Genomic DNA, 115,343 nt, shown 5'->3' on the forward strand with positions numbered 1-115,343 from the left:
TTCAATTTTGTATTGATTCACCAGCCAGCAAGCTGACCGGGAGAAAGCAAAGTTAAAACCGAAAGCTGATTCTGCTCTGAGGGCCTCGGTAAAGACCCTCAGCGATTCGCCATTTGTTTTCACACTTGCAACAAAGCCGAAGCTTCTGTTAACAAGCACAAAGAGCAACCTCGCACTGCTGAACTCAACAGAATAATCATCACCAAATTGTCAAAGATCTATGTGCCCGACTGGCGGGCTTGTCTCCGGCGAAGCTTAGCGTCTCGACGCTGAGCTCACAAGAGCAGTTTTTCATTTTGTTTTCACAAAACTTACTGAGTGAAAGTTCGCTTTGCAGGAAGCACTTAAAGTGTTTGCCGTGCTAGGTTTGCTTTCGTTCAAGGCTCGGTATCTTAGAGTCTTGAAGCGGCCAGTCAACCGCAGTTTTCAAAAAAAGTTGTTGAAGACTTCTTTTGATTTTCACTTGGTTTTGAACCGTTGGCCCGGAGGCTTTTTGGTCCCTGTGACTCGCGTTGCTGCGTGTCACGTTTCAAGTGAGGCGGGAAGATATAGGGCTTTGCTGATGATGGCAAGAGCCTTTTACCGTTTTCCGTAGATTTCTTTTCGTCTTCTTCATGCCGTCATCATCAAACTGTCGTTTGACCGCGGCAATACCGCTAAAACTGGCATCTCTTCGCATTGCGGTTTTTCCCCGGTGGATGGGACATTTTGGTTTGGCGGCATCGGCTTGCCTTCTTCGTTGCTTGCCAATCACCACCACCGCAACTCGCTCATGGCGGTTTTCTTACCGCATGGTGGTTGAATTCTGGTCCAAAAGCAACGTGTTGGAGACGTTGTTGCCAAAATCTCCAAAACGCTGGAATGTCCAGACGACCTGCTTCGTCGCGCGATCGACCTCGACAAGCTGAGGTTGATTCGGCCCCGCATGGCAATTTCCAAGCACGATGTTGCCGTTCTCGAGTAGCTCGAGCGTGGTAACCCAAGCCAAGCGAATCGATGGCAAGTCGTTTTGGTGGATCTGCCAAACGATTTCTTTCTCGGGCGTGACCTCAATCACGCTGTGCCCATTGCCGGTGGCAATCAGCGTGTTTCCGTTTGAGCGGCGGATCGCCGCAAACAAGCGATTGCCGAATCCTTCGGGACCGTGCCCTCCTTTGGCCTGCTTACCAAACATCGGAACCTCGTATTCCCAGATGACCTTGCCGGTTTCGTGATCATATTCGCGTGCAGTTCCATCAGCTTCATGAGCCACCAAGTAATTCCCGTTTTCGAGTCGGCGAACCAGTCGAGTATCGGTATGCGGATTGGGGTGGTCGACGACGAGCGGAATTGTCTTGAGCAGATTTCCCTCACGATCGATCTCGATAATGCGAGCTGAGCCGGATTCGGCCACCATGATTCGATCAGGAGCGATCATTTGAGCCGCATGAATTTCGATGCGTTTGCCCTGATTGCCGTTGCGTTTGCCTGCGTTGTATTCCCAAACGACTTGCTTCGTCTTGGGATTGATCTCGACCACCTTGTCGGAGTCTTTGAGGGTCAAGTAGTTGCCGTTGGGCAAAACGTGCAGATCATGAATGCCACCCCATGGCATTTCCCAGCTGATTTGTCCGTCGGGCTCGACTACGGCAAGTTTTCCGTTGCCTTGAATCAGCACGCGATGTTGGATTGACGTCTCTGCAGCGAATGCGGAGTGGGGGACAGCCGATGGAGGCACAAAGAAAAAAAGAAGGGTTGCCAACGAGGCAACAAATCGAAGTGGCATAGTGGGGTTCCTGGTTTGGTGGGTAATAACCAAACCAGGATACCCCATCGATGTCCCGTGTGCGGGAATTTGCACCCACACGTTCTCGCATATTTGTGATTCGATACCGCTGCGGAGTTAAGTCACCGCGTTTGAGGTGGGGGCTCCTGAAGTCGATAGACATTTCGCGATTTGGCGAACCGCTTGACGGAGCCGCTGCTCGTTTTCAACCAGCGACATTCGCAAAAAGCCTTCACCGGCGTTGCCGAATCCGCTGCCAGGGCTGACTGCGACGTTGCCCTCTTCGAGCAATTTCATGGCAAAGTCCATCGTGCTCATCTTGCTTTTCCAAGGTTCAGGGACCTCGGCCCAGACGAACATACCGGCCTTAGGCGGCGTTAGGTTCCATCCCAGTCGTCTCAGTCCGCTGACCAGCACATCGCGACGCCCTTGATAGATCATCGATTGTTTCTCGACGCTCGCCTCGGTTTCTCGCAGCGCCACGATGGCCGCGATTTGAATGGCTTGAAACATGCCGTAGTCGTAGTAGCCCTTGATTGTGCCAAGGCCCCGAATCATCTCGGAATTTCCAGCACAAAAACCGACTCGCCAACCCGCCATGTTGTAGCCCTTGCTCATGGTGGTGAACTCGACGCCCACGTCTTTGGCCCCCGGAGCACTCAAAAAGCTTGGCGGTTGATAGCCGTCAAACGCGACGTCGGCGTAAGCAAAGTCGTGAATGACCATGAATTTGTATTTCTTGGCCAGCCGCACAACTTCGACAAAGAAATCGGGCTCAATCACCGCCGAAGAGGGATTGTGCGGGTAATTGACGATCAAGACTTTGGGCTTGGGGGCCATGTGTTCGCAGGTATACGCGACGTTGCGTAAAAAGCGATCGGGATCAGCGACGTCCAACGCGACGACGTTGCCGCTCGCCAAAATGACGCCGTACATGTGGACGGGGAAATAAGGCGAGGGGATCATGGCGGTGTCACCCGGTCCCATCAGCGCCAAACACATGTGCGAAAATCCCTCTTTGCTGCCGAGACAGGCGATGATTTCCGAGTCGGGGTCAAGCCGTACGCCGTATTGACGGTTGTACTTGCTCGCAACTTCTTTGCGTAAATTTGCAATCCCATTGGACTTGCTGTAACCGTGGTTGCCGGGATCCGAAGCGGCATCGTGGAGCTTTTGGATCACCGTCGGATCAGGCGGATCGGATGGGTTGCCCATCCCAAGATCGATCACGTCATCGCCCGCACGTCGCTTCTGGTACAGCGAATTATTGATTCGCCCGAACATGTAGGGAGGAAGTCGGTCGACGCGTGAGGCGAATTTCACCTCAAACGGCTCCGGAACAGGATCGGTCGTCAACGGTGCAATTGCAGGAGCGTCAATGTTGGGCGTATCAGCGTCAAAAGGTTGACTCATGTCATTCAAGCCAAAAGGAATGGTCGGATCGGAAAATCAAAACCAAGTGGAAGGTCCGGCGGACCGCCCGGGTTGGTTTAGAGGTATTGTCGACCAGACACCGACAATCGCCCAGGGGTTATCGGTTCGTTGCACCAAGAAATGAGGCAAGCTGAAGCCAAAAGGGTGGCGTATAGGCCTTTTTACGCGGCTCGCAGTTGCGCTGAATCCATAAAAAAAGCCCCGCCATGACGGCGGGGCTTCGATTGACGCTTGTTTTTCACAGGCGTGCTTGTCTCTTTTCTTGCGTCGCTCTTTCGACGAGCGGCACTATTTCTTTTCTGCTTGAGGCACTTTTGCCATCTTGGGCAGCTCTTTTGCCGCAGCAAAGAAATTGTCGATCTCTGCCGACGACTTCAGTTCGTCGAAGCGGACCGTCATCGCCAAGTTCAATTTTTTCTCCGACAAATCTCGCACCAATTCGGTGCGGACGTCGTCGAGTTGCTTGACGACCGGTTCGGTGTAACCCTGGCATCGCATGATGATGTATTTGTCACCGGTGACGACAATGCCGCTGAGATCACCTGGTTTCATCGCAAACGCTTCGCGTTCGATCGCGAGTTGACCGCCATGTTTGCGAATCGGGGGGACTTTGCCCATGTTGCTCGCGGAAACCGGTTCAATGCTGTACTGTTCAGCCAGTTTTCCAAAGAAGGCGTCGTTCGGGTTGTCACGCGCCATCTCCCACACTTTTTGGGCACTGCGTTGATCCGCTAACACAATCGCCAAGACTTCGACGCGAGGCCCGTAGGACGATTCGAATCCTTGCTGGATATCTTGTTCATTGAGCGAAACAGAATCTTCGACAAGTTTTTTCAGTGCCACGCTCGGCCATACCGCATCGCGGACATACAGGTCCTGAGTGGTTGTTCCATCGGACGTTACCGATTGCAACCAAGATTTGACGTCAGGTTGGCCATCGGCGGTGACAAAACCAAAACTAGCGGCTGCACGTTGGATTTCTTGTTGTAGATCGACATCGCCGACCTGTTTGTTGGCTTTCTTGAGGGCTTGGGCAAGCAATTTGCGATTGATTTCCCCTTCGAGCACTTCGCTACCGTGACGTTTGGTGCATTCCGCTGCAACCGCCGCCAAACTCACCTGTTGACCGTTAATGATCGCTGCCACGCCAGGATATTGTTGGGATTTTTCGGCATCGCCCAAAACGGTGACCACTTGGGCTTCGGCTTGCAGCTGAGCAAAGAGGTCCGTTGCGGCGCCTCGCATTTTTTCATCGCGAATGCGGTCGTTGATTTGAGCCCGGATGCTTGGCATCGCTTGCGGCGATGGCGTGGTCGCAGGTAGACGACGTACCGCTTGCAGGAAAATCCATTGATCGCCGAGCTGCAATACAGGTGAAATTTCGTTGTCTTGCAAAGCGAACGCTGCTTCTTCCAAACGAGTGTCACCGGTGTAGCGGCGGATCGGCGGAATCAATCCGCCCACGCTTGCACTCGCTTCGTCTTCGCTGCGTTCTTTGGCCAACGCGGCAAATTGATCGGGAGCGGCAACCGCTTTTTGACGCAACAATTCAGCGTCGGATTTGCTTGCCATCATGATCAGTCGACATTTTACCGCTTCGCCAAATTGCGAAATGAATGCCTTGTTGAATTCTTCGTCGGTCACTTGCACGCGATCGGCGACCAAGCGCCGCAGCGCCAACATTGGCCACACGATTTCGCGACTGTATTGATCGGGTTGGATATCGCGTTCTTCCTGCAACAATTGCAAGTAAGCTTGCATCGACAACCCAAACTTGGAGGCGATACGATTGATTTCTTCACGAACTTCTGTCGACGTGACCTCGATTCCGTGCGTCTTACACGCCTGCAGAATCAAATGGCGGTTGACCATATTTTCGAGAACGTCTTTGCCATAGCGGCGCAACGATTCTTCGTTAAGTGTTTTGCGAGTGATCGGATCCGCATTGACGACCGCTACGACATCGTTCGCCGTGTCCTGAGCCGCCACGGGATGGCTAATCAATGTCGGGGTGATGCTCAGCAATAGTGTCAGGTAGAGGCCGACGCGAAGCAGCGAACTCATCCACTGCTTGAGTTGATGGGATGTTAGAGGCATGGCGGTCACTCCTTTGAACCGACTGTGATCGTTGACGTCGCCGAGAAGTAAAACGTGAGCAGCACACAACTGCATTCTCAAGCGATAGTGCCTTCGAGCCGCAACATAGGAAAAATTCCTATTTCGACTCAAGACGAAAAGTTTTGCTGCCGGGGCTGTCCATGCGGCGGTGGATTGCAAGCGTTCTGAACTACAAACGATTTGTAATTCCTACCGAAGCATCGCCACCCCATGCTCCTTGGAAATTGCTGTGTGTTTCTCTAAGTCGTGTTGTGTAAACGGTTTACGTTTGTTTTGGTTGGTTTTTTTGAAGCTTTGGCACGGCTCGTGCAATATCCTTTTTTCGTTGCCAAGACGGATCTGGTCAGGACACGAAACGGCAGCAATTCACTTTTATCTCGACGACGAATACAAACGCAAAGGACACTGCCATGTTGGTTTTAACTCGCAAACTTGACGAAAAGATTCAAATCGGCAACGACATCACCATCACCCTGGTTCGAGTTCAAGGAAACACGGTGCGAATCGGCATCGAAGCTCCACGCGACATTCGAGTGATTCGTGCTGAGTTGGAAGCGTTGGATCAAACGCTCGAAGTCGACGAGAACCCGTTGAGTGAACGGGAAGAAGCCTTCGCTCACCCCACCACGGTCACAGGCCGCTCAAAAAAGCACGTCGCCAAACGACGTGATCAATCCGCAGAAAAGCCCGCTACAGAAAAGCCTGCTACCGCGAAAACTACGATCGCGAAAAACTCGGGCGCGACGGCTAATCGTGTGGGAGCGTTGTCAGGCCAAGTCTATATGACTCGAGTGCCCGTTAACGGCAATACCGTGCGTAAAAACGCGGCGCCCCTGGCGGCGTTCTTGCCAACCGATGTGAATGTGGGGATCGCACAATGAGCCGGTCTGTCGGTCCGGCAAAGGGGGATCGCAGTGGGGCTTTCCCAATCAACGTCGATAGGCGTCCGCAGCGTGCATGGACGGTTCACTTGGGCCCGTGGCAATACGATCATGGGCATCGATATCTTGAAGATGTTCGAGCAAGATACGGCGAACTTCGAAAATCGCTTTCCCCGTCATATGAATATGAGTGTGCTCGGCATCGACCGTGATTTCGCTTTCCACGTCGTCCATGTGAGCACTGGCGTATTCCACGACACCATCATTTTTACGAGACTTGGGACCAAACAGCGGCGGTTTTTCTAAGACACCGATAATGTTGTGGTATTTGACGTTCGGCGACTTCTTCGCACGCAACATGACGGGGAAGATAGGTGATTTTGGCGACAGCGAATCGACGGCATTAACAGCGGTTAACAGCTTCGTATCACGAAAGAAGTCGGGGTTTTCGCGTGTCAAACGCTGGCCCGTCGAGACGAACATCTGAGGCAGTTTGATAAATTTGCGGGCCAACCACTGTGTGTAATCGTTGGAAAAATCGCTGCCGCGGTGTGGAGTTCCAATCGTGATCACGCGCCCCACCGACTGATTGGGTTTGAAGTAGAGCGTGCTGACCAACTTGACGCGGTCCTCTTGCTCGCCCTTTAACTTGTCCGCAGGCTGGTCGCTGACGATCTTCCAAAAATCGTCACCACTATCCATCGTCTGCAATCGGCTGACGAGTCCGCCCATGCTATGCCCGACCAACACCATGTTGTCGACCGCTTGATCGCGATGACTGGGGTCAAACGAACCTCGCATGGCAGCTAAGTCAGCACGCAGTTGCTGCGCACTAATCCAAAAAGGTTGGCCAGATGGATAGAGATAGAACCAGAATTGATATCGTTCGCGGATCTCGGGAAAGCTGCGGAGGTCATTAAACATGTCCATCCATGTCAGCGGACTCGACCACAGACCATGCACCATCAAAACCGGGATGCGATCGGGGTCGTACGGTTCGAGCATATAGATGCCTCGCCGTTCTTGAGAACCATCGGGATCGAGCAAGCCTTCGGTCGCGTGATTGCGTTTGCGAAATTCAGGACTGTCTAGGAAATAGGCCAGCGGTGTCGTCAGATCGGTTTCCAGCGGGACCCACTGGTTGGCGATTTCGATTTGGTTAGCTTCCAGCGGATCAAAGAATTCGAGCACGCAGGTCGCGGATTCGCCCGCGCGTTTGCCGGACGTGCCAGATTCTGACGTGCCAGGGGAGCAACGCATCATCGCCGAAACGGCATAGCTCAGCCCCGACGGGTAATAGCGTTCGCGTGAATCGTTTTTGTCGGCAGGTTTCCGCACCGCGATCAGCGGGACGCCTAGCCCGTAGGTGGTGTGCCGGTTGTTGAGCGTCTCGATGTCAAAGTCACTGACAAACTCGTAACGGTCAAACTCCTCCGGTTTCCATTTGCCTCGCATTTCGGTGCGGACGATGAATTCGCGATCCGGAGTGGAAATCGTGTAGGTGCTGCCTGGTTCGATGCGATGTTCGCTGCACAGGATTCGCAGCGTGTCTTCGAGCGATTCGTTGTACAGATCGCACGCTGCACGGAATTGAGGATCAAATGCATTGCGAGTGATTTGCAGATCGTCGCTGAATAGGTAATCGTAGGAATTCGTTAACGCAATTCCGTAGTGATTCAGTGCGTTCAGCAAATCACCGCTGCGTTCCGCCTTTTTGCCCTCGACGTACGAAAGTTCGCTCAGAGCGTAGACCAATTCCGAGTCAGGCGACTCGTTGATCGTTTGCCGGATTTTGGCAAAACATTTTTTGCGATCGGCGGCATATTGGTCTTCCAACCCAAACCGATTTAACGTGTGCCATGTTCGCTCGCTGATCTCGGGGCCGCGGAATGTCACCAATTTTAGATTGGTGGCGAGCGGATTTTCGCGAATCGAACGGTTCGAAACGTAACGGGTGGACGTGCACCCCGCCCCGAAACCCAGCAGCGTTAGCAAGAACAGAAGCCACACGCCGTGAGCGTTGATGGGCCGATTCGTCGCAAGAAAAGTCAACGCGAAAGAGCGCGCGGCGGCCGATTTCGCACCCCTGTGGGTGCGAAAGTCGTGGGTCACGCATTCCGTTGCGAGCAATTGCGGCATTCCGATCCATCGTCCTGACGTGGCAAGACCGCTAAGTTGGAGACATTCAAGGCAATTTTGCCCAACGTTAGAAACGTTGGGCGTTCGCTGTCAACCTTAGCTTGTTCCCTATTGGAAACCGCCACCACCGAGGCCACCACCGACCCCGCCACCAGCATCGGTTCCGCCTTCGCCATCGACGAAGTTAAACGTTCGCACGTCACCGACTTGCGAGAACGTGGGCACGGGGCTGATTCGCACGTAACGACGATCCGCCGAGATGATTGCGAGTCCCGACACCGAAGCTCCTTCGGGAAGCTGGGTGATTTCAGGTCGGAAACCGACCGCGCCACGATTGAACCGACCTAGGCCACCCAAGTTGCCACCGCCTCCGATGACGCCGCCGCCACCCACGCTGCCGCCCGTCAATGACTGCACGTCATTAAACAGATTTTGCAAAACTTGGGCTGCGTCAGGTCCATCGCCAGCGAATTGGGCGAGCGCCTGATGATTCATATCACGTTGCACGTCTCGCAGATGAGCGAGCTGAGCTGCGGCGACATCCTCTTTGCGTTGTCCATCTTTGACTTCAAAGACGACCATCGCGTCCTGAACGCCAATCGGAATTTCTTCGCGAATGAAGCGTTGGCTTGGACGTCCGACGTCGGTGATGATTTCGACCGTTGCGTTGCCAGTGGAAACGTCTCCCCAAACTCGGCGAATCAGCAATCGATATTTTCCAGTAAAGCCTTTCGGACACAGGTAGGTTTCCGAAACGGTCCCCAGTTCATCGTCACCACGACCAGGGAATGAATCGCCCAACAGCGTTCCACCGCCGGCGGACGACGGGCTATCGATGGCACAAATGGTTCCCGAGGGTTCTTCGACCGCCAAATCAAGGTCGGCATCGCCAGTCCACGAAACACGGACGATGGCGTCATGGGAAGCGGCCAATCGCAGCGATTCGCTGAACTTCTGAGCCTCGTCGGTTCGGCCTTCAGCAATCAATTCGCTGTGGGTCGCACGCGCGACCAAGCGAGCTTGTTCGACGATCGGTTGGAATTTTTCGGGCCATGCTTGGCTCAATACACCACTGCATGCCCACGACAATGCGTCAATGTCATTGAGTTGTTGAGCGATGCGGAGCCCCATCAAGTAAGGTTCACGTCGATAAGGATCGAGTGCGGAAATCTTTTGGCACAATTCGAGTGCCGCTGCTCCCGAGCCGACCTCTTCGAGTCGTGCGGCAACATGCAAAACCTCTTCGGGGGTCTCGGCAAAATCGACTGCCGAAAGCAGGGTGCGTTCGATCTCTTCTTTCGGAGCGTTCGTTGCTTTGAGTGCGATTGCATAAGCTTGATACATCCAAGTTTGGACATGGCCCGCACGCATCGCTGCGGCGATGACTTCTCGCATCTCGGCAAAACAGGCGACCGTTTGCTCGGTCTTGCCGCTTTCTTGGAATTTCAAGGCCTTGGTCGACCACTCGCCGACCGTTTCGCGAACGCGTTGATCCAAACGAGTGAGGTCTTCGGCAGAATCAATTTCGACGGTCGAGAAAAATTGGTCCCAGGCTTCCGCTTTGGATTGACCTTCGGCGACCTGAATTCGAATCGGTTTGATGTCAAAACGTGACAGCGTTTTCTTGGCCGGTTTTGCAACGGATGGGGGAGTCGCGTTTTCAGCGCTAGTTGCTGAAGGGGACGCGGTGGTTTTGTTTTGCAGCGAGACGTCATCGGGAACCGCGAACATACCGCCGCCTCCCATGCCGCCCATGCCGCCGCCCATACCACCCATGCCGCCGCCCATGCCGCCGCCCATACCGCCACCCATGCCGCCGCCCATGCCGCCGCCCATACCACCACCCATGCCGCCGCCCATGCCGCCGCCACCGAGTTGCATGACAGGAACGACGAGGTCACCGACGGGGTAGACTTTGGTCACGAGGTTTTCTTCGGCCGCTTCTTGGGTGGTGATCTGCATCACCTCGTCCTTGATCATGTAGGTCAAGTCGAGTTCGCGAAGCATCAGCCGCATGAAAGAACGAAGCGAAACGTTTTTCAGTTCAATCGTGACAGGGCTGTCGGCGGTTAGACCAATTTCTTCCAACGCACGTCGATCAACGACGATCGGAATGTCATGGTCCGTCGCGATTTTTTGAATGGCTTCTTCAAGCGGTGTTTCCACGAAAATCTGGCTGGTTTCATCACTGAGCGAAGCTTGGATCCGGCGCTCGGTATCGTTGTCGCCAACCAGTTCGATCGCACCGTAACGCTCGATGCGGCGTCGGCTGAGCTTTTGCCATGCATCGGCTTCGGGCCAAACGACGGGTGGCTCATCCACAAACGGAATCGCCGCTTTGAGCACCAACGAGAAGGCATCGACAAAGTTGCGATCCCGCATCTCGGTGTAACGACGATCGCGAGCGTAGGTTTGTAGCCACAACGGATAGTCAATGAATTGACGTCCGGCGGTTGAGTCACGAGTGATCGTATCTCCGGCTAGACGAGCAAACGGAATCGAGACTTCGCCGTCCGCTTCCTCGTAACGGCCTTCGCCGATCAAGGCATTCATTTGTTCGGACAATGTCTTGAGCGACTGTTCGTTCCGGAAAGTTTCCTCGAGCAAACGGGTCATCGCGTTTGCGCCTTTGGCCTGTTGTTCAAGGTTGGCTTGAGCGTCCAAGAAGCGAGCTTCTTTGCTGCTGGCAAGTTGGATCGCCGAGCGAACTTGACCCATCAATTCTTTGCGTACATCGGGGCTGACGTTCGCTGTCATCTCGATTCTGCCGAGCAGCGATTTCAGTGATCCGGAAACCCCTTGTGGATCGTTGATCAATTGGCGACGAGCTGCCCTTAGCTGAGAGCTGACCTCGGCACGCAGACGCCCTTCGGCAAGCGATTGTTCGGCTTCGACTTGATCCAGCAACGCACCGCCCGATTCGAGCAGCTCGTCATCGCCGACGGCAGGACCAAAGAAATTGTTGTCTCGCATCGGCGCCGCGTTGCGGGGCTGAGCGACTCGTGGCTGAGCAACTTGGGGTTGAGCAACCCGAGGTGCGGGTTGGCGTGGAGCCGCAGCAGGTGGCGCCGCTGGAGGCGCGTCCTGAATGTCCATTGGATCGTTTTCAACTGCGGCGGCCGCATCGTTGTTGCCGAACACATCGTCACCGGCTGCAGGTGCAGGGTCGCTTCCAAAAACGTCACCACCCTCTTCCATCGGAGCGTCACCGCCGCCGAAAATATCATCGAACGGCGAATCGGCGGGGTTCTGAATGATCAGCGTGTTCGCTTCTTCGGTGACCGTTTCGATCGCTTTGGCTTCGGGATTGTTGGGGTCGGCTTTGAGTGCTTTTTCAGCAATCGCCTTTGCTCCACGCATGTTGCCTTGCTTGACCGCGATGTTTCCGGCGCGAACAAGGTCTTCGGCTTGAGTCGCTAATGCATGAGCGGTTTGACGCAGCATCGGTGATCCAGCCGTGGCCAACATCAGCCCTCGATTGGCGGCCGACTCGTCGACCAAACCTGGCAAAAAGGCAAAGTCGGGATGACTCGCTTCGATCTCGCCATCAATTTGGATGGCAACATTCGCCGCAGTCGTCTCGCCCATCAATTGGAACGAAACATCACCGGAGGCCATCTTCATGTGCCCCAACAAAATCGAATCACGGTCCAGACGAAGCGGTGGCAAACGGTCTTGTTGAACCGATTTCATTCCCTCGGTCAACTTGGCATCGCTAATCCAAATCGGCGACATCGATGCCGACTTGCCTACGTGGCGAGCGATGGCAACCGAATTTGCGTCTTCCGCAGTGCCAACGACACCGAGGACACCACCGGTTTGATTCGCCAAAATTCCCATCACTTCGATGTTCGCAGTCGGTCCGATCACCACGCTGTGAACCGAAATGCGGTCCGATCGCAAAGCATCCACTAACGCTTCGAAACGCTTTTTATCCGCATTGGCTTCGAGCGATGATCCATCCCCGATATAAACGATGCTGCGAGTTCGACTAGCCGGTTCGCCGACCAACGTCGCGCGAATCGAGTCGATGACGGTAATCAAGTTGGTGTTGCCAAGCGGCAATCGTTGACCCAGTTTCGCAATCGCGTTCTGAGTCAGTGAAGAGCTTGGCGATTCGAAGTCGCCACTCAAATCGGCCGTTTTGATATCCGCAGCGAACAAGCGAACGCGGTCGCCGGCGCGGAATTGTTCGATCACACTGCGAATCGCGGCGATCGAATCGCGACGGTATTCTCCGACTTGGCTCGCCGACGTATCGACCACCACGACAATGTCGGCATCCGCTTTGCGAACCGCATCCAACAGCGAATCACTCGCCGCCGGTTGCAGCGAAGCCGCGAAGTACGCGTCGCCCGATGGCATCTTGTAACTCGCCACGCGAACCTGACCTCCATCGCTAGAGGGTTCGTCGGCGGATACCGTCGGAATCCACATGGCCGTCGTTAGCAGTAGACCGGTCGCCAGCTTTCGGGGGCTGGATTGTTGAACGAATAGTGCGACTTGTCGCAATCCCATCTGATTATCTCTTTCGCGAGTGACAGAAAACGCGTTTTTGCTGTGTTCTGGTTCTGAATAGCGGAAAGTAGGGCAGAAAAGCACTCTCCCACTAGAGAGTCTATTTCCCAGGTTTCCGTTTTGCTACGAAAAAACCGGGGTTTCGCTGCGTTGGTGTGTCGAACTTTACGGTTGTATGTGTTGCATTTTGCTACAGGTGTTGCAATCTGATTCAGCATACCGGTTCGTTTGACCCCATTGGCGTCACCCTACCTTCTTCAAAGCTAGCACCGTGCCAAAGTCAGGCATCCGGTGATGTAATAAAAACATTGGAAATCTTTTCCCCAGCGTTCGCTTGAGCTTCCCACCCTACCGACGTGCCAACGAAAAAAGGCGAGGCCGATCTCGAAAGACCGACCCCGCCTCGCACGGGGGGACGCTTAGTATCTGGTGGTTGTGAATCGTGTCGCGTTGCGTCCCGCTGACACACCAAAGACTAGTTCGACTCTGGGATCCAAGTCGTCTTTCTTGATCGGTTCTCGAATGAATTTGTGAATCGATGCCATCGCCCAGGCTGTTTGTGAGGGTCAATCGGGTTGTAGGAGCGTGATTTGTGCTGATATCCGTACTGCTACCTGTGCGGAGGTTCGGAACAAGGTATTTCAACCCGCTTTTTTCGTCTTCTTGGCCGACAGGCGTCCGTTTCTGGGTGGTTCCACATCGAAACGCTCTGTCGATCGGCAAAACCCAGGTTGTCTCTCGGCCGACTTATCCGCACACTGCGTTGCGAGAGCTTGGAGGGTTCAGGCAATCAAATCGCAATCATCAGAATTTGGAAGGGAGATCTTGCGTTGGAAGATCAAAAAATCGACTTGCCTGAGCGGCTTGACCTGATCGCGGTAGGCGCCCATCCGGACGATGTCGAAATCGCTTGTGGGGGAACGCTGGCGAAACTTGCCAACAAAGGTTATCGAGTCGGGATCATCGATCTGACCGATGGCGAGCCGACACCGAACTCGCCCAGTCCCGAAGTTCGGCTGCTTGAATCGCAAGCCGCGGCAAAGGTGCTGGGAATCAAAAAGCGAATTCAGCTCGATCTGCCTAATCGCCGCTTATTCGACTGTTTCGAGCACCGCGTTGCGCTAGCCAAAGAGTTTCGCCGCTATCGGCCTCAACTCGTGATTGGCTTTGGCGAGAAAACCCCAATGGCGTCTCCGGATCATTGGCAAGCGATGCAAATTACCGATGCCGCCGTCTTTTACAGCCGGCTGACCAAGTGGGACGAATATTTTCCCGGTTTGCCAGTTCACTCTATCCAGAGGCAACTTTATTACCGGTTGGCGGTCGAACCGGACACGTTGGCGGGAAATCCGTATCACCAAATTGTCGACATCAGCGACACGATCGAGACCAAGATCGAGTCAATCTTGTGTTACAAGACTCAGTTCGAACACAAACCGAATATCGTCACCCGCGTTCGCGCGGCGGCAACCGTGACCGGTGCCGCCGCCAGTGTTACCGCAGGAGAATCGTTTGCCGCAGCGAAGCCGTTCGCGGTGGATAATTTGATGGTCACACTCGGGCTCGAACCGCTGATGGACTAGCGATCGCGGAAGGACTAGCTGCGTTTTCCGCGTTTCGGGGTGATTTCCTCTTCGCCTCCGTCGTCCCCTTCGCGATGACGACGGTGCAGATACATCTTGATCGGCACTTCGCCAAACGGCAGGTGGTCTCGCAATACGCCCAGCAAATAACGCTTGTAATCCGCAGTAAATGCCTTCGGTTCGCTGCACATCAACACCACGGTCGGGGGTTCGGTGGCGACTTGCGTGGCAAAGTAAATCTTGGGGCGACGGTTTTGGTACATCGCCGGCGGATGAGCGTCGATGGCGGCTCGGATTAACCGGTTCAGCTGCCCCGTGGTTACCCGTTCCCGCGCCTGTTTGAACAACATCGTCGCGTGATTGAGCAGCGTTTTGACATTCTTTCCGGTTTGGCCGGTGATGAATGCGATCGGGGCATAGGTGAGTGTGGGGAATTGGGCATGGATGTAGCGAACCCAGCGATCGGTCGGCACTTGGCCGTGATATTTATCCCACTTGTTGATCACAAAGATGCAGGGTTTGTGATTTTCCATCACATAGCCCATCAACTGTTTGTCGACTTTGCTGACGGTTTCGCCCGCATCGAAGAACATCAAAACGACGTCCGCTCGACGAACGCTTCGCTGAGCACGATGCATCCCGTAATACTCGAGGTCGGTTCGCTGGCTTTTGCGTTTGCGAAGCCCTGGGGTGTCGATCGCCATAAAGGACTGGCCATCTATCTCGAAAATCACATCGACGCTGTCACGCGTCGTTCCGGCCACTTCGCTGACGATCATGCGGTCATCTTCGGCCAACGTGTTGACGAACGTGCTTTTGCCGACATTTCGCCGTCCAACGATCGTCACCTTCATCTGAGGTTCTTGGACCAATTCGTTATTCGGTTCGGGTAACCGATCGACGATCAGGTCGAGCAAATCTTGGCGGTTGCGATTCTGAGTCGTGCTGACCCGAATCAGGTGCCCGCGACCGAGACGCTGAAAATCTTCGGCCAACACGTCTTGGTGCGATTGATCGGCCTTGTTGGCGACCAAGATCACCGGACGCTGAACCGAGCGAAGACGCTCGGACACCTCTTCGTCCATCGGCATCACACCGGTCTGGACGTCGACCACCAACACGATCACATCGGCGGTATTGATCGCGATTTCAATTTGGTTGCGAACGTCCTCGGTCAGATTGTCCGCGTCCACCACCCCCATTCCGCCCGTATCGACCAGCTCGAAAAAACGGTCATTTGATTCGATCAACGTCGTCATTCGGTCGCGTGTGACGCCTTCGTAATCGTCGACAATGGCAAGGCGACGACGCGCAAGCCAGTTAAATAGGCTGCTTTTGCCTACATTGGGACGACCGACAATAGCGACTCGAGGGACGGGCATTCGTGATTACAGGGGTGCGGGAACAACAAACAGGGGCACGGGAACAACAGTGTGACAATGCGCTTAAGCACTGAATCCTATTCTCGGCGACCCAAATCACAAAGCCCTAGAAGACGTTCAAACCTAGATTCGCTAGAATCTCCGCTATGTCTGACAAGATTTTACCCCCGCTGGATCGCGATCAATTGATCATGCAGGCCGCTGCGCTTGCCAATCATCTGGCGCGAGCCGGTGTGCAGTGGATGCCACGTCCCAATTTGGACACGGTCCAGACGCTGAAGTCGCGGTTTGAAGCGGCTAGTGCCACCTCGTCCGTCGACAATGCCGCGTCTTCGGTCGCCCAAAATGCCCGTCCACCCGTGGTTGATTCTGGCGGAACTCCGTCGGGGGGGGCTGCTGCGGCGCCGTCCCCACCACCGCCAACCCAACCGCCACCGCGTCGACCGGCTTTGAGTCCGATGCTGGTCGGCGAGGCGGGCAAACCCTATCCAGGCGTCAGTTTGCCGGTGGCGCAGCGTGAAAGTGAACTGGCGGCCTTGGCAAGCGAAGTGGCGGCCTGCCAGCGATGTCCCCAACTTGTTCGTTGCCGCACCCAAACCGTGTTCGGCGAAGGAAACGCGGCCGCGCGAGTCGTGTTCTTTGGCGAAGGCCCCGGCGCCGACGAAGACCGCAGCGGACGCCCCTTTGTTGGCAAAGCGGGGCAACTGCTGACCAAAATGATTCAAGCCTGCAAATTCTCGCGCGAAGAGGTCTACATCCTCAACACCGTCAAATGCCGGCCGCCAGGAAACCGGAACCCTGAACCCGAAGAAATTGCCAATTGCCGTCCCTACTTCGAAAAGCAAATTGAACTGATTCGCCCCGAATACATCGTCTGTCTCGGGGCCGTCAGCGGACAAGCGTTGCTCGACAGCAAATTGTCGGTCGGGCGACTTCGGGGGCAATTTCACCCCTATTTTGATAGCAAAGTCATTGTGACCTATCACCCGGCCTACTTACTGCGAAATCCCGCCGCCAAGAAAGCCGCTTGGGAAGATTTGCAAATGATGCTTCGCGATGCAGGACTGATCTAGTCCGCAAAAATTCTTCGCACTTTTTTTAAACGGGAATCCTCTCTTTCCCGCAAAAGAGCCCTAACTGCTTTATTTGCTAGCATTTACGGCGATGTTTTTCCTCTTGACCGATCCAAACGGATGGGAACAATTCGTACACAACGGTGAAGCGGAGGACTGCTTTTCCGCATGGCAAAGGATTTGCCATGAAACCATCATCATCGCAATGTGCAGGGAGGCCATCATGCGTCATGCGGTCAAATCTTCGTTCGTTTCCAGTGCGAAGTCTTCTCACTCCGCCCCAACCTCGACAGCAACTCCATCCGAGTTGACATCCGATGGGAGTTTGTCGTTGGCGACGTTGATTCCCAACGCCAAATTCTTTGCCGCCAGTGATGTGGTCTTCACCGAGATCGCCGATGACGTCCACACGGCACAGCCAGGCGAGTTGGTTGTTTTCCCGATCGGAGACCAAGAGCCTACCGAATTCATCGCAGCGGCCTTGGCTCGTGGGGCTGCGGGGATTTTGACCGAACAAATTTTGCCTTGCCCGCTACCGCAATGCGTTGTGGGAGATGTCGATTTGGCGATTGCCGGGGTGAACGCCAAACGACTCAATCGCCCCGACCGTCGTTTGTTGACCATTGGTGTTTTTGGTTCCGCCGGCAAGACGACGACGGCCTTGATGGTTTCTCAGCTGCTTCGCAATCTGGGGCTTCGCACCTCGTACCAAACGGGGCTGGGAGATTGCGACGGCGTGGTGCAGTCGACCGCATCCGAGTCGGTTCCGGCCGGGGGAGCTTTGGTTCAGTGGCTCGGCGATTGTTGCGACGCCGGAGCCAAGACCGCTGTGATCGAATTGTCCGAACAAGATGCCAAGCACGGACGATACGATTCGATTGAATTTGATTTGTTGGTGATCACCGGCACGCCTCAAGACGACGACGACTTTGGCCCCTCGGGACTGAATTGTGTACTCGACCGCATGACCGGCAGTGGCGTGGTGGTCGTTTCGGCCGATTCGCCTGCCGTGCTGCGTTCGGTGCGAGATCACGGCGCCAATGCATTTACTTATGGCGTTCGTCATGCTGCCGATGTCACCGCAAAACTGATCGAACAAGAATGTGGCATGTCCACGTTGCTGATGACCAACGAATCGGTCACCGCAGTGATGGAAACTCCGCTGTGTGGTGCGGCAATGGCGTCCAACCATGCTGCGGCCGCGGCGATTGGAATTCTGCTGAATCAACCGCTTCAAGAACTCGTCGAGCATCTGGGAAAGCTACGCGAGATTCCGGGGCGGATGCAGGTGCTGAGTTCCTTTGAGTGTGCCGATGTGATCATCGACTCGGCGAATTCCCCCGAGCAAATCGGTTCGGCGCTACGTGCGGCTCGTTCCATGAAACAGCCTGGCGGACGACTCTGGTGCGTGATGGCGATTGATCCGAGCGACGATCCAGTCAAGCTTGCCTTGGCTGGCGGTCATCTCGAGCGTTTTGCCGACAAGCCGATCGTGACCTGTGGCGCAGAATCCAAAGATCTGTTTTTGACCGGATCGCATGCCGTGCTCGATGGTGTCAAGGATTGTGCACTGCTGCGTTTAGTTGCCAGTGATCGCCGCGCGATCCAGTGGGCCATCCGTGAAGCATCGACTCGCGACACGATTCTATGGATTGGCGGGATTCGGCAAGGGGGAACTCGGCAAGGCGGAGCCAAACAGGAACGTCAACGCGTTGCACAGGTCACCGATTGGGTCGTCGCGTGCAAAGACGCGATTGCAGCCGAGTCCGATCGCCATCCTGCGACGAAGATTGAAACCTCCGTCACCAATGACAACCCGATGATCTTGTCGATCTTCAAGAAATGACGTTTAAGAAATAAGAGGGGCAAGAAATAAGAGGGGCAAGTAAGACAGGATGCTTGCCGCGAGACAGCGAAACCACGCTGCGAACTCATTCGCTGTCCCAGGGAAAGCGGTGCTGGCCGTTGCGGTTCCGTTGCAGCGGCCACGTTTGCACCACGGCGCCGCAGGGAATCGTTCCATAGACGTGGGGGAATAACGCGCCGCCGCGTGACTCTTCCCAGCGAAGTGTGTCGACAAGTTTGGCTTCGTCGACTTGGATCAAAACAAGATCGTCTTGGTCGGCAAAGTGCTTCGCGACAGTCTCTTCCACCTGGTCACGCGCCGAAAGGTGAATGAAGCCATCTTGGATATCGATCGGGGCACCTCGGATCTCACCTTCGCTTTCCGCGAGTGTCCACTGGTCGGCGGAAAGTATTTTAAAAATCGAACGAGTCATCTCGGATGGCCTTGGCAAGCTGCGTGATCAAAGTCAGTTTTTGCTTTTCTTGCCACCGAGCATAACGGTTATTGATTTCGATCTCGATCCCTACATACCGCTGCGAAGGATGCTGGGTTCTCAAATAGGTGGTCAACCCATCATCGATGCCGAGATACGGTTCGTTGTGACGGACACGTCGCGAGGGAACCAAAGCTGCCATCCGGTTTCCAACCGCATCACAAAACTGACGCTCCTCGCGTCGCGCGGGGTCATAAAGGATGCCGAGATCGACTGGACGATGCGAACCGCGAAAGCGGGGTGTGAACGTGTGCATCGACAAGTGAATCACCCGGTCATGGCAATTCAGCAACGTGCGGATTTTGGCTTCAACGCGTTTTCGGTAGGGATGATAGTGTCTTTTTAAAAGCGAGGCTTGGTCGTTTTGCGTAAGCGACCGGGTGTATTTCGAAAACAACTGGGGATTGTCGAGCGAGCGATTTAGATCGACCAGCAACCGCGTCGTCGTCGACGAGATCAGCGGGGATTCAAGTTTCAAACTCAACTGTGTCGCGGCATGCAGCGAACCGGGGTCATATCCACGGTGACTGTGGAGGTCTCGTTTCGCGCCAGGCGAGGTAAACAGCGGCGTGTATTCATGGGGTACCTCGTTTCCACCATGTTCGCACGTGATTAAAATACGTGTCGTTGTCATGGCATCAGCGGCTGCCACTGCTGCAAGCAATCCGCGACTTGATCGTAGGCATCATGCAGTTCTTCGTGCGAGAACGAATCACCGACGAGATTTAAAATGCGAGTCGACAACGTGCCATGGTCCAAGATGATTTTCAGCGGTGCCATCAAACTGTCCAGCGCCGAATCTTCGCTTCGCAGCGTCTGAACCAAGTGTTGCCAAAGATCGCCACAGCGAATCGAGGGAGCGGTAACGCCAAAGTGTCGCAGAAATTCTTGGTCTTCGATGACCGAGTTTTCGGCGGTGACCGAGCAGTCGGTGAGCAGCGTTTTTAAACGCTCGGTTGGCATTTGTTTTTGTGATTCCAACGACGACCATTTTTCCTGTGTCAAGGCGCGAAGCACGGCAACCACGGCGGCACAGATCGACACGTCGGCGGCTGGGTACTCTTGCACATCCATCACGCGGATCTCGACCGAACCGCGGTCAAAGCGAGCGATCGCACCTCGCGCGTTCAAAAAATCGCACTCCATTGTCCGCTCGGGATCAAACGGTTGGATCGCCTTGGCAATCGGTCCGAAAATCTCGCGACGATAGCTAGCTTCGTCATAAAACGGCTCGGGAATCACCGGTCCCATCAATTCCGGTACACGATCGCAATGCGACATGTACATTTTCATGCGAGTCGAATGCCAGCCACTGATTTGCGAATTGACGATTGGAGAGCTGGCGGCCAAGGCGGGCAGCAGCGGCAACACCAAGCGAACGGCAGCATGCAATTTCGCAAACTGTTCGTCGCCGTTAAACGGCAAGTTCAAATGCACGCTTTGCACATTGGCCCAACCGTGGGAATAGCAGTTGAATATCTTGTGATACTGCTCGTAGATCTCGTGGCACTCATGCGGCCACAGTTTGGTCTCGCGGGCGGGATTCATCCAAGGGTGCATCGATGTCGGCAGTAGCCGCAAACCATGTTGCTCGAGCACCGGATCGATCGCGCGAACGGCGTTTTCAAATTGAGTGGGCAACCGGACCAAGTTTGGAATCGGATCGGTGATCTTGAGCTCGATCACATGCATCGCCAATTCGTTGGACCACGTGCAAAGCCCCGAGCTGCTGTCTGACGGAAATTCATTCGTGCTGGTGTTGGCGTTGATGCTGCCGCTGTTCAGCGATTGCAGCACTCGATCGGCGCTACTGCGTACCGACAATTGGTCGCGGTCGACGATGACATATTCCAGTTCGATGCCATATGCTTCAAAGAGTCCGCGTTTTACAGCTTCGTTCATTGATTGTTGTCTCCCGCTTTGCGACGCTCGATCCGTCGCAAAAACGATTCCATGATTCGGCGATACAAATCTTCACGCAGGATGGCGTCTTCGACCCCCGAATCAAGATTGGGATTGTCATTGACTTCGATAATATAGAATTTTCCATCACTCTCTTTGACATCAACACCATACAAGCCGTCTCCGATGATGTTGGCGGCTTTGACCGCGATGCTGACCGCGCGACGCGGCGCCAGTTCGACGGGCAACGTTTCCGCTTTCCCGAACGTCTGTTTGCCTTCGTCTTCATACTTGGCGATTTGCCAGTGTCCGCGTGCCATGTGGTACTTGCTGGCAAAAAATGCCCGCCCATCGAGCACTCCGATTCGCCAATCGAAATCGGTTCGCATGAATTGTTGAGCGATCACGAGCTCGGAATGCTCGAACATTTCCTCGAGTTTTTCCGCCAATTCCGCTTCCGTTTCTGCCTTGGTCACCCCTTTGGAAAAAGCGCTGTCGGGACGTTTTAGCACGCAGGGCAATCCGATCGTTGGCACAATTTGGTCGGCGTTGCGGCGGTGCACGACGATTGTCTTGGGCACATCGATCTTTGCTTTCTCGAGGATTTCAGCCAAATAGACCTTGTTGGTACAGCGAATGATCGATTGAGGATCATCCATCACGATCAATCCTTCACGTTCGGCCCAGCGTGCGAGTCGATACGTGTGGTGATTGACCGAGGTGGTTTCGCGAATGAACAAGGCATCGAACTCGAGCAGTCGCCCCGCGTCTTCGCGTGTTAATAATTCGGCACGAATACCAACCGAGGCCGCTGCCTTGATCATTTTTTGCAACGCCTTGGGATCCGACGGCGCAAGGTCTTTTTCGTTGGGATCATGAAGGATGGCTAGGTCATAACGCAGCGAGTTTTTCTTGCTTCGCGCCGCGCCACGGCCTGCAAAGTGCAGTTCGGCTTGCTGAGCGACAAACGGCCAATGCGCTTGCGGGACCGATTTAATCCCGATCACCTCGGCTCGTCGCAGTCGCCATTTTTCTTTGCGACGCGTGAACTCGAAACGCAGTAAGGGGCAAGGGAACGTGTTAAACAATTCGCGTGATAAACGGTCGTATCGTTTGGCCAAGTTACGACCAAAATAGACGCTTAGCTCAAATTCGTCCTTTGTTAACGGCGAAAGCGCGTGTTGGATTAGCTCATCTAATTCCGGCGACAACAGTCGTACATTGGCTTTGCCGGCCAAGTCTTGGATCGCCATCACATTGGGCATCGGTCGATGGCCGCGAGCTTCGGCCAACAGCGAAACGTAGTAACCAAAGCTCTGGTAGCGGTACGAATTCGCCAAGTTATAGACTTTGATTCCACGTCGGCGGTTCCAACGTGGATCGGTCAGGTATTCACGCGGATCGACGACTTCGACACCATCAATCGCTCCGATCCATCCCGCTTGCGATTCAGTGACAATCACGTCAGACATTTACGGAGGCCTTTCCAGACGGACGATGATTCCGCGGGCGAATCATCAGTAGATTTGCATCGTAGGTTGCAATGCCGAGTAAAATAGCAGCTGCAACTTGGGACAACGGAGCCGTGTAAAGATGGGTTTCGGCGATCGGATTGTTCTGTAACGGATCGGCCAACATGACTTGTCCGGTTTGCCCGTCGTAGCCGTACAAGACAACAAAGTGACCGACCGGTTCACCCGCGACATCGTCGGCGACACCAGTGCGGCCCGACTCGTCACGGACTTGATACCGCTCGCGTGCTTCCTGATACAAAAACGTTGCACTCAGTCCGCTCAAGAGTGGGACTCCGGCAATCAGAGTTCGTACGATCAGGTTTTCTTCGAGCGGTTCCATTTGCACCTGACCGCCGAGTTCAAGGAATCGCAAATACGATTCGGTGGCGATTTCAAATCGCTCGTCCTTAGCCATCTTGGCTTCGCATTGAGCCTTTAGCTTTTCGGCCAAGTTGACGCGGCCTGGCGGAAACCAGGTGGGGTCAAAAAATTGTAGGTTGTACGTCACGATCGTGGCGTCATAGCCCCGTGCAAGCGCGTGGCATGCCAGTTGAACCGCTAGTGTGCCGCCGCGCCGGAATTGTCCGATTTCGCGGATCACTTGCTCCAACGGAACTTCATCTTTCCAGTAATTGTAGACCGCGTGTAAACACGTCGGGCCGCAATCGGAATCACTTGGCTGAGCCAGGATGCTCAGCGGTAAGTGGTGTATCGGAGGGGTGATCAAATGTGGCGAACCTCATGGCCGTTGTTGTAGTTGACGTGGTACATGTCGGTGCGGCGGTCTCGCCAATTCGTGACGTTGCCTTTTTCGCGGTGACGACGAAGCAATTCAAGATCAACGTCATGGATGATCACCATTTCCACGTTGGCGTTCGCCTCGGCGCCGATGGCATCACGCGCAAATGTGACGTCCGCGGGAGTAAAGATTGCCGATTGGGCGTAGTGGATGTCGGCGTTTTCGACAAAGGGCAAGTTGCCGGTGCAGCCAGCAATCGCGACGTACATGTGGTTTTCGATACAGCGTGCTTGGGCACACAATCGGACTCGCAGATAACCCAGTTTTGTGTCGGTGTTGAAAGGCACAAACACCATGTTTGCCCCGCGCTCGGCTGCGATCCGCGAGACTTCGGGGAATTCACAGTCGTAGCAGACTTGGATCGAAATTGGACCACAATCGGTATCAAAAACTTCCACCTTGTCGCCGCCGGTTACGCCCCACCACTGACGTTCGCTCGGTGTGATATGCAGCTTGTATTGCTTTTCGATGCTGCCGTCGCGACGAAACAAATACGAGATGTTGTAAAGGGTTTCATCTTCGACGACGAAGTGCGATCCGCCAATAATGTTGGTGTTAAACGAGATTGCCATCTCGGTAAACAGTTCCAAATACTGCGGTGTGAACTCCGACAAAGCCCGTGCGGCACTGCCCGGTCGCTGAGGCGGTAAACACGACAACAATTGCAGCGTGAACAGTTCGGGAAACAGCAGGAAATCGCACTTGTAATCGCCGGCCACGTCGACAAAGTAACGAGCTTGATGCGCAAATTCTTCAAAATCTTTGACCGCGCGCATCTGATACTGGACGGCGCCGATGCGAACCGGTTCAACACTGTGCCGATACCGCCGCGTTGGCGCTCGGTTGAACTCGAGATTCTTCCACTCCAGAAAGGTTGCATAGCCGGCGCTTTGGTGATCCGACGGCAAGTAGTTTGAAATCAGTCCTTGCAGCGCGAAACCGTTGGCGATTTGGGGGGACAGTACGGGGTCATAAAGTGCTTTCTCGACGACTCGCTCGACATACTCGCGCGCGGTCAAGCGGTCCGCGTGTTTGTGATACCCCGGGATTCGGCCACCCACGATGATGCGAGCCACGTTCATGCGGCGACAAAGATCTTTGCGGGCTTGGTACAAACGGTGCGACAAACGCATCCCGCGATAATCGGGATCGACCATGATCTCGATCCCATACAGTGTGTCGCCACCGGGAACGTGGTTGCGAATGAAGCCACCATCGGCCATCTTCTGCCAATTGTGCCACTCCAAGTTGTCGTCGTAATTGACAAGCAGACCGCTGCAGGAAGCGATGACTTTGCCATCACACTCGACGACAAATTGGCCTTCGGGGAATCGTTCCAACTGGCTTGCCAATTGCTCGGCCGTCCACATCGGCATTCCCGGAAAACACTTTCGTTGGATCTCCATCAATGGTTCGAAATCGTCCGCTGTGGTCGATCGAACGACAAGGTTCCATTCAAACTTGGAAAGATCGATTTCATCCGAGACCTCTCCCACGCCAGATTCGTTGAGGTTTTGAGGGGATTCTCCGCTTGCGTCGTCGGTCACGTATTCTCTCGGGGGCGTTGCGTCAATAAACAGGGGCTGCTGGTCATTGCTTTTAAAAAAAGATGCCAACTCTGGCGAATCATATCCATCTGTGAATTTTGGACGAGTGGTGAATCGCGAACTTTAGAAAAGATTTTCCTCTCGATTTTAGAGTCGACTTCCCATTACAAGTTGCGCAACTCACGACGAGCTTGATTTTTATCGTTTGGTTCGTCAGAACGTATTCGTTCGAAGCACGTCGTGGGGCGCTTCCCCTTCCCGACGGCAACCCGTTTGCTCGTCCCTCTGTTTTTCGCCTGGATCTCCATGTTTTTTGGTTCCAATTCATCGTCGATAACGAGATCCAATCTCCGCGTCAGCCTTGTTGACGGGGCGAGCTATGGCGTGATGGTCGGACTGGGAGAATCCTATTTCGCGGCCTTTGCCTTGGCGGTGGGGTTGGGCGAAGTATCGGCGGGATTGGTCGGCAGCGTTCCTCTGTTTTTTGGCGGGGTGGCGCAGTTGGTCTCCCCTGCGGCGGTGCGATGGTTCGGATTTGAACAACGCTGGGTCGTTTTCTGTGGATGCTTGCAAGCCGCCAGTTTGATTCCGATCGCGGTCGCGGCGATGTTGGGATCGATTTCGTTGACGTCATTGTTGGTGTTCGCATCGATTTATTGGGCCTCGGGGTTGGCGACCGGACCGGCGTGGAACACATGGATCGAACGCATCGTTCCAGCACGTGTGCGAACGATCTATTTCGCGCGGCGAACCAAATGGGCACAAGTCACCACGCTGCTGGGGTTGGTCAGCGGCGGTTTGCTGCTGCAATGGGCCGAACAAGGCGACTGGGTGACGACCGGATTTGCGATCGCGTTTTTCGGAGCCAGTCTGTTTCGTTTGCTATCGGTCCTGATGCTCACCATTCATCGCACCACGCCTGTGACTTCCGCACGTGACACTGCGGCCAAGGATGCTGCGGCCAAGAATGCTGCGGCCAAGGATACTGCTTCCCGTGAAGCTTCCCAACAAACGGTTCCGCATCTGGCCTATCAACCGCAGACCAATGCCGATCGTGGTCGCGCGACAGCTTCCGCGACAACTGCGGTCGTACCCACGAAACCCTCTGGATCGTCGATCGGAATTTCGGCGATCCGGTTGCTTGGTTATTTGGTGTTTGTGCAAGGGATGGTCCAGCTGAGTGGTCCCTATTTTTCGCCCTACATGCTCGAGAAGCTGTCGCTGTCCTACCGAGATTTTGTCACGTTGTTGGCGCTGGCGTTCGTGTCCAAGATCATTGCCCTCTCGTACTGGGGGAATTTCGGGCGTCGCTACGGTGCCAAACGCTTATTGTGGATCGGCGGAATTGGGATTGTCCCGATCGCATCGCTGTGGATTCTGTCCAGCAATTTTTGGTGGATTGCGATGATCCAGATCATCAGCGGAACGGTCTGGGCAGCTTACGAACTAGGCTTTTTTCTGCTGATTTTTGATGCGGTGCCCGCCAGCCGGCGGACCAAGATGTTGACACTCTACAACTTCGCCAATTGCACCTCTTGGTGCTTCGGTGCCGCGATTGGCGGTGGGATCTTGGCCTACTTCGAAGCCAGCGAGAAAGCGTACTGGATGCTGTTTGGCATCTCATCGCTAGGCCGTTTAATGGCGCTCAGTTTGCTCGTTGGAATTCAACCTGGGCGTCGCTTGATGTCACGCGTCCGAGTGCGAGTGCTCAGCGTACGGCCCAACGGTGCCTCGCTCGATTCGCCGGTGTTGCCATCGCTGCAGCGACGTTCATCCACCGCCGCGTTGCGGATGGCGACCGAATCAGAGTAGTGCTTCGGCAAAGAGGTTTTTTGCCGAGGGGGCGAGCGAAACTCGGCAAGAGTTTCGGGCTGTCCCGGGCGGGCTGTCACTAACGTTGACGGACATCCGCAAACGGCGGGCGATAGCTTGGCGCCAGCGACGCATCGTCAATGTTCACCCCCGCTTCGATCTCGTCGCGGTGATTCAGCCAGGGGTGATCGGGGATTTGGTTGAGCGAAGAGAGGGAAAGAAACTGAACTCGCCCATCTTCGTAGAGCACGTTAATCCCCAGTCCGCTGTGTCCGACGTTCTGCGGTTGGATGTCGACGCCACTGAATCGCCCCGTCGGTGCATCGGACATGACCGCAAACGAAGAACGCGATTCAAACTTAGGTGACTTGAACTGCTGTCCGTCCACGACTCCGAGCGTGTACGAATAATGCCCGCCAGCAAATTGCTGAATCTCACGCAATTGGTCGACCGATGCGCGGTGCAAATCTTTGACCGAAGCAAATTCGTCCAACTGTGTTAGATCCGCCTCGACCGCTTCAGGACGTCCTAGCGAGGCGCACCATCGTCCTGAGATGTCCGATAGCAATCCGGCGTCGTTCAGACGCATCGCGTACACACCTGCAAAGGCTTCGGGGCCCTCTTTGGCGACCGCCGGCAAGCGGTTTTGGTGATCGCGTGAAACGTATTGAGTCAATGCGGTGCCGAATTGTCGTAGCTGATCTTGGCAAGCGGATTTGCGAGCTTCAAAACGGCCCTCGGCGATCGAGGGCAGCAGTAATGCGAGCAATATGGCGGTGGCTAATGCGCCGCCAAGCCAATCAAGCCATGTGAATTGGGAATCCCGCGACGGGTCGACCCCGTTGTTCATTGCGGGCAGCGAGACAAGGTCGTCATCCGACGAAGCAACCGGATCGGTGTAACAATCGCCCGGTTTCGGCAGCGGCGGCAGATTGGCGAGCGTGCGTGAAACCAAGTCCGGTGGCGGGCTTTCGGACGGTTGATAGTGCTCTTCCAATGGACGCAAGGCGCGCTCGATCTGCTCGAGCTCGCGACGCGCTTCGGGGCTTTCCCGGAGCCACTGTGAGACACGATCCATCTCGTGCGGCTCAAGGGCGCCTAGCAAGTATCCGAGCAAGTCTTCGTGCATCAACTTCCAACACTGATTTGAGCGTCACGGGCCCAATCGAGTCCCGAATGACTCGATTGGTGATTCGTGTTCTACGCGCGAGCAGTCGAAGTGGTTCGGCGAATCGACGAACCGAGACATCGCTGGAATGCAGATCTACTCGCTGCGTTCTTCGTGAGACTCTTCCCACAAGATGCCTAAACGCTGGACTGCCGCGTGTAGACGGCTTTTCACGGTGCCGACGGGAATTCCCAAAATGTCCGCTGCTTCGCGGTACTTCAGCCCTTGGTAATAAACCAAGTTGATCACTTGCTGCATCGATTCGCCCAGGCTTTGCACCGAGTGGTTGACCCAGCGGCTGTTCTCTTCCTGGGCGGCCGCGACATGCGGATCCACGGTGTCGCCGACCAATTTTTCAGACCAACTGCCCGCGCGGTCATCCTTTTCGTTCGCGTTGTTGCGATCCAGACTGACCATTCGGTGCCGTTTGTTGCGGCGTTGAGCATCGATCGCCTGGTTCGTGGCGATAGCATACAGCCAAGGACGAAATCGTCGCGACGAATCAAATTGTTGACACTTCAGATGCACCTGTAGAAATGTTCCCTGAAATGCATCCTCGGCAATCTCTGAATTGCCGACATAACGCCGCAAATAACTGAAAATCTCTCGTTCGTAACGTTGAATCAACGTTTCAAACAGACTTCGGTCGCCCGTGCTTCGGTACTGAGTGATCAGTCCCTCATCCGACAGATCGCTGTGGGCGTTTTCGCCGGCGATTGCGGGAGTTAGAGTCTTGGTGCTCATCGGAAAAGCCTTCCAGTGATGGAATAAGGAGGCAAAGAACCGCAATAAAAACTAAGTGATACGTCTTTGGAATAATAGACGCGTTAATTATACAGGAAAACAGCACGCCCTTGTTGGCGAATGAGGGAGAATGAAAAGGCGTCCGTCATGCGAGTTTGTTCCCTGTCCCATTTAGTATCTCAGAATATTGCATGCAGTCAAAGCGATTTTCACCAGATCTTAAAAACCGCACATCCGGGGGGGGTTTGGGATTTGAAATTAAAGTTTCCCCGAGCCATCTCGATATGAATCAGTTGCTACGATAGGGCTCCATGGAGATCCAGCGTTCCATTCCCGATTGAAAAGCGGTGCATTGAGCCAACAAATTCCTGCCAATCCTCCTCGCTATCATTGGGCTCAGCCAGGTGACGTGAATGCGTTTTTCGGGTTGATGCTCGATAATGTGGTGGGGCTGCTGTTGTTGGTTGCGCTGTTGTCTGGGTTTGGCTTCCCCACCGAGTTTGCGGTTTCTCATATGGTGCCGGGGACAGCGTTGGGCGTCGTGGTGGGCGACTTGGCATTTTTCTACCTCGCGTTTCGGCTCGCCAAAAAGTCGCGGCACAGCGACGTGACCGCGATGCCGCTCGGGCTCGATACACCGTCAACCTACGGAATCACGCTGTTTATCCTGGGGCCCTCCTATTTGCAGGGAATCCAGGCGGGATTGGAACCATTGGATGCGGCATACCGGACTTGGTACATCGGGATCTGGTGCATCGTGCTCAGCGGGCTACTTAAAATTGCCCTTTCCCCTCTCACTCGCTGGGGCCAACGCGTGGTCCCGCGAGCCGGATTGCTCGGATCGCTAGCGGCAATCGCGCTGGTGCTAATTAGTTTCTTTCCGCTGATCGAGATCCTTGGGCACCCGTTGCCGGGGATGTTGGCAATGGTCATCGTGCTCAGTGCGCTGGTGGCCAAGATTCCGCTGCCGGGGCGAACCCCCGGGACCCTCGGAGCCCTGTTGGTCGCCGGAGCGGTCTATTTTTTGTTGTGCTCGATGGGGGCAAGTGGTTACGCGTTTCCGGAAACGCCGCCGAGCGAGTGGTTTCCGATGGATTGGCTGGAAAGTTGGCAATTCAATTGGGTCGCCGCTTTTCCCGATGCGTTGCCGTATTTGCCGATCGCGTTCCCGTTTGCCATCGCCACGATTGTGGGCGGGATCGACTGTACCGAAAGCGCCGCAGCGGCCGGGGACGACTACGACACGCGAACAGTGATCGGCGTTGAAGGCGTTGCCACGTTGGTCGCGGGATTGTTTGGTGGCGTGGTGCAAACCACTCCGTACATCGGGCATCCGGCTTACAAGGCGATGGGGGGCCGTGCTGCCTACACGCTGGCGACGGCGCTGCTGGTTGGTTCTGCGGGATTGGTCGGCTATTTCGGTTGGCTGAACGCTTGGATGCCCAAGCCCGTGGTCTACCCGATCTTGGTCTTCATCGGACTCGAGATCACCGCCCAAAGTTTTCTAGCCACGCCGCGGCGTCACTATGCCGCCGTCGGCTTGGCGTGTCTTCCTGCGCTGGCGTTCCTAGCGATGAGTTTGCCGGGACGCATGTTAGGCGACGGAGCACTTCTGGATGCGGGAATCAACCTCGAGACGCTCAGCGGCGATGGATTGAAGCGAGATCTGCTGACGCTTTCGATGCTGAGTAACGGCTTCATCATAACCAGCTTGTTGTGGGCTTGGTGTTTGGCGGCATTGATCGACCGCAAATTGCGCGTCGCTGCGGCAGTGCTGGTCGCCGCCGGGGTGCTGACCACGTTTGGCATCATTCACTCGCCACTTTCAGGCAATCGATTGTTCTTGCCCATCGGGCCTGAGGCATTTGGATTGGATGGCTGGGGCGACGGGATCACACTCGATCCGGCCGATCGCCGCTTGGTGATCGAGTTTGTCGCGGGCTATTTCGCCTCGGCAGCATTGATTTTTGCTTGGTCGTATTACACGCCAGCCAACGTCGTGGATGATGCTGCAAGCGATATTTGATAAGAAGGTAGGCAGGAATCATTGGGTGAAATCCCGTTAGCCGCTTGGGCACTAGGCTGTGATGCATTTCGTAGCGGAACTCGTCAAGAGTTTCGGGGGGCATACACCATGGAACGAAAGTCTTGACGACTTCCGCTACGCTAAATTAGCACAAACCTTATAAGAAAAAATGCTTCACAGCGTTTGCTAAAACGGCCAATTTACTTAAAGACTTCTGCCTAACTGCTTAGTCCGCCGTGATCAACGATATTCATTCCGGCTACAGCAGAAGACCTGCGACCGCACCGGTCATGCAGCACGCAAGCAGACCACCGCCCATCGCCCGCAAACCCAGTCTGGCTAAGTCGTCTTTTCGACTTGGCTCAAGACCGCCGATGCCGCCGACCTGAATGCCGATCGCGCCGAAATTGGAAAAGCCTGCCAACGCATAAGTCAAAACTGCTTTCGTGCGTGGGCTGATCGGACACGCGGGATCATCGACTCTCAATTCGCCGAGCTGCATATAGGCAATGAATTCGTTGGCAACGGTCTTTAGACCGATAAAGCGACCTGCTGCTACCGATTCATCCAGCGGCACCCCCATGCACAGGGCCAACGGAGCAAAGGCGTAGCCGAGCACCGTTTCAAGTGAAACGCCCGTCAACGAAACCAAAATCGCATTCGCCAACGCAATCAGCGCCAAGAATGCAATCAGCATCGCACCCACATTCAGAGCAAGTTTTAAACCGTCCGATGCTCCTTGCACGGCAGCACCGATCGCGTTCACGCTTGTTTTCTCGTGCGTCAATCGGAGCGATTGGGGGTCAGTTGTTGATTCCGATTCGGGCAGCATCACCTTCGCAATCAGCAGCGCCGCCGGAGCACTCATCACCGAAGCGGTGATCAGGTGGCTGGCGTCGATTCCCATGTCCACGTACGCGCCGAGCAACCCGCCGGTGACCGTCGCAAACCCGCCGGTCATCAATGCGTTCAGTTCGCTTTTGGTCATCGTTGCCAAGTACGGTTTGACCACTAGCGGTGCCTCGGTGTGCCCGACAAATACATTCGCTGCGGACGCCAGCGTCTCGGGGCCGCTTGTGCCGAGCGTTCGCTGCATCACCCAAGCCATCGCAAACACGATCCACTGCATGATGCCGATGTGATACAAAACCGACATCAGTGCAGAAAAGAAAATAATCGTCGGTAGCACGCCAAAGGCGAACGTTCGCAACAGTGCGTATTTTGCCGGAATCGTGTCGCTTGCCGGATCGTCGGCTCGCGGATGAATGTCAAACAGGAACGACGACCCCTCGTCCACAAACCCGAGTAGCGAGGTGACACCCAGGCCGATCTGTTCAAACAGTGCTTGCCCCCAAGGCGTGCGGAGCACAAAAAAGCCAAGCCCTAATTGCAGCAACAACCCGCCGACAACGACGCGAACGGGAAAACGTTTGCGGTTCGCACTGAGCGCCCACGCGATGCCGATAAAAACAAGTAGCCCCACCATGCAACTGATTCGCGACTGCATGATCGGCTAGGCTCCTCGGGCGCTCTCGTTCAGAGGGCTACCCGTTTTGTGGCGTGTCAAAAATGCGGTCGCCCGCGTCACCGAGTCCTGGAACGATAAACGATTGCTCATTTAGCTCGGGGTCAATCGCGGCGACATAAAGTTTGACGTCGGGAAAATCTCGCTCGACACGATCGATTCCCGGTTGAGCCGCAATGATGCTGAGCACGCGAATCTCATTCACGCCCCAGCTTTTCAGCCGGCTAATGACCATTTCGACCGAACCGCCGGTGGCAAGCATCGGGTCGAGCACCAAGGCCACGCTCGGCGCACCGCGGCTAGGCAGCTTGTCGTAATAACCCACCGGTTCGGCTGTCTCTTCGTTGCGGTAAAGTCCCAAGTGCCATACCGAAGCATCCGGAAGCAGGTTTTGCAAGGGATGAACCATCCCCAACCCGGCTCGCAAAATGGGGACAAGACCGATCGGCATAGCGAGCTTGTGACAGTTCGCAGCGGCGATCGGGGTTTGGATCGTCGTCGGCTGCGTGATCAAATCCTCGGTGGCGTAGACGCCAACCAACACCGCCAATCGTTCAATCGCGGTTCGGAATTCACTGCACGACGTCGATTTATCTCGCACCGTGCAAAGATGATGCTCTACCAACGGATGGTCGATTTTTGTCAGTAGGCTCACGGCGATGTCGTCCTCGTTGTAGATCCCTCAAGCAAGCGTTCAGTCCAGCCAAGAGGAGCCAGGACATCGGCAGAGATTGACCGCGATCGGTTGCGAAATTTGCAGACCGCAGGTCAATCTCCGAAGCGGATGGAGTGGGATTCGAACCCACGGTAGAGTTACCCCTACGGCAGTTTTCAAGACTGCTGCCTTCGACCACTCGGCCACCCATCCTGTGTTGGCATAGACTCTACCAAACCCCAACCGCGGACGAAACCGAGGTTTGCAGGTTCCCAGAGCAGATTTTTTTTGTTGACTTCTCTGTCTTACTCTTGTATCAATGTATTAACACAAGGGTTCGTGATGCAGATCCACATTTCTAGTGATGGCGCACCGATCTATCAACAGATCGTCGACCAGATCCGTTTTCGTATCGTTTCCGGGGTGATGCGCTGCGGCGAAGAATTGCCAACGATTCGCGGTCTGGCCGAGAGTCTGCGAGTCAATCCGAACACCGTCGCGCGGGCCTATCGCGAACTCGAGCACGAGCAGCTGGTCGAGAAACGGCGAACCACCGGGACATTTGTCTCCGAATTGGCTCCGCGGCATACCGCCAGCCAGCGGCGCCGCATGATGACGCCCCACGTCGACAAACTGTTGACACTTTCTCGCCAGCTCGGGTTCGAGTTGGATGAACTGATCACGTTGCTGCAGAAACGGGATCTTCAATTCGATCGTCCAAAGTCCGATCACGCCGAGGAGCCATCATGAGTCGTTTCGATTCAAATTCCCCGCTTGCCGTCCACGTGACCGGGCTGTGTCGTTCGTTCCGTGGTCGCCCGGCACTCGAAGACATCGAAGTTCAAATTCCAGTCGGAAGCGTTTTTGGTTTGGTGGGGCTCAACGGTGCGGGAAAAACCACGCTGATACGGCATCTGATCGGAGCCTTTGTGGCTCAGCAAGGCACCGTCCGCGTGCTGGGGATGGATCCGGTGGGCGATTCGCAATCGGTGCTCCGGCGCGTCGGTTATTTGACCGAAGAAGACTCGTTGCCAACTTGGATGCGAGTCGGCGAACTGGTCGATTTTTCTCGAGCGATCTACGACACTTGGGATGACGTTTATGCGGCCAAGTTGATGGATCTGTTCGGTTTGTCGCGATCGGACAAGCTGAGTTCGCTATCGAAGGGGTTGCGAGCGCGAGCAGGATTGCTGGTCGCGATCGCTTATCGGCCCGAACTGTTGATCCTGGATGAACCGAGCAGCGGGTTGGATCCGTTGGCTCGCCGCGACATTCTCGAAGCGATCATCCGCACGATTAGTGAAGAGGGGCGGACGGTGCTGTTTTCGAGTCATCTGTTGGATGAGGTCGACCGTGTGTGTGATTCGATCGCGTTGATGCGAGCGAGCCGGATCATTGAAACCACGACAGTGGATCAATTGCAAACCCGTTACGAAGAAATCGTCTGTCGCAGCGATACGGAAATGCCTCCGGCGATTCGCGGCGTTTTCGCTTGGCAGGGAGACGATTCGGAGTGGTCCGGTGTCATCGACCACGAAGTGGTCCCGGAAACGGAGTTTGTCGTGCCGGCGGAGGTGAAGTTGATCACCCGCCGCGAAATCACGCTGCATCGCTGGTTCGCAGCCCGTGCGGGAACCGAGCAATCCAGTGCGTCTGAACTTCACGATGACCATCTTCAAGAGGTGACTTCGGATGTCAGATAGTCTCGCGATCATGCGTTTGACCTGGTTGAAAAACCGCTTCCTACTGATGTTCTTCGTCGGCATCATTGGGATTGCCGAAGCTTTGTTGTTTGTGATCTCGCGACAGGAGGCTCGTTTCGATTCATTCGCGTCGGTCATCCTTTGTGTTGCATTTTTGCCAGCGATGTCGTGGGGCATTTTTGCATTGGACGTCTCGCCACTCGGAAAGCTCGATTCCTGCGAAAGCGGTTATTCGCACTGGTTGTTGCGGATGCCGATTGCGAATTGGAAGCTCGCACTGATTCCGATTGCAATGAAAACCGCGTGGGTATTCGCGGTCTGGCTCGTCCTCTCGAAAACACTGCAGTGGTTCGGAGCATCAACGTGGATTTTGATTCCAGCGTTCTTGGTCGCCGCGACGGGAGTCTTGATTTCCGCCCTCGCGTGGCGTCCGTTTCGATCGGGGATATGCCGGATCTGGATGCTTGGCATATTGGCGCCGGTCTCATACGGATTGTGTCTAATGGCGATCGGCGGAAAAAGTGAAGCTAACTTGTCATCAACGGCCGAGTACGGATTGGCAATCGCCGCGGCGGCCTATTTCCTGCTGGCGGTGGGAATCGCTTATCGCGCCGTCACGGTTGCCCGGCATCATGTCGCCGGAATGATTCCCGCAGACGCATCGGGATGGGTGGCTTGGCTTTGGAATCGATTGAGCTGGGATCGCATCGGAGAGCAGGCGGCATCTCATCGCAGTCCGGTGCGAGCATTGGTGTGGCACGATCTACATCGCTCGCGAGCGTACCGGTTCAATTCATTTTTGTTTATGGCATGTCCGGCCATGTTGGTCGCTTCGCTGTTTTCTTGGGCGCCGGTGGCGTTGGCCATCATGAGTGTGCTGTGCATGTTCTTTGTCGGCATGGTATCGGCAGCTCGGACGCTCGAACCCGAGACGCAGCCATCGATGTCGACATTGCCCACCTATCTCTCCATCAGTCCCCTATCAGACGCCACCATTGCATGGACGCGATTCGCAATGATCGCGGGCTATTTGGCTCTGTTTTTGTCGCTGTCGATCGTTTTCTACGGCGTCTGTATGGTTCGGCCCGAAAACCGCGAGAACTGGTCTCAGTGGGCGACTTGGTTAGCAACGCAAGACTCCGTCACTGGTACGGCCACGATGGTAGGGCTGCGTGTGACGCTTGCGACCCTGGTTTTTATCAGCCTGTTGCTTTGGGGTGTGTCGTGCAGCTATGTGTGGGTGCCAATGTACGGGCACCGGTGGGTCGATGTTGGTGTGGTGGTGATGAGTGCGGCCGTGGTGTTCGCCTTGCTTTTCGCAGGGGTGCGCTGGATCATTGTACAGCCGGATTGGCCGACATTGACCGCGTCATTGTTGTTGTTTCTCGAGCGATTAAAGGTGATCGGTTATGCCGCAGTGCTAGTAAAACTGGTCGTGATCGTCGGGACGACCATCGTGGTGTCGCGAAGTCATGTGGCTTCGTGGGCGTTGCTGATGCAAGTGATTGCAATTTGGGCGTTGATCACGCTGGCGGTAGGGTTGCTTTTGTTTGGTTTGATTCCCGACTCGCGATTCACTTTGTCAATCTGTTTGACCTTTGCCGTACTCGTCCTGCCGTTGCCGAGCGTGCTTGTATTGCCACTTGCCCTGAATCGAAACCGACATCGTTAGCACTTCATACTGATCGAATTGGCTCTGGCAATCATGACTTTGATTCTTGGCATCTCGGCGTTCTACCATGATTCGGCCGTTGCGATCATTCGCGATGGCGAGGTGGTTGCAGCGGCCAGCGAAGAGCGTTTCACGCGGCAGAAACATGACGCATCGTTTCCGCTGCACGCCATGAATGAATGTCTGCGAATGGCCGACGCCGACATTGGCGATCTTGACTACGTCGGTTTTTATGAAAAACCGTTGTTGAAGTTTGATCGGCTGCTGGAAACCTATTTGGCCTACGCGCCGGCCGGTTACGGCAGCTTCTTTCGTGCGATGCCCAATTGGCTGCAAACAAAGCTGCATCTACCTCGTGAAATCCGTAAACACTTGGGGAAACAGTACAAACGTCGAATCGTGTTTTGCGAACACCATGAATCGCACGCAAGCAGTGCGTTTTTTCCGAGTCCCTTTGACGAAGCTGCAATTCTAACCATCGACGGCGTGGGCGAATGGGCAACGACAAGCTGGGGCGTCGGCCGCGAAAACCGTATCTCGCTAAAAAATGAAATCCGATTTCCGCATTCCTTAGGTCTGCTCTACTCGGCGTTTACCTATTTCTGTGGATTTAGAGTCAACTCGGGCGAGTACAAAATGATGGGGTTGGCTCCTTACGGCGAACCTAAATTTGCCGACTTGATCTTTAAACACTTAATTGAAATCCATGATGACGGGAGCTACCGGCTGAACATGGACTATTTTTCGTTCGGTCATACGCTACGCATGACCGATCGGAAAATGGAGCGATTGCTTGGTGTCGCACGCCGTAAACCAGACGAGCCGATCCGCGAAGTCGATATGGATCTAGCCGCAAGTATTCAGCGAGTCACCGAGGACGTCTTGCTACGAATGGCGAACCATGTCTTCGATCAAACCAAGCTTGATTCCTTGTGTATGGCGGGCGGAGTGGCACTGAATTGTGTTGCCAACGGACGGCTATTGCGTGAAGGACCGTTCAAACAGATCTGGGGTCAACCGGCTGCCGGTGACGCCGGAGGGTCACTCGGGGTTGCTTGGCTGATTTGGCATCAATTGCTCGGCAAGCCGCGTGTTGCCAAGCCGATCAGTGCCCAGCCGAATTCGCTGCTCGGGCCGTCTGCGGATCGCGAAGACGATTTGCGGTCGCTGCGAGATCGTGGTGCGGTGATGCAGCACCTGCCGGTGGATGATGAACTTAATGAAGCGGCGGCCAAGCTACTTGCCGATGGGAAGGTGATCGGTTGGGTTCAGGGCAACATGGAATTCGGGCCGCGAGCGCTCGGTGGACGCAGTATCCTTGGCGACCCACGTAACCCTGAGATGCAATTGGTGATGAACGCCAAAATCAAGCGTCGAGAGTCCTTCCGTCCTTTCGCGCCGAGTGTTCTCGCGGAACACAGTCATGAATATTTCAAAATGTCTGGCGGCGATTCGAGCCCGTATATGTTGTTTACATTTGACGTGCAAGAAAAACGACGCCTGCCGATGGATGAGTCGATTTCGCCTGGTCTCGAAAAGCTACAACAGTCGCGAAGCGAGCTGCCTGCGATCACGCATCTAGACTACTCCGCTCGGGTGCAAACGGTCAGCCCGCAACGGTATCCGCGTTTCTACGGATTGCTGCGGAAATTCTATGAACAAACGGGGTGCCCTGCGCTCATCAACACCAGTTTTAATGTGCGAGGCGAGCCGATGGTGGCAACGGCTGCCGATGCGTACCGCTGCTTCATGGCGACGGAGATGGACGCACTGGTGATCGGAAACTATCTCATGCTGAAAACCGAACAACCAGAATCGGCTCGTCAATCGAGCCAGCTATATCTCAATGAATTGGAGCCGGACTGATGTCACTTTTTGATCTCAAGGCGGCTCCTTCGCGTTCGATGGAGCGATGGTTTGGACTTTCATTGTCCACGCTGTTTCTGGTCTTTGCGTTGATGCTGCGGCATAGTGCAAGCCGCGTTTCCATGGCTCTGATGGTCGTGGGAGTGTTGATTGGCGTGATATACTACTGCATACCGGGAACACGACTGCGGGTGATTCGAGCTTGGCAATATTTCACGTATCCGCTTGCCTGGGCGATCAGTCACCTGTTGTTAGGAACTGTCTTTTTCGGGATTGTCTTGCCGACGGGGATCATGCTCCGGTTGCTGGGGTATGATCCATTGCGATTGAAGAAACGCGATTCCGCTTCGAACTGGATTCATCGTCGTGAAGACGACGACATTTCCCGGTACTTCAAACAGTTTTAAGGCGACCTGATGGACGAACCGCAACGTGCTCGAGAAAACGAATTTGAAAACCAAGCCAAAGGCGAAGACCTCGGGTTCCTGCAGGAATTTTTCTTGTTTTTGCGAGAGAACAAAAAGTGGTGGCTCGTGCCGCTGATTGTTTCATTGTTATCAATCGGCGTGATCACGCTTCTAGCTGGCAGCGGCGGCGCCCCCTTTATCTACACGTTCTTTTGAACAGCCACTCCATATACTCGCAGAATCACGCGGTTTATACTTAGTTCACCGTCATTGCATCGCGGCACTGCTGGAAGGCAATGATTGATTTCTGTTGGCAAGAAACACATGAACATCAAGCAGGTCCTTCTTGGCACGCGACTCGGAAGCTTTGCGATACTCTCGAGAGAGAAGATCGACTTAGTCCGTACGGCGCTTCGTCAACCGGAGGCTGTGGGCACCATTGCGAATGATCAACTCGCCAGCATGCTTGTTGCGTCAATTTGCCAATCCGGCAAGACGTTTCTCGATGTCGGCGCCCATATTGGCAGCGTCATCTCGGCGGTTCGCAAACATGACCCCGCAGTAAGGATTATTGCCGTCGAAGCGATACCAGAGAAAGCGGCAAGACTTCGTCGCAAATTTCCGAACGTCGTTTTGCATGCCTGTGCGGTCGCAGAAGCCGACGGCGAGATGACGTTCTTTATCGATACGCAGAAAACGGGCTACAGCTCGCTCATCGCACCGGACGACAACGAGTCCCATATCCGTGAAATCCAGGTCGCGGTCAAACGATTGGATACGTTGATCCCCGCGGATGCCGTCGTTGACGTGATAAAGATCGACATCGAAGGGGCTGAGCTTGGGGCTCTTCGCGGGGCGACCAACTTGCTGTCGAGATGGAAGCCCGTTGTGATGTTCGAAAGCGCTCCCACCCGACTAAGTTCAGGCTACGAACCCAGAGACCTTTATCAGTTTTTCGAGCAGCGCGGCTATGAGATTGTTGTGCCCAATCGCCTTGCTCACGACGGCAGTGGGCTTTGCGAACAGGGATTTATCGAGAGTCATCTCTACCCACGCAGATCCACCAACTACTTTGCGGTGCACCGAGACCGCCGGATCGAGATTAGGGACAGGGCACGCCGAGTCCTCGGCATCCAGGCCCCTTAAGTCTCTCTATCTCAGCAAACCCCTTTCGTTTTCGGCATACGTTTTAGGGCCGAATGGCGCCCCAGCCGGATTCTTGACGCTTCCGTTTCGGAGGAGTGCGGGTTTCGGGCTGACGGACTTCCATCGGGCGAACGTCGGGCTGGTAAGTCCGGTTCACTTGATGACGCGATTCCGATTCAAACGTTCGCTCTCGCACGAGTGCCGCTTCACGAACAGGGATCGAATAGGTGCCACGGTCACGGTTGGATGCGTTGATCGGCTGCTCGTTATTGGGTGGCAGCGGCGGGGCTGTCAGCGGGCGGTCGCTCTTGTTGGGTTGTGGTTGCACCTCGAGTGTTTGGCGCTGAAACGGCGAGATGTATTCTGGCGGCGCTTGGATGGGATGGACGCTCGAGTAGCCCAGTTTGCTCGGCTCTTCGTTTGCTGCGGTGATCATTCGGTCGGACGCCCCCTGCGAAGTGGATCCGAAGACCGACGAGTCGGCTGGATTTTGCAATCGCCACTCCGTTTTCGTTTGTGGTGTCGCATCCGAATTTGAGCTGTCGCTATTTTCTTCCAGATAGCGGTCGATGTCGCTGCGATATCCATTTTGCTCGTCCGATTGACTTGGACGTGATGATTCGAGGCGGGGTTGGTCCAGCGGAGCACGGTCGCCGTTTGCGGACGACGAAGCGCCCGACAGCGGTTCGGTGTTCGGGACGTAACCGCTGCTGGGGGCGGTCGACGGAATCGGGATTGTCATCGAGTTGTTCGGTGACGCGATGCCACCCGTTTGATTGACACTGCCAAATGGGCTGGGCGTGTAGGGGCTGGGCGTGTACGGCGATGCCGATCCGTATGCCGAGCTTTGGCTGAAACTTGGTGGAGTTTGCACTCCGTTGAGACTCGGTGGATTCATCGGCACTGAGTCGCTCGGGGCTGCGAACGGATTGTTGGTTCCCGAGGTAGAGCCAACCGGGACCGGTTGACCAATTGGCACAGGTTGCCCGATCGGTGTCGGCTGATAAACGCTGGGTTGGTTCGCGCCCAGGCTGCTGTAGGGCGATCGTTGAAGTTGATCCAGATACGACGTACAGCCTTGTTGGGTTGTTACCGTCGTGCCTGACACCGGGTCTACCGCAGTGACGGGACGATAGTAGGTGACGGGGGCGCGGTAGTACGACGAGCGATAGTTTGTGCCAAACAGTGCTCCGAAGAAACGTCCCAGTCCTCCCACACGGGGCTGAGCGGGGACGACAAACGGCGGTGCAACTTGAGTCGCTGGAATCGCCGTGGATGGGGTCGCGTAGGCTGCTGAGTACGATTGCGAAGGCATCGATTGCATCGGATAGGCATTGTTGCCGCCGAAGAATGATGACGTCGGAGCGTTGCCACGCAGCGTTTGCGCAAGTGGAACGCTGCCCGCTGGAATCGGAATCGACGACGATGGCGGGTAGGCTGTCGCGATCGGCGCCGACGTCCCGTTCATCGGCAGACTATACGAAGTCTGCGCAGTCGCTTGACCTGTGACCGGCATGCCGCTGTAAACCGAAGGATTATTCAGCGTGTACGCAGGCCGTTGAGCTTGGTACACACCGCTGATTTGATAGCGAGGTGTCGTCGTCGGAACGAGCGGATTCGATCCGTACGCTGAGCTGTAAAGGGCGCTGCTTGGGTACGCTGCGGTGTAAGGCGATGCCGGTGCAAAGCCAGCCGAGTAGCCCACCGGGACGGCGCCATAGTTCGCACTGTAGGGATAGGCAGCCGAGTATGGCGCATAGCCAGCGGCGTAAGCCGTGGGGCGGCCGAAAAGCCAATCGGTCAGGCAGCAAGCAGAAGCATCTACTGTCGAAAAGCTAACAGCAGCAAATGTGATTAAAGCGGCTAGGCGTCGTCGTTTCGACATCCAGATTACCCGTGCGTGAGAAACGTGCTCGCTCGCACAAACCCAAGTCCGCGCGAGACTACATGAGCAAGTGGACGTCCGAAGCCGTGCTGGGTCAACGTTTCTTGAATGAACTTCCTTTGAATGGTAAACGTTTCCGGTCAGCTGATAACGGTTAAAACGATCGCGGTGAATTTATTGCCTCCCAGCGGTCCGCGCGCCGACACCTAAGCGTCCAGTGCCGCCCGCGGGTTCGTCCACGCTTTTGCCGCTGCAGAAGCGGGTCACCAAAGGATGCCAGGTTGTCGATGTCGTCGTAGCTACGCTCGCCAGAACGTGGAGTGATTCAGCGCATCTCCACTGCCAATCAACAGTGGCATCTCCACTGCCAAGGAACAGTGGCTTCCGTTTTGTTGGAACGTCTACAATCCCCGTGGCAGAGAAATGCCTCAGGAATGAGATGGGCGTCCCCGCGGACAGCAGAAAGTTGCGGGCCGGACTTGCTGTCTCCCTCTGGGCGATGGTCTCAAACGGCCCCGAACTAGCGGCGATCTGGTCAGGGCGTCCCTTTGCCCCGGTTCTGCCAAGCTGACACGAAGAGATTGTCGCGAGCTCGTGCTGAATTGATGTTCGTTTTTGTAAGTGCTTTTCGTTAAACGACTTGCGTATCTTTTTCTGGTCGTGGCACACGGGTTGCTCTCCAGAGGAGCCAACCGGCTGGCTGCTGCCACCGTTGCAGACTTACGTTCATCCGCAAGGCATGGCGGGTCGTCGATCCAAAAATGGAAGACCGACCGCTTCCTTCGCGGCAGAATCTCATTTTCGATCCCATCCCTTTACTTTGTTGTTGTTTGGCACTCATGTCCCGCTATTGGGGGCGAGCCTGGGCGGCAACATTCATTAGACGAAACCACAGGAGAAAAACGTCGTGGCAAAGCAAATCGTTTTCGACGACGATGCACGCGGGCCATTGTTGGCCGGTGTCAGCAAATTGGCGCGAGCCGTCCGCAGCACCTTGGGACCTCGCGGTCGCAATGCCGTGTTGGACAAAGGCTGGGGCTCACCCAAAGTCACCAAAGACGGTGTGACGGTTGCTGAAGACATCGAATTAGACGATCCGTTTGAGAACCTTGGGGCTCAACTCGTCAAAGAAGCCGCTAGCAAGACCAATGACGTCGCTGGCGACGGCACCACCACGGCAACGGTTTTGGCCGAAGCAATCTTCCGTGAAGGCCTGAAAATGGTCGCCATGGGCGCCGACCCGATGGCCCTTTCCCGCGGTATCGCCAAAGGCGTTGATGCCGTTGTGGCTCAGATTGGCAAGCTGTCCAAGCCAATCGACGAAAAAAGCAAGAGCGACATCAAGCAAGTCGCCACGATCGCAGGGAACAACGATCCCGAAATCGGCAACGTGTTGGCCGATGCGTTCACCAAAGTGGGTAAGAACGGCGTGATCACGGTCGAAGAAGGCCGTACGAACGAAACCACCGTCGACGTTGTCGAAGGGATGCAGTTCGATCGCGGATTCCTGTCGCCTCACTTTGTCACCAACCAAGACGAAGTCTCGGTGGAACTCGACGATTGTTACGTCCTGCTCTTCGAAGAGAAGATCAGTGCGAACAAGAAGATGATTCCTTTGTTGGAAGCGGTCAGCAAATCGAAGAAACCATTGTTGATCATCGCTGAAGACGTCGAAGGCGAAGCACTGGCGACTTTGGTTGTCAACAAGATGCGTGGCATCTTGACCGTCTGTGCTGTGAAGGCACCTGGTTATGGCGATCGCCGTAAAGCGATCCTCGGCGACATTGCTGTGTTGACCGGCGGGAAGGCGATCTTCAAAGACCTGGGTATCGATCTGGAAAGCGTCAAGCTGAGCGACCTTGGTCGTGCCAAGAAGATTCGCATCACCAGCGAAGCGACCACCATGGTTGGCGGTGCTGGCAAGAAGGCCGATATCGAAGGCCGCGTTGAGCAGATCCGCCGCGAGATCAGCAACACCGACAGCGATTACGATCGCGAGAAGTTGCAAGAGCGTTTGGCGAAACTCGCCGGTGGTGTTGCTCAGATCAGCGTCGGTGCTGCGACCGAAACTGAAATGAAAGAACGCAAAGCACTGCTCGACGACGCTCGTGCGGCAACCCAAGCCGCGCTCGAAGAAGGCATTGTCCCCGGTGGTGGAACTGCACTGCTTCGCTGCCGTAGCGTTGTGGAAAAATTGGAAAAGGAAACCGAAGGCGATCAAAAGATGGGTGTACGAATCATTCGTAACATCTTGGATCAGCCTCTGCGTGCGATCGCTAACAACGCCGGCCTTGATGGCGCCGTTGTGGTCAATCGCGTTTTGCAGATGAAGGGCAAGCATGACGGTTACGATGCGAACGCCGAGGTCTACTGTGATCTCGTCGCCGCCGGAATCGTTGACCCCGCCAAGGTGGTTCGCACTTCGCTAACCAACGCGGCAAGCGTCGCATCGCTGTTGTTGACCACCGAATCGTTGGTCACCGAAATCCCGACCGAAGAGGAAGAGGGTGGCGGCGATCACGGTCATGACCACGGAATGGGTGGCATGGGCGGAATGGGCGGCGGCATGCCAGGCATGGGCGGAATGGGTGGCATGGGCGGAATGGGCGGCATGATGTAATGCATCCGCCTCGCATCTGAGATTGGGATCGCGACCGGACGCCTCTGCATTCGGCTGCGGTCCCTCCGGCGAGGCACGCTTTTTTCTGCACAGACCTTTTTGCGGCTTAGGCCCGTTGGTCTCTGTACTCCGTTTCAGCAAAACCTTTTAAACACAACCTTCAATACAGATAAGAAAATACTATGGCAAAAATGAACCTACGTCCGTTGGATGATCGCATTGTTGTTGAGCCTGTCGAAGCCGAAGAAACCACCGCTGGCGGTATCGTGCTTCCCGATTCGGCTCGTGAAAAACCGCAGCGTGGTACGGTTGTCGCCGTCGGTCCTGGCAAGATGTTGGACAGCGGAAACCGTGGTGAGCTTAGCGTCACCGTTGGCGACGTCGTGATCTACGGCAAGTACGGCGGAAGCAACATCGAAGTCGATGGTCGCGAAATGAAGATCCTTCGCGAAAGCGACATCTTGGCAAAAGTTCTGTAGTAAACGGCACTTTTGGTTTTTCGCAGTGAGCCGACTTGCGTGGGCTCTGCTGCGATGGACGAAACGTCTCAGCGGTGTGTGTGTCACTGCCGCTGATTGCAACAAAACGAACAACAGCAATTTTATTACAGGAATTCACTCGTGGCAAAACAACTGCTATTTGACGACCACGCGCGAGCTCGCATGTTGGCGGGCGTCGACAAGTTGGCCAATGCGGTCGCCGTAACGATGGGCCCTACGGGCCGCAACGTGATGATCGCCAAGTCGTTTGGCGGACCCACCGTAACGAAGGACGGTGTCACCGTCGCTAAAGAAATTGAACTCGAAGATCGCTTTGAGAACATGGGCGCCAAGTTGGTGATCGAGGTCGCTCAAAAGACCAGCGATCTCGCCGGTGACGGCACCACCACCGCAACCGTGTTGGCTCGTGCGATCTTCAAAGAAGGTCTGCGTAACATCGTTGCCGGCAGCAACCCTGCGGCCATCCGCCGTGGGATCGACCGCGCTGTTCAAGCGGCAACCGAGCAATTGATCGAGATGGGCCAACCCGTCAAGAACAAAGAGCAAATCGCTAACGTCGGTGCGATCAGTGCGAACAACGACAAGGTCATCGGAAACTTGTTGGCCGATGCTTTGGAACGAGTTGGTAAGGACGGCGTGATCACGGTCGAAGAAGGCAAGAGCCGAGCGACCGAAGTCAATTACGTTGACGGAATGCAGTTCGATAAGGGCTACATCTCGCCTTACTTCATCAACGATCCAAGCACGATGGAAGCGAGCCTCGAAAACGCTTTGATCCTGCTTTATGAGAAGAAGATCAGCAACATCCGCGATCTTGTTCCGTTGTTGGAAAAGGCTGCACAGACCGGTCAACCGTTGTTGATCATCGCCGAAGATGTCGATGCAGAAGCGTTGACGTTGTTGGTGGTCAACAAGCTGCGTGGCACGCTGAACGTGTGTGCGGTGAAGGCTCCTGGTTTCGGCGATCGTCGCAAAGCAATGCTCGGCGATATCGCGACCCTGACCGGCGGTACGCTGATCAGCGAAGACTTGGGCATCCAGCTCGAAAATGTCACGCTTGAGCAACTTGGCCGTGCCAAGAAGGTCACCGTCGACAAGAGCAACACGACCATCGTCGAAGGCAGCGGAAAACGCGAAGACATCGACAAACGTGTTTCCCAAATCCGTGCTCAAATCGAACAAACCGATAGCGAGTACGACAAGGAAAAATTCCAAGAGCGTTTGGCGAAACTGGCCGGTGGCGTTGCCGTCATCAGCGTGGGTGCCGAAACTGAAGCGGAAATGAAGCAAACCAAGGCTCGCTTGGAAGACGCACTGCACGCAACCCGTGCGGCGGTCGAGGAAGGTATCCTTCCCGGCGGTGGTGTGGCTTTGGTGCGTTGCTACGAAGCGGTCGAAGCGGCTCAGAAGAAAGCCAAGGGCGACGAAAAGATCGGTGTTGGCATCGTCTTGCACGCTTTGGACGCTCCGATGCGTCAAATCGCTGACAATGGCGGCATCGACGGCAGCGTTGTCGTTGACGAAGTTCGCCAAAAGGGCGCCACGATCGGTTACGACGCCAACACCGGCGAGTACTGTGACATGCTGAAGGCTGGCGTGATCGACCCTGTGAAGGTGGCTCGTACCGCGTTGGCAAATGCTGGCAGTATCGCAGGTTTGATGTTGACCACCGAAGCGTTGGTCACCAACTTCGAAGCCGAAGACAAGGACAAGCGTCAAGTCGAAGGCGTCGTGTCCTAAGCCGAGAAGGGGGGTCCCCCCCGCTCGCGGCTAGCAGTGTGCTAGTGGATAGCGAGGTGCGGCACACCTTGGATTGAAGGGGTTGCCGCACGGGTTGTCGAAGCACAATGATTGATAAGAATCGAATCGGGTCGTCGCCAATCGGGCGGACGGCCTGATTTGATATCAGGACCGGATGGAATCTGGTTCGGAATGCAGCGGGAGTCGCTGTGTTGGCTCGTCTGATTTTTTGTTCTGGATAATGTTGCCGCTGTTATGGCTGAAAAACGCGATTATTACGCCGTCCTCGGGGTGGCTCGCACTGTGACCAAACAGGAACTTGATCGCGCTTATCGAAAGCTGGCGATCAAGTATCATCCTGATAGTAATAAAAACGACGACAACGCCGTCGAGATGTTCAAAGAGGCATCCGAGGCCTACGAAATCCTAAGCGATCAAGCCAAGCGTGAACGCTATGACCGTTATGGACACGCCGGTGTCGACGGCATGGCCCATCAATCGCACGATGTCGAAGATATCTTCGAAGCCTTCGGCGACCTGTTTGGCGGCGGGATGTTTGGCGATCTGTTTGGATCGCGTGGTGGTGGCGGCGGAGGCCGGCGGCGATCGCGTCGCGGTGCCGATATTCGCTGCAACGTCACGCTGACGCTCGAAGAAGCCGCCCGCGGCGTGAGCAAAGATATCTCGTTTCGTCGACGAATTCGCTGTGTGACTTGCGAGGGCAGCGGAGCCGCGCCCGGCAGCAAGCCCGAGGCCTGCGCTACCTGTGGAGGCCGCGGCCAAGTGATCCAATCTGCGGGCATCCTGCGTGTGCAAACCGCATGTCCGCATTGCCATGGTACGGGCCAGCAAATCAGCCAACCCTGTGCCGATTGCCGTGGCGCAGGACTGCAAAACGAAAAAGCCGAATTGACCGTCGAAATTCCTGCGGGAGTCGACGATGGAATGCGAGTTCGCTTGCAAGGCGAAGGCGAAGCAAGCCCCGATGGCGGACCTCCGGGTGACTGCTATTGTTTCATTTCCGTGTTGCCGCATGCGTTGTTTAAACGCGATGGCGTTCACTTGATTTTGCAGTTGCCGATCTCGTATACGCAGGCTGCTTTGGGAGCCGAGATAGAAGTTCCTACCCTGGATGGCCCCGAGTCGCTTCGCGTCGATGCGGGAACGCAAAACGGGGACGTTTTTACGCTTCGCGGCAAAGGTATTTTGGATCCTCGAGGCGGACGTGCTGGCGACCTGTTGATCCAAGTCATGATCGAAGTACCAAAGAAACTCTCGAGCGAGCAAGAACGATTGCTTCGCGAATTAGCGGAACTTGAACATGAAACGGTGTTGCCTCATCGCAAATCGTTTTTGGAAAAGCTCCGAACGTTTTTTGACCCCGATGCACAACCTCAAGAAACTTGAATCGAAACATGAACGAAGAAGAAAACAAATCACAAGAAGAGATTGACGCAATGGATGCCGTGCACGAAGGCGAAGGGATGCAAGACGATAACGCTGCGGTCGAAAGTCGCGATGAAGAAATGGAGCGTTTGCGAGCTTCGTCCGAATCGGCCGAAAAGCGGGTTTTGCAAGCCCAAGCCGAAGCCGAGAATTTTCGCAAACGGATGCGTCGCGACTTCGAAGATCAATTGCGTTACGCAGCGGTCCCATTAGTCAACGATTTGCTACAAGTGCGCGATAATTTACACCGCGCCATCGAAGCCGCAGGTACGGCCAGCGAGTCCGATGGGTTGCGTGACGGTGTTGCGATGGTCGCCAAGCAACTCGATGATACGCTTGCGAAATATCAAATTCGCGAGATCCCTGCAGCGGGCGAATTGTTTGATCCAAACTACCATGAAGCCATCTCGCAAATGCCGAGCGATGAACACGCCGCAGGGACGGTGGCTCATGTTGCGGTCACTGGATTCCAAATGCATGACCGTGTGATTCGTCCAAGCCAAGTCATTGTCAGCACGGGACCTGCGAGTGAAACGCCCGCGAACTAAGAATCGCGGAAACGACCTTCGCCCCTTGCATTTCAACGTTCCTAACCTGGTCCATCTTTCAAGGCAACTTTTTATGCCAACTTACGATTATGAGTGCGACGCCTGCGGCCACACCATGGAGCTCTTTCAAGGGATCAATGATCCGGTTGAAAAGAAATGTCCTGAGTGCAAGAAGAACAAGCTGAAACGCTTGTTCGGTGCGGGGGCCGCGATTGTGTTTAAAGGCAGCGGGTTCTATCAAACCGATTACCGCAGCGAAGGATACAAGAAGGCCGCGAAAGCGGATAAATCGTCGACAAGCAGTTCGAGTAAAAGCGAATCAAAAGCTTCGAAAAGCGAGTCCAAGGCGAGCAAGCCCGCGAAGCCTAAAAGCGATTCCTAACGATGCCGCACGTCCCTTCGCCTCTACGATTGTCTGCGGACCGCAGTGCCTTGTGGGTCATTGACCTGCAAGAAAAATTGGTGCCCGTCGTCCCCTCGGGCGACGCCGTTGTCGAGCAAACGATGCGGTTGGTCGAAGCGGCGAAGTTGTTGGACGTGCCACACGCCGCCACGGTTCAGTACCCCGAGCGGCTCGGCGGTCTGGTTCATCCGCTGGGTGATGTGTTTGATTCGCCCGAACCCAAACGTGCGTTTAGCGCCACGGTTTGCCGTGATGCACTTGAATCTTGGGCGAAGCAGGCACGCGATCAAATTGTGATTACGGGAATCGAGACGCACGTGTGTGTGTTGCAAACCGTGTTGGATTTGATCGCCGAAGGATTTCGCCCGTTCGTGGTTGCCGAGGCGGTTGCCGCGCGACATGGCCGCGATCATGAAATCGCGATCGAGCGAATGGAGATGGCCGGAGCGACGATCACCACCGTCGAATCGGTAATGTTCGAGTGGGTCGGAACCTCGCTGCATCCGCAGTTCAAGGCGATTAGCCAGCTGGTCAAAAAACGACGCTAGTTGCGTCAAACGGAATGATTGCGGCTTGATTCCGCCGTGCATTCGCATCTTGTCTGGGAAACGGATAGCATTGGTGAAAACCGTGTGGCACGTCGAAGGCAATTTCTGTGGATCAAGCTGAGCTACCTACCCCGCGGCGAATCAATTTTCGCAAACGGTTTTATCATCCGTTCCAGCGACGTACCCGAGTGGGTTCGGTGCCGGGGAAACTGCGATCGAGCAAGAACGCGGCTCCTACGCATGTCGAGAGAATCTATTTTGATCAAGCGACGTTGCAAGAAGACGAGACGGTGGAGGCATCGTCGCTCGTCGACGTCGCTTCAGGAACCCAGTGGATCAACGTAGTCGGGCTGGCGGATCACAAAACGATCGAAGCGATCGGCGAATGTTTTGAGATTCACCCGCTGCTGCTCGAGGACATCATTCATACGCACCAGCGACCTAAGGTCGATACGATCAAAGGCCGCGTCGTGGTCATCCTGAGGATGACGGACCAGGAGATTCCGCTGCATTTGGAACAGGTTTCCTTGGTGCTCAGCGGCAATACGTTGATCTCGTTCCAGGAGCGTGCGGGAGATTCCTTTGAACCGGTGCGACGACGGATTCGGCAATCGCTGGGGCGGATTCGCAGCCAACCGGCTGATTATCTGATGTATTGCTTGATCGACGCACTACTAGACGCGTACTTTCCACTGTTGGAACAGTACGGCCGGATGTTAGAAAAACTCGAAGATGACGTGACCGATTCGCCTGGGCCACAAGAACAAATGCAGATTCGCGATGCGAAACGCGAACTCGCCTACCTGCGAAAAACCGCGTATGGTCATCGCGAGACGTTGCAGCGATTGATCCAAGAATCGGAGGGGCGGTTTAGCGAGGACACGCGGCTCTTTCTTCGCGACTGCTTAGATCACGCCAGCCATCTGTTGGACGTCACCGAATCGTTTCGCGAAGTTGTTACCGATTTGCGCGATCTCTATTTCACCAGCCTTAGCCAACGCACCAACGACGTGATGCGTTTGCTGACATTGATCTCGACCATTTTCATTCCGATGTCGTTTGTCGCAGGGGTCTACGGAATGAATTTCGATAGCAGTCGGTCACCGTGGAACATGCCCGAAACACGTTGGCAGTGGGGCTATCCAATGGCGCTGATGCTGATGGTAGGCATGGCGACGGGAATGTTGTGGGTGTTCTACCGTCGCGGTTGGTTGCGACGTTGAAATCGAGCGTCCGGCTATCCGTTTGCCAACCTGCTTAGCATCGTCGGAACAATAAGTGACGGGTTATCCCGTAGCGGAAGTCGTCAAGACTTTCGTTTTCCAGGCTGGTCGAAACTCTTGACGAGTTCCGCTACGTCAGTAATTACTCCGACGATGCTTACAGCGAATCCAAGAACCAACTCACACGTTTGCTGAACTCGTATGGATCCATTCCGATCACCTCTTCGAAATCGGCTTTTCGTTCATCACGTTGATACACGGCAAAGGGACGGCGCAACGCTGTGTGATTCAGGATGGCCGCGAACTCGCGTGGCTGTCGTTCGGCAAGATAGAACATCATCGCCCATGCGACCGAGTAGGCGTTCACGACTTGGTCTTCGTTTGTGAACATTTCGTCACCGCTGACGAGATTCAAAACGGCTTGTGTGAACTCGGCGTTGTTTTTGCCTGGATAGGATTTCTTCAAGACCTGCAAACTGTCTTCGTTGACACGTTGGCGTCGTAGCGCCGCGGTGGTCGATGTCGTCACCGCCGCGGGTTCAAACAGTTGTCCGATCCCTTCGGTGATCCATTTCGGAGTGTCGTTTAAACGACTATGGACGCCGGTGTTGAACGCCGACTGATGCGCCGCTTCGTGACGCACCGTTGCCACGATCGAGGCAAGGTGTCCTGCGTCGTGCGTCATGACTCGGTTGCTGTTGTTGGAATAGATGCCGGCAACTCGGGAAACGTCAATTTTCTGTTTTTTGAAGGCGTCATACATCTCGCCGCGATCAGGAAACACGATGGCGACCATCGGGAATCGTCCTTGGCGAATTTTGACGCCTCGTTTGCTCATGTAAGAAACAAAACCACGGTGCGATTGCTCGAATAGTTTTGCCCAGCGGTCGCCACGCCCTAGCGGTTGAACCACTAAAAAGTTTTGAGTCGCGATGACTTCAAAATCCTTGCCAAATTCGGCGCGAAGTTGATTTCGCAGCTCAGGTGCTGAGAGCGGTTCGTATTGGCCGTCGAGCGATTTGAATTTTGTCTCCGGTTGCAGCGGATCGATCGAATGCAGCCATCCATCGCGTCCCATAACGACGATTTCCCGCGCGAGAGAAACCAGGGGAACGCCTCGCTGAAGCCGCCCCGATTCGGAAAATTCGATCAATCCACTGACTTGACCCGTTGCTGAATTACAGGCGGATGTGATCAGCAGCGGGATGAAAGTGAGTGTTAGAAAACGGGTTCGCGAGGAAGCCATCAATTCGGTCCTGTCTGTGCACTGAGGGTGAGCGAGCAGTGCAAACGTAGGTTAGAATCGGGACTAAGCCCACAATTGACTGGGGTGATGCAGGACGTTCGTTAAATCAACGGTAACGAAAATGATGATCAAAACAATTGTGACGGTACTTCGGCGTGGGGGGCTGGGGGTGCTGTTAGCCTTCTCGTTCTCGCTAGGGGGATTCGCTCAAGAACCTGCCCGTGACTTGAAGTCCGATGTGCTCGAATGGGTCGACGAACTCGATGCTTCAAGTTTGGCCAAGCGCAAAGCCGCTGAGAATGCGTTGATTCAAGCGGGCCCTGACGTGCTGCAGTATCTGCCCGAGAACAAAACGGGGATGTCGATCGAGGCATCCGAACGGCTGACGCGTGTTCGCAAGGCGTTGTTTTCGCTGCGTACTCAAACCGAAGTGGAATCATTGGGGATTTCCGTCCGCCTCGGGGATGCTAAAACCGTCGGCGAAGCACTCGAGGCGATCAGCCGCGACAGTGGAATCGAATTTGAATTCGACGGTGACGAGTCGACGGCGATCCAAGCGGTCGCAACGCCGCTGACATTCTGGCATGCATTGGATTTAGTTCTTGATCAAGCCAATCTTGACATCAATTTTTATGGCGGCGATCGCGAGACGCTGCAAATTGTCCGGCGCGAACCCGATCGACCCTCACGTGTCGACTCGGCCGCGTACACCGGCGTCTATCGGATCGAGCCGACGTCGGTGAACTCACGCCGCGTTTTGAATCGTCCGAAGCTGAGTGCACTGAATATCAGTATGGAAATTAGCTGGGAACCCAAAACGACTCCCATTGGGTTGACCATTCCGATCGCTCAATTGCGGGGCAAACTCGATGACGGAGCGATGTTAAAACCCCAAGAATCCGGCGAGACCATCGACATTGCCACCAATAGCGAAATTGCCTTCAGCGAGTTCTATTTGCCGATGCAATTGCCTGCCGGCCAACCACGGGAAATTGAATCACTCTCGGGCGTCATCAAGGCCATCCTTCCCGGCAAACGTCAAACGTTCGAGTTGCTGCTCTCCGAACCGGGCAAGGACGTAAAGCTCGATGCGATGCAGGTGACGCTCGAGCAAGTGCGAAAAAATGGGGCGATTCATGAAGTCCGAGTCGCCGTCACGTTGGACGATGCCGGTCGGTCGCTGGAAAGCCACCGGCAGTGGATTTTTGAAAACAGTGCCTATGTCAAACGTGCCGACGGTTCACGTGCGGATCATCTGGGCTACGAAGTTTATCGGCAAACCGCTAACGGAGTCGGGATCGGCTACCTATTTGATTTAGGCGATTCGGTTGGCGAATCAACGCTCGTTTACGAGTCACCCACCGCGGTGGTTTCCAACGAAGTCTCGTTTGTGCTGCAGGACATTAAACTGCCATGATTGATTTCCCAAAAATTGCCTTGACACTTCTCGTCGCAATGATCGTGGTTTCCCCCACGACATTTGCCGAGGACAGATGGAAACCTGAGGACCCGTTCGCTGCGATCAATGGGGAACCCATCTTTCTTGGCGAATTGAATTTGGTGCTCGTCGAACGGTTCGGTGTGAACCAGGTCAACAAGGTGGATATTCGCGTTCAGCAAGCGACCGCTGCCTTGTTAGTGCGTCGTCACCTCGCGCTTCGTGCGTTACATGAACAAGCAGGCGAATCACTTGCGGCAATCGTCGATCGGCAAGTGGAATCGTTAGAGAGTGAATTGAAGCGACGTGGCAGCGACCTCGGACGTTATGCAAAAGAACGACTCTCTACCGAAAAAGCGGTGCGTGACGATCTCGACTTTAAAATTTCCTGGGGTCAATATTTGAAAAGCCGATTGACCGAAGCGAACCTGCAACGCTTCTTTGAAAATCGCAAAGCAAACTATGGCGGCGGACGTTGGGAAGTGTCTCAGATTTTCGTAGCTGTCGACTCCTCCGATAGCGATGCGGTGCAAAGCGTCCGCAGCAGCCTTGCCAACTTGGTTCGCGAGATTCGCGATTCCGATGACATCGGTCAAGCCTTTGCCGCTGCGGCACGCGATCACAGCGACTCGGTTTCGGCCAGCGATGGCGGGATGATGGGGTGGGTCGAAAAGGATGGCGATTTGCCAACAAGTGTCATGCAAGCGGTGCGGTCAACGAAACCGGGGGAAATCAGTGATCCGCTGCAAAGTCCCCTGGGGATGCATGTGGTGTTGGTCCACCAGTTCGAGGAAATACCGATCACGTTTGACGATTTGAACGACATAGCTCCGCTGCGACGGGATGCTGCGAATGCGCTTTTCGATTATCTGATCCAGACTCAAAAGGACGCCCGAGTATCTTGGTTGATCAAGTCCCTCGAACCTCCATCCCTCGACGTTGCCTCGCAAGAAAACTAAGCCCACGCAAAATCAAGCACGTCGGAATCTTAGCACGTCGGCGACACCCGGCGACCTTCTCTCGTTTCGGGCCCCATTGAACTGTGAACCGTCCTCCTGATACCACCCGCGAGCACGACGCTTTGATCGGACGCTGGTGGACGCGAGTGGAAGCTCACGAAATCAAATGTGTCGTGTGGGCATTTGCTTGGTTCTTTTTCATTCTGCTTAGCTATTTCACGATTCGCCCGATTCGCGAGACGATGGGAATCGAAGGGGGGACCGAAAAGCTGCCCCATTTGTTTCTCATCACTTTTCTAGCCATGCTGTTGGCCCTTCCTGTCTACTCAGGCGTCGTGGCTCGTCTGCCTCGTCGCTGGCTTGTGCGAGTGGTGTATCATTTTTTTGCCGGCTGTTTGTTGCTGTTTTGGAGTTTATTGCAAGTCGAATCCGATGTGGTTCACATCTGGACAGCACGTATCATCTTTATCTGGATCAACGTCTTTGCATTGTTCGCGACGAGCGTGTTTTGGAGTGTGTTGGCCGATTTGTTTCGCAGCAATCAAGCGAAACGTTTGTTCGGGCTGATTGCTGCGGGAGGCACGTTGGGGGCGATTACGGGTTCGTTTTTGACATCGCTGCTGGCCACCCGGCTCTCGACCGATTCATTGTTGCTGATCCCTGCGGTGTTGCTTGAACTGGGATTAGCATGCGCATGGCGATTGGAGCTGAATTCGCATCAGTTGGTTGACCCAGAGGAAGCGAAAACGCCGGGCATGAATCACTCGCGATCTGCGAGTTCGACGGGCGGCGGACTGTGGACCGGGATCACGCAGGTGTTGAGCTCCGGATACTTAGCGTCGATCTGTTTGTTTTTGTTCTTAATCCAAGCGTTTGCAACCCAGTTGTATTTGCAGCAGGCCGATATCGTGAACCTCGCGATTGAGTCACGCGAGGCTCGGACGGCCTTTTTCGCCAAGATCGACTTGGGGACACAATTGATGACGTTGTTGTTGCAAACGACCGTGGCTGGAACGATTCTTCGGCGACTGGGGATCAGCGTGGCGCTGTCGGTGTTGCCACTGATCTATTTGTGCGGTTTCGCCGCCTTGGCCAGTGTGCCGACGTTGAGCGTGTTGATGGTGATCATGATTTGCACACGTGCCGGAGCTTATGGCATCACCGTGCCATCGCGAGAAGTGTTATTCACGGTGGTCAGTCGCGAGCAAAAGTACAAGTCAAAGAGTTTTATCGACACCGTGGTGCTGCGTGGCGGTGACGCGTTGTCGAGTCAATTGTTCGGGGCACTACAAAAATTCGGGGCCAGTTTAACCGCTATGAATTGGTATGCCGTCCCGCTGACCGCGGTTTGGCTGGTGATTGCATGGCGACTTGGCCGTAGCCAGGAACGCCGCGCCAAGCAGTAGCACAGCGAGGGACAAATCGATTGGCCATTTGTCAGTGGCAGTCCAGTCGTCGTAGGCCAGTCGTTGTAGGCCAGTCTGGATGCCAATCCCGCATTCAAAGTGGAAACTCTTCCGATGTCCCAACGATCTCGATGTCCTTATCCGCCTTGAAAATCTCTAGCAGATCTTCGTGTAGTTTGTTGGTCCACGGAGCGGTGTCGATGAAACGCATCTTCTTCCAGCTCCAATTCCGCAGCCCGCTGGTTCCTTCGATGCAAGCAAATTCGGTGGGATTTGAGTCTTCTGATCCTTCGTCCGCATTGATCGAGGAATAGACACAGACTCCGAATTTGAACGGGACCGATTTTATTTCGATCCACCAACCCCAATCTTCGCAGCATACAAATGGAGTGTCGTATTCGCGATCGCCAAGTTTTGATTTCAGGTATTCGGCCAACGCTTTGCCGTACATCCCTTCATTCGCTATCTCTTTCTTTTCACCCGCAAGGATCGGGAATTTGTTCGAACGGATATGGATAAACCTGTTCATGCGGGACTACAGCCCATTGAAAGTTGCCGATTTCATTCGGTCTCGATGGTCTCGGTTTCGAGCGGCCGTTTTGCCAGCCAGTATCGTCGGTGGGGGCGAAATCGTCGCCTCCGCCCGAGCCAAGCATCGACGCCGCCTCACCGTTGACGTCCTCGCTAATAATCGCCGCGGCTTGACTCGGCTCATTATTGATGGGGTTGCCGTTGGCGTCCACTTGAATCCGGAGCGGTCGGCGTCCTTGGTGGGAACGACGGGGGCCTGGAGGTTGGCGGTGGAGTGAAAGAGGGGGGCGAATTAGGCAGATGGCGGTTACAAACAGGGCAAGTGGTCGGATAGTTCACGTGCATGATCGCACCGCAGGCACAATGCCAATCCGCTTATGTCGATGAAGGTAACGCAACCGTAAGAGTGGCGATGGTAAACGACGCTACAACCTACTTTAAGGTGCCCATGATCAATCTCTTCAAGGTGTGAATCTCTCGAAGGCGGCAGCTTGCCATCCCCCCTTTTGCAAGCATCATATTAATCTTGCTATTAAAAGGGGGGGCAACCAAACATTGCGTCTTGCAAGTAAAGTGTCTGCGCAGCATCTTCACAGTGAGCCCTCCCAAAATTCCAAGCGACTCCGGACCGTTGTGCTCGTTACGACTTGTTTACGTCGATTGACCAGTGCTGAATCTTGTTTCGTCTTACAGCGGATGTCCCCAGCGGTCGCCACGAATCGTGGGTGCACTCGCGTTGTATCCTTCAAAGGCCGATTGAGAGGACAGCCCATTGATACAATTTCGACGTTCTTCTTGGCTGCTGAATTCAAGCGGCCGTTTCGCTTGAAGTTCATTGAGGGTTCGCAACTGCTGCTGTTCCATATACATGGTTAATCCCGCGAGCATGCTGCGGATGATGTCGGGACCTTCGCGATAGACGGCGGAAACAACCATTCCCACGTCGGCACCAGCCAACAGCACTTTGATCAAATCTTCACAACCACTAATTCCGCCTCCGCCCGCTAACGAAATTGCTGGACACGAACCATACACACTCAACAAACCCGCCAGTGTTCCCGAGATTGCGCTCGGTTGAGAAAGCCCCCAATCGGATCTCAGTTGGCAATTGTCCAAGACGATATCGAGGTGCGGGTCACGAGCATACAACACCAAGCCTTGGACTCCGGAGAGTAGTCGTCGAGCGAGATGGCTGACGCTGGTGTATTCACGATGCAATTTGACGAACAGAGGAACGGTGATCGAGGCTCTTAAAGTTCTCGCCAAATTCACCACATTGTCTTCTACATCGCGTGGGGCGTCATATTCGCAGAGCGGACGGTGATGGACGTTCAACTCGATTGCATCCGCACCCGCTGCTTGCAATTCGCCAGCAAAATCGAGCCAGTCGCCATCGGTTTCGCCGTTCAGACTGGCGATCACGGGAATGGACGATTGCACGCTCGCTCGGTTGACGATCGACAGATAGGTTTCGACATCCGCCGCCATTGCATCGTGTGTGGCAGGATTCGCTGGGTCGATTCGATTTAGATCGCGTGACGACAACGCGTGACCTTGTTTTGCTTTCCAAGCAATGATGTGCTCTTCTAACAACGAGGGAAGTACCACCGCCCCTGCTCCAGCATTTTCGATCGCAATTCGATTCTGAGTGTTAAAGGTCAGTGGGCAAGCGCCGACCACGATGGGAGAACGTAGCAGCAGGCCGCCGTAGTTGGTCGATAGATCGAGTGGCATGAGAACACTCCGTTGAACGCGAGGTTTAAGAAGAAAGGGAATGGCTCGGAACGGCGGCAAGTGAAAAAACTGAGTGGAGCCAAAGCGAGCGAAGTCGAGCAGATCGTCTCCGATGCAAACAGAGGGCCAACCGCCTGCGGGGTGACTGGACGAATAATACGAGCCTCGGCGCGTCAACGCCGGTTGCCATCGACACCAAACAGCGACATCACGACGAGTCGTGGGGGGATCAATCCAGGAGGACGAGACGAACAGTGGAGTTAATCATGAGGCCTTAAATACGTCCATTTAAAGTTAATGCAGCCGCAAAGTTGATCGAAATATCGATGTGGCACATCGCTTGCTTTAGTGTTTGCGGCGGGTGATGAATAGGACTATCACCCGACTTGCAAATCATTCTTCGCAACCGCGAATGGGATTTGCAAGCGAAAAGACATTTTTCACTGAAAAAGAACCCTACCGAACCATGATGAATTCTCCGACTCTTGCTGTGACTCGTTCCGATGCTCTAAGGTTGAAAACGCTGCTCAATAGCGAATTTGTGATCGCAATCGGGGGCGAACGAACGCATCTGAGCGAATTCAAGGACCGGCTTGAACGAGCCGTGGTGCTGGAATCGCAAGACATGATGCCGGATGTCGTCACGATGAATTCGACCATTCGGCTGCTTGATTTGGATCTGAACGAAGTCGATACCTACACGCTGGTTTATCCTGAAGAGGCTTGTATTGCCGAAGGGAAATTGTCGATTCTTTCGCCGCTTGGCACGATGATCTTCGGATGCCGCGTCGGAGAAAGCGTGACGTGCCATGTCTCGGGGCATCAGAATCGAAAGCAGGTTGAAAAAATTACCTTTCAACCCGAACGCATCGGCGCCTTCAATTTGTAGCAGCCCATTGCCGCCGGCGAATTCTATTCCGACAAACCTTGGCGAGAACGCAAACGGGCGATCATGGCCACGGCGGACGCCGCGAGTAAGAGCGTGCTAAAGGCGAAGTACCCGACCACCACTTTTAAGTTTCCGACGTTGGCGACTGCCTCTTCATCTTCGATCAGGTTGCCGTCAAGCGGCAATGAAAATGCCGCCGAGAAGGGGCTGGTCACGCCCAGCCACTCGGCGCGACGAATCGATTCGGTAGGGAATTCCAGAATCGTCATCAACGCGGTCATCGCGGGCGGGCCGACGTACAGCAGCAGCAACACGATATAGGTGGACATCAGTGCGATCGAAGTTTTACGCTGAAATAGCGAACACAGTTGAGCGATGGTGGCGTTGACCAAACAGACCATCAAAACAATCGCAAACATCCCCAGCACGCTCGCCCAGTTGCTCCAATAGCTGTAGTTCAGCACGCCACCAAGCAGCAGCGGCCATAACAGGAAGCAGGTCAAGACGGCGGAGATGCGGAAGCCGACGATAAATTTGCCCCACAAAATTTGACTGGGCGTCAACGTGGTCGTTAACAGCAAATCGAGTGTTTGACGTTCGCGTTCGCTGGTCATCGATCCCGCCAAAAAGACGGGGCCGACCAGCATATTGAAAACGATCACGTAAACCGAAAACCATGCGATTTTTTCGTCCATGTAGAACAAAAATACGCCCATCATCGGGATCGCCAACAGCATGCTGATTTGGATCACCAGCCGCAGCATCAAGGTGCCTTGAGCAAAAATCTCGCTATGGATTTCTTTGTCATAGACTGGGTTCGCGCCATCGGCCATCAACTCGGATTTCTTTGGCGGCGCGAACAGTCGGTCGGGGAATTGATCAGGCTGGATCACCAGCCCCACGGCTTCTTCGGCTTCCCGCTCTAAATCGATCACCTCCTTGCCTTCGCTGCCAACATCAGGCGGATAAAGCATCCGCCCGGCGGCAGCCGAGCACATCAAGATCACGGCGGAGAGTGCAAACGCGGGAATCACCAACAGAGCGAGTTTTAATCGCAATTCGCCCTGCCCTTCGAGCGACGCCCAAAACAGAATCGCTCCGATCACCAGCGGCAGAATGAATAAGTAGCTGACGACTAACGAGCTGCTTGTTCGCGAGAAATAGCTGCTGCAAAACACTCCGATCGCGCCGAACAGGATCACGGAAACGATCAACCCCAAATAGGCCGCCAAGACTTCGTAGACGCTGACGCCGCCCAGCGGAAGACAGAGCACGATGATCGGTAGCGAAGCCAGAATCAGCATGCCCAGGTGCGTCAAACTCGCGACCATTTTTCCAAACACGATCGCACCGGGACGCAGTGGACTGGCCAACAACATCTCGTACGTATGACGTTCTTTTTCTCCGGTGATCGTTCCGGCTGCAAAGCTGGGGGCCATCAACGATGCGATCACGTATTGGCCAAGAAAAAATAAATTGACCAGCTTCGTTGCCGATGGCGGGCTGATCGTAAGGTCAAGACGTTGTTCACTTGGCCATGCCATCAACACGACCGCTGCGAGTAGCAGCTGATAGAGTCCGAGTAGAAAGAATGCACGATTCGTACGCAGGTTTCCCAGCAATTCACGTTGAAGAACGGGATTTTCAAAAACGTACATGGTCGGATGATTCTAGCGGTGTGGAATTAGAGAGGCGTCTTGGACGGTTGCCCTGCGTGTTCGCTGACATAGGTCGGGACCGCGTAGCCAGGTAATCGGCTGCGGATGCGGTTGATCAGTTCAAGTCCTTGCTGGACCGGAACTTCAAAGTGCTTCGTACCTCGCACGCGATCAAGTTGATGCAAGTAATAAGGTTGGATGCGATGATTGACCAATTTCATACACAGATCAACCAACGTCTGTTCGTCATCGTTCACGCCACGTAGCAGGACGGCTTGATTCAAAACGGGAATTCCCGCGTCAACAAGCATCTCCATCCGAGCGATCACCGACGAGTCTAACTCATTGGCATGGTTACAGTGCACGACGAACCAAATTGCCGAACGCGTTTCTTTCAGTTTGCTACAGAGAGCTTCGGTGACACGTTGAGGGATCACGATTGGCAATCGAGTGTGGATTCGAATTCGGCGAACATGCGGGATCGCATCGATTTGGTCGATCAATTCAAAAAGCTTGGTATCGGTCAGCGTCAGTGGGTCGCCGCCGCTGAGGATGACCTCTTCGACGTCGGGGTGAGATTGGACGTACTCGATAGCCGGAGCCCAGTTTTCGCGTCGTGAACCCGCTTCTTGATAGGGGAATTCGCGGCGAAAACAGTACCGGCAATGTACCGCACAGACCCCTGATGCGATCAGCAGGACGCGGCCGTCATATTTGTGAATCACCCCCCCGGCGGCTAGCGAGTCGAGGTCCCCGACGGGGTCGGAGACAAAATGAGGGTCCAAGACCAATTCGTCGCCGATCGGCAGCACTTGGCGAAGCAGTGGGTCGTCGGGGTCACCCGGAGCGATTCGACTTAAAAATTCGAGCGGCACGAAGGTTGGAAACGTCTCAAGCTGCCCTGCGTCGGTGTCGGCGGGCAAATTCAGCCGTTCGAGAAGCTGTTTTCTGCTGCGAATCGCCGTCCGCATCGCGGTTTGCCAGTCCACCGCCGCGAGATTGGGGGGCTGGATTGTGGCTGAGAAAAGCTGCTCAGGACGGGGCGGGACAAGAACCCGCGATCGCGTTAGAATCTGGTCCGGTTGCTCCTGAGGCTGGGGTGCTGAGTCGTTTTGCGGTTCAGCCGGCTCGGGATTGAACTTGTCCGATTCGCGAGGGGAAGTTTCCTGGATCATTCAGTTTCTAGTGGATGCAACCAATCAATAATTAAAAAAATCCCCATCCCTCGAAAACATTGACTCGTAAAGACGGGACCGTCGTCTATGGCTACTTATAACACAAGTGACTTCCGCAAAGGACTTAAGGTCCAAATTGATGGTGAACCTTACATCATGACTGAAATGATGTTTGTCAAACCAGGTAAAGGCAACGCACTTTACAAATGCAAACTGAAGAATTTGATCCGTGGAACCTCGCTTGACCGCACCTACAAAGGCGGCGACTCACTCGAATCGGCAGACGTGGAAACGACCGACGTGCAATTTTTGTATCGCAACGGTGAAGATTACGTTTTCATGCACAACGAGTCGTTCGAGCAGTTCGAGGTCACCAGCGACGTTGCAGGCGACATTTGGAAGTATTTGAAGGACGGCATGGCGTGCGCAATGACGCTGTACAACGGTAACGCCATTATCGTTGAACCACCAAATCACGTTGAATTGGAGGTCATTGAATGCGTTCCCGGCACCAAGGGGGACACCGCGACCAACGTCACCAAGCCTGCGAAGGTGGAAACCGGTGCGGAGTTCAACGTGCCTGGATTCATCAAAGAAGGCAACGTGATCAAGATCGATACGCGATCGGGCGAATATATCGAACGCGTCAGCAACTAAGGCTACTGCTCCATTGGGTTTTCAGAATGGCTCGGTCGCAAACGCTGCCAAGGATTTCGGCACATCTCGCGATGCCGTCGAGCTCGCTTGAAAGCTCCTTTTATTGAGCCCTGAAAGTTATTGAGCCCTGAAAGTTGGGAGATCGCGGCGGTTGCCGATAGGGCTGCCGCTGCGTCTCTCGCTTTTACTCTATTTTTAGCCGCGTCTTTTACAAATCTCTCAAATCTCTAATGCCTATGAAATGAACGCATCGCTGCGTTTTTTCGAATAAATTGCCATGGTCAACACGCTCTTCCTTCCTGAATTACGAGAAATGTTGGCTGAGCAAAATCGGGCTGAGCTCGAAGAGTTCTGCACGACGCTGAACCCGGGGCGAACCGCCGAGTTTATGGAGGGGCTTTCCAACGAAGAGGCGTGGGAAGTACTGCAATATGCCGAGCCATCGCGTCGCTCGGAGATTTTTGGCTACTTCAATGAAGAACGCCAATTAGAGATGCTTCGCGATCATGATCCGTCGCAAGTCGCGGCGTTGGTCGAAGAGATTCCGGCGGACGATCGCGTTGACTTGATCCAAGAATTGTCGGACGAACGTGTCCAAGAAATTCTGCCGCTGTTGCCGGTCCAAGATCGTCGCAACATCCAGCGTCTTCGTTCGTATCAGGGCGAGACCGCGGGCGGTTTGATGACGACCGAGGTCGCCAAGCTGGGCGAGAAACTGAGTGCTCGTGAGGCGCTCGATGAATTGGGACGTCAGGCCAGCCAGCTCGAAACGATCTACTACCTGTACGTCGTTGACGAAGACGACTCGCTCCGCGGAATTGTCTCGACACGGCAATTGGTTTCGTCGCTGGCGCATCCCGAATTAACACTCGGGGACATGATGGAAACCGATGTCGTCGTCGCCAATGTGACCGAGGACCAAGAATCGGTGGCTCATAAAGTCGAGCGATTCAACTTGTTAGCAATCCCCGTGGTCGATGCGAGTCGGCGATTGCTCGGAATTATCACGCATGATGATGTGATCGATGTCGTACGTGAGGAATTGACCGAGGACGCCCAGCGGATTGCTGCGGTGGCCCCCTTGGAAGACGATTTTCTTCGCATCGGTTTGCTGACGCTGTCGTGGAAACGAGGGATTTGGCTGACGATTTTGTTTTTTGCCGCGCTGTTGACCGCGTTTGCGCTGCGTCACTACGAAGAAGAACTGCAGCAATTCGTCTGGTTGGTCTGGTTCATCCCGCTGATCATTAGTGCAGGTGGTAATTCAGGCAGCCAATCGGCGACGTTGGTCATCACCGCGATGACAAGCGGTCAAGTCAAGTTCCGTGACTGGCACCGCGTCTTGATTCGCGAGAGCGTTGTGTCGTTGCTATTAGGCAGTTTTTTGGCGTTGATTGGCTTTGCCGTCGCGGTATTTGTGGCTCCTTCGGTTCGCGATGCGCTGGTCATTCCGATCACGTTGTTGGCGGTTATCGTCTGCGGATGTATGTGTGGCGCGACGTTGCCGATCGTGTTCAAGCGTGCGGGATTGGACCCGGCGCTAATGAGCAATCCGTTTGTCGCCGGAATTGTCGACATCTTGGGCATCGTGATCTATATCAATGTCGGCCGCGTGCTGCTGGGCTAGTTGCTGCTGGGCCAGTTGCCGCCTCTGCAATCGCCGCCCTGCTTTGTGCAGTGAAATTTGCGCAGCGAAAAAACGAAACCGCCAGCGACCGAGGATCTTACTCGTCTTCACCGAGTTCAACGGTGGTGAGTTGGCCCGCGAATAATTACAATGAGGGCTAGTTTCCCCACCTCCGCTCCTCACGAAATCATCAAGGCCAATAATGACGCTTGTGCGACAACTTTTCACGGCTCTCACCATGGCGTTAGCCGCGATAACGCTTCCGCCCGCTAGTGCCGAAGACTCCGTGTTTATTGAGGCGGAAAGCTTCGCTGAGCCTGGCGGTTGGAAACTTGATACCCAATCGATCATGACAATGGGGTCCCCCTACATGATCGCCCACGGGATGGGAAAACCGGTCGAAGATGCGACAGCGACGGTTAAGTTTCCGAGCACGGGAACGTACCACGTGTTCGCGCGCACCAAGGACTGGGTGGCTCGCTGGGAAGCCCCCGGTGCTCCAGGCAAATTCCAAATCGCGGTGAACGGCAAGACGCTCGAGCACACCTTCGGAACCAAAAATGCCGAGTGGTTTTGGGAGCCTGGCGGAACGATTGAAATCGACGACACGAACGCCACGGTGGCGCTGCAGGATCTAACCGGGTTCGATGGCCGCTGTGACGCGATTTATTTCACGAAATCGGGCGCAGAGCCACCTAACGAATCAACTGTTTTAGGACCGTGGCGTCGCAAACAACTCGGTTTGGGCGACAAGCCTACCGAAAAAAGTGGCTATGACATCGTCGTCATCGGTGGCGGTTACTCCGGCATGGGGACCGCGATTTCCGCAGCACGCATGGGTTGCAAAGTGGCCTTGGTGCAAAACCGTGGTGTGTTGGGCGGAAACGGATCGAGTGAAATTCGCGTTTGGGCGATGGGGCACGTCCGCCGAGGTAATTATCCTCGCGTCGGTGAAATTGTGACCGAATTCTCGGATAGCGCCACCAAGTCACCGGGCACCTACGAAGAATTCGAAGATGCCAAGAAAGAAGCGATCGTGCGGGCTGAACCCAATATTGATCTGTTCTTGAACCATCACGCCTATCACGTCGAAACGAAAGATAACCAAATCGAAAGCGTGATGGCGTTTGATACTCGCAGCGGCGATCAAATCCGCTTTGCCGGAACGCTGTTTGCCGATTGCACCGGCCATGCCACGATCGGATTCCTCGCCGGTGCTGATAGCGAAATGACTCCCGAGGGCCGCATGGGCATGAGTAACATGTGGGCGTGGGACGAAGCGGACAGCCCTACCGAATTTCCTGAAACGCCATGGGCACTGCAGTTGAGCATGGACGATTTCCCCTATCCACGTGACCATCACGGTCAATGGTTCTGGGAAAGTGGATTTGATAAGGACCCGATCAAGCATGCCGAAGCAATCCGCGATTGGAATTTGCGAGCGGTCTATGGTGCGTTTAACGCGATGAAAAACGGCGACGGTGCGGACAAGCACAAGAACGCCTACCTGACGTGGGTTGCCTACATCGGCGGTCCGCGTGAATCGCGTCGCTTGATGGGTGACATTGTGTTAACGCAAGACGATGTGGTGAACAAAGTCGCCTATCCCGACGGTTGTGTCCCCAGCACGTGGTCGATCGATCTGCACTATCCTAAAGAACAGTACGCTAAAAAGTTTCCCGATAACCCGTTTATCTCGGTCGCGGTTCATGACCGACGGATTGATCGCAATTACGGTTATCCGGTGCCCTACCGAACTTTCTATTCGCGAAATATTTCGAACCTGTTCATGGCGGGGCGTTGCATTAGCGTGACACACGAAGCTTTGGGGACCGTGCGAGTGATGCGGACTTGCGGGATGATGGGCGAAGTCGTCGGCAAGGCGGCCAGCGTTTGTGTTCGTCACGACTGTACGCCACGCGAAGTGTATGGCAAGTATTGGTCGGAAATGGACGAGCTGCTCAAGCTGCCGGGCAAGGCACGCCGCGAAACCGTCAAGAGCGAGATCATTGTGCCGGATGATGCGCTGCCATTGGCACCGCCGACCGGATTGCCAACCAGCGGCAAAGCTTCAGGGCACGGAATCGACCCCGCAAAAATCAGCGGTCTGGTGATCGATGATACCAAGGCGAAAAAGACGGGCGGTTGGACCGAGGGAGCGGGTTTGCCAAAATTCGTTGGTTCGCACTATCTCTACGGCAGCGGAAAAAATGCATCGATCCGGTTTGAGTTTGCCGCGCCTGCCCAAGGCAAACATCAGATCATGCTTGCCTATCAGTCGCATGAAAACCGCAGCGATAAAGTGCGTGTAGAAGTCAAAACGGGCGACGACGTGGTCACTAAAACGGTGAATATGAAAGCAGCACCACCGGTCGATGACCTGTTCATTTCGCTTGGCACGTTTGAGCTGAAACGTGGCGAAGATTGTGCCGTGACGCTCTCGGCCGACGGCAGCGGCAATGTTCACGCGGATGCGATTCGTGTGGTTCCTGCCAAGTAATGACGCTGGATCCCGTCAACACTGATCGATATCAAGTTCGCCGCCTTGTTGTGCATCTCGCACGCTTGGCGGTGTTTGTTTCGATCATCGGTTTGATTCATCTTCAATATGCGAGCTCTTCAGCCCGCGTTACCGCGATCGCCGATCTGTCGGTCGACCAGGTTGTATCGTTGTTCCCCGCTGCGGCGTCACTGGCGGGCGTGGCAAGTGACGATGGGCGGATGGCGGTCAGCGACGCGGACGGCAAATCACTCGGTTACGTCGTCCAGACCTCTCCGGAAAGCGATCACATCATCGGTTTTTCCGGACCGACGAATGTTTTGATCGGATTTGATGATCTGGATCGTGTCGTCGGGATCTCGATCCTCTCGAGCGAAGACACGCGAGACCATTTGTTAGAAGTCGAGCGAAACGAGCAGTTCATGTCCTCGCTCGATGGAAAATCGCGAGACGAGATCGGTCGCGTCGGCGTTGTCGATGCGGTGTCCGGCGCGACACTCACCAGCTTGGCGATTCAAGAATCGATCATTCACCGCTTGGGCGGCGAAGTCGGTTCGCTGCGTTTTCCCACGCCGCTGTCGCTCGATGATGTCAAAGTGCTATTTCCCAATGCGGATCATATTGAACCCAATGCGGTGCACGCGGCGGTTTGGTTCGTCAATTCCGGCGGCGATCGGATCGGACAAGTACTACGCACTTCGCCGGCGGCGGACAACGTTGTTGGCTATCAAGGCCCGACGGACACTTTGATTGGTTTGGACCGCGACGGTGCGGTGGTCGGGATTGCGATTGGGAAATCGTACGACAACGAACCTTACGTGGGCTACGTTCGCGAGGACTCGTATTTTCGCTCGACGTTTGATGAGATGAAACTGCAGCAGCTCGCCGAGGCGGATCTTTATGAGATGCGAGTCGAAGGGGTTTCCGGGGCGACGATGACGAGTATGGCGGTGGCTGACGGAGTGGTCGAAGCCGCGAAAAAACATCGCGAAAAAGTAGAACTCGAAGCGTCTCGCCCAAAGCGTCGATCAGGGTTCCAGATTTCAGTGCATGACATCGGCACCATGATCGTGATCGTTGCCGCGATCGTGATCGGGTCGACATCGCTACGAGCCAACAAACGCGTTCGGATCGTGTTCCAATTGATGTTGATCGTTTACCTGGGCTTGATTGCCGGCAATTTGGTATCGCAGGCGATGATTGCGGGATGGGCCAAGCATGGGGTGCCGCTGCAAATGGCGCCTGGATTGACGATGCTGGTGATCGCGGCTTTTGCCTGTCCGCTATTCAGCAAACGAAATATCTACTGTTCGCACCTGTGTCCGCACGGGGCGGTTCAGCAGTTGATCAAAGGGCGGATCCGGTACCAAGTCAAACTTGGACATTCGGTTTCCAAGCTCTTGATGTTATTGCCTGGTCTTCTGCTGTTGTGGTGTCTGGTGGTGACAATGGCGGCGTTGCCATTTAGCTTGGTCGACATCGAGCCGTTTGACGCCTACGTGTTTCGCATCGCGGGTTGGGCCACGATCGCGGTCTTCGTGGTCGGAATCATCGCCTCGCTATTTGTTCCGATGGCGTATTGCCGATTCGGATGTCCAACCGGCAGATTGCTTGACTATTTGCGATTCAACGCACGCAGCGACCGCTGGACGGTCCGCGACTGGGTCGCGCTCGGCTATCTTGGACTGGCGATTTGGCTGAGCACCGGCCATTAGTGTGGTTTGAGAAGAGTCCCCACCCAGAACTTGCTCCGCCCGTTCTGACCCTCTCCCAAAAAGCAAAGCTTTTAGGGAGGTGAAGTCACATCTGCCGAAAGTCTTCGCGACTTTCGCTACCGCGGATTGATCGGCGGTAAAACGCGTCTAGCGTTGCTCGATTGGCACGAACGCGCGTTCGGTCGCACCGGTATAGATTTGGCGAGGACGGTTGATCCGGGTCGATGGGTTGTTGTGCATCTCTTCCCAGTGGGCGATCCAGCCTGGCAATCGGCCAATTGCAAACAGTACCGTGAACATCTGGATCGGGATCCCCAAGGCGCGGTAGATCACGCCCGAGTAGAAGTCGACGTTGGGATACAGTTTTCGCTCGATGAAGTACTCGTCTTGCAGCGCCACTTCTTCCAACTTTTGGGCAACTTCGAACAAGGGGTCATCCAATTGCAACTTGGCGAGCAATTTGTCGCAGCTGGCGCGAATGATTTTCGCCCGCGGGTCAAAGTTCTTGTAGACGCGGTGACCGAATCCCATCAAACGGAAACCGTTTTCTTTGTCTTTGGCCATGTCGACATATTTCTGCACGTTGCCGCCGTCTTTGGCGATCGTTTCGAGCATGTTCACACACGCTTCGTTGGCTCCACCGTGCAGCGGTCCCCACAGCGCGCCGATACCGGCTGAGATCGAAGCGAACAGGTTGGCATTGCTGCTGCCGACCATGCGGACCGTCGATGTACTGCAGTTTTGTTCGTGGTCTGCGTGGACAATGAACAACAAGTTCAGCGCTTCGGCGAAGTCGGGATCGACCATGTATTCGCGGGCTGGCGTCGCGAACATCATGTGCAAAAAGTTTTCGCAATAACTTAGGTCATTGTTCGGATACATGAACGGTTGACCCATCGACTTCTTGTAACTGTAAGCCGCGATCGTCGGCAGTTTGGCAAGCAGTCTATAGAGCGAGATTTCGACTTGGCCCGGATCGTTCGGATTCAGCGAATCTTGGTAGAACGTGGCAAGCGCGCCGACCACACTGCTGAGGATCGCCATCGGGTGCGCGTCTCGTGGGAAGCCGTTGTAGAACGACCGCATATCCTCGTGGATCATGGTATGGTCGCGGATGCCGGCGCGGAAAATCTCGGCTTGAGACGCGTTGGGCAATTCGCCGTAAATCAGCAAAAACGCGGTTTCGACAAAGTCGCAGTGTTTGGCGAGTTCTTCGATCGGGTAACCGCGATAACGTAAAATTCCTTTTTCCCCGTCAAGAAACGTAATCGCACTCTTGGTGCTGCCGGTATTGACGAAACCGTCGTCCAGAGTGATCAGTCCGGTTTTGGCTCGCAGCTGACTGATGTCGATTCCGCGTTCCCCTTCGGAGCCTTCGACGACGGGGAAGTCGATATCACTGCCTTCGATCGACAGCTTAGCGACTCCGGCTTCTTTAGTATCCAATTTGGGAGGGGTGCTCATCTGCGAATCCGCGTAGAGAGAGGGCTAATTGCATGGTTTTGATCTCGGGATAGTGTAGCTCTGTAAGTAGCGAACTACAATCACGGGAACGGTGTCTATCGGCATTCGAAATCGTCGAAATACAGGACAATGACGATGAAATTTGCGTGCGAGTCGAGTTTGCCTGTGATTCCCTTGCCAAACGTCACCGCCGGCGCCCTTACCACTGAATATGAGTGGAATTGTTACCCCACTTTTTGGTCGGTAACGTTTTGACGGCGGATTCGCATCGAGTCGATCTTGCGATTGCTCGCTTTTAATATTTCGATCTCTGAATCGCCCAGCGTCAGCCGCGTCCCGGTTTCGGGAATCGATCCGACATGGGACAGGACAAAGCCGGCGACGGTTTCGTAGTCGTCGCTTTCCGGCAGATCCCAGCCGAGCAATTCGTTCAGGTCATCGATCATCAAGCGGCCATCCACCTCGACCGTGTCATCGTCAATGACTTGCAGTCCGATCTCTTCGTCTTCGTCGGACTCGTCGACAATCTCGCCCACGATTTCTTCCAACGCATCTTCGATCGTGACCACTCCAGCGGTTTGTTGAAATTCATCCAGCACGATCGCCATATGGCTTCGACTATGCAGAAATTCACGCAGCAGAAACTCGACCGATCGATCGACCGGGACAAACCAAGGACGTCGCATGATCTCGCACACCGGTTCCTTGGGTTGATGATGGGCTTCGAGAAAGGGCAGCAGATCTTTGACGTACAGCACCCCGACCACGTTATCGAGCGTGCCATTGTAAACGGGCAAGCGAGTGCGGCCGGCCTCGACAATCGTCTTTAGGATTTGGTCCCATTCCCAAGAAACTTCGATCGCATCGACATCGCTTCGCGGCGTCATGATGTGACCGACTGGGTCTTCGTGCAGCGTCATGACGCCTTGGATCATTTCACGAACGCCCGGCCCAAAGTAGCCTTCCCGCTCGCCCGCGGTGACGATCGTGCGGATTTCGTCTTCGAGTTGCTCTTCGTCTTCGTCCTCGTGCTCGTGTTTTCCCGCCAACCGTCGAGTGATCACCTCGACCAATTCCCCCGGCGCTGATAAGGGGTGCATGAAAATCGACAACGATCGCCAAAACGGCCATGTGTGATACAGCACCTGAGTCGATGCAAAGCGTGTAACCGCCGTCGGCACCCACGCGTGAACCAACATGATCGAGAGACCGGCGGTTAAAAACCAAATCAGTAGATCACGGCCAATCGGATTCTCTTCAGCAACAAAAAGCGCCGTCGTGCCTGAGATCAGGAACAACACGGTTCCGATCATCCGCAGGTATTCGCTGCCGCGAATCGCTGCGTCTTGATGATCGATGACGGCACCAAACCGTTCTCGGTTTTTATTCAACCGGCAATAGGCTTCCAAAGGTCGACCGGCGAATCGGTCCAGCAATTCGCCGCCGAGACCCCCGATACTGCTGAACACAAAGCCCAATGCCGAGAGTAATCCCCAAGCTACCGAATCGGTCATGACCGCGTCTCCGGTATCGAGGTGCTCGGTTGGACGTTCACTTCCACGCGGTCGGGGCCGTAGTGAATGATGTCCTCAATCCCCAACGACTGCATCACTTGGCATTCCGCAGCTCGCATTTCTTGCCGCACATCGTCTTGCAGGTCGTCCATGCCGGCGATGTGCAAGGTGCCGTGGACGACGTACAGCAGCAATTCATTCTCAACGGACCAACCGACACGCTCCGCGACGCGTTGGGCGGTTTCGAGGCTGACGACGAGTTCCCCTTCGATCCTGGGCAGTTCGTCGGTGTAGGCGAAACTGATGACATCGGTTTCATAGTCGTGGTCCAGATGCCGTGCGTTGATCTGGCGGATCTCGGCGTCGTTGCTCACGCGGACCCCGATCTCGCCGCAGGAATAACCACGTAACGCGGTAGCATGGGTCACGGCGGAACGAATGCGGTCGTACCAATCGGGCTCAGGCAGCGGGTCGTCCGTCACGATTTCGATAGAGAGTTTCGGGGCCGATTGGTCGCCGCTCTCGTTAGGCTGATTGTTGTCCAGGATATTTGACACGTGCGTGATAGATGGCGGTTAAAGATTTGACAAGACTGGTGCGGATGCGATCGAGTTGGCGGAACGTCAATCCGCATTCATCGAACTGGCCATCCGCCATTTTCTTTTGAGCAATGGCGTCGACAAGTCCTTGGATTCGCGAGGGAGTCGGGTCGACCAGGGTGCGGCTCGCACTTTCGACCGTGTCGGCCAACATCATCACCGCGGCTTCGAGCGTTTGCGGTTTGGGTCCAGGATAGCGGAAATCTTTGTCGCTGACCGATTCCCCGTTGGGATCTTCCTCGCTGCGACGGGCCGCCTCGCGATAAAAATACTCAACCAGCGTCGTGCCGTGATGCTGCAAGATGAAATCGATGATCGATTCGGGTAAATGATGGCTGCGCGCCAAATCCGCACCGTCCTTCACATGCGCGATGATCACCAACGTGCTCATGGCTGGTTGCAGCGAATCGTGTTGGTTCACTCCGGCGCTTTGATTCTCGATAAAGTATTCAGGTTTGAACATCTTGCCGATGTCATGGAAATAGGCACCCACGCGGACCAGCAATCCGTTGGCGCCAATCGCGTCGGCAGCAGATTCGGCAATCGAAGCCACATTGATGCTGTGGTTGTACGTCCCGGGTGCACGTTGAGCGAGTCGACGCAGTAGCGGATGGCTGGCATCGCCAAGTTCCAACAGACTGAGGTCCGTTTGCACTCGGAACGCTTTTTCGACAAGCGGCAAGAGTCCAGTCATTGCAGCCGAGGAAACCACGATACAGAATCCTGCCCACATCGCTTCGCGACCCAGTCCCCACAGCACCACGTCAAATTGAGGCCCGCGGTACAGCGATTCCACTTCGCCTACGATGTCACCGGTCGCATTGACCACCGATAACGTTTGCGAGGTGACAATGCCAACGCCGATCACGGTGGCTGCGGTGATGACGGCCGAGATCGTGCCGACGTACAACAAGTGAGTGCGACTGCGAATGCGTCCTAGCAGCAGCGTACAGCTCGTACACGCCGCCAACATCATGACTAATTCCGACAATTCAGCACTGAGGAACAGCGTCACGCTTAGACACGCGGCGGCCATCAGCAGCAGTGCGAGTTCGCGTCCATAGACTACCGCGGCGATGATTGACGCCAGCACAAGCGGGATCAATTCGCTACGCCACTCGTCGCGTGATGCATAAAAACTGAGCGCGACAGCGGTCACGATCAATGCCAATAATTTGGCTAATTTCTTTTGGTCCTGTAACAGGCTGCGGTCTTCGACAAAAAAGATGTAAGCGCCGCACAGTAAATACAACGCTGCGATCATTCCAGAAAAAGCAGCGAAGCGTGCTATTTTGTCTCGCCAACCCATGCGGCTGACGAATTCTTTGCCTTCGACTCGCAGCAGCGCCAGTTCTTTCAGCCCGAGTGGTTTGCCCGCTTCGGCTAACTTCGAATCGCCAGAGTAATACGAGGTCATGACGGGTTCGACGTTCTGAGCGGCATCCAATCGTGCTCGCTCGCTCAACTCGTCGTCGTATTGCAAGGTCTCGTATTGCGGCAACCGCTGGACAATCCAATCGCTGATCATGCCCGCGACCACTTGGCCACGCTCGCTGCCGAAGCTGGGGCGAAAGTATTCTTGCAACAAGGACTGCAGATTGCTGCTCGCCTGCGCGATTCGCACCTGACTGACTTCGACCGGTACCGCTTCGTCGGGTTGACCGGCCGGATAGACCATGATCATCCGCTGGTTGCCCTGGTCGGGCGTGTGCTGCATCGCTTTGAGCAGCCCCAGTTTGTACATCGGCTCCATCGCCGTGCCGACGGCCGCATCGACTTTGATCAATTCAGGGTCGTCGGCTAAGACTGATTTCAACGTCGCGAAACGTTCCGCCGATGTGTCACCAGGTTCTGCGGTTTCGTCACCTTCGTAGAACTGAGCGAACGCTTTTCGTTCGTCTTCGTTCATTTGGTCAAACGACTGCGCCCCCAGAGCCAAGAACAATTGGTCCTTCAAAACCGCTCGCAATTGATCCAGCGGTTTGGTGCGATTTCGATACAGCACCGGGGCTTCGCGGCGTTTCTGGCGACGGACGGCATCGGTTTCCAGTTCGTCTTTGACTTGGAACGTGACCCGCGTGATGATATCCCGCGCGGGAATCGCGTTTTTGCGATAGGCGAACGAAGGTCGCCACGCATGGCAAAGGACGAGCATCAATACCGCAGCAAGGATCGCCATGCCAACGCGGATCGAAAAGTCGGCCTTGTCGCTGCGCTGCCACCACTGGATCAACCGAGGCTTGGGAATCCCAAGCGAATCGATCCTTTCTTGGCGTGTTCGTTGTTTGCTTGTGCCACTCATCGCAATAAACCTAGAGCCCCGCTACCTAAAACGGGATTGTCTGAACGCACGTGGTCCGATTGAATCGGTTTCACGTCACGTCGGAACTACTCGCGGTTCTTAGGGCCCTCGCTAGGATGACGCGGGTGATGGGATTCATCATGCAAACTTTCGCTCTCATGATGTTTGTCATCGTCGTAAGCTTCCACAATTTTTTGCACCAAACGGTGACGCACGATATCGCTTCGGCGCAGTCGCACGATGCCAATGCCTTCGATGTCGCTGAGACGTTGAATGGCATCACGCAGTCCGCTGGTGATCCCGCGCGGCAAGTCTTGTTGCGAAATATCGCCACTGACCACCATCTTGCTGCGTTCGCCCATCCGCGTGAGAAACATCTTCATTTGTGCGACGGTCGTGTTTTGTGCTTCGTCCAATATGATAAAGGCATCGTTGAGGGTCCGTCCACGCATGTAAGCGAGCGGAATAATCTCGATCACGTCTTGCTCCATCAAGGTCCGAGCTTGATCGAAATCGATCATTTCGCCAAGCGCATCCATCAACGGTCGCAAGTACGGGTTCAGTTTGGCCCGTAAATCCCCCGGTAGGAACCCCAAACTTTCCCCGGCTTCGACTGCGGGGCGGACCAAGACAATTTTTCGTACCTGTCCGGCACGCAGTGCTTCGACCGCCGTTGCCACTGCCAAATAGGTTTTTCCGCAGCCTGCAGGCCCGGTAGCGAAGGCCAAATCGAAGCGGCGAATCGCTTCGACATAACGTCCTTGCCCGGGCGTTCGCGGCTTCACACGCCGACCGGCATGCTGGATATCGATGTCGTCGCCCGAGATGGTCGGCACGGCACCTTCGATCGTGGCGCCCTCTTCGGTCGCCGCCGCATCGACGTCTTCGCTCGCCAAATCCCCTTTTTTACGCGAGATGTGACGCATCTTTTCAAGCGTGCGGGTCGCCCGATTGACGTTGTCCTCTTCGCCCGCGATCCGGATTCGTCCGTCTCGCAGCGTGATGCTGACGTCAAACGCTCGACGCAGTTTCCGCAAATGCTGGTCACGCGGCCCAAACAAAGTCAGGATTTCCGCAGGATTCGCAATCGATAATGTCGCTTCGGTCATTCAAGTGCCTGAAAGGTTTAGTCTCCTACTTCGCTCGATTCTAGCGTGAGCGAGTGCTTGTATCACATTTAAAATCTCTGGGTGTACAAGCGTTTTCCTCACCCAGGTGGGCCTGCCACTCCGGCAGCAAAACACAGAAACGCAGGCATAACCGCTGCAATCAGCGAGTCGGTCACGTCCCAAACGCCCCCCAAACCGGGAAGCCATGATCCGCTGTCTTTGACCCCTGCATCGCGTTTTACGAGTGATTCGGCTAAATCGCCCATCATTCCCGCAATCGCCAACACCGGACCCAACACCATCGCGCCGATAATGCACTGTATCAAAGTGAGCGCACTTGCGGTTGGCGCCACCGCAGGAAAAAGCCAATGCAAGCACGCGAATGCAACGATCGTGCTGGTTAGCATTCCCCCAACGGCCCCTTCCCAGGTCTTGCCGGGGCTAAGACGTGGGATCAATTTGTGTCGTCCGACCGCGCGGCCGACGAAATAGGCGCCCGCATCGGTCGATTTTGTCACAGCAATCATCGTGATCAGTGCCGCTAACCCCCAGTTTCCACTGCTCGGTTCACTCGGATCTACCGAGCCGAGCGAACGCAGCGAAACCAGCAATGCCATTGGCAACCCGACGTACATCGACACAAAAACACCCGACAAGGTGCGGTCAATTGCGTAGCCTTTTTCTCGCTGGATCTCAGGGCGACCGTAAGTCCACATCTCGGCCGCCAACGTGATCATGACCGCAGCGACCGCCGCTGCCACAATCCAACCCAAACGCCCGAGGGGACAATCCAACGGATAAACCGAATCAAACAGCGGCCAAGCCATGGGCACACAGGCCGACAACGTGACCATCGCGGTGGTGAACATGGCAATCGATCGCGAGACGTTTCGGCCACTCGCTGACAACAGCGACGACAGGTCCGATGCGGTGCCGAGCGCAAAAAACAGCAGCAGCGGAATCAACCAAAGGCCTTCGGCGCCATCGACCGAGTGGTTTGCATCAAGGTAGATCAGCAAGCCCACGATGGAAAGCAAAACAGCCGAAGTTTTTAGACGGTCAATAAGCACGCGTTATTCCTAATGCGAAGGGGCCAAGGCGATCACAGGCACGTGAGAGCGCTGCATTGATCTGGAGCGACAAAGCGTGATGTCACTCATTCACGTTCAGTCCGCCGAAACGTCGTTGGCGAAGAGCAAAGTCGTCAATCGCAGTGAGAAAGTTTTCACGCGTGAATTCGGGCCAACATGTGTCGGTGATCCACAACTCGGAGTAACTTAATTGCCATAGCAAAAAGTTGCTCACTCGCATGTCGCCACCGGTGCGAATCATTAAATCGACTTCGGGCAACCCTGCTGTATAGAGTCGCGAGGTGATCCGTTCTTCGCTGATCTCTTCTTCGCGGAGTGATCCCGCAGCGACTTCACGAGCCAATTCCCGAGCGACTTTTGTGATCTCGTCACGCCCGCCGTAATCAATCGCCAGCACCAGTTGAGTGCCGGGATTGCTTTCGGACATGGCCAGAGTTTTGTCCATCTCTTTGATGACGTTCTCAGGCAATCGATCGCGTCGGCCGATCACCTTCAATCGCAGACCCTGGTCCATGATCGTGCGACGTTCCTCGATCAAATATTGCTCGAGCAAGTGCATCAAGAATTCGAGTTCCGCTTTGGGACGTTTCCAATTCTCGCTGGACAGACAATACAATGTGATCGCGTCGATGTTCAGTTCCGTCGCGGTTTCGCTTACCATGCGAACCGTTTCGACACCACGGCGATGTCCTTCGATTCGCGGTAAATCACGTGCCTGAGCCCATCGACCGTTGCCATCCATGATGATCGCGATGTGCCGAGGACGTTTGCTCTCGGCACTTTCGCTTGCCCGGTCGGCACATGCTTTCACTGGATCCTTCATCTTGCAGTTCGCCTTACTTGCGATGCTTCCTGACTAGCTTAGCGGTTGCAGTGCAAGTTCCGATGCGGCATCGGTAAAGATCGTTTGCGCTCGATCGGGGCCGACCGAAAGAACGCCTACGGGGACGCCGACGAGTTCTTCGATGCGTCGGACATAATCCATTGCACCGGCGGGGAATTGATCCATCCGGCGAACATCGTCCACCGGTTCTTTCCAACCAGGGATCGTTTCGTAAATCGGTTTGCAGCGACGCAATTCGTCCGCGTGACTTGGGAATCGTTCGATTCGTTTGCCATCCAATTCGTAGGCAACACAGACCTTCAATTCATCGAGGTGAGCCAGCACGTCCATCATCATCAATGCCAAGCGTGTCACTCCACTCAGACGTGCGGTGTAGCGAACGGCCACCGCATCGAACCAACCACAGCGTCGTGGGCGTCCGGTGGTGGTTCCATATTCGTTGCCCAGGTCGCGAATGCGATCGCCGGTCGCATCGTCGAGTTCGGTGACGAAGGGGCCGCCGCCGACGCGAGTGCTGTAGGCTTTGCAAACGCCAAGCACGGTGTTGATCCACTTTGGTGGCACCCCGGCACCGGCACAAACGCCGACGCCGCTGCTGTTGCTGCTCGTGACAAAGGGATACGTGCCGTGGTCGATGTCCAACAAGGCACCTTGCGCACCTTCGAACAAGATACGTTTGTCCGCTTCGGTCGCATCGAGCAACAGATCGGTGGTGTCGCCGATCATGCCTTCCAGACGTTCTGCCCAGCTGGCCGCCAAAGGGACGACGACTTCGGGGGCGATTTTTTGCAGTTCTTCTTCCGAAGCGCCCAGGTTTTTCAGCAGTTGGATTTTTTGCTCGGCAACCGTGCGAATGCGTTCGTCACGCTGCGGCTGAATCAGATCGGTCATGCGAATTGCGTGGGTGCGTCCCACTTTGTCGCGATAACACGGTCCGATGCCTCGGTTGGTCGTGCCAATCGATTCACCGCGAACTTCGGTTGCGTTGATCTGGCGGTCTTCGGCGATATGCCAAGGCATCACCAAGTGAGCCCGCTCGCTGATCATCAGATTCTTTGCACAGTCGACCCCGCGAGGCGCCAATGCATCGATTTCGTCGAGCATTGTCGACGGATTGATTACCACACCAGGCGTGATGAGGTTTTGAACCTGGGGATGCAAAATCCCGCTGGGAATGTGGTGCAATTTGTAGGTTTGATCGCCCGCGACCACGGTGTGCCCTGCGTTGGCACCTCCTTGATAACGAACCACGATATCGAACTGAGGTGCAAGCAGATCAACCAGCTTGCCTTTTGCCTCGTCGCCCCACTGCAGACCAATGACACAAGTACCCGACACCAAACGAACTCCCAAGAACTTTGGGGGGGGAAATTCCCGGGGGGGAAATCCCCACGGCGCAAACGGAAAAGCCTAAGCCCCAGCGCGGATGCTGGCAAGCAGGTGGAGAGTAAGTGTGACAAAACTTCCGAGCCGATCGGCCACTATTGTGCTGCCGAGGCCCAGATTTTTTTGTCCGCCGCTTCAATCAACGGCGGGAACTCTCCGATTTCCACCGCATTGTTTCCCTGCTCGTGTTTGCGGAACAGCAACAGGTACGTTTCGTTCTGAGGCCGATATCGGTGAAAGAAAAGCTCATTTTTGCGAACGATTTGCTGCGAAAGTTCATCTTGAACCGGGTGTGGCTGGCCACCCACCAATGCATCGGCTAATTCGTTGGCCAAGCGTTCATAGCCCTTTTCGTTGGGAACCAAGCCATCGGCGGTGACTTCCTTGCCACTCGGTTCCCAAGCAATCGAGATCACTGCGGAATCGGTTTCTTTGCCGACCGTTTGCACGATTTCACGTGCCTGAGCGATTGATTCTTGATAATTTTCGGTTTTGAAGCCTGGCAGCGGAAAGGGCGTCATCAGGATTACACGGCGATTTGTTTGCTGAATGTCGCTGATCAATCGCTTCAATCCGTCAGCAAATCGTCCGATCGCCCGTTCGCCATCGCTCGCTTCGGCAAATCCGTACGCCAATAAAACCACCGTTGGGTCAGCGACTTGGATGTCTGCCATCAGTCGCGAATAGCCTTCTCGCGGCGAATCAAAGCGTTTTCGTGCGTAGCCGTGGACGTCATCGCCGGACCAGCCCAAATTTCGAACGGTCAATTTCCAATCGGGACGGCGAGATTGCAGCTGACCCTCAACCTGACCGTTGCTCTGCATCCGCTCGACGAGGGTGCCCCCAACAATCGCCACGCGATCATTCGGGTTTAGCAGTGGTTTCGTGGTTTCGGCCGATGCCGAATGAGGGAACAAGCTGCCAAAAATAAGTGTGATGCCAGTGAGCGAGATGCCAGTGACGATTGTGGCAAAGCAAGAGAGTGAACGCATGACAGGAAAGGGATGCGAGGGTATTGGGGTGGTTAGTACGTGTCGCGAATGCAGAAAAAACGCCCAAGACGGTCTTGGGCGATCATCGCACGCCACAGGGGCTGCGCCGCAGCTTAATTGATAGGCTATCAAAACGGCGCAAAAATTTTGGGCGGTGCGGCAAATGCAACCACCCCAGAAACGGTTCCGGCCACTCCCCGATCGCTTCATAACCCTCGACACAGCAACCGTTTAGTCGCTGTCGGTCGGCGTCGCGTTGATCGTGCAAGCGGCCGGATTAAACGCCTTACCCGCTGGCTTACGGAGCAGTTGCTGGTGAGTAAACCGGCGGCAACTTACAGTTCCGATTCGATCGCTTTGATGAGCTCGGCGTCGTCAGGTGTCGTTCGCGGGGCGAATCGGTTGACCAAATTACCATCGCGGTCGATCAGGAATTTTTCGAAATTCCAGCTGATCTTGCCTTTGCCAGCCGGTTTGACGTCTTTGCTGGTCAAATACTTGTAGATCGCAGTCGCGTCTTTGCCGTTGACGTCCACCTTGCTGAACATCGGAAAGGTCACGTTGTACTTTGTCGAGCAGAACGATTTGATGTCCGCTTCGCTGCCCGGTTCTTGGGTACCAAATTGGTTGCAGGGGAAACCGAGCACGACAAAGCCTTTTTCTTCGTACTTTTTGTACAAATCTTGCAGTCCCGCGTATTGAGGCGTCAGCCCACACTCGCTGGCGGTGTTGACGATTAACACCACTTTGCCCTCGTAGTCTTCGAGGTCCACGGTTTCGCCGTCAATGTTTTTGACTTTGAAGTCGAGTGCACATTCGTGATCATCGTGGGCGGTCGCCATGGTCGTGAAAGCTCCGAGAACGAGGGCAGTGGCAAGCAGAAAACGCATCGAGAGGACTCCGATAGCAGGGGGGAAACTGCGATGAGCAGCAAATTTGATTGTTTAGGCAGAGTATAGCGAGCGAGTAAGTAGCAACGAGCGTCGAGGTGAATTAATCTCTCATTGCTGGCGAAATAACGGCAGACTTACTTGACGAAACCACTTTCGATTGCCAGCATTTCGTGGTCAATCTGAATTCCCTCCCCCTCCAACGGACCGAACCGGCATTATGGAAAACCGAAAACTTCTTCTCTATGCAGGCTTTCTAGCCTTGATCGCAGCCGGTATCGGTTTTGCCGTACGTGCGGGACTTCTTGACGTCTGGTCGACCCAGTATGGGTTCACCATGACCGAGTTGGGGCAAATCACCGGTGGGGGACTGCTTGGATTCGGCATCGTTATTCTGCTGGCGGGGTTTCTGACCGACTGGATTGGGTACAAGCCGTTGATGTTGGCGGCACTCGTATGTCACGTGATTTCCGCAGTGATGTTGTTCTCGGCCACCCCGGTCTTTAACGCGGCCGGCAAAGATGCGGTCTATATGATCCTGTTTTGGTCTGCGTTCATTTTCGCGGTCGGCAACGGGATTTGCGAAGGGGTGATCAACCCGCTGACCGCGGCCATTTATCCCGAACAAAAGACTCACTATCTAAATATTCTGCACGCGGGTTGGCCCGCCGGTTTGGTTATCGGCGGTTTGATCGTCTTTTTGAAAGGCAGCGTTGGCTGGGAAATCCTGCTGGCAACCTACCTGATCCCGACCGCAATGTACGGTTTTATCGCGGTCAAAGAACGCTTTCCCCAGACTCACGCGCAATCCGGTTCGGTTTCTTACGGCGGCATGATCACCAAACTGATCGCTCCGTTTTTTGTCATTCTGTTGCTGACACACGCCTTGGTTGGTTACGTCGAACTGGGAACCGATAGCTGGATCAACAAGATCACCAGCAGTATTTTGAAAAGTGCCACGCTGGGAACCGCGTTGTTCATCTACACATCGCTCTTGATGACCGGTTTGCGATTCTTTGCCGGCCCCATCGTGCACAAGATTTCGTCGCTGGGTTTGTTGTTCTTCAGTGCTTGTATCGGTGCGACCGGGTTGTACTTGATCAGCATCGGCACCAACGTTTACTTCATGTTCTTTGCTGCAACCGTCTACGCCCTGGGGAAAACCTTCCTGTGGCCGACAATGTTGGGAGTGGTTGGCGAACGCTATCCACAAAGTGCCACCGTGGCGATGGCTTTGATGGGTTTTGCTGGAATGACCTCGGCTGGATTGCTGGGGGGACCCGGGATTGGATACAAGCAAGATTACTTCTCGTCGCAGTACATCCAAGCAAACGCGCCGGAAACGTTCGAGCGAGTGAAGGCTCCTAACGAGAACCAATTCTTGGTCTTCCCGCCAATCGTGGGTATCGACGGGGCAAAAGCGGGGATGCTTGCCGATAGTGGCGCTTCGATCGAAAACGAAAAGACGATCGCTGGCGATGAGTGGTCGAGCGAGAAATTCGAAGGACTTCGCAATCAATACGATTGGTGGCAAACGAACAAAGAGTATGCTTCGGTCGATGCGGCTCCGACCAGCGAAGCCGCCCTGTACGGCAGCCGGATGGCGATTCGAGTCACCGCATTGGTTCCCGCGACGATGGCGATCTTGTACTTGATCCTGATTTTTGCCTTCAAAGCCCCCAAGCAGAAAGGCGATGCCTCGCTAGCCGAGGAAGCTCCCGGAACCGAGCTCTAAGCTCCTGCCTCGGGACGGTCGTGGATCGAAGTCACGCGGCTTCCTTGGCGGCTTCCCGGCAGATTCAAAACTAGCAAAAGCCGGCATCTTTTCCGATGCCGGCTTTTCTTTTGCCTGAACCGTTTTACTTTTGCCATAACTGGCCGTTGCCCCCACTCAGCAAAAGCAACTCGGGCGGCTAGAATCCTGCTCGTTGACCCATTCCGTTTCCCTAGCCCCCGACCGATTCTGTGCTACGCACCCATACCTGCGGACAACTCCGCAAGACCGATATTGGAACCGAAGTGACCCTGTGCGGATGGGTCGACAGCAAACGCGACCACGGCGGCGCGGTCTTTATCGACCTTCGCGATCGCTACGGACTGACTCAAGTCGTGATCGGGCCTCCCGAGGCCGACGCCAAACTGATCGACGAAGCGGGCCGAATCCCCGGCGAGAGCGTGATTCTGATCAAAGGCAAAGTCGCCGATCGGTTGGAAGGCAAAACCAATGACAAATTGCCCACCGGAGCGATCGAAGTTCGCTGCGATCACGTCGAAATCTTGAACGCTTGCGCCAACCCCCCCTTCACCCCCAGCCAAAGCGATCTGCCGGGCGAAGACCTACGGCTGAAGTACCGCTTCTTGGACCTGCGTCGCAAAGAAATGCAGAACGCGCTGGTCCAACGCAGCCGCATCATCAAGGTCATGCGTGACTATTTTGCCGAGCATGATTTTATCGACGTGGAAACACCGATCCTTGGTCGCAGTACTCCCGAGGGAGCTCGCGATTATTTGGTGCCCAGCCGCGTGCACGCTGGAAAATTCTACGCGTTGCCGCAATCGCCTCAGCTGTACAAACAAATCTTGATGGTCGCCGGTTTCGATCGTTACGTCCAAGTGGCGAAGTGTTTCCGCGACGAAGATTTGCGAGCCGATCGTCAACCTGAATTCACCCAGTTGGACCTCGAGATGTCGTTCGTCGATGCCGACGACATCATGGGGCTGATCGATGGCTTGGTCGCGCGTACGGCCAAAGAAGTGCTCGGCAAAGAAGTTAAAACGCCTTTGCCGCGAATGACTTACGACGAAGCGATGCGTCGCTACGGTCACGACGCACCCGATTTACGTTTCGACATGGAGATTGTCGACGTCACATCGGTCGCCAAAAAAACCGAGTTTCGCGTTTTCCGCGGCACCGCCGATGCCGGCAACTTTGTCCGTGGTATGAACGTCAAAGAAGCGGCAACCAAATTCTCGCGTCGCCAAATCGACGAGATGACCGAATTCGTCAAAGAATTTGGTGCGAAAGGTTTGGCGTGGTTCCGTGTCGAAGACGATGGCACATTATGGAGCCCAATCAGCAAGAATTTGGACGAAGCTCATTTGGCTGAGATCAAAGAATTGATGAAGGGCGAACCAGGCGACTTGTTGATGTTCTTGGCCGATACTTGGGAAGTCACCTGCAAAGGTTTGTATGCACTTCGCAAGCGTTTAGGTGCCGAGCTGAAGCTTTACAGCCCCGACCAACTCAATTGCAGCTGGATCACCGAATTCCCGATGTTCGAGCGTGACGAAGAAACGGGCAACTGGACGGCGATGCACCACCCGTTTACCGCACCACTTGCCAGCGACCTCGAAAAACTTGACAGCGATCCCAAGGCATGTCGTGCTCAGGCGTATGACCTTGTCATCAACGGTAGCGAAGCGGGTGGCGGAACGATCCGGATCCACGATTCCAAAACGCAAAGCAAAGTCTTTGACTTGTTGGGGATCGACGAAGCGACCGCCGAAGATCGTTTTGGATTCCTGCTCAATGCACTGCGTTTCGGTGCACCGCCACATGGTGGAATCGCGTTGGGCGTCGATCGCTGGGTGATGTTGTTAGCCGGACTAGAGAACATTCGCGAAGTGATCGCGTTCCCGAAGACTCAAAAGGCTGCCGACTTGATGACCGAAGCACCAGGCGAAGTCGATTCGGGGCAACTCACCGAACTGCACCTGCGTACCGTTGGCGTGAAGACTCAGTAAGGGGCTGGCGTTCGTAGAATGAAGTAAAAGCTGAGGTAGTGGATCTTGCGAAAGATCCTGCAGCATGGGGATCTTTGGTAAGATCCACTACGGTGTAAAGTTCGATAAGTGCCTCTCCCGCAATAAAAAAATCCCGCTCCAATGGAGCGGGATTTTTTTCGTCTCGGGTCGCGATCGTTTGCAGACGATCGGGTTATTGCGGTCGGCGGCTGATCCAGTTGTTGTCCGACAATCGCGAAATCGCTCGCTGCAAAACAGCGTCTTCACGGTCGGTGGTCATTTCACCATTGGAATTGGGACGAGCGGCGATGTAAGTCGGTTCAACCGGTACGCTGGGGGTGACCCCGTTTAGGCTGATCGCTCGGCCGCTTGGCGAATAGAACTTGGCGGTCGTCAAACAGAGTCCAAACTTGGCCGATTGCATCCGAAAGATTCCTTGCACGCTGCCTTTTCCGTAGCTGGTTTCACCAATCACGTCGCCGCGTCCGCTGTCCGCGATCGCTCCCGCAAAAATTTCGCTTGCACTCGCACTGTCGCGATCGATCAATACGGCGAGCGGGATGTTCCACGTGTTAGGACGATGTGCGGTGTAGTCGTAGTTTTCGCGAGCGTTGCGACCACGCGTGGTAACGATGCGTCCGTCGCCGAGGAACCGGTCTGCCACTTCGACGGCTGCCGAAAGCAATCCACCGGGGTTGCCGCGAACGTCAAGGATCAACGATTTCATCCCTTGGCGGTGCAAATCCCACAACGCTTGTTCGATGTCACGCGTTGTCGTTTTTTGGAAGTTCGTCAGACGCAGATAACCAACGTGGTTGGCGGCGTCGACAATGTGCACGTTTTCAACACAAGGAACCTCGACGCGGCGACGTTGCACTTTCAAGTCACGGACGTTGCCATCGGCTCCTAACACTCCGATCGAAACGTACGACTTTTCGGGGCCACGAAGCAGATCGGCGGCGTAGCCAGGGTCGGACGTTTTGGTTTCGGTCGCTTCCACACGAATGATTCGGTCGCCACCGATCAAACCGGCTTCTTCGGCAGGTCCGCCGGGGATGACCGACAAAATGTGCAGTGCATTGCTTTCGGCTTTCAGTTCGATACCCAAACCAACAAAGTTGCCCTCGATGTTCGAGAACATTTCGTCAAGTTGGTTTCCCGACAACAATCGTGTGTACGGGTCGAGCGTCGAAACGGCGCCACTCATGAATTCCAATGCGGTGGCGGTTGGCGATAGTCCGATTTCCGATTTAGCCAACGACGCAACGAAGGCAACGTTGGCTCGCAAATCAAAGCGAGTCGCAGTGCTGCGGTTGGCCAATTGGTGATGCACGTTTTGGCGAAAGTTTTCCACCGCGACGGGGTCGGCGGTGGCCAGCATGCGGTCCACAAACTTTTCTTCGGTCAACGCAACTTCAAGAGCCGCAGTGCCATGCAGCATCACGCGAGCCCAATCGATCTGCTCGACATAATGGGTTTGCAAATTCGCCAAGATCTCGGCGTACAAATCAAGAGCCTGCTCTTGCGACAATCGGTCGACCGACTGCAGGTAGCTGGTGTCTTGATAGCGCCGATTGACATCGTAATGCAGCTTCGCGATCGTCAAGCGTTGGTACAGCGACTTGCTGCCGGGGTGCTTCTTCGAAGCGTCCTCGTAATGACGAACGGCATCGGCCCACAATCGAGCTTGCTCGAGTTCAAGTCCTTGCTGAACCGCTTGTTGTTCCGGGGTAACTGAAAACTGTTCAGCTTCGGTGACAACTTGGGCCGAGGCGGGAGCGGCATAGCCGAGCAGCAATGCCGCAGCAAACAAGCTGAAAAAAGTTCCAGCGGATTGGCGACGATAGACCTGTGGGATCCGATTCATACGAGCAAAATCCAGTGGAGCATCGTTCGGGAGGGTCCCCTAAACATCAGGGAGGTGATGTTTAGATGAAGCTGTGCAAAGACGCTCAGACCACACAGCTACGGGAATATAGGACACAAAGGGTGCCTGGTCAAAAAAACGGTGCGGTGGAAAATCGGGAAATTCGTGCTGACCCCACCAATTTGAAAAGTGGCGAATGGGTCGGTGCAAATGTTCCGATACTTCCGGTCAACTTCTTAGAGAGTCTGACCGCACAGGCGTGTTTCACGCCTGTTTCCTACCGCTGTGCCTCCACTGCACTAGAGACGACTCGCATGTCGTCATGGCTTCCAGGAGAAAAGATAGGCGTTGTCCAGTTCGCAGGCAACGAACTTTTTCTGCTCCGGTTGAACGTTTCGCTTTTCAGTCGATCAGTGGGCGTGTGAAACAAAAGTTTCACGCGATGCTCGGGGGGGAACGTCTGATTTGCGCCTTATCGCGATTTACGGTGGCGGATGTCCGCGTAAAAAAAGATCTCTTTAACAAGAAATGAATTTATGGCGATAATAGGTAATGGACTCGTCGGGCCGCGCCCGACCAGGTTCGGCCCATGCGCGTTCACTGATACCAAATGCACCCATATAGCGGGTCAGGTTCGGTTGGATTTCGCAGCTGGCATCGTAGCTCGCTGTGCAAATCAACTCGACTTACCTGCACCACTCGTGGCTAACACCGCGAGGCTCGGGAAAGACCCCGAGGAAAGTTGAGGGTTCAGGGATGAAGTGGCGATCGCTGCTAGCCGTTGTACTCGGCCTGTCCGTTTCTCACGTTGCGACTTTTGCTCAAAGGCCGCTCGATGCTGAGCGTCTTTCTACGAGTCGAGCGTCGCCAGAACGCGACGCGTTCTTTTCTTCCAGCGGCGTGGTCCGCTTTCAGCTGATTCAAGGTCGGCTCGGACTCAACCCAATGTTGCATCGCAACGGGGCTCAACAGCGTCAAGACGACGAGGTATTCGAGAGTATCACCGTCACCGCCCAACGCGGTATCCCTTCACTGCACTACGTCCTTCAGCAGCCAATGGTCCGGCCGCTGCCTTCTTATTCCCAGACGCCGCAGTCCTCTTTCTCTAATTCAGACTTATCCAAGTCGCACTTATCCGAGTCGCCGCTGCAGCACATTACGCTTAGCGTTGACAACGCAACGGAAGTGAAGATTGAATCCGAGTTGAAGCACACCGGTGAGCGAAGTGTGTTGAATCAGCCCGCATTCGGGATGATTCGCTGGGAGATTCAACGCGGCGATCAATTGGATTCCTATACGGGATCGACGCTGTTTCATGTCCGGTTGCAAAACCCCGAAGTTTTTGATCTGCATTACGCCGACTTGACCTCGCGAGTGTTGCGAGGGAATTCGATTGCCGAATTGTCGGATCAGATTCATGTTGCCGTGTTGGCACATCATGACGAGCTTCCCGCGATCCCCTTGTCCGAAGTCGTTTGCTGTGTCGAACAATTGCGTTCGCCACGTCAAAGTGTGCGGATCTCGGCTCAGCAGCAATTGCTTCGATGGGGGACACCCATCATTCCGATGGTCCAGCAAATGATGGCCACCGATCTCGAGCTCGAACAGCGAGCGCGTCTCGGCGAAACCATTCGGATGCTGCGTCCGCGAGTCGAGGATACGCCTCGGTCGTTGGCGATGTTGGTGGTCAACGACCCTCTGTTTTGGGAGTTGGAAAAGCCGCATTTGACTCAAAGCGAGTGGGGGCTGGTGAACCAGCACCTGCAGCAAATGGGAGTCATTGAATCGCGGCCGCATGATTCATCGCTCACCAGTGTCGCGCCGCGTTGATGCGAAACGCCGCTCGTAATACGCAGCACATTCGGATAACCCCCAAGTCGTAGCGAAAGTCGCCACGACTTTCGGCGGCATCGGTAGATTGCAGTGACGCTCGTGCTGCAAAACGCGATGCCCCGAAACTGGCGGTGTCGACTCAGGCGGTCGCGATACTGGATGCGTCGATACTGGCGGGCCCGCGTGTCTGGTTTATTCCAGGCGAGTTCGTTTGGCCAGCCGCAGATCACCATTGGTAATCTCTTCGCCGCTCATCAGCGCGTGCAGTTTCATTTCGACCGTGCGTTCGCCTCCCTCTTCGAGTCCCGGAGGGCTGCCCCAGAACAGTCGCCGATTGTCAGTGGTTGTGATCTCGAGTTGCGGCACGACATTTTGTCGGGCGTCACCATGGACGCCGATCGCGCGGACTTTGGCTTGTTCACGCACCGGCGACAAAACGCCTGCCAAGCGAGCAGCCGCTTCGACTCGAACATCGCCAAACGGTCCGCCGACCACTCCGGTCGGATAGACGTCAGGGACTTCGATATGGATGTAGTCGAGCGTCTCGGATTGGGCGAACTCGGTGGTCGGCAGTAAAGTTCCGGTTCCATCGATCGGGAAAAAGTAGCTGCCTGAATCGGCTTGGTTGGGTTTAAAAACGTGTACCATCGCCACGGGGCGTCGGTATTCCAGATGCACATCGACTTTGCCACCAGGCAATTTGCGGACACTAATCACGCGATTGACCCACGGGTGGGTCGCAAAGGCCGAGGCAATTTTTGCCGTGGCTTGTACATCCAAAAGCGAGAGTTGGTCGAGCGCGGTATCGCGAAATACCGTCCCTGGAATGTCGGTGCGAATGTAGCCCGGAGGCTCGGTCACTTGGATGTTTTCGAGCTGCACGCCGTAGAACTTATTGGCCACGTGCTCGGCGCCCCAGCGATCCCATGCGACATAACCGCCTACGATCAGCAAGACGGGCCAGATAAACGAGAGCGACGCAGGAGCCACAATCAGCCGCCGGATCATATCGCGAATCGGGCGGGGGCGGTCTTCGCGATTCGATTTCATCGCCACCGTACTTGCCTCTTACAATCCATTGTTGATTCGTTGCGAAATGCATCGCGTTCGCTAGCAGGATGGCCAATCGAACGCTACAAAGCCAATCACAACGCGACTAGCTGATCTGCATCTCTACCAAATCTGCAGATTCAATTGCAAGTCGATCCCCGTTTGCAGCAACACTTGTTCACGTACTCGCTCGATCAAACGCAAGCATTGTTCGCTAGTGGCACCGGTGTGAGCAATCAGGTATTGCGGGTGGTTGGCATCAAGTGAAACATCTCCCTCACGCACCCCCGCGAGACCGCAGTTTTGAATCAGCGTGTTTGCTGGCATTCCATCGGGATCGACAAACGGCGTCGCAATCCGTCGCTGTTCACTCGGACGGTCCGCATTTCGGCTGATCCACAGCTTTTGCATCCGTTTGGTCAGTGCTGAAACGTCGCGTGGTTCGAGGGCGAAGGTGACTTTTAGGACACCGAGCCCGTTCAGAGCCGTTTTGCGGTGCGAAAAGCCCGCTTCGTGTTGATTCAATTCTCGCGTCGAGCCGTCGCTTTCGATCACGGTGATGCTTTCGACGACCGATCCAATATCACGGCCTCCGTTGGAAACGTTGCCGACAACGGCTCCACCCACCGAACCGGGAATGCCGACGAGATGTTCGAGTCCGCCCAATCCAGCCCCCACCGACTTGATGACCGCATGGGACAGTTTTGCCCCGGCGCCAGCGATTAGCCGATTGTCCTGGATTTCCAATTCGCTGGTGGCCGCTGCGGCGAGCGAGATAACCAGGCCGTCAAAGCCCGATTCGCGTACCAGCACGTTGCTACCGCCACCCAGGATACGGATCGCCAATCCGGCCTCGGTGGCTTCGCGGTAAACGCGTTGCAGTTCCGCTTCGTCGACCGGTTCAGCGAAAAAACGCGCGGGCCCACCGATTCCGAGCCATACCAATGGCGAAAGAGGCTCGTCGGTGCGAATCAGATGGTCCAAATCCTCAGAGAAGCTCATGCTTTGTGTCTGCCTTTCCAGTTTCATTTTGGGTCAATGAACACACAGAATAACCGATATCCCAAAAAAAAGCGTCAGCTGTGAAACAGGAGTCACAACTGACGCTTCCATTATTGTTTTCTATCGGTCAAACCTTGGTACCGGTTTAGTCCCGTCGGTCCAAGTTAGCCCTGGCGGTCCAAGATGGCTTTTCGAATCAGGCTGCGGACCGGTTGTTTGGGCTGAAAACCCATCAAGCGACGACGATTCCACTGACCCGATTCGGTCTTCGTAAACATAATGATCTGGGGCAACATGTTTTCGCCCTGGGTGAGTTGCTTGGCCAACTCGGGATCCCGATCTTTATCAATAACCGCGACACAAACTTCGTCCAATTCGCCTGTTTGTGCCATTTGTTTGATGGTCGAGTCTTTTAAGACGTGACATGCGGGGCACCACTCGGCGCCAACGACGACCATCAAAGGCTTGTTTTCTTCAATCGATTGCTTGTAAACCGAAGCGTAGTTCTGCTGCATCTGTTGTTCGCTTGTCACACTCGACAAGACCAAAGCTAAAAGCAACGAAACCATTCCAGACTCCCTAGGTTTTCGGGGTACATCAATGTGGGCGGCGGCACTCTGCCAACCGATCGAGCCTTCATCGCAATGAACGCTTGATCAAACTAATGAATTTGGAGACCACAAGGATGTTGAGACAAGATTCCTAACCGGAACGCCTTAGCGACTTCCATGACGGCAATCGTTTTTGCTGATCTTTCGTTGACTCGCCGCATTGCGAATCAAGAAGGTTCCGCGTTCGTGCGTTGAAAAAACGATTGTTTGCTAAGGAGGAGCTTTTTGAGGGGAGAATTGCAACCATCGATCGATGCCAATGAGTGCCATTCTTCCCGCTAAAAGCTTGCTCGCAATCACTCCTAATCCCCAAGTCTCGAGTGCTTGACGGTTAGGTGTTTTTGGCGAGTTGGGAGGATTCTATGGATGAGTCGGAGGGCCACAAGGGTCAACGTCCGCATTTTTTCGAAATGGACCTTGAACGAGATCCGCGTTTTTGATTTGTACAACTCTATATTTTGGTATGCTCAACGCTAAACTATTGTTCGCAAACGGTTTCGGGCGTGCCAAAAAGGTGTGCCAAGTTGCCGCACCCGGCTAATGGTGGGGGTGATGGAACGCTGGAAATTTTTCGGGAATACGGATTTTTAGTACGGTTTTTGGTTCGGATTGTCGCTTTTGCAGCCAACGTGTCTGCTTTGCAATCAATTCTTGTGGTCAACACGACTTTCGTTCGATTGGTTATGTATGAAGCTTCGCATCGGTTTGATCGGTTTAGGGGATGCATGGCAAACCCGTCATCGGCCTGCGTTGCAAATGCTGCAGGACCGATTTGATGTGCGTGCGATCTTCAGCACCGTGTCAAAATTGGCGGAAAACGCCGCCGCAGAGTTCCAAGCCGATCCCGTGGACGGTTACCAGACCCTCGTCTCACGCTGTGACATCGATGCGGTCCTCGTGCTCCAACGCAGCTGGCTCGGATGGTTGCCGATGTTGGCAGCATGTGACGCCGGCAAAGCGATCTATTGGGCGGGAGACCTCGATTTTGACCCTGTCGAAGCAAGCCGAATTCGCGATGTCATCGATCGCAGCGGCGTGGCGTTCATGACCGAGTTCCCGAAACGATTCGCCCCCGCCACGCTGCGGCTCAAAGAATTGATCGCCACCCATCTCGGCCCTCCACGACTCGTGTTTTGCCATCGCCGCGTCCAAGTCGATCCAGCGGCACCCAAACCCAACACGGTGGTGGCAAACCCCTTGCAGGAAGAGTTGATCGAGTTGATTGATTGGTGCCGCTATGTCGTCGGGCGGGAACCTCAAAGCGTCGTTTCGACGGGGCTCAGCCATACCTCGCCCGCCGATTACGAATGCATGAGTCTGCAGTTCGCCGGCGCCGATCCAAAGCCTCCCGTGACGGCTCAGATCAGTTGCGGCAGCTACATTCGATCGGCTTGGCACGAAGCGGTGAGTTTCCGGCCTCCGTCGGCGATGCAGATTTGCTGCGAGCGTGGTGTCGCATTTATCGATTTGCCATCGACGTTGGTGTGGTTTGACGATGCCGGCCGGCATCTCGAATCGCTTGAAACGGAATTGCCGGTGGGCCAGCAATTGTTAACCCAGTTCTATCGCAGCGTCACCAGTCTGGTGCGAAACATGAGCGATCTGGATGACGTGTATTGTGCTGGCAGTATCCTGGCGGCCGCCCGAGAGAGCTGTCGAAGCGGCCAGCGGATGGATTTGACGATGCGAATTTCTTAGAGCCGACAAGCACACAGCCGTATCCTGTTTCGAAGCGGTGCGGCGCAAACCCAGTGCCGCTTACCAGTTGATCCGGTGAGTGCAAAGTCGATGGCTTTGGGCGTCAGTCCAGGAATAACTGCAACTGCCTTAGCGAGGCATTCGTGGCGCGGTAAAGGCGACCGTGGCGACGCAGCCAATCGAGCTCATGGATCGAGTCGGCATTCCCGCCGATGCGAACAATCGTTTCATCCCCACCATCAATCGGTGCCACATTTCGATGGTTTCTGGGGTGCCAATTTCGATTGCGTCGCTGCGGCTAAACCCTTGCTCGCTGACCCGCACGGTCGGAGCGAGGTGCAACAACGCTTCGATCATCAAGTGGTCTCGGCAATCCTGCTCGCTCAATCCGTTGTCATCATAGATCCACAGATGAGATTGAAGCATTTGATCCAGAGCGTTCATTGCCGCCGATTCAGCCGACTCGGCAACAAGGATGGTTTCGATCGAGCCACATTGAACGTAGAACTTTGCCATTTGATTTTCTTCCGTGATAGCGTGGGAGGCGATGTTTTGAACACCGAACGTTTGGGTGACACGTCTATCATCGCGGGCGGCCGGACACGTCTGGTCAAAGCCATCACGAAAGCCAAAAGAAAATTTAAAAACGGCAAAAAGACAGCGTTTCAGCAGCGATCTCGTTGTTAGCTAGCCAGAAAATGCTCGTAGAGGGCAAACTGATTTCACTTCCCCTTCGGGGAGGTCACAGTCGGCGGTAGCCGGCTCTCCGGTGGGGTTCGTTGTGTTCGAAACGGAATGATCCGCGTCTAGTTCCCCGTGCTGAATTGATCGGGGCCTCCCGCGATCGGCATGTGTTCGTACTTGACGATTTTCCACTGATCATCGGAGCCTTTCTCGAATTGCAGCAGTAACCGACGTGGCACTCGCACATCGCGGATACCGCCTCGCTTACTACTGACATCGACTTTGACACTCATGTCGACATCGGCTTGCGGCGGATAGCTGCCCTCGATCATCACGATGCTGCGGATTCGATTCACTCGCGCGAGGCTGAAGATGTAATTGGGGAGTTCTTGTGCAGCTTGAGCCTTCGCCTGCGGATCGGCAATGTATTGTAGCGCCGCTTCGTGATCATTGGCTTCGACCGCAGCCGCCGCTTGGTAAATGATCGCTTCGATTTGTTCGCGATCGGTGACCATCATCGATGAAACGATCCAGACTGCCGGGACCAACAAAAGGAAGACAATCCCAAGAATCGCGGCAGCTCGCTTGCCTGTTTGAGTCCAACCGTAAAGCAACGCGCCCCCGATCAGGCCTACCATCAACGAAATTAGCAGCGGTTGTTCAGCAAGGACTTGCATCGTGAATCAGGCTCTTGGTGTTGAGGGGCTAAGCAGATAGGCAGGAAGCGTTGGGCGAAATCCTGTTCGCCAAAACGGCCCTCTACTGAAAGACTTCTGCTTCACTGCTTCGTAACAAAAAAAACTGCTTCGTAACAAAAAAAGGGCGGTGTTTTTTCAAACACCGCCCTTCGTGAAAGCGGGTGTCGCTTTCAGAGTACCATCGTTAGCGGAGGACCGCTAATCGTTTTAGGCTCGCTTGGGGAACAAAGGTCCGCCGTACTGAGCCGCGTCGCCAAGCATCTCTTCGATGCGGAGCAACTGGTTGTATTTCGCCATCCGGTCGCTACGGCTTGCCGAACCAGTCTTGATTTGTCCGGTCGACAGTGCAACCGCCAGATCGGCGATCGTCGAATCTTCGGTTTCACCGCTACGGTGACTTGTTACTGCGGTGTAACCGTTGCGATTAGCCAATTGGATCGCGTCGATCGTTTCGGTCAGCGTACCGATTTGGTTGACCTTGATCAGGATGCTGTTCGCGATGCCTTCGTTGATACCGCGTTGCAAACGCTCGACGTTGGTGACGAACAAGTCGTCGCCAACGAGTTGAACTTTGTCGCCCAGCTTCAGCGTCAACTTCTTCCACGTATCCCAGTCGTCTTCGTCACATCCGTCTTCGATGCTGCAGATTGGGTACTTGTTGCACCAATCGGCGAAGAAGTCGACCATTTCGTCGCCCGACAATTCTTTCTTGTCGATCGTGTACTTCTTGGTCGAGCTGTCGTAGAACTCGGTCGAAGCCGCGTCCAAGGCGATGAAGACTTGTTCGCCAGCCTTGTAGCCCGCTTTGTCGATCGCGGTCATGATCACGTCGAGTGCTTCTTGGTTGCTCTTCAAGTCGGGTGCAAAACCACCTTCGTCACCCACTGCGGTGCTGTAGCCTTTGTCGGATAACACTTTCTTGAGGTTGTGGAATACTTCGGTACCACAGCGAAGTGCGTCGCTGAATCGCTCGAAGCCAAGAGGCATGACCATGAATTCTTGGATATCGACACCGTTATCGGCGTGCTCGCCACCGTTGATGATGTTCATCATCGGCGCGGGCAACAGTCGTGCACCAGCACCCCCAAGGTAGCGGTAGAGCGGTTGGCCGGTCGACGAGGCAGCGGCGTGAGCCACAGCCAACGAAACGCCAAGGATCGCGTTGGCACCGAGTTTCTTCTTGTTCGGGGTGCCATCGAGTTCGAGCATGGTGGCGTCGACAGCCGCTTGATCGGTCGCGTCGAGCCCTTCGAGAGCTTCGCAGATCACGTTGTTGACGTTATCCACGGCGGTCTGGACGCCTTTGCCCATAAAGACCGATTTGTCGCCATCGCGAAGTTCCCATGCTTCGTGAGCACCGGTGCTCGCTCCGCTTGGAACCGCCGCACGACCGTGGGCGCCATCGCTGAGCAGGACTTCGCATTCCACCGTTGGGTTTCCGCGGCTATCAAGGATTTGGCGAGCGTGAATTGCTTCGATCAGAGTCATCAGAGGGCCTCGTAGATATTGCTAGAGAGAGATAGTTGCGAAAAGTTTTGTAAGTTGTTGGGTAAATGGGGGGCATGCGCCGCCAACTGCGTTGTGCAAACCGCCGGCATTTTGTCCAATGCGGCACGCTGTGGCTACCCGTCACTGATCTCCAAAAACGGAATCGACGACGGACTTCGACACGCCACCAGCATCCTTTATCTCAGCTTCCGAACTTTCCTTACCCTAAAAATCAACCGAAACGATGTTCACCGGACTTGTCGAAACGGTCGGCCGAATTGCGGAGATCCGAAACGAACCTCCCGGACGACGCTTCCAAATTGATGCCACCTCGATCTGCGAAGGTGTCCAAATCGGCGACAGTATCGCGATTAATGGTTGTTGCTTGACCGTTATCGAGATTGACGGCAACATCTTGGGCTTCGAAGCGGGGGCCGAAACCCTCTCTCGCACCAATTTGGGCCAGCTGCAGCAAGACAGTCCTGTCAATCTCGAGCGGTCGCTCGCGGTTGGCGATCGTTTGGGCGGACACTATGTGACCGGGCATGTCGACGCACTCGCCACGTTGAAAGAGCGTCGTGACGACCCGCCGTGGTCGAATTTATTTTTTTCGGTGCCCGAAAATCTTGCCTCGCAAATTGCTTCTAAAGGCAGCGTTGCGGTCGACGGGGTAAGCTTAACGGTGGTGGACGCGGGAAAGGATTTTTTCAGCGTCGCGTTGATCCCACATACCTTGGATCAAACGACTCTGGGAAAATTAGGGGTCGGAGACTGCGTGAATTTGGAAACCGATGTGCTGGCAAAATATGTCCAGCGTTCAATGGAGTCCTTGCGACCCGAATCTGCGAATGGATCAAGCGTTTCCAGTTAAACCGATTTCCGACTCACTCCAACAAAATAAGTAGCGTCAAGCTTGTCCCCGAATGTTGAATTTTCCGGGAAGCCCGCATTCCAAGCATGTTCGATTCTCGAACCCTAAAGATTGAAATCCCGTGAACCAGCCACGACAAACCGCATCGTATCTTTCCAAACGACTTGCCGCCGCCGGGCTGCAGCCCGTATCGCGATACGGCCAGAATTTTCTTATCGATCTGAACCTCGTTGATCTGATCGCCAACTCCGCAGAGATGCGCAAAGACGATGTCGTCTTGGAAGTGGGCACCGGTGTCGGTTCGCTGACGTCGCGATTGTCCGACGCCGCTGGCGCGGTGTTAACGATCGAAATCGATGAAAACTTGCATCGTTTGGCAAAAGAAGAATTGGGATGGCGACCGAATGTGCGGTTGTTGCATGGCGATGCACTGCACAACAAAAACACGCTTCGTCCTGACATGATGGTGCAGATTCGTGATGCGATGAGCCGCATTGGCGAGAATGCACGTTTCTTGTTGGTCGCTAACTTGCCGTACAATGTTGCCACTCCGATCATCAGCAACTTGATGCTCGAAACGCCTTCGCCCGATGTGGTCGTCGCGACGATCCAAAAGGAAGTCGGTGACCGGATTGTTGCCGAACCAGGCAGCAAGGATTACGGCGCGTTGAGCGTGTGGTTGCAATCGTTATGCAAATGCAGCATCGTGCGGGTGTTGTCGCCGAAAGTTTTCTGGCCACGACCCAATGTCGATTCGGCCATCATCCGTTTGGATGCGCAACCCGAGTGGCGAGAAAAGATTCCGGATCTGCGTTACTTTCACGAAACCGTTCGTGCTCTGTTCTTTCACCGACGCAAGTTCTTGCGCAGCGTTGTGGTTAGCGGCATGAAAGGGCGTTTGGATAAACGTCAAGTCGACGAAGTGCTCGGATCACTCGGCTATACCGAAACCGCACGCACCGAAGAATTGCCCGTCGCTGAGATCCAGCGTTTGGTCGAGGCATTGCGACAAGCCGAAATCAAAGCCCAAGAAATGTAGGCCGGATCAAGTCGCCCAAAGCGACGCAGATCCGGCAGATGCGAATGTGATGGTGAGTTCGTCGTCGCCGCGATTTCGGAATCCGTGTGATTTTGTGGAAAATGGTTGTAACGAATTCACGAAATTCGATCGATTTCACGTGCACTCAATCACCGCGTCCTTTACGCTGAATTGATTGCGGCAATGGTTGATTTCGGACCGCGGTAAAAATCATTCTTGCTAGGCATGCGAGCATGTCGAGGTACCAACGATTTTTCGTTCCTGGTGGCACTTACTTCTTCACCGTCGTCGCCTACCACCGACGCCCTATTTTGACGACCGCCTGCGGACGGCAGTTCTTGCGTGAAGCCATCCGCACCGTCCGTACAACGCATCCTTTCGAACTCTTTGCAACCGTGTTGTTAGCCGACCACTGGCACCTCGTCATGGAACTGCCGCCCGAGGATGCGGACTACTCTCTTCGACTGAGGAAAATTAAATCCGAGTTCACTGGATCTTGGCTTGCGGCCGGACTACCCGAAGCCGTCGTGACTCCATCACAAAGAAAACGAGGAGAACGTGGTATTTGGCAGCCACGATTTTGGGAGCACACCGTCCGCGACGAAGAGGATCTTGAGCGATGTGTCGACTACATCCACTGGAATCCGCGTAAGCACCAATGTGTCAACCGCATCTCTGACTATCAATGGTCGACATTCCACCGACTTGTTGCGGAAGGACAATATGAGATTGGTTGGGGTGGCACGCTCCCCACGTCGCTTAAAGACACCGAAGAAGATTGGGGCGAACCGTAATCGCAGTGTAGCAAGGAACGACGAAGGTGAATTCGTTGCCGCTGCGATGCCGGATCTTCGCTCCGCTGCGATCCGGCCTACTTTTCTACTTTACTCGCGACGACACCACCAAAGTGTCATCGGTCCACACGATATCGACGCCTGCTTGTTTGGCGATCTCTTGAACCAATTGACGCAGTGATGCGTTTTGCATGCTCATCGTGATCAATTGGCTACACGGCCCCTCTGCCGCCGGTTCGATTTGGCAGGCTCGGCCGGCTGCGGCGGCAAGTTTGCTCAGCACTTCATGAGCCGCAGTGTTCTGCAGCGTCAGTGTCAAGTTTGCCTTGTCCAAGCTAACGTTGGCGGCTTGTTTTGCCGCTTGGCTGGTTAAGAACGCCTCGATCCCAGCCCGATGAGCGGCGGCGGTTGCGGTGATCTCAATTTCCTTGCCCGTGTTCTTCAATTTGCTTTGCCGGTCGACGCCGCGAATCGCCGCGATCACGGATGTCCGGTTTGCGTCCAGCCGATAGGGAATTGCAAAGCGTTTCGTGGTCGCAGGCGGCGCGGTCGATTCTGACTCTGATCCTTGATGGCGGGGCGGATGATGGAATTGGGCGGTCACGAGTGTCGTCGCCACGTCCGCGGAAATCGCTTTCCATTTCGCCGCTGGCCATAGGTCATGAGGCAGCTCGGTCGCCGGCGGAGTCTTACCGTTGGCAGTGGCGATTCGAGCGATCGCTTCGCTAGGTGTCGTCGCCGCAGGCCACTGAACGTCAATTTTTGCCGACGCCGAGGATCCGGGGGCTGCCGAGAGCGACAGGATCGCTTCGCTTGTCCCGTCTACCCACTCGGGACGCCCGACCAGCAGAACGCCGGCGATGGGCATCGTCACACAGCCTCGAGACGCGGCCACTTGCTGAATTCCGGCAAATACGGTCGGACCAATTTGGCCTACTTTGACATCCGCCGATGGGTCGATGTGACGATCCAATACGATCGGGATTTCCACGCGATCGGCGAGTTCCGCTACCGCGCTGCGAAACGGTTTACCATCGACGATCGCTCGACTCGTCGCCGACAGTTTTGCGAAAAATGGGTTGGCTAGCGAAACCGATTCCAATTCGCTGGACGGATCCTGCCCCACAGCCAACGAGCAATGTGTAAAGGGTCCCCACAGAACCAGTGATGTTAAAATGGCGAAGATTTTCATGGTTGTGGAGATAGGTAAAAAAGGCACTGCCGATCCATGGTTGGGCCATTGGATAGGGGCGAGGGCGAGAGCTGGGATCAGGGCGGTGGTGAGGCCGCTGGGGCTGCGATCGAGGTGTTGCTGGTTGCCCGGAAGTCTCGATCGCGAGTGTCCGGCAGAAAACCAAATCAGTGTGATAAGTTGGCGTTTGGTTGGTTGCCGAGGACGTTGGTGGCAACTAGACTCGCACGAACTTAACAAAATTGTACGCGAAATCACGATGTTTCGCGATTCTATTGTGCGGAAGATCAGGGAGGGTTGACCGAGGAGTGGTCGACAGGTGATCGAGGTCACTGAGGCCGAGGTCCATGACGGGATCGCTTGCCGCTCCAAGTCGATTGCGTAACATGCACGCGACTGACATTCGTTATTTTCCTCATCCTGATGGACTTCCTTGTGACAACTCCCCTCGTGCGGACGACTCGATTGACGATCGCCTATCGGCGGTACCTGACGTCAGCCAATTCGCCTCAATTCGCTGCGGAGGTCGATGAGTACTATTCCGCTTCGACGTTAACCAGTTTGCTGCGTCGCAGTGACGTCGAGATGCGACGTGCATCGGCCCTTGCCCTGGGGATGCTAGGTGACCACAGCTCGATTGAATCGCTCGGCCAAGCATTGTCGGATCCTGATCGCGGCGTACGGCTGGCGGCGGATGATTCCTTCCGAGCTCTATTGGTGCGTGATGCCGCGCCGCGTCATCATCAACAACTGCTGCAAGTCATGCATCTGAATGACGGAGCCGAATACGCAGCGGCACTGGCACCGACGATGATCCTCGTCGATCAAGCACCACGCTACAGCGAAGCGTTTCACCAGTTGGCAATCTGTTGGCAAGGACTGGACAATTCACCGCAAGCCGAGACGGCGTTTCGAAGTTGTCTGTGGCATTGCCGCTATCACTACCCGGCGTGGCAAGGGTTGGCTCGCTGCCGAATGCTTGCTCGTGATTACGAAGGAGCAATCTCGGCGCTTCGCCGCTGTGTCGAAATTTGTCCCGACGTCGAAAATGCACGCGTGCAAATTCGGGTGTTGGAGCGGCGGTTGCGACAAACTGATGCCTGACCCGTTTTTCGGGTCGGTAACCGTATGTCATTAATCCACCGCGATTCAAATTGCCCCTGCGCTAAAAACGCGTGCCGTGATTGAGCAGATAGAGGAAGCTAGATGAGTTACGACGAGCCACTCGTGGGATCGCTTGCCATTGCATTCGCAGTGGTTTCGAGCGTGATTGCCGTCGGACCTTGGAGTGGCCCCTACCAGTTGCGAAGCATCGCAGCGGTGCGTGGTCGGTTCGGCAAACCCGCAGCACGCTGTGTTTGGTTGGTTGTTGCGATTGCGGCATTCACCGCAGGCATGGCGATCCTCAGCGGAACCCGCCCATCGTACGCCGAACCCGGCGGCGTGCACGCGATCGAGCACTGACAGCCCATCTTCACGTAGTGGACGAGGCTACGAGTCCCTCCGCAGCTTTCACGTCGTGAGGGAGGTCATGAGACCTCCCGCTTCTACCCTTCCGCACGGACTCGTTGCCTCGTCCACTACAATCGGACTGCAGCCTACGCTAGGTTCCGGGGTTGGCGTCTTTGACGGCTTGGTTCATCACCTTGATCGCAGCGTCGGTATAGCGATGGTGCTCGTTCCAGAAGTGATTCATCGCGGCTTCGTCGGCAAAGAAGAACATGCGGTTGTGAGTTGGGTCTTTGAGTCCCCATTCACGTTTGCCTGGCACGATGCGGCGTTCTTCGAAGAAGCGAACCACGTCGATTTCGTTTAGCACAGGAGTGTAGGTCACTGGATCGGCAAGGAACGTTTCCATCGCTTCGGCACTTGCGAACAAGTACAGTTTGCCGAGGTGGACCACACCGAAATCGGGGCGGCCTTCGACCCAGCGGTCTTCTTTGATCACGGTCACGGCACAGAAACCTTCCATCGCTAGTCCTGGCTGGTCCGGTTTGCCGGTCGTGTTTTCGGGGCTCTGGGATTCAGCAACCGAATCGGACTGCGGTTCCGAGGCACTCTCAGCCAGTGCTTCCTCGTCCGGTTCTGGCAACGATTCTTCGGTCATCTGGGCTGGCATTCCCAACGTCATTCCATCGGTTCGTGCACCCGTCAAAATGCCTTTGGCTCCGCCGGCGAATTCGCCGGCAAGGTTAGCCGAAGCCGGAGCGGCGGTCACCTGAGGTGCGGGAGCATGGTAAGCGGTGGGGGCCTCTGCAGGCGTCTCCGCAGCAAGGGTTTGTGTCGGCGAGGCGGTCGCTTGAATTCCTTGAGGCACTGCGGATTGCAGCATTGCAACGTAACGATCGGCCGCTTGCGGGCTGACCGTGTGCGAGACCGTTTTGCCGTTGGTGGTCACGATCACGTCGGTTGGAAACGCTTTGACTTGAAACATTTCCACCAGCTGAGGGTTTTTGCCAGCGTGGATTTTGACCGGAATGTAATGCTCTGTCAGTGCCGCATCGACGATCGGAGCTTTGAAGGCACCCGCTTCGAGGCGATCGCACCAGACACAGTTGTCACTGTAGAAATGCAGCAGCAGAAGTTTGTTTTCTGCCTGCGCTTTGGCATGTGCCGAGCGTAGATTTTCGTTCCAGGCAATTTCGGCGGTCGCAAATGAAGACGCGGTCGCCGCAATGACTGCGGAAAAAAGCATTGAGAGGGTTACCGTACGCATCAAACCTGTCCTGCCGTCGTGAAAGCGTGGGTACAAAAGGCGGAGCAAAATGCGCTCAGCTTGGATTGGTATCGGCAGTAACCATCCTGCCACTTAAGCCGAAAGTACAAGTTGGGAAGACTTTGACGCCACCGCAATCGATACTCCGCGTTTAATTTTGTTGTTGTGTGCTTTTTGCAACCCGAAGCGTAAGCGAGGGAATATCGATCTAGATTCGGTCCCCCGCGACGCTTCGGGGGCGATTCGCAGGGAAAAGCGAAAATAACGCAACTTTAAAACGGACGTGACGGTAGCGGTCTTCGATGCTGTCAAAACCCCCGTCTTGCCGCGTGCTGCCGCTCGCAGAACTTGAGTCAAAAGCGGCTTTATTGCCCTGATTGAATGACTCCGCGAACGATTCCCAGCCTAGCGCGGTTTTCATGTTTGGGTGTCAACAGTCCCCCCGCGTTTGCCCAGTTTTTTCTTGCTTGTTTTGGGCCATGTCGTAGGTTTTCCTGGCGACTTATCTCGTTCAGGGATGAGCAAACGAAAAAATAATCCAAGATGCGGCCCCCAAGGCCGTGTCCAGCACGGGGAGCCAAATAGAGTGACTAAAATCAAATCAAAAATGCTTATCGCATTGGCAGCAATCGCGACATCTGTCGGTGTCCAAGCGGCAAACGCTGAATCGGCGGTTCGATTGCCTGCGAACAATTCCGTCAATATGCAGCAAGGGGGCCAGGTTCTTTTGCAGCTGGAGGTCCCTAGCGGTGAAAGCCGGCAATCGTTGTCGTATGCCACCGTGACGGTCGTGGATCGCAATGGCAGCGCTCGCAAATTCCAAGCCGACCAACAAGGCATTGTGCGGCTGACCGGCATCTCGGCCGAACCCTATGCCGTCGTGGCATCCAACGGGAACGCGTATGGTTCGACATTGATGTTTGTGCGTCCTGAGGACGTTGCCGCCGCGAATCCGACGCCGGCGCGGATGACGCTCGCTCAAGTCAACTCGAGCAAACTGATGCCGTGGATCGATCGCTATACCAAGCAGTTCTCGAACAAACACGCCAGCCAGCTGGGTGAGGTCGCGATCAACATTCCTACCGACACCTCGCGAACCGGTAACCGCATCGAACTTGCCGAAGGCGGACAGCTCCGCGGGCAACTCGTTTCGGTACTTACCCAAGAGGGCCGCGAAGTCTCGCTCGAGGGAACCGAAGTGGTTCTGATGCACCGCGGCGTGGCGGTTGGAAAAACGTACGCCGAGGCAGATGGCGCATTCCAATTTAAAGGGGTTCGCAGCGGTCCCCATGGCATCGTGGCCGCAGGCCCTTCCGGCTATGCGACGCTGGCGTTCGAAGCCGTAGGACAAAACGACGTGGCCAGCAAGCGAGAGCCCGGCCACCAATTCGTATCGGTGATGAACCGCGAAACTTCAAGTTTGCTACCCGTCGTGATGGTCCCTCCAGCCATGATCCCTGGCGTGATCGATCCGTTCGGCGCCAGCGTGATGGCTGAACCCATCCCATCGGTTAACGGCAGCGAGCTGACCGGATTCGGCCACCACGGCGGAGGCGGATTTCACGGCGGTGGTGTCCAAGGCGGCGGTGGCGGCGGATTTTCTGGCGGCGGCGGTGGTGGCGGTGTTGCTGGCGGTTCAGGCGGCGGTGGTGGTCTTGGCGGCCTCGGACTGCTCGGTGGAATTGGTGCCGCGATCGCGATCCCTCTAGCGACGGATGACGACGATAACCCAGGCTCGGTCGCATCGCCTTCCGGTTTCTAACGAGAGCCCGCTTGCGGTCAAAAATACGGCACTTGCCTTTTTTGACAACACGATTCGATGACATTGAAAACCGACGTCACCCTAAAAAAGGGAGACGTCGGTTTTTTTTTGTGGTTGGTTGGAACATTCTCGCAGCGAAAGTCGTCAAGACTTTCGTTCGATTGACGTATTCCCCCGAAACTCTTGGCGAGTCTCGAAACTCTTGGCGAGTCTCGCTACGAAAAAGGACATTCCACTTCGGCAGGCTGTGGTCGTACCCCACGTTGTGGCAGCCAGTTAACAAGATCAACGTCCCCAGCAATCAGCATCGTCACCCGCCGCGAGAGGGACGGATTCTTCCCGGATTTGCCTGAGAATTCGCAGTTTGCCAGCGATTCCGAGCCGCAAGCGAATTTGAGGGCGTTGCCAATTTTTATCGGAATTGTTAGCCTGCGACACTTGCTGAACCAACCAAATTCACTGTTACGTCGCCTGTTTTCGTACGGTTTTTAGAAGCAGTTCAGCTTCCCCCGTTTCAGTCACCCCCTTCGGCAGCTGCCTACGTGATTGCCCCGAATCGTGCATCTCAGCTTCCTGACGACCAGCGCATCGTCATTACCGGTATCGGTCTAACCGCTCCCAATGGGAACGATTGGACGTCGTTCCGCCAATCGCTGCTGGAAAAACGTAGCGGGGTCCAGCCCTACGAAATCCGCTATTTCGGCGAGACGCTTGCCGGCATTTGCGATTTCGACACCAAACGGTACCAGTCGAAAAAAGATGTCCGCCGCGGCACCCGCGCCGGCAGCGTCGGCGTCTACGTCGCCAACGAAGCGATCGCTCATAGCGGTTTAGACTGGGAAAATGTCGACAAGTCACGTGTCGGGATCTATGTCGGCGTGACCGAACACGGCAATGTCGAAACCGAAAACGAAATCTATGTCATCAAAGGTTTCGACTACGACACCAGCTGCTGGTCGCATCACCATAATCCTCGTACTGTCGCCAATAACCCAGCCGGCGAGATCTCGCTGAATCTTGGCGTGACGGGCCCCCACTACACGATCGGGGCCGCCTGTGCCGCCGGCAATGCGGGGCTGATCCAAGGCGCTCAGATGCTGCGGCTAAACGAGTGCGACATTGCGATTGCTGGTGGGACCAGCGAAAGCATTCACACGTTTGGCATCTTCGCCAGCTTCAATAGCCAGAACGCTTTGGCCACGCACGAAGATCCCACCAAGGCGTCTCGCCCGTTCGATGTCGACCGCAACGGAATCGTCGTTGCCGAAGGCGGATGTTTGTACACGCTCGAGCGGCTCAGTGACGCCAAGGCTCGCGGAGCCGAAATTTACGGCGAGCTGGTGGGGTACGCGATCAACACCGACGCAACCGACTTTGTCTTGCCCAACCCCGAGCGACAAGCTCAATGCGTCGAGATGGCTCTGAAACGAGCTGGGTTGGATGCCGAGCAGATCGATATCGTCAGCACGCATGCGACCGGCACGAGCAGCGGCGATGCTCAGGAATGCAAAGCGCTTCGCAGCGTTTTCGGAAACTGCAGCACGGTTCGTTTCAACAATACAAAAAGCTATATTGGCCACGCCATGGGAGCTGCCGGTGCCCTGGAACTTGCCGGCAACTTATCCTCCTTCCGTGATCGAGTCGTCCATCCGACGATCAATGTCGATAAACTTGACCCGGATTGTGATCTCAATGGACTCGTGATCAACGAGCCTCAAGAGGTGGCCCAGGTCGACTACGTGCTGAACAATTCCTTTGGCATGCTGGGGATCAACTCGGTCGTGATCATCGGTCGAGTTTAGTTCGTCGCCCCCCCCTCCTTTCCTAAAATCTCTGTTTCCCATTCCTCCAATTTCAAAAACAAATGACCCCTGCTGAAATCCGTGACGAGATCCTAGATATTCTCGAAGACATCTCGCCCGATGATGATCTGGAAAATCTTGATGATGCGAAACCATTCCGCGAGCAATTGGAATTGGACAGCATGGATTTCTTGGACATTGTGATGGAGCTTCGCAAGCGTCATCGCGTGCAGATTCCTGAGGAAGACTACGGGAACCTCGCCAGCATGAGTTCGACGGTCAGCTACCTCGAACCGAAGATGAAAGACATCGTCAAGTCTTAGTTTGCGAAAGACTTCAACGACGATCGCGGTATTTCCGACGGTGCATTTTGCATCGCATTCCTACGCCACGTTATTCGCCAGCAGTTAAGTTCACCCTTTGTACGATACGATTATCATCGGCGCGGGAATGAGTGGGCTTGCCGCCGGCATTCGCCTAGCCCACTTCGATCAACGCGTCTGCATTCTCGAGCGGCACTACACCATCGGTGGACTCAACTCGTTCTACCGCATGGGCGGTCGCGATTACGATGTCGGGCTGCATGCGATGACGAACTTCGCACGCAAAGGCGACAAAAAAGGGCCGCTGGCGAAGCTGATTCGCCAGCTACGTTTTCGCTGGGAAGATTTCAAACTGGCCGAGCAGAACGGGTCCTCGATCCGTTTTCCGGATATGTCGCTCGATTTCGATAACGACATTACGCAGCTCGAAAACGAGATCGCCGAAAAATTCCCCGGCCAGATTGATGGCTTTCGCTCGCTTTGTGCCGCGCTGTTGGATTACAGCGACATGGATGGCGATGACCCCAGTTTCATGCGGTCCGCTCGCGAGGTGATGGCGACCCATTTGTCCGATCCGTTATTGATCGAAATGTTGCTCTGTCCGTTGATGTGGTACGGCAACGCCCGCGAAAACGATATGGATTTCGGCCAGTTCTGTATCATGTTTCGCGCCTGTTATTTGGAAGGTTTCGGGCGTCCTTTCAAAGGGGTCCGTTTGATCCTGAAGAACTTGGTCCGCAAATTTCGCGGACTTGGTGGCGAGCTGAAACTACGCAGCGGGGTTTCAAAGATTCACGTTGACAATGGTCGCGCCGTCGGCGTCGTGCTCGACGACGGCACGATCATCGAAGGCAAGCGGATCTTGTCGTCCGCAGGCAATATTGAAACGTTGCGAATGTGTGACGACATCAGCGAAGTCGATGTCGCTCGCGCGGGAAAATTGTCGTTTATCGAATCGATTTCGGTATTGGACAAACTGCCCAAAGAGATCGGTTTTGATCGCACGATCGTGTTCTATAACGACAGCGAGCGATTTCACTGGGAACGCCCCGAAGATCGTTTGTGTGATGTTCGCACCGGTGTGATTTGTTCGCCGAACAATTACGTCTACGACGCCGAGGAAGGCGAATTGCCCGAGGGGGTGATTCGGATCACCACGCTGGCCAACCATGATCATTGGTGTGCATTGCCCGAGGCGAAATACCGCGCCGAGAAAGTGATCCAGTACGATGCGGCAATCGAATCGGCGGTCCGTTTCATGCCCGATTTCCGTCGTCATGTTGTCGATACCGACGTCTTCACCCCCAAGACGATTCGCCGCTTCACTTGGCATGACAATGGCGCCGTCTACGGCGCCCCGGACAAGCAACTTGATGGCACGACTCATCTGCCCAACGTCTTTTTATGCGGTACCGATCAAGGCTTCGTCGGCATCGTCGGCGCGATCGTCAGCGGCATCAGCATGGCCAACCGCCACTGCCTGCAGGTCTAAATGCTCAGCGGGCACTTCGCGAGATACGGCACTCCGAGTACGGCGGATTGTTTCCGAGCAATTGGGGATACCGTATGATCGCATCCATCCCGATCAGGACTTTGTTCGCGACCTCGACTGCTGTTGATCCCTGCTTGTGGTCGAGTCAGGAATTGGTTTTTCATCCTTCGAACGCTGCCGCTAGACAAACACTGACCATCCCGTATGGCAATCCCATCAGATCGATGGTAAGAGAAGCGGAGCAGGTCACTCAGGTTCCGTCGCCCAGTTTGCGGGTGACCTTCACCTGGTAATTGATATTTGAATCGCCAGTGCCGATATAGCAGCCCTCGGTCGGGGCGGCCCACTCGGGTTCAGGGCCCGCAGCAACCGGTATATGTGCGTCGGCAACGGCGATGCCAAGGGTTGGATCATAGCCCCGCCATCCACCGCCAGGCAGATAAACCTCGGCCCAGGCGTGAAGTTCAGAGCCATGCGTTCGGTTGGGTTCGTAGACATAGCCGCTGACGAAGCGGGCGGCCAAGCCCTGAGTGCGACAAGCATCCATGAACAGCGCCGCAAGATCACGGCAGGCACCTCGCTTCTCGTTAAAAGTTTTCGTGGGCGAGAAGGTGGCCCCTTCATAGCGACACTCAGTCGTGTAGTTGCGATTGATCTCTTCGCATAGCTTCAATAGAAACGGTTGCGTTTGCCATCCAACGGATCCCGAAAGCTCGCCAGCCCAATGGCCAATCGTGAGGTCCATCGTTTGTCGGTGCAAGTTCGGTGCAAGAGCTTGCCCGATACGAAGGTCATAGAACGCGGGCAAATTGGTCACTCGCGAATCAAGCGACAAGTAGTCGAATGGGTTGATCCGTGACGCTTCGACCTCGGATTCAACGTTGATCGTCAGTTCGCGATGACTTCCTTCGAACGATACCTGAAGCGCGACATTGCCGAACACATCTAGAATCGACGTCGATGCGGATGGTTCGGGTGTCAGTTCGCAACGCCAATCAAGCACTCGCTGAGCACCGTCGCTGCGAGGACGCAGCCGGATGGTAAGCGGTTGGATGATCACGGCGTCGTCGTATTGGAAGTGGATACGGTGCGAGATCTGGAATATCATTTGGCTTCGCGGCTACTGCTCGTGGCAACGGGTTTGAGCGCAAAGAAAGTCTCGGAGATCGCCGCGCCGACTTCATTCAACTTGCCTTGAAAGTCGTCCAAGTACTCGTGCAGTCCGTCCTTGATAATCTCGCCAATCTCACCGTAGTCCATTTCGCTTCTCAATCGCCCCAGCCGGTGTTCGGCGGGATTGCTAAACGTCGAGCTTTCGCTACCCGTGATTGCTCTCAGTGAAACATCGGCATTGTTGACGCAGAAATGCATCGAACGTGCGAAGTGGCGATCGAGAACGAGAAACTCGACGACGCGATTCGGCTTGATCGCACGGTAACGCTTTCGATACATCTCAAACGCGCTGGCTGATTTCAGCAGCGTTGACCATAACAGCGCATCGTACGGTGATCCAACGTAGTCCGCATGCGGCAACAACATGAAGTACTTGACGTCCAGGATACGCGCCGTTTTATCGGCTCGTTCGAGCATACGTCCGAGTCGAGCGAAATGCCATGGCTCGGTGTGTGACATGGTGGATTCGCTAATTCCGGTACACAAATGGCTCGCGGATTTGATTTGTGCATAGAACTCGTGGGGCGAATCGATCGGCGTCGATCCTGCCGCATTCTTGACAAGGTAGTAGAAGCGGTTGACCTGTTCCCACAGCTCTGACGAGATCGTATCGCGGACCGCTCGGGCGTTCTCTCGAGCAAACCAAAGGCACGACAGCACCGAGTTTGGATTGTCGCGATCAAACGTCAAAAACTGAATGACATTCTGCTCATTCATATCGTCGTACCGCTCGGCGAACATCTCTTCATCGCCCGTGGTCGCGATTAGCGGCTTCCACTGCTTGACGGTATCGTCGGGGAAATCCAGTGCTAGCGTGAAGTTGACGTCCACGAACCGAGCGACATTCTCAGCCCGCTCGATGTATCGGCTTAGCCAATAGATTGCATCAGCCGTCCGACTAAGCATTTTCGGAATCCTTGAGATTTGATTGCGATTGAGACTGTGTTTGAGCAGGCGTTGTTTTGGCGACGACCCAGGTGTCTTTGCTGCCGCCGCCCTGCGACGAGTTGACGACCAACGATCCTTTGCGAAGTGCAACACGTGTCAGTCCACCCGGCATCACGAAGATGTCTTCGCCGTATAAAATGTAAGGACGTAGATCAACATGTCGCCCCTCAAATTGATCGTTGACGATCGTGGGGGCTCGCGACAGCGCCAGCGTTGGCTGGGCAATGAAATCGCGTGGATTTGCTTTGATCTGTGCGGCGAACGCGTCTTGCTCTTGCTTGGTCGAGTGCGGACCAATCAACATGCCGTAACCACCAGACAGATTGACCGCTTTGACAACCAATTTGTCCAGGTTTGCCAATACATGTTTTAGCTGCTCCGGTTCCGAACAAAGGAACGTGGGCACGTTTGGAATGATCGTGTCTTGTTTCAGGTAGTACTTGATGATGTCCGGGACGTACGCGTAAACCGCTTTGTCGTCCGCGATGCCAGTGCCCGGTGCATTGGCAAGTGCGACGCGGCCGGCGCGATAGGCTTCCATTAAACCGGGGACCCCCAGGCAAGAGTCTTCTCTAAAGGCCTTGGGGTCAATGAAGTCATCGTCAATGCGACGATAGATCACATCGACGCGCTGGAACCCCTTGGTCGTCCGCATCATCACGAAGCCACCTTGGATGACCAAGTCGCGGCCTTCGACCAATTCGATGCCCATTTGCTGAGCCAAGTAGGCGTGCTCGAAGTAGGCCGAGTTGTACATGCCGGGTGTCAGCAAGACGACCGTTGGTTCAGCGACACCATCGGGTGCAAGATACTGAAGTGCCGCGAGTAAACGGTTCGGATAATCGTAAACCGGCTGGACTTGCATCGACTCGAACAGACGAGGAAATGTCCGTTTCAGAATCTCGCGGTTTTGCAACACGTACGAGACGCCAGAAGGGCATCGCAAATTGTCCTCGAGCACGTGAAGCTCACCCGAGTCATCACGCACTAAATCGGTCCCTGTGATGTGAACCCAAATGTCGCGGGGCGGATTCAGGCCGACGCATTGGTGGCGGAACGAATCTGCCGATTCGAGCAACTCGCGTGGAACCACGCCATCCTTGACGATCTTTTGGTCGTGGTAGATGTCATGGACAAAAAGATTCAACGCCTCGATACGCTGCTTGAGCCCTCGCTCGATGCGTGACCAGTCGTCAGGTTCGATGACCCGAGGCATGATGTCGAACGGGAAGATTCGTTCGGTGCCCTCGTCTGTCCCGTAAACCGTAAAGGTGATCCCCATCTGCATGAACGCCGCCTCAGCCGCCTGCTGACGTCGATGCAAATCGCCTTCGGGTAACGACTCAATTCGCTGGATCAGCGGTTCGGAAACCTCGCGGGGAACGCCGGAAGCTTCAAAGATTTCGTCGTAAAAGCCGTCCGTTTTGTAGTCATCAAATTTCATTTGCTGATTTCGCCCTGCTAACGAACGCGAAATCGTTCGGTATTTTGTTCAGAGGATTGTAAGACTCGGATGCTTTGAGCTTAGCGTCAATCTGTCGGGTGTGCTACGGCGAATCATTGCCTTAAACATCGCACGGTTGCTGGTTTTCGTTACGTTAACGACTGCCAAGCTTGGCACCCTCCTGATAAGATCGATTGTTCCGCAGGTTTCTGAGGTCGAGTCATGACGGTTGCCGGACGACACTTGGCGTCGAAAAAAATATCGAAGTGGGCGAAACACGTTGTTGTTAGGAAGCATTTTGGACGTCGCCCACTCAACGAAGACGTTCGGCACTTTCAAATCGGTTCACGCATGAAGACACTTTGGCGTTGGTTCTATCGCACGGTCGTTGCGGTCGGTGTCTGTTTCTTTGCCCTTGCGTTGCTTGTGAATTTCACTGCCTCACGACCGTTGGTAACGCAGTCCGATGGCTATATTCAGCCCACCGTCACGGCAATGCAGAACACGCTTTCACATCAACTGCCAAAGTCTGCGACAGACTTCCGTTTCTGCCGGGCTTCGGTCGGGATGGGAGGTCGCTTGCTGCTGTATCGTTTTGCTGCTCCCGTGGACGAGCTCAACGCTCACGCGATCTCCGAGTTTGAAGCTCATTGGGATCGTACCGGCTACAAGGCGACTCGCAACGCTCCATCTCCGTTTGACGAACACGATATTAAACGCAATTCTGAGTTTTATGGTGGCAACGCTGATTGGATGCTGCCGGCCACCGATGCGATGGGCACACTTTACGAACCGGCAGATGGCCAGCTTTCGCATCGGCCAACTATTTTTGTGGATGAGACAAATCGGGTTCTGTACTTCCAAATGACCGATTGAGATACTGCAGTAACTTGGTCGTGAACTGGAGCGTGTAATCCGTTTTGGACATCCTTCACGCATTTTTTTTACATCTTTTAACCTGCGATTTTTTAACCTCCTCCGGCTCATCCGATTGCGAGTAGAGGATGCGGTGCGATGAAGGCAGACAATGAGGTTGAACCGACGCGATATCGTCACGCGGTTTGGGACTGGACGCCTGTTAGACAACAAGATCGTTGCGACAGGAAAATTAGAGAGACCGGAGGTCGAGCACGCCCTTTAGGCGTTGCTCGGGTGAAGGGGGCGACCACGCTATCGGTGAGTAATTCCGGGGCAAACGGCGTTATTGTCGGCGAGTGGCTTGCTCGGTCAGCCCCCTCACCCGAACGTCGCTGAAGGCTTTGCTGCACCTCTCCCCAAACGAAGTTGGTGGAGAGGTGGCAGGAAAATTACGCAACCAAAAATCACGACAACACCAAAATTTTAGCAGTCCAGGCTAGCGTCCAAGCGGCTAACGTGTCTGTTAGCGGCTTTGGCGCTAGCCACCGTCTCGTTGCTAAACAAAACACCTGCTTAAAAAGTGCACCGCCGAACTGGGGCTGATACTCCATCGCGTATCCGAAAAAAAAGCCCCCGGGATTACCGGGGGCTTGGATTGATACGCGAGTTCAGATCGGACTGATCTTAGCGGTCCGAGTACACCATCGTGCTCTCTTCTTTGGTCACTGGTACCGCGGATTGATCGCTCGTGACGATCGCTTTGACGATATGAGTGCCTTCGGCAACGCCGCGAACTCGGACTCGGTAAACCAGTTCGCTGTTGGCAGCGAGCAGCGGTTTCGGAGCAAAGAACATTCCGCCGCGCCCGTCTTCTTGTGCGTCGCCGTCCGAGGCAATTCGTTCGATGCCCGGTGGCAGTTGCAGTTGAACTCGCACGTTGCTGTCGTCACGCGAGCCGCTGTTTTTGATGCGAATTTCGTAGATCGATTCGCCGCCCACTTCGATTGGGTCCGCAGAGTCGCTGATCTGGAATGTCATCTCGGCAAGCGATTCGACCGTCACCGAGCTTTCGCTCTTCGCGATCACGCCCAGATCCGCTCGGGCATCCAGAACGATCTTGCGGTTGCCCTCTTCGACTGGCAGCAGTGTCAAAGGAACTTTGCCACGTCCGCCCTTGGGTAAACTTTCCAGGTACCAAGAGACGGCGTGTTGAGCGGGATCGTATTGGCCTTCGAAGTCGGTGCTGACAAAGGTGAATCCGCGATCGAGTTGTGCTTTGATTTCGACACGAGTCGCATCGGCGGTGCCGTTGTTGACGATCTCGAGTTGATAGGTCGCGGGGCGTTCCAAGAAACGGCGAGCCGGACCGGCAAGCGCGACTTGAATCTCCGGAGCAACGACCTCGACGTTCACGGTGTGTTCGGTGGTCAAACCATCATCGGCAACCAAGCGAATCGTGTTCTGGATCATGCCCGGAGCAACCGCTCGCATTCGCAGCACTTGGTGACGCGTTTCGCCCGGCGCCAATTCGCCAAGCAGGTTGTCAAGCTGTTTACCCTTGGGGTGTTCCAGTCCATCGGGGACGTCTTCTTGAACGACGACGCCCGTGGCGGCTCCGGTTCCTGGGTTGGAAACTTCGACTTCGATTTCGAGCTGTTGCCCGATCAGCACTTGTTCGGGGGCACGTTGCACGACTTTCAGTTCCGGCCGAGTGCTCATCGTTCGCACCGACGCGGCGGCTTCGAAGGTCACACGAGCGACGCTGCCGAGTTCGCCTTCTTGTTCAGGGACCAACTGCATCGTTACGGTTCGTTCGTCTCCGGCTGGCATCGCGCCGAGTTCCCAAACCAAGATTTCCCCTTGTTGCTGCGGCGCTGGCGATGCGTCGATCATCCGCATCCCTTGCGGGACGCGATCATGAACTTGCACGTCGAGTGCTTCGACCGAGCCGACGTTCTGAACGTGAATGACAAACGAAGCGGGTTTGCCGACTTTGACTTCGCTCGGAGCTCGTTTTTGGATCACGATACTGGGCGACTGCACGCCTTCGAGTCGGCGATCGCCAGGCGAGGCAAGCGTTTCTGCTGGATTGACGCGGACGGGTTGTGCCGCAATCGGAGCGTCAAATTGTTGAGGGGCGGCGGCGGCAGCCGGTTGATTCATCATCCCCGGTTGCAGCGTGCGTGAAGCGATTCGCTCGTTGGCCACGTTGCCGCCAGCGTTGTAGGTTGGCGTTTCCGCCGGATAGGCTTGAGGGGCCGGCGTCGCGTCCGCACGAGCATCGTTGGCAGCCGGCCCATAGTTGGCAGCTGGGCCGTATGAATCAGCAGGTCCGTAGTTAGCAGCTGGGCCGTATGAATCAGCGGGTCCGTAGTTAGCAGCCGGCCCGTACGAATCAGCGGGTCCATAGGAAGCGGTGGGGCCATTGGTGATCGAAAGGTCATTGCCGGCAGGAGAGCCACCGTACCCACCATTCGCGTCGGCGGCTGGGCTGAACGAAGGTGACGACTGTAAGCTTGCTGCCGAGTCAGCCGACATCGTTTGAGCGGCGAAATTGGGTTGCCCGTAATCGGCTTGCGGGGCCGTTTCCATACCGGCTGCTTGGTTGTTTGCAGCGGAGGCCGGAGCGGAGGCCGCTTCAAAGGATTGAGCGGTGCTGTCGTATGCCATCTCGGAGGCGTCGCCGCGAAGCGAATTGTCACCACGAAGCATGTTGCTTGGTTGTTCGGAAGCTGCGGCTGGATTGCCGAAGGCTTGCGATTCTTCAGCAGACGGCATCATCGTTGCGGCTTCGTTGCTGCCCGTTTGGAGTTCTTCCGTTGGCACGTCCATCGCCATCACTGCATCGTTTGGCGTTGCGGTCGCAGCAGGGGCAGATTCATTGATCCCCATCAACGCGGCAGGCAATCCCCAACCGGAGTTTTCCGCAGTTGGCATCGGCTCGGCAGCAGCCGAATCCGCAGCAGGGGGATCAAAGCTAGGGACATCGAAATTGGGAGCGTCTGTTGCAGCGGAGGGTTGAGGTGTTTGCAGAGCTGCGCCATCAAACGAGGGGGCATCAAACGAAGGGGCTTCGGCGGGCCCGGCACCGAGCGAGTCGGGCAGCGGCATCGAGTTGGCTGGACCATTGGCGGGTTCAGTGTACTGGACTTGTGCTACGCCGCCGTAATTCGCAGAGGCTTCGGACGCGATCGGTTGGCTGATCGGGGCGACGTCGCCCAGCGGGCCGGCTGGCATGCGAGCCAGTAAGTTGTTGGGGCCTGCGGCGGGATCGCTCGCGTCGTCATTTGCGGTAGCTTCCGCTTCGACACCGACGATCGGAGCTGGCAATTGGCCGGGCGCTGCTGCGGCCGCCAAATTCCAGTCGGATTCGTGGCGATCGCTACGGTCTTTTTGGGCTTGCGCTGCAGCTAGAGCTCCGAGCAAAATCGTAATCGCACCAGCGGCAAGTCGTACGCCAAACGGTTTCATGGGTCGCAATCCTTCGCGAGAAAACTAGCCAAATCTTTTGGCCTCTAACCTATCGTTAGCAAATTTTTGAAGGCTAGCGAAAGAGCAAAACCGAAAAAAAGCAACGGATCACGCCAGCGGAGCGCCCGAATTTTGACTCATTCGCTTCGCAGCCACCAAGTCGTGAAACTGATGACGCAGGTTTTTCAACCAGAAAGCAAGGTACACGTTGCCGACAATCGAAATCAGCAGCAAGCCGTTAAACAGGGGTTGAGCCGCAACGGTTTTAGCGGGCGCCGCGCTGCGAGCGTATGCGTCTCGCTCGGCTGCCAACGCGGCTTCACGAGCGTCCGCATCGCTGTTGCGGCGCTCGAGGTCCGATGGCGAGCGGACGTTTTCGCCGTTATTGCGATCTTGTGACGTGTACGTTTGACCCGATGCTGATCC

The 115,343-nt window shown here is 55.1% G+C and carries 91 protein-coding genes and 1 tRNA gene (1 of these 92 running past the window's edge); 44 read left to right on the forward strand and 48 right to left on the reverse strand.

Annotated elements, in window-relative coordinates; translation table 11 throughout:
- Positions 1-784 precede the first annotated feature (784 nt).
- From ABD971_RS21000 to ABD971_RS21010, 3 genes are all read right to left on the reverse strand, one after another.
- Positions 785-1,765: an outer membrane protein assembly factor BamB family protein gene (locus tag ABD971_RS21000; protein ID WP_345325295.1), complete on the reverse strand. Its 981-nt coding sequence runs from the start codon at positions 1,763-1,765 to the stop codon at positions 785-787.
- A 117-nt stretch (positions 1,766-1,882) separates the two neighbouring features.
- The gene (locus ABD971_RS21005) at positions 1,883-3,178 is read right to left on the reverse strand and encodes an aminotransferase class I/II-fold pyridoxal phosphate-dependent enzyme (RefSeq protein ID WP_339938099.1); all 1,296 of its coding nucleotides are present in this window, start codon (positions 3,176-3,178) and stop codon (positions 1,883-1,885) included.
- A 309-nt stretch (positions 3,179-3,487) separates the two neighbouring features.
- Positions 3,488-5,296 carry a peptidylprolyl isomerase gene (locus tag ABD971_RS21010; protein WP_339938097.1) on the reverse strand — a complete coding sequence of 603 codons (1,809 nt, stop codon included), beginning with the start codon at positions 5,294-5,296 and terminating at the stop codon, positions 3,488-3,490.
- A 431-nt stretch (positions 5,297-5,727) separates the two neighbouring features.
- On the opposite strand from ABD971_RS21010, the gene ABD971_RS21015 reads away from it, so the two are divergent.
- Positions 5,728-6,198, forward strand: a complete 471-nt coding sequence (locus ABD971_RS21015; RefSeq protein WP_345325300.1) for a carbon storage regulator — start codon at positions 5,728-5,730, stop codon at positions 6,196-6,198.
- 48 nt (positions 6,199-6,246) lie between these two features.
- On the opposite strand, the gene ABD971_RS21020 is transcribed toward ABD971_RS21015, so the two are convergent.
- Together ABD971_RS21020 and ABD971_RS21025 are read right to left on the reverse strand one after the other, a co-directional pair.
- Positions 6,247-8,337, reverse strand: a complete 2,091-nt coding sequence (locus ABD971_RS21020) for an alpha/beta fold hydrolase (RefSeq protein ID WP_345325302.1) — start codon at positions 8,335-8,337, stop codon at positions 6,247-6,249.
- Between the two features lie 108 nt (positions 8,338-8,445).
- On the reverse strand, positions 8,446-12,855 hold the full coding sequence (locus ABD971_RS21025) for a hypothetical protein (protein WP_345325304.1): 4,410 nt from the start codon (positions 12,853-12,855) through the stop codon (positions 8,446-8,448).
- Between the two features lie 830 nt (positions 12,856-13,685).
- Between ABD971_RS21025 and ABD971_RS21030 the strand changes: the two genes are divergently transcribed.
- Positions 13,686-14,438, forward strand: a complete 753-nt coding sequence (locus tag ABD971_RS21030; protein ID WP_339938090.1) for a PIG-L family deacetylase — start codon at positions 13,686-13,688, stop codon at positions 14,436-14,438.
- Between the two features lie 14 nt (positions 14,439-14,452).
- Here ABD971_RS21030 and der read toward each other — a convergent pair whose 3' ends face one another.
- A complete protein-coding gene (der, locus tag ABD971_RS21035) occupies positions 14,453-15,820 on the reverse strand; it encodes a ribosome biogenesis GTPase Der (RefSeq protein WP_345325307.1) in 1,368 nt (455 codons plus the stop codon).
- A gap of 146 nt (positions 15,821-15,966) precedes the next feature.
- Between der and ABD971_RS21040 the strand changes: the two genes are divergently transcribed.
- Both ABD971_RS21040 and ABD971_RS21045 read left to right on the forward strand, forming a co-directional pair.
- Complete coding sequence (locus ABD971_RS21040) at positions 15,967-16,893, forward strand: uracil-DNA glycosylase (protein ID WP_345325309.1); 927 nt, start codon at positions 15,967-15,969, stop codon at positions 16,891-16,893.
- Between the two features lie 223 nt (positions 16,894-17,116).
- A complete protein-coding gene (locus ABD971_RS21045) occupies positions 17,117-18,739 on the forward strand; it encodes a Mur ligase family protein (RefSeq protein WP_345325311.1) in 1,623 nt (540 codons plus the stop codon).
- An 85-nt stretch (positions 18,740-18,824) separates the two neighbouring features.
- Here ABD971_RS21045 and ABD971_RS21050 read toward each other — a convergent pair whose 3' ends face one another.
- Genes ABD971_RS21050 through ABD971_RS21075 form a run of 6 tightly spaced genes read right to left on the reverse strand, consistent with a single transcriptional unit; the run spans position 18,825 to position 24,943 of the window.
- Positions 18,825-19,172, reverse strand: coding sequence for a DUF952 domain-containing protein (locus ABD971_RS21050; RefSeq protein ID WP_345325313.1), 348 nt, complete (start codon positions 19,170-19,172; stop codon positions 18,825-18,827).
- Positions 19,153-19,866 (reverse strand): N-formylglutamate amidohydrolase, encoded by a 714-nt coding sequence (locus tag ABD971_RS21055; RefSeq protein ID WP_345325315.1) that lies wholly within the window; start codon positions 19,864-19,866, stop codon positions 19,153-19,155. Before ABD971_RS21055 ends, ABD971_RS21050 begins: the two co-directional genes overlap by 20 nt.
- Positions 19,863-21,134: a glutamate-cysteine ligase family protein gene (locus ABD971_RS21060; RefSeq protein WP_345325317.1), complete on the reverse strand. Its 1,272-nt coding sequence runs from the start codon at positions 21,132-21,134 to the stop codon at positions 19,863-19,865. Before ABD971_RS21060 ends, ABD971_RS21055 begins: the two co-directional genes overlap by 4 nt.
- The gene (locus ABD971_RS21065; RefSeq protein WP_339938078.1) at positions 21,131-22,606 is read right to left on the reverse strand and encodes a RimK family protein; all 1,476 of its coding nucleotides are present in this window, start codon (positions 22,604-22,606) and stop codon (positions 21,131-21,133) included. The genes ABD971_RS21060 and ABD971_RS21065 overlap by 4 nt, the downstream gene beginning before the upstream one ends.
- Complete coding sequence (locus ABD971_RS21070; protein WP_339938076.1) at positions 22,599-23,375, reverse strand: cysteine peptidase family C39 domain-containing protein; 777 nt, start codon at positions 23,373-23,375, stop codon at positions 22,599-22,601. Before ABD971_RS21070 ends, ABD971_RS21065 begins: the two co-directional genes overlap by 8 nt.
- Positions 23,372-24,943, reverse strand: a complete 1,572-nt coding sequence (locus ABD971_RS21075) for a GNAT family N-acetyltransferase (RefSeq protein ID WP_345325644.1) — start codon at positions 24,941-24,943, stop codon at positions 23,372-23,374. The genes ABD971_RS21070 and ABD971_RS21075 overlap by 4 nt, the downstream gene beginning before the upstream one ends.
- Positions 24,944-25,300: 357 nt before the next feature.
- On the opposite strand from ABD971_RS21075, the gene ABD971_RS21080 reads away from it, so the two are divergent.
- Complete coding sequence (locus ABD971_RS21080) at positions 25,301-26,806, forward strand: MFS transporter (RefSeq protein ID WP_345325320.1); 1,506 nt, start codon at positions 25,301-25,303, stop codon at positions 26,804-26,806.
- A gap of 79 nt (positions 26,807-26,885) precedes the next feature.
- Here ABD971_RS21080 and ABD971_RS21085 read toward each other — a convergent pair whose 3' ends face one another.
- Complete coding sequence (locus tag ABD971_RS21085) at positions 26,886-27,935, reverse strand: anti-sigma factor family protein (protein ID WP_345325322.1); 1,050 nt, start codon at positions 27,933-27,935, stop codon at positions 26,886-26,888.
- 135 nt (positions 27,936-28,070) lie between these two features.
- Entirely contained in the window at positions 28,071-28,718 is a 648-nt protein-coding gene (locus ABD971_RS21090) for an RNA polymerase sigma factor (RefSeq protein ID WP_339938070.1), read from the reverse strand.
- A 430-nt stretch (positions 28,719-29,148) separates the two neighbouring features.
- Here ABD971_RS21090 and ABD971_RS21095 point away from each other — a divergent pair, with 430 nt between their 5' ends.
- Positions 29,149-30,744, forward strand: coding sequence for a permease (locus tag ABD971_RS21095; protein ID WP_345325646.1), 1,596 nt, complete (start codon positions 29,149-29,151; stop codon positions 30,742-30,744).
- 259 nt (positions 30,745-31,003) lie between these two features.
- Here the strand turns inward: ABD971_RS21095 and ABD971_RS21100 are convergent, their stop codons facing one another.
- From ABD971_RS21100 to ABD971_RS21110, 3 genes are all read right to left on the reverse strand, one after another.
- Positions 31,004-32,251: a NupC/NupG family nucleoside CNT transporter gene (locus ABD971_RS21100; RefSeq protein ID WP_345325325.1), complete on the reverse strand. Its 1,248-nt coding sequence runs from the start codon at positions 32,249-32,251 to the stop codon at positions 31,004-31,006.
- 37 nt (positions 32,252-32,288) lie between these two features.
- The gene (gene upp, locus ABD971_RS21105; RefSeq protein ID WP_345325327.1) at positions 32,289-32,924 is read right to left on the reverse strand and encodes a uracil phosphoribosyltransferase; all 636 of its coding nucleotides are present in this window, start codon (positions 32,922-32,924) and stop codon (positions 32,289-32,291) included.
- Between the two features lie 126 nt (positions 32,925-33,050).
- Positions 33,051-33,137: transfer RNA gene (locus tag ABD971_RS21110), tRNA-Ser, on the reverse strand.
- A gap of 129 nt (positions 33,138-33,266) precedes the next feature.
- On the opposite strand from ABD971_RS21110, the gene ABD971_RS21115 reads away from it, so the two are divergent.
- The 7 genes from ABD971_RS21115 to ABD971_RS21145 all read left to right on the forward strand — a co-directional run bounded on the left by ABD971_RS21115 (position 33,267) and on the right by ABD971_RS21145 (position 39,718).
- A complete protein-coding gene (locus tag ABD971_RS21115; protein ID WP_339938066.1) occupies positions 33,267-33,674 on the forward strand; it encodes a GntR family transcriptional regulator in 408 nt (135 codons plus the stop codon).
- Positions 33,671-34,627, forward strand: a complete 957-nt coding sequence (locus tag ABD971_RS21120; protein WP_345325329.1) for an ABC transporter ATP-binding protein — start codon at positions 33,671-33,673, stop codon at positions 34,625-34,627. The genes ABD971_RS21115 and ABD971_RS21120 overlap by 4 nt, the downstream gene beginning before the upstream one ends.
- Positions 34,617-36,299 (forward strand): hypothetical protein, encoded by a 1,683-nt coding sequence (locus ABD971_RS21125; protein WP_345325331.1) that lies wholly within the window; start codon positions 34,617-34,619, stop codon positions 36,297-36,299. The genes ABD971_RS21120 and ABD971_RS21125 overlap by 11 nt, the downstream gene beginning before the upstream one ends.
- 33 nt (positions 36,300-36,332) lie before the next feature.
- Positions 36,333-38,165, forward strand: coding sequence for a carbamoyltransferase family protein (locus ABD971_RS21130; protein WP_345325333.1), 1,833 nt, complete (start codon positions 36,333-36,335; stop codon positions 38,163-38,165).
- A complete protein-coding gene (locus tag ABD971_RS21135) occupies positions 38,165-38,572 on the forward strand; it encodes an SxtJ family membrane protein (RefSeq protein WP_345325335.1) in 408 nt (135 codons plus the stop codon). Before ABD971_RS21130 ends, ABD971_RS21135 begins: the two co-directional genes overlap by 1 nt.
- 9 nt (positions 38,573-38,581) lie before the next feature.
- Positions 38,582-38,788, forward strand: a complete 207-nt coding sequence (locus ABD971_RS21140) for a DUF5989 family protein (protein WP_339938057.1) — start codon at positions 38,582-38,584, stop codon at positions 38,786-38,788.
- A gap of 108 nt (positions 38,789-38,896) precedes the next feature.
- Complete coding sequence (locus tag ABD971_RS21145; protein ID WP_345325338.1) at positions 38,897-39,718, forward strand: FkbM family methyltransferase; 822 nt, start codon at positions 38,897-38,899, stop codon at positions 39,716-39,718.
- Positions 39,719-39,761: 43 nt separating this feature from the next.
- On the opposite strand, the gene ABD971_RS21150 is transcribed toward ABD971_RS21145, so the two are convergent.
- Positions 39,762-41,603, reverse strand: a complete 1,842-nt coding sequence (locus ABD971_RS21150) for a hypothetical protein (protein ID WP_345325340.1) — start codon at positions 41,601-41,603, stop codon at positions 39,762-39,764.
- A gap of 907 nt (positions 41,604-42,510) precedes the next feature.
- On the opposite strand from ABD971_RS21150, the gene groL (ABD971_RS21155) reads away from it, so the two are divergent.
- The 8 genes from groL (ABD971_RS21155) to corA all read left to right on the forward strand — a co-directional run bounded on the left by groL (ABD971_RS21155) (position 42,511) and on the right by corA (position 50,631).
- Positions 42,511-44,223 carry a chaperonin GroEL gene (groL, locus tag ABD971_RS21155; RefSeq protein ID WP_339938051.1) on the forward strand — a complete coding sequence of 571 codons (1,713 nt, stop codon included), beginning with the start codon at positions 42,511-42,513 and terminating at the stop codon, positions 44,221-44,223.
- A gap of 182 nt (positions 44,224-44,405) precedes the next feature.
- Positions 44,406-44,702, forward strand: coding sequence for a co-chaperone GroES (gene groES / locus ABD971_RS21160; RefSeq protein ID WP_146596752.1), 297 nt, complete (start codon positions 44,406-44,408; stop codon positions 44,700-44,702).
- Positions 44,703-44,843: 141 nt separating this feature from the next.
- On the forward strand, positions 44,844-46,463 hold the full coding sequence (gene groL, locus ABD971_RS21165; RefSeq protein ID WP_339938049.1) for a chaperonin GroEL: 1,620 nt from the start codon (positions 44,844-44,846) through the stop codon (positions 46,461-46,463).
- A gap of 255 nt (positions 46,464-46,718) precedes the next feature.
- Positions 46,719-47,870: a molecular chaperone DnaJ gene (dnaJ, locus tag ABD971_RS21170; protein WP_345325345.1), complete on the forward strand. Its 1,152-nt coding sequence runs from the start codon at positions 46,719-46,721 to the stop codon at positions 47,868-47,870.
- Complete coding sequence (gene grpE / locus ABD971_RS21175; RefSeq protein WP_425571341.1) at positions 47,867-48,457, forward strand: nucleotide exchange factor GrpE; 591 nt, start codon at positions 47,867-47,869, stop codon at positions 48,455-48,457. The genes dnaJ and grpE overlap by 4 nt, the downstream gene beginning before the upstream one ends.
- Positions 48,458-48,530: 73 nt before the next feature.
- The gene (locus ABD971_RS21180; protein ID WP_339938043.1) at positions 48,531-48,839 is read left to right on the forward strand and encodes an FmdB family zinc ribbon protein; all 309 of its coding nucleotides are present in this window, start codon (positions 48,531-48,533) and stop codon (positions 48,837-48,839) included.
- Between the two features lie 2 nt (positions 48,840-48,841).
- Positions 48,842-49,408 (forward strand): isochorismatase family protein, encoded by a 567-nt coding sequence (locus tag ABD971_RS21185; protein WP_345325350.1) that lies wholly within the window; start codon positions 48,842-48,844, stop codon positions 49,406-49,408.
- Positions 49,409-49,515: 107 nt separating this feature from the next.
- Positions 49,516-50,631, forward strand: coding sequence for a magnesium/cobalt transporter CorA (corA, locus tag ABD971_RS21190; protein WP_339938038.1), 1,116 nt, complete (start codon positions 49,516-49,518; stop codon positions 50,629-50,631).
- A 157-nt stretch (positions 50,632-50,788) separates the two neighbouring features.
- On the opposite strand, the gene ABD971_RS21195 is transcribed toward corA, so the two are convergent.
- Positions 50,789-51,877, reverse strand: coding sequence for a DUF1570 domain-containing protein (locus ABD971_RS21195; RefSeq protein ID WP_345325353.1), 1,089 nt, complete (start codon positions 51,875-51,877; stop codon positions 50,789-50,791).
- Between the two features lie 124 nt (positions 51,878-52,001).
- On the opposite strand from ABD971_RS21195, the gene ABD971_RS21200 reads away from it, so the two are divergent.
- The 3 genes from ABD971_RS21200 to ABD971_RS21210 all read left to right on the forward strand — a co-directional run bounded on the left by ABD971_RS21200 (position 52,002) and on the right by ABD971_RS21210 (position 55,680).
- Positions 52,002-53,294 carry a hypothetical protein gene (locus tag ABD971_RS21200; protein WP_345325355.1) on the forward strand — a complete coding sequence of 431 codons (1,293 nt, stop codon included), beginning with the start codon at positions 52,002-52,004 and terminating at the stop codon, positions 53,292-53,294.
- Positions 53,291-54,274, forward strand: a complete 984-nt coding sequence (locus ABD971_RS21205; RefSeq protein ID WP_345325357.1) for a peptidylprolyl isomerase — start codon at positions 53,291-53,293, stop codon at positions 54,272-54,274. Before ABD971_RS21200 ends, ABD971_RS21205 begins: the two co-directional genes overlap by 4 nt.
- 83 nt (positions 54,275-54,357) lie before the next feature.
- On the forward strand, positions 54,358-55,680 hold the full coding sequence (locus ABD971_RS21210; RefSeq protein ID WP_345325359.1) for an NTP/NDP exchange transporter: 1,323 nt from the start codon (positions 54,358-54,360) through the stop codon (positions 55,678-55,680).
- A gap of 94 nt (positions 55,681-55,774) precedes the next feature.
- Here the strand turns inward: ABD971_RS21210 and ABD971_RS21215 are convergent, their stop codons facing one another.
- On the reverse strand, positions 55,775-56,209 hold the full coding sequence (locus tag ABD971_RS21215; protein ID WP_345325361.1) for a hypothetical protein: 435 nt from the start codon (positions 56,207-56,209) through the stop codon (positions 55,775-55,777).
- Positions 56,210-56,898: 689 nt separating this feature from the next.
- Positions 56,899-57,945 carry a beta/alpha barrel domain-containing protein gene (locus tag ABD971_RS21220; protein ID WP_345325363.1) on the reverse strand — a complete coding sequence of 349 codons (1,047 nt, stop codon included), beginning with the start codon at positions 57,943-57,945 and terminating at the stop codon, positions 56,899-56,901.
- Between the two features lie 60 nt (positions 57,946-58,005).
- On the opposite strand from ABD971_RS21220, the gene ABD971_RS21225 reads away from it, so the two are divergent.
- Together ABD971_RS21225 and ABD971_RS21230 are read left to right on the forward strand one after the other, a co-directional pair.
- Positions 58,006-58,209, forward strand: a complete 204-nt coding sequence (locus ABD971_RS21225; protein WP_345325365.1) for a hypothetical protein — start codon at positions 58,006-58,008, stop codon at positions 58,207-58,209.
- A 205-nt stretch (positions 58,210-58,414) separates the two neighbouring features.
- Positions 58,415-58,834, forward strand: a complete 420-nt coding sequence (locus ABD971_RS21230; protein WP_339938024.1) for a GreA/GreB family elongation factor — start codon at positions 58,415-58,417, stop codon at positions 58,832-58,834.
- 23 nt (positions 58,835-58,857) lie between these two features.
- Here the strand turns inward: ABD971_RS21230 and ABD971_RS21235 are convergent, their stop codons facing one another.
- Both ABD971_RS21235 and epmB read right to left on the reverse strand, forming a co-directional pair.
- Entirely contained in the window at positions 58,858-60,492 is a 1,635-nt protein-coding gene (locus ABD971_RS21235) for an ABC transporter permease subunit (protein WP_339938022.1), read from the reverse strand.
- 26 nt (positions 60,493-60,518) lie between these two features.
- Positions 60,519-61,667, reverse strand: coding sequence for an EF-P beta-lysylation protein EpmB (gene epmB / locus ABD971_RS21240; RefSeq protein ID WP_345325369.1), 1,149 nt, complete (start codon positions 61,665-61,667; stop codon positions 60,519-60,521).
- Between the two features lie 87 nt (positions 61,668-61,754).
- On the opposite strand from epmB, the gene efp reads away from it, so the two are divergent.
- The 4 genes from efp (at position 61,755) to ABD971_RS21260 (ending at position 68,166) form a co-directional block, all read left to right on the forward strand.
- Positions 61,755-62,324, forward strand: a complete 570-nt coding sequence (gene efp / locus ABD971_RS21245; RefSeq protein WP_339938020.1) for an elongation factor P — start codon at positions 61,755-61,757, stop codon at positions 62,322-62,324.
- A 277-nt stretch (positions 62,325-62,601) separates the two neighbouring features.
- Positions 62,602-63,951 (forward strand): magnesium transporter, encoded by a 1,350-nt coding sequence (gene mgtE / locus ABD971_RS21250; RefSeq protein WP_339938018.1) that lies wholly within the window; start codon positions 62,602-62,604, stop codon positions 63,949-63,951.
- A gap of 202 nt (positions 63,952-64,153) precedes the next feature.
- Positions 64,154-66,451 (forward strand): FAD-dependent oxidoreductase, encoded by a 2,298-nt coding sequence (locus ABD971_RS21255; protein ID WP_345325371.1) that lies wholly within the window; start codon positions 64,154-64,156, stop codon positions 66,449-66,451.
- Positions 66,451-68,166, forward strand: coding sequence for an FMN-binding protein (locus ABD971_RS21260; RefSeq protein WP_345325373.1), 1,716 nt, complete (start codon positions 66,451-66,453; stop codon positions 68,164-68,166). The genes ABD971_RS21255 and ABD971_RS21260 overlap by 1 nt, the downstream gene beginning before the upstream one ends.
- Positions 68,167-68,313: 147 nt before the next feature.
- Here the strand turns inward: ABD971_RS21260 and ABD971_RS21265 are convergent, their stop codons facing one another.
- From ABD971_RS21265 to ABD971_RS21310, 10 genes are all read right to left on the reverse strand, one after another.
- Complete coding sequence (locus tag ABD971_RS21265; protein ID WP_339938012.1) at positions 68,314-69,630, reverse strand: citrate synthase; 1,317 nt, start codon at positions 69,628-69,630, stop codon at positions 68,314-68,316.
- 224 nt (positions 69,631-69,854) lie between these two features.
- Positions 69,855-71,144, reverse strand: coding sequence for a hemolysin family protein (locus ABD971_RS21270; protein ID WP_339938010.1), 1,290 nt, complete (start codon positions 71,142-71,144; stop codon positions 69,855-69,857).
- Positions 71,141-71,701 carry an rRNA maturation RNase YbeY gene (gene ybeY, locus ABD971_RS21275; protein WP_345325376.1) on the reverse strand — a complete coding sequence of 187 codons (561 nt, stop codon included), beginning with the start codon at positions 71,699-71,701 and terminating at the stop codon, positions 71,141-71,143. The genes ABD971_RS21270 and ybeY overlap by 4 nt, the downstream gene beginning before the upstream one ends.
- On the reverse strand, positions 71,670-74,045 hold the full coding sequence (locus tag ABD971_RS21280; RefSeq protein WP_339938006.1) for an HD family phosphohydrolase: 2,376 nt from the start codon (positions 74,043-74,045) through the stop codon (positions 71,670-71,672). Before ABD971_RS21280 ends, ybeY begins: the two co-directional genes overlap by 32 nt.
- An 86-nt stretch (positions 74,046-74,131) precedes the next feature.
- Positions 74,132-75,154, reverse strand: coding sequence for a PhoH family protein (locus ABD971_RS21285; RefSeq protein WP_345325379.1), 1,023 nt, complete (start codon positions 75,152-75,154; stop codon positions 74,132-74,134).
- A 98-nt stretch (positions 75,155-75,252) separates the two neighbouring features.
- The gene (locus ABD971_RS21290) at positions 75,253-76,224 is read right to left on the reverse strand and encodes a phosphatidate cytidylyltransferase (protein ID WP_345325381.1); all 972 of its coding nucleotides are present in this window, start codon (positions 76,222-76,224) and stop codon (positions 75,253-75,255) included.
- An 82-nt stretch (positions 76,225-76,306) separates the two neighbouring features.
- On the reverse strand, positions 76,307-77,068 hold the full coding sequence (uppS, locus tag ABD971_RS21295; RefSeq protein WP_345325383.1) for a polyprenyl diphosphate synthase: 762 nt from the start codon (positions 77,066-77,068) through the stop codon (positions 76,307-76,309).
- A gap of 33 nt (positions 77,069-77,101) precedes the next feature.
- A complete protein-coding gene (locus ABD971_RS21300) occupies positions 77,102-78,427 on the reverse strand; it encodes an adenylosuccinate synthase (RefSeq protein WP_339937998.1) in 1,326 nt (441 codons plus the stop codon).
- 143 nt (positions 78,428-78,570) lie between these two features.
- Positions 78,571-79,467: a GDSL-type esterase/lipase family protein gene (locus ABD971_RS21305; protein WP_345325386.1), complete on the reverse strand. Its 897-nt coding sequence runs from the start codon at positions 79,465-79,467 to the stop codon at positions 78,571-78,573.
- A gap of 335 nt (positions 79,468-79,802) precedes the next feature.
- Positions 79,803-80,357, reverse strand: coding sequence for a glutathione peroxidase (locus ABD971_RS21310; protein ID WP_486348648.1), 555 nt, complete (start codon positions 80,355-80,357; stop codon positions 79,803-79,805).
- A 220-nt stretch (positions 80,358-80,577) separates the two neighbouring features.
- Here ABD971_RS21310 and ABD971_RS21315 point away from each other — a divergent pair, with 220 nt between their 5' ends.
- Together ABD971_RS21315 and aspS are read left to right on the forward strand one after the other, a co-directional pair.
- Positions 80,578-82,092: an MFS transporter gene (locus tag ABD971_RS21315; protein WP_345325388.1), complete on the forward strand. Its 1,515-nt coding sequence runs from the start codon at positions 80,578-80,580 to the stop codon at positions 82,090-82,092.
- Between the two features lie 230 nt (positions 82,093-82,322).
- On the forward strand, positions 82,323-84,101 hold the full coding sequence (aspS, locus tag ABD971_RS21320; RefSeq protein ID WP_345325390.1) for an aspartate--tRNA ligase: 1,779 nt from the start codon (positions 82,323-82,325) through the stop codon (positions 84,099-84,101).
- Between the two features lie 193 nt (positions 84,102-84,294).
- Here aspS and ABD971_RS21325 read toward each other — a convergent pair whose 3' ends face one another.
- Positions 84,295-85,968: a S41 family peptidase gene (locus tag ABD971_RS21325; RefSeq protein ID WP_339937990.1), complete on the reverse strand. Its 1,674-nt coding sequence runs from the start codon at positions 85,966-85,968 to the stop codon at positions 84,295-84,297.
- 945 nt (positions 85,969-86,913) lie between these two features.
- On the opposite strand from ABD971_RS21325, the gene ABD971_RS21330 reads away from it, so the two are divergent.
- On the forward strand, positions 86,914-87,798 hold the full coding sequence (locus ABD971_RS21330; protein ID WP_345325394.1) for a hypothetical protein: 885 nt from the start codon (positions 86,914-86,916) through the stop codon (positions 87,796-87,798).
- 195 nt (positions 87,799-87,993) lie between these two features.
- Here ABD971_RS21330 and ABD971_RS21335 read toward each other — a convergent pair whose 3' ends face one another.
- The 3 genes from ABD971_RS21335 to ABD971_RS21345 form a co-directional block, all read right to left on the reverse strand.
- A complete protein-coding gene (locus ABD971_RS21335; RefSeq protein WP_345325396.1) occupies positions 87,994-88,851 on the reverse strand; it encodes a cell division protein FtsQ/DivIB in 858 nt (285 codons plus the stop codon).
- Positions 88,852-88,974: 123 nt separating this feature from the next.
- Positions 88,975-89,853 (reverse strand): UDP-N-acetylmuramate dehydrogenase, encoded by an 879-nt coding sequence (locus ABD971_RS21340; RefSeq protein WP_339937986.1) that lies wholly within the window; start codon positions 89,851-89,853, stop codon positions 88,975-88,977.
- Between the two features lie 164 nt (positions 89,854-90,017).
- Positions 90,018-90,422 carry a thioredoxin family protein gene (locus ABD971_RS21345; protein WP_339937984.1) on the reverse strand — a complete coding sequence of 135 codons (405 nt, stop codon included), beginning with the start codon at positions 90,420-90,422 and terminating at the stop codon, positions 90,018-90,020.
- A 729-nt stretch (positions 90,423-91,151) separates the two neighbouring features.
- Here ABD971_RS21345 and ABD971_RS21350 point away from each other — a divergent pair.
- Positions 91,152-92,162 (forward strand): Gfo/Idh/MocA family protein, encoded by a 1,011-nt coding sequence (locus tag ABD971_RS21350; RefSeq protein WP_339937982.1) that lies wholly within the window; start codon positions 91,152-91,154, stop codon positions 92,160-92,162.
- Between the two features lie 129 nt (positions 92,163-92,291).
- Here the strand turns inward: ABD971_RS21350 and ABD971_RS21355 are convergent, their stop codons facing one another.
- The 3 genes from ABD971_RS21355 to eno all read right to left on the reverse strand — a co-directional run bounded on the left by ABD971_RS21355 (position 92,292) and on the right by eno (position 95,032).
- A complete protein-coding gene (locus ABD971_RS21355; protein WP_345325399.1) occupies positions 92,292-92,678 on the reverse strand; it encodes a hypothetical protein in 387 nt (128 codons plus the stop codon).
- Between the two features lie 290 nt (positions 92,679-92,968).
- Positions 92,969-93,523 carry a hypothetical protein gene (locus tag ABD971_RS21360; RefSeq protein ID WP_339937978.1) on the reverse strand — a complete coding sequence of 185 codons (555 nt, stop codon included), beginning with the start codon at positions 93,521-93,523 and terminating at the stop codon, positions 92,969-92,971.
- 228 nt (positions 93,524-93,751) lie between these two features.
- Positions 93,752-95,032, reverse strand: coding sequence for a phosphopyruvate hydratase (eno, locus tag ABD971_RS21365; RefSeq protein ID WP_339937976.1), 1,281 nt, complete (start codon positions 95,030-95,032; stop codon positions 93,752-93,754).
- 244 nt (positions 95,033-95,276) lie between these two features.
- On the opposite strand from eno, the gene ABD971_RS21370 reads away from it, so the two are divergent.
- From ABD971_RS21370 to ABD971_RS21380, 3 genes are all read left to right on the forward strand, one after another.
- Positions 95,277-95,903: a riboflavin synthase gene (locus ABD971_RS21370; protein WP_339937974.1), complete on the forward strand. Its 627-nt coding sequence runs from the start codon at positions 95,277-95,279 to the stop codon at positions 95,901-95,903.
- A gap of 121 nt (positions 95,904-96,024) precedes the next feature.
- Complete coding sequence (gene rsmA, locus ABD971_RS21375) at positions 96,025-96,942, forward strand: 16S rRNA (adenine(1518)-N(6)/adenine(1519)-N(6))-dimethyltransferase RsmA (RefSeq protein ID WP_339937972.1); 918 nt, start codon at positions 96,025-96,027, stop codon at positions 96,940-96,942.
- Positions 96,943-97,175: 233 nt separating this feature from the next.
- On the forward strand, positions 97,176-97,736 hold the full coding sequence (locus ABD971_RS21380; RefSeq protein ID WP_345325403.1) for an REP-associated tyrosine transposase: 561 nt from the start codon (positions 97,176-97,178) through the stop codon (positions 97,734-97,736).
- A gap of 85 nt (positions 97,737-97,821) precedes the next feature.
- Here the strand turns inward: ABD971_RS21380 and ABD971_RS21385 are convergent, their stop codons facing one another.
- On the reverse strand, positions 97,822-98,928 hold the full coding sequence (locus ABD971_RS21385; RefSeq protein ID WP_345325405.1) for a hypothetical protein: 1,107 nt from the start codon (positions 98,926-98,928) through the stop codon (positions 97,822-97,824).
- 435 nt (positions 98,929-99,363) lie between these two features.
- Here ABD971_RS21385 and ABD971_RS21390 point away from each other — a divergent pair, with 435 nt between their 5' ends.
- Positions 99,364-100,032, forward strand: a complete 669-nt coding sequence (locus ABD971_RS21390; RefSeq protein ID WP_339937966.1) for a HEAT repeat domain-containing protein — start codon at positions 99,364-99,366, stop codon at positions 100,030-100,032.
- Between the two features lie 102 nt (positions 100,033-100,134).
- Positions 100,135-100,392, forward strand: coding sequence for a hypothetical protein (locus ABD971_RS21395; protein WP_339937964.1), 258 nt, complete (start codon positions 100,135-100,137; stop codon positions 100,390-100,392).
- Between the two features lie 139 nt (positions 100,393-100,531).
- Here the strand turns inward: ABD971_RS21395 and ABD971_RS21400 are convergent, their stop codons facing one another.
- Complete coding sequence (locus tag ABD971_RS21400; RefSeq protein ID WP_345325408.1) at positions 100,532-101,623, reverse strand: DUF255 domain-containing protein; 1,092 nt, start codon at positions 101,621-101,623, stop codon at positions 100,532-100,534.
- Between the two features lie 229 nt (positions 101,624-101,852).
- A complete protein-coding gene (locus ABD971_RS21405; protein WP_345325410.1) occupies positions 101,853-102,065 on the reverse strand; it encodes a hypothetical protein in 213 nt (70 codons plus the stop codon).
- Positions 102,066-102,251: 186 nt separating this feature from the next.
- On the opposite strand from ABD971_RS21405, the gene ABD971_RS21410 reads away from it, so the two are divergent.
- The 4 genes from ABD971_RS21410 (at position 102,252) to ABD971_RS21425 (ending at position 107,023) form a co-directional block, all read left to right on the forward strand.
- Entirely contained in the window at positions 102,252-103,406 is a 1,155-nt protein-coding gene (locus ABD971_RS21410) for a hypothetical protein (protein ID WP_339937960.1), read from the forward strand.
- Positions 103,407-103,948: 542 nt separating this feature from the next.
- Positions 103,949-105,208, forward strand: a complete 1,260-nt coding sequence (locus ABD971_RS21415) for a beta-ketoacyl-[acyl-carrier-protein] synthase family protein (protein ID WP_339938114.1) — start codon at positions 103,949-103,951, stop codon at positions 105,206-105,208.
- Positions 105,209-105,270: 62 nt separating this feature from the next.
- A complete protein-coding gene (locus ABD971_RS21420; protein WP_008695476.1) occupies positions 105,271-105,531 on the forward strand; it encodes an acyl carrier protein in 261 nt (86 codons plus the stop codon).
- Between the two features lie 97 nt (positions 105,532-105,628).
- Complete coding sequence (locus ABD971_RS21425; RefSeq protein ID WP_339937955.1) at positions 105,629-107,023, forward strand: phytoene desaturase family protein; 1,395 nt, start codon at positions 105,629-105,631, stop codon at positions 107,021-107,023.
- A gap of 250 nt (positions 107,024-107,273) precedes the next feature.
- Here ABD971_RS21425 and ABD971_RS21430 read toward each other — a convergent pair whose 3' ends face one another.
- From ABD971_RS21430 to ABD971_RS21440, 3 genes are read right to left on the reverse strand one after another with little or no spacing between them, the layout of a single operon-like run.
- A complete protein-coding gene (locus ABD971_RS21430) occupies positions 107,274-108,131 on the reverse strand; it encodes a transglutaminase family protein (protein WP_345325417.1) in 858 nt (285 codons plus the stop codon).
- The gene (locus tag ABD971_RS21435) at positions 108,128-109,102 is read right to left on the reverse strand and encodes an alpha-E domain-containing protein (protein WP_345325419.1); all 975 of its coding nucleotides are present in this window, start codon (positions 109,100-109,102) and stop codon (positions 108,128-108,130) included. The genes ABD971_RS21430 and ABD971_RS21435 overlap by 4 nt, the downstream gene beginning before the upstream one ends.
- On the reverse strand, positions 109,095-110,588 hold the full coding sequence (locus tag ABD971_RS21440) for a circularly permuted type 2 ATP-grasp protein (protein ID WP_339937949.1): 1,494 nt from the start codon (positions 110,586-110,588) through the stop codon (positions 109,095-109,097). Before ABD971_RS21440 ends, ABD971_RS21435 begins: the two co-directional genes overlap by 8 nt.
- A gap of 351 nt (positions 110,589-110,939) precedes the next feature.
- Here ABD971_RS21440 and ABD971_RS21445 point away from each other — a divergent pair, with 351 nt between their 5' ends.
- Positions 110,940-111,464 (forward strand): hypothetical protein, encoded by a 525-nt coding sequence (locus ABD971_RS21445; RefSeq protein ID WP_345325423.1) that lies wholly within the window; start codon positions 110,940-110,942, stop codon positions 111,462-111,464.
- A gap of 666 nt (positions 111,465-112,130) precedes the next feature.
- Here the strand turns inward: ABD971_RS21445 and ABD971_RS21450 are convergent.
- Together ABD971_RS21450 and ABD971_RS21455 are read right to left on the reverse strand one after the other, a co-directional pair.
- On the reverse strand, positions 112,131-114,917 hold the full coding sequence (locus ABD971_RS21450; RefSeq protein ID WP_345325425.1) for a hypothetical protein: 2,787 nt from the start codon (positions 114,915-114,917) through the stop codon (positions 112,131-112,133).
- Between the two features lie 108 nt (positions 114,918-115,025).
- Positions 115,026-115,343, reverse strand: partial view of a hypothetical protein gene (locus tag ABD971_RS21455; protein WP_345325427.1) — the end only. The gene runs 1,773 nt beyond the window's last position; 318 of the gene's 2,091 nt are visible here — the last part of the coding sequence; its start codon lies off the right edge, out of view — the gene reads right to left on this strand; the stop codon is at positions 115,026-115,028.

This window comes from Novipirellula rosea (assembly GCF_039541335.1).
Classification (GTDB): Bacteria; Planctomycetota; Planctomycetia; order Pirellulales; family Pirellulaceae; genus Novipirellula; species Novipirellula rosea.

Coding starts and splice junctions, on each gene's coding strand:
- ABD971_RS21000 (WP_345325295.1), bottom strand. CDS start 1,765: ATGCCACTTCGATTTGTTGCCTCGTTGGCAACCCTTCTTTTTTTCTTT.
- ABD971_RS21005 (WP_339938099.1), bottom strand. CDS start 3,178: ATGAGTCAACCTTTTGACGCTGATACGCCCAACATTGACGCTCCTGCA.
- ABD971_RS21010 (WP_339938097.1), bottom strand. CDS start 5,296: ATGCCTCTAACATCCCATCAACTCAAGCAGTGGATGAGTTCGCTGCTT.
- ABD971_RS21015 (WP_345325300.1), top strand. CDS start 5,728: ATGTTGGTTTTAACTCGCAAACTTGACGAAAAGATTCAAATCGGCAAC.
- ABD971_RS21020 (WP_345325302.1), bottom strand. CDS start 8,337: ATGCCGCAATTGCTCGCAACGGAATGCGTGACCCACGACTTTCGCACC.
- ABD971_RS21025 (WP_345325304.1), bottom strand. CDS start 12,855: ATGGGATTGCGACAAGTCGCACTATTCGTTCAACAATCCAGCCCCCGA.
- der (WP_345325307.1), bottom strand. CDS start 15,820: ATGCCCGTCCCTCGAGTCGCTATTGTCGGTCGTCCCAATGTAGGCAAA.
- ABD971_RS21040 (WP_345325309.1), top strand. CDS start 15,967: ATGTCTGACAAGATTTTACCCCCGCTGGATCGCGATCAATTGATCATG.
- ABD971_RS21045 (WP_345325311.1), top strand. CDS start 17,117: ATGCGTCATGCGGTCAAATCTTCGTTCGTTTCCAGTGCGAAGTCTTCT.
- ABD971_RS21050 (WP_345325313.1), bottom strand. CDS start 19,172: ATGACTCGTTCGATTTTTAAAATACTTTCCGCCGACCAGTGGACACTC.
- ABD971_RS21055 (WP_345325315.1), bottom strand. CDS start 19,866: ATGACAACGACACGTATTTTAATCACGTGCGAACATGGTGGAAACGAG.
- ABD971_RS21060 (WP_345325317.1), bottom strand. CDS start 21,134: ATGAACGAAGCTGTAAAACGCGGACTCTTTGAAGCATATGGCATCGAA.
- ABD971_RS21065 (WP_339938078.1), bottom strand. CDS start 22,606: ATGTCTGACGTGATTGTCACTGAATCGCAAGCGGGATGGATCGGAGCG.
- ABD971_RS21080 (WP_345325320.1), top strand. CDS start 25,301: ATGTTTTTTGGTTCCAATTCATCGTCGATAACGAGATCCAATCTCCGC.
- ABD971_RS21085 (WP_345325322.1), bottom strand. CDS start 27,935: ATGCACGAAGACTTGCTCGGATACTTGCTAGGCGCCCTTGAGCCGCAC.
- ABD971_RS21090 (WP_339938070.1), bottom strand. CDS start 28,718: ATGAGCACCAAGACTCTAACTCCCGCAATCGCCGGCGAAAACGCCCAC.
- ABD971_RS21095 (WP_345325646.1), top strand. CDS start 29,149: ATGCTCGATAATGTGGTGGGGCTGCTGTTGTTGGTTGCGCTGTTGTCT.
- ABD971_RS21100 (WP_345325325.1), bottom strand. CDS start 32,251: ATGCAGTCGCGAATCAGTTGCATGGTGGGGCTACTTGTTTTTATCGGC.
- ABD971_RS21115 (WP_339938066.1), top strand. CDS start 33,267: ATGCAGATCCACATTTCTAGTGATGGCGCACCGATCTATCAACAGATC.
- ABD971_RS21120 (WP_345325329.1), top strand. CDS start 33,671: ATGAGTCGTTTCGATTCAAATTCCCCGCTTGCCGTCCACGTGACCGGG.
- ABD971_RS21125 (WP_345325331.1), top strand. CDS start 34,617: ATGTCAGATAGTCTCGCGATCATGCGTTTGACCTGGTTGAAAAACCGC.
- ABD971_RS21130 (WP_345325333.1), top strand. CDS start 36,333: ATGACTTTGATTCTTGGCATCTCGGCGTTCTACCATGATTCGGCCGTT.
- ABD971_RS21135 (WP_345325335.1), top strand. CDS start 38,165: ATGTCACTTTTTGATCTCAAGGCGGCTCCTTCGCGTTCGATGGAGCGA.
- ABD971_RS21140 (WP_339938057.1), top strand. CDS start 38,582: ATGGACGAACCGCAACGTGCTCGAGAAAACGAATTTGAAAACCAAGCC.
- ABD971_RS21145 (WP_345325338.1), top strand. CDS start 38,897: ATGAACATCAAGCAGGTCCTTCTTGGCACGCGACTCGGAAGCTTTGCG.
- ABD971_RS21150 (WP_345325340.1), bottom strand. CDS start 41,603: ATGTCGAAACGACGACGCCTAGCCGCTTTAATCACATTTGCTGCTGTT.
- groES (WP_146596752.1), top strand. CDS start 44,406: ATGGCAAAAATGAACCTACGTCCGTTGGATGATCGCATTGTTGTTGAG.
- dnaJ (WP_345325345.1), top strand. CDS start 46,719: ATGGCTGAAAAACGCGATTATTACGCCGTCCTCGGGGTGGCTCGCACT.
- ABD971_RS21180 (WP_339938043.1), top strand. CDS start 48,531: ATGCCAACTTACGATTATGAGTGCGACGCCTGCGGCCACACCATGGAG.
- ABD971_RS21185 (WP_345325350.1), top strand. CDS start 48,842: ATGCCGCACGTCCCTTCGCCTCTACGATTGTCTGCGGACCGCAGTGCC.
- ABD971_RS21195 (WP_345325353.1), bottom strand. CDS start 51,877: ATGGCTTCCTCGCGAACCCGTTTTCTAACACTCACTTTCATCCCGCTG.
- ABD971_RS21200 (WP_345325355.1), top strand. CDS start 52,002: ATGATCAAAACAATTGTGACGGTACTTCGGCGTGGGGGGCTGGGGGTG.
- ABD971_RS21205 (WP_345325357.1), top strand. CDS start 53,291: ATGATTGATTTCCCAAAAATTGCCTTGACACTTCTCGTCGCAATGATC.
- ABD971_RS21215 (WP_345325361.1), bottom strand. CDS start 56,209: ATGAACAGGTTTATCCATATCCGTTCGAACAAATTCCCGATCCTTGCG.
- ABD971_RS21220 (WP_345325363.1), bottom strand. CDS start 57,945: ATGCCACTCGATCTATCGACCAACTACGGCGGCCTGCTGCTACGTTCT.
- ABD971_RS21230 (WP_339938024.1), top strand. CDS start 58,415: ATGAATTCTCCGACTCTTGCTGTGACTCGTTCCGATGCTCTAAGGTTG.
- ABD971_RS21235 (WP_339938022.1), bottom strand. CDS start 60,492: ATGTACGTTTTTGAAAATCCCGTTCTTCAACGTGAATTGCTGGGAAAC.
- epmB (WP_345325369.1), bottom strand. CDS start 61,667: ATGATCCAGGAAACTTCCCCTCGCGAATCGGACAAGTTCAATCCCGAG.
- efp (WP_339938020.1), top strand. CDS start 61,755: ATGGCTACTTATAACACAAGTGACTTCCGCAAAGGACTTAAGGTCCAA.
- mgtE (WP_339938018.1), top strand. CDS start 62,602: ATGGTCAACACGCTCTTCCTTCCTGAATTACGAGAAATGTTGGCTGAG.
- ABD971_RS21255 (WP_345325371.1), top strand. CDS start 64,154: ATGACGCTTGTGCGACAACTTTTCACGGCTCTCACCATGGCGTTAGCC.
- ABD971_RS21260 (WP_345325373.1), top strand. CDS start 66,451: ATGACGCTGGATCCCGTCAACACTGATCGATATCAAGTTCGCCGCCTT.
- ABD971_RS21265 (WP_339938012.1), bottom strand. CDS start 69,630: ATGAGCACCCCTCCCAAATTGGATACTAAAGAAGCCGGAGTCGCTAAG.
- ABD971_RS21270 (WP_339938010.1), bottom strand. CDS start 71,144: ATGACCGATTCGGTAGCTTGGGGATTACTCTCGGCATTGGGCTTTGTG.
- ABD971_RS21280 (WP_339938006.1), bottom strand. CDS start 74,045: ATGAGTGGCACAAGCAAACAACGAACACGCCAAGAAAGGATCGATTCG.
- ABD971_RS21285 (WP_345325379.1), bottom strand. CDS start 75,154: ATGACCGAAGCGACATTATCGATTGCGAATCCTGCGGAAATCCTGACT.
- uppS (WP_345325383.1), bottom strand. CDS start 77,068: ATGAAGGATCCAGTGAAAGCATGTGCCGACCGGGCAAGCGAAAGTGCC.
- ABD971_RS21305 (WP_345325386.1), bottom strand. CDS start 79,467: ATGCGTTCACTCTCTTGCTTTGCCACAATCGTCACTGGCATCTCGCTC.
- ABD971_RS21310 (WP_486348648.1), bottom strand. CDS start 80,357: ATGCGTTTTCTGCTTGCCACTGCCCTCGTTCTCGGAGCTTTCACGACC.
- ABD971_RS21315 (WP_345325388.1), top strand. CDS start 80,578: ATGGAAAACCGAAAACTTCTTCTCTATGCAGGCTTTCTAGCCTTGATC.
- ABD971_RS21325 (WP_339937990.1), bottom strand. CDS start 85,968: ATGAATCGGATCCCACAGGTCTATCGTCGCCAATCCGCTGGAACTTTT.
- ABD971_RS21330 (WP_345325394.1), top strand. CDS start 86,914: ATGTTGCATCGCAACGGGGCTCAACAGCGTCAAGACGACGAGGTATTC.
- ABD971_RS21335 (WP_345325396.1), bottom strand. CDS start 88,851: ATGAAATCGAATCGCGAAGACCGCCCCCGCCCGATTCGCGATATGATC.
- ABD971_RS21340 (WP_339937986.1), bottom strand. CDS start 89,853: ATGAGCTTCTCTGAGGATTTGGACCATCTGATTCGCACCGACGAGCCT.
- ABD971_RS21345 (WP_339937984.1), bottom strand. CDS start 90,422: ATGGTTTCGTTGCTTTTAGCTTTGGTCTTGTCGAGTGTGACAAGCGAA.
- ABD971_RS21350 (WP_339937982.1), top strand. CDS start 91,152: ATGAAGCTTCGCATCGGTTTGATCGGTTTAGGGGATGCATGGCAAACC.
- ABD971_RS21355 (WP_345325399.1), bottom strand. CDS start 92,678: ATGGCAAAGTTCTACGTTCAATGTGGCTCGATCGAAACCATCCTTGTT.
- ABD971_RS21360 (WP_339937978.1), bottom strand. CDS start 93,523: ATGCAAGTCCTTGCTGAACAACCGCTGCTAATTTCGTTGATGGTAGGC.
- eno (WP_339937976.1), bottom strand. CDS start 95,032: ATGACTCTGATCGAAGCAATTCACGCTCGCCAAATCCTTGATAGCCGC.
- ABD971_RS21370 (WP_339937974.1), top strand. CDS start 95,277: ATGTTCACCGGACTTGTCGAAACGGTCGGCCGAATTGCGGAGATCCGA.
- ABD971_RS21380 (WP_345325403.1), top strand. CDS start 97,176: ATGTCGAGGTACCAACGATTTTTCGTTCCTGGTGGCACTTACTTCTTC.
- ABD971_RS21385 (WP_345325405.1), bottom strand. CDS start 98,928: ATGAAAATCTTCGCCATTTTAACATCACTGGTTCTGTGGGGACCCTTT.
- ABD971_RS21395 (WP_339937964.1), top strand. CDS start 100,135: ATGAGTTACGACGAGCCACTCGTGGGATCGCTTGCCATTGCATTCGCA.
- ABD971_RS21400 (WP_345325408.1), bottom strand. CDS start 101,623: ATGCTTTTTTCCGCAGTCATTGCGGCGACCGCGTCTTCATTTGCGACC.
- ABD971_RS21405 (WP_345325410.1), bottom strand. CDS start 102,065: ATGAAAACCGCGCTAGGCTGGGAATCGTTCGCGGAGTCATTCAATCAG.
- ABD971_RS21410 (WP_339937960.1), top strand. CDS start 102,252: ATGCTTATCGCATTGGCAGCAATCGCGACATCTGTCGGTGTCCAAGCG.
- ABD971_RS21420 (WP_008695476.1), top strand. CDS start 105,271: ATGACCCCTGCTGAAATCCGTGACGAGATCCTAGATATTCTCGAAGAC.
- ABD971_RS21430 (WP_345325417.1), bottom strand. CDS start 108,131: ATGATATTCCAGATCTCGCACCGTATCCACTTCCAATACGACGACGCC.
- ABD971_RS21435 (WP_345325419.1), bottom strand. CDS start 109,102: ATGCTTAGTCGGACGGCTGATGCAATCTATTGGCTAAGCCGATACATC.
- ABD971_RS21440 (WP_339937949.1), bottom strand. CDS start 110,588: ATGAAATTTGATGACTACAAAACGGACGGCTTTTACGACGAAATCTTT.
- ABD971_RS21445 (WP_345325423.1), top strand. CDS start 110,940: ATGAAGACACTTTGGCGTTGGTTCTATCGCACGGTCGTTGCGGTCGGT.
- ABD971_RS21450 (WP_345325425.1), bottom strand. CDS start 114,917: ATGAAACCGTTTGGCGTACGACTTGCCGCTGGTGCGATTACGATTTTG.